114 protein-coding genes (2 of these 114 cut by a window edge) are annotated in these 112662 nt (G+C 62.2%); 59 read left to right on the top strand and 55 right to left on the bottom strand.

Annotation, left to right across the window (positions count from 1 at the left end; genetic code table 11):
* The 4 genes from RTP54_RS14715 to RTP54_RS14730 form a co-directional block, all read right to left on the bottom strand.
* On the bottom strand, positions 1 to 583 hold the 5' portion of the coding sequence (locus tag RTP54_RS14715) for a TerC family protein (protein WP_112806937.1). The gene continues 986 nt to the left of window position 1, outside the view; the window shows 583 of its 1569 coding nt (coding positions 1-583); the start codon lies at positions 581 to 583; the stop codon falls past the left edge of the window.
* Between the two features lie 391 nt (positions 584 to 974).
* Positions 975 to 1688 carry a Bax inhibitor-1/YccA family protein gene (locus RTP54_RS14720; RefSeq protein ID WP_112806935.1) on the bottom strand — a complete coding sequence of 238 codons (714 nt, stop codon included), beginning with the start codon at positions 1686 to 1688 and terminating at the stop codon, positions 975 to 977.
* A 27-nt stretch (positions 1689 to 1715) separates the two neighbouring features.
* Entirely contained in the window at positions 1716 to 2489 is a 774-nt protein-coding gene (locus RTP54_RS14725; protein WP_112806933.1) for an anti-sigma factor family protein, read from the bottom strand.
* Complete coding sequence (locus tag RTP54_RS14730) at positions 2476 to 3021, bottom strand: sigma-70 family RNA polymerase sigma factor (RefSeq protein ID WP_312363742.1); 546 nt, start codon at positions 3019 to 3021, stop codon at positions 2476 to 2478. The genes RTP54_RS14725 and RTP54_RS14730 overlap by 14 nt, the downstream gene beginning before the upstream one ends.
* Positions 3022 to 3239: 218 nt before the next feature.
* Between RTP54_RS14730 and RTP54_RS14735 the strand changes: the two genes are divergently transcribed.
* Positions 3240 to 4097, top strand: a complete 858-nt coding sequence (locus RTP54_RS14735) for a fumarylacetoacetate hydrolase family protein (protein ID WP_312363744.1) — start codon at positions 3240 to 3242, stop codon at positions 4095 to 4097.
* A 30-nt stretch (positions 4098 to 4127) separates the two neighbouring features.
* Here RTP54_RS14735 and RTP54_RS14740 read toward each other — a convergent pair whose 3' ends face one another.
* The gene (locus RTP54_RS14740; RefSeq protein WP_312363746.1) at positions 4128 to 4838 is read right to left on the bottom strand and encodes a GntR family transcriptional regulator; all 711 of its coding nucleotides are present in this window, start codon (positions 4836 to 4838) and stop codon (positions 4128 to 4130) included.
* Between the two features lie 99 nt (positions 4839 to 4937).
* Here RTP54_RS14740 and RTP54_RS14745 point away from each other — a divergent pair, with 99 nt between their 5' ends.
* The 7 genes from RTP54_RS14745 (at position 4938) to RTP54_RS14775 (ending at position 14053) form a co-directional block, all read left to right on the top strand.
* Positions 4938 to 5951, top strand: coding sequence for an ABC transporter substrate-binding protein (locus RTP54_RS14745; RefSeq protein ID WP_312363748.1), 1014 nt, complete (start codon positions 4938 to 4940; stop codon positions 5949 to 5951).
* Positions 5948 to 6754: an ABC transporter ATP-binding protein gene (locus RTP54_RS14750; RefSeq protein ID WP_312363750.1), complete on the top strand. Its 807-nt coding sequence runs from the start codon at positions 5948 to 5950 to the stop codon at positions 6752 to 6754. Before RTP54_RS14745 ends, RTP54_RS14750 begins: the two co-directional genes overlap by 4 nt.
* On the top strand, positions 6751 to 7608 hold the full coding sequence (locus tag RTP54_RS14755) for an ABC transporter permease (RefSeq protein ID WP_312363752.1): 858 nt from the start codon (positions 6751 to 6753) through the stop codon (positions 7606 to 7608). The genes RTP54_RS14750 and RTP54_RS14755 overlap by 4 nt, the downstream gene beginning before the upstream one ends.
* 35 nt (positions 7609 to 7643) lie before the next feature.
* Positions 7644 to 8810, top strand: a complete 1167-nt coding sequence (locus RTP54_RS14760) for a mandelate racemase/muconate lactonizing enzyme family protein (RefSeq protein ID WP_312363753.1) — start codon at positions 7644 to 7646, stop codon at positions 8808 to 8810.
* Positions 8811 to 8941: 131 nt separating this feature from the next.
* Complete coding sequence (locus RTP54_RS14765) at positions 8942 to 9187, top strand: hypothetical protein (protein ID WP_112817224.1); 246 nt, start codon at positions 8942 to 8944, stop codon at positions 9185 to 9187.
* Positions 9188 to 9742: 555 nt separating this feature from the next.
* Positions 9743 to 12886, top strand: a complete 3144-nt coding sequence (locus RTP54_RS14770) for a multidrug efflux RND transporter permease subunit (protein ID WP_312363757.1) — start codon at positions 9743 to 9745, stop codon at positions 12884 to 12886.
* Positions 12887 to 12901: 15 nt separating this feature from the next.
* On the top strand, positions 12902 to 14053 hold the full coding sequence (locus RTP54_RS14775; protein ID WP_312363759.1) for an efflux RND transporter periplasmic adaptor subunit: 1152 nt from the start codon (positions 12902 to 12904) through the stop codon (positions 14051 to 14053).
* 8 nt (positions 14054 to 14061) lie between these two features.
* Here the strand turns inward: RTP54_RS14775 and RTP54_RS14780 are convergent, their stop codons facing one another.
* Complete coding sequence (locus RTP54_RS14780) at positions 14062 to 14865, bottom strand: helix-turn-helix transcriptional regulator (protein ID WP_312363761.1); 804 nt, start codon at positions 14863 to 14865, stop codon at positions 14062 to 14064.
* Between the two features lie 184 nt (positions 14866 to 15049).
* On the opposite strand from RTP54_RS14780, the gene RTP54_RS14785 reads away from it, so the two are divergent.
* The 5 genes from RTP54_RS14785 to RTP54_RS14805 all read left to right on the top strand — a co-directional run bounded on the left by RTP54_RS14785 (position 15050) and on the right by RTP54_RS14805 (position 20117).
* Positions 15050 to 16138: an ABC transporter ATP-binding protein gene (locus tag RTP54_RS14785; RefSeq protein ID WP_312363763.1), complete on the top strand. Its 1089-nt coding sequence runs from the start codon at positions 15050 to 15052 to the stop codon at positions 16136 to 16138.
* Positions 16139 to 16208: 70 nt separating this feature from the next.
* Positions 16209 to 17369, top strand: a complete 1161-nt coding sequence (locus RTP54_RS14790; protein ID WP_112806909.1) for a spermidine/putrescine ABC transporter substrate-binding protein — start codon at positions 16209 to 16211, stop codon at positions 17367 to 17369.
* A gap of 297 nt (positions 17370 to 17666) precedes the next feature.
* On the top strand, positions 17667 to 18533 hold the full coding sequence (locus tag RTP54_RS14795; RefSeq protein WP_312363766.1) for an ABC transporter permease: 867 nt from the start codon (positions 17667 to 17669) through the stop codon (positions 18531 to 18533).
* Positions 18533 to 19351: an ABC transporter permease gene (locus RTP54_RS14800; RefSeq protein ID WP_312363768.1), complete on the top strand. Its 819-nt coding sequence runs from the start codon at positions 18533 to 18535 to the stop codon at positions 19349 to 19351. The genes RTP54_RS14795 and RTP54_RS14800 overlap by 1 nt, the downstream gene beginning before the upstream one ends.
* Before the next feature lie 4 nt (positions 19352 to 19355).
* Positions 19356 to 20117 carry an SDR family oxidoreductase gene (locus tag RTP54_RS14805; RefSeq protein ID WP_312363770.1) on the top strand — a complete coding sequence of 254 codons (762 nt, stop codon included), beginning with the start codon at positions 19356 to 19358 and terminating at the stop codon, positions 20115 to 20117.
* 133 nt (positions 20118 to 20250) lie between these two features.
* Here RTP54_RS14805 and RTP54_RS14810 read toward each other — a convergent pair whose 3' ends face one another.
* The 8 genes from RTP54_RS14810 to RTP54_RS14845 all read right to left on the bottom strand — a co-directional run bounded on the left by RTP54_RS14810 (position 20251) and on the right by RTP54_RS14845 (position 27295).
* Positions 20251 to 20487 (bottom strand): hypothetical protein, encoded by a 237-nt coding sequence (locus tag RTP54_RS14810; protein WP_112806903.1) that lies wholly within the window; start codon positions 20485 to 20487, stop codon positions 20251 to 20253.
* 280 nt (positions 20488 to 20767) lie between these two features.
* Entirely contained in the window at positions 20768 to 20944 is a 177-nt protein-coding gene (locus tag RTP54_RS14815) for a hypothetical protein (protein ID WP_312363772.1), read from the bottom strand.
* Between the two features lie 70 nt (positions 20945 to 21014).
* Positions 21015 to 21410: a hypothetical protein gene (locus RTP54_RS14820; protein WP_312363774.1), complete on the bottom strand. Its 396-nt coding sequence runs from the start codon at positions 21408 to 21410 to the stop codon at positions 21015 to 21017.
* 10 nt (positions 21411 to 21420) lie between these two features.
* Positions 21421 to 22422, bottom strand: coding sequence for an alpha/beta hydrolase (locus tag RTP54_RS14825; protein WP_312363775.1), 1002 nt, complete (start codon positions 22420 to 22422; stop codon positions 21421 to 21423).
* Between the two features lie 179 nt (positions 22423 to 22601).
* Positions 22602 to 23573, bottom strand: a complete 972-nt coding sequence (locus RTP54_RS14830) for an ABC transporter permease (protein ID WP_312363777.1) — start codon at positions 23571 to 23573, stop codon at positions 22602 to 22604.
* An 11-nt stretch (positions 23574 to 23584) separates the two neighbouring features.
* Positions 23585 to 24565, bottom strand: coding sequence for an ABC transporter permease (locus tag RTP54_RS14835; RefSeq protein ID WP_312363779.1), 981 nt, complete (start codon positions 24563 to 24565; stop codon positions 23585 to 23587).
* The gene (locus RTP54_RS14840; protein WP_312363780.1) at positions 24562 to 26103 is read right to left on the bottom strand and encodes a sugar ABC transporter ATP-binding protein; all 1542 of its coding nucleotides are present in this window, start codon (positions 26101 to 26103) and stop codon (positions 24562 to 24564) included. Before RTP54_RS14840 ends, RTP54_RS14835 begins: the two co-directional genes overlap by 4 nt.
* A 67-nt stretch (positions 26104 to 26170) precedes the next feature.
* Positions 26171 to 27295, bottom strand: coding sequence for a sugar ABC transporter substrate-binding protein (locus tag RTP54_RS14845; RefSeq protein WP_112806886.1), 1125 nt, complete (start codon positions 27293 to 27295; stop codon positions 26171 to 26173).
* A gap of 344 nt (positions 27296 to 27639) precedes the next feature.
* On the opposite strand from RTP54_RS14845, the gene RTP54_RS14850 reads away from it, so the two are divergent.
* Genes RTP54_RS14850 through RTP54_RS14860 form a run of 3 tightly spaced genes read left to right on the top strand, consistent with a single transcriptional unit; the run spans position 27640 to position 29842 of the window.
* Positions 27640 to 28551 carry an SMP-30/gluconolactonase/LRE family protein gene (locus RTP54_RS14850; RefSeq protein ID WP_312363782.1) on the top strand — a complete coding sequence of 304 codons (912 nt, stop codon included), beginning with the start codon at positions 27640 to 27642 and terminating at the stop codon, positions 28549 to 28551.
* A 14-nt stretch (positions 28552 to 28565) separates the two neighbouring features.
* Positions 28566 to 28790, top strand: coding sequence for a tautomerase family protein (locus tag RTP54_RS14855; RefSeq protein ID WP_112817209.1), 225 nt, complete (start codon positions 28566 to 28568; stop codon positions 28788 to 28790).
* Positions 28787 to 29842: a LacI family DNA-binding transcriptional regulator gene (locus RTP54_RS14860; protein WP_312363783.1), complete on the top strand. Its 1056-nt coding sequence runs from the start codon at positions 28787 to 28789 to the stop codon at positions 29840 to 29842. Before RTP54_RS14855 ends, RTP54_RS14860 begins: the two co-directional genes overlap by 4 nt.
* Positions 29843 to 29890: 48 nt before the next feature.
* On the opposite strand, the gene RTP54_RS14865 is transcribed toward RTP54_RS14860, so the two are convergent.
* Positions 29891 to 31339: a PLP-dependent aminotransferase family protein gene (locus tag RTP54_RS14865; RefSeq protein ID WP_312363784.1), complete on the bottom strand. Its 1449-nt coding sequence runs from the start codon at positions 31337 to 31339 to the stop codon at positions 29891 to 29893.
* 208 nt (positions 31340 to 31547) lie between these two features.
* Between RTP54_RS14865 and RTP54_RS14870 the strand changes: the two genes are divergently transcribed.
* The 7 genes from RTP54_RS14870 to RTP54_RS14900 all read left to right on the top strand — a co-directional run bounded on the left by RTP54_RS14870 (position 31548) and on the right by RTP54_RS14900 (position 40282).
* Complete coding sequence (locus tag RTP54_RS14870) at positions 31548 to 33131, top strand: ABC transporter substrate-binding protein (RefSeq protein ID WP_312363785.1); 1584 nt, start codon at positions 31548 to 31550, stop codon at positions 33129 to 33131.
* 66 nt (positions 33132 to 33197) lie between these two features.
* Positions 33198 to 34043 carry an alkaline phosphatase family protein gene (locus RTP54_RS14875; RefSeq protein ID WP_312363786.1) on the top strand — a complete coding sequence of 282 codons (846 nt, stop codon included), beginning with the start codon at positions 33198 to 33200 and terminating at the stop codon, positions 34041 to 34043.
* Between the two features lie 257 nt (positions 34044 to 34300).
* Positions 34301 to 35068, top strand: a complete 768-nt coding sequence (locus tag RTP54_RS14880; RefSeq protein ID WP_312363787.1) for a L,D-transpeptidase — start codon at positions 34301 to 34303, stop codon at positions 35066 to 35068.
* 266 nt (positions 35069 to 35334) lie between these two features.
* The gene (gene rsgA / locus RTP54_RS14885) at positions 35335 to 36378 is read left to right on the top strand and encodes a ribosome small subunit-dependent GTPase A (protein ID WP_312364412.1); all 1044 of its coding nucleotides are present in this window, start codon (positions 35335 to 35337) and stop codon (positions 36376 to 36378) included.
* Positions 36379 to 36594: 216 nt separating this feature from the next.
* On the top strand, positions 36595 to 38034 hold the full coding sequence (locus tag RTP54_RS14890; protein WP_312363788.1) for an NAD-dependent succinate-semialdehyde dehydrogenase: 1440 nt from the start codon (positions 36595 to 36597) through the stop codon (positions 38032 to 38034).
* Between the two features lie 206 nt (positions 38035 to 38240).
* Positions 38241 to 39356, top strand: coding sequence for a Glu/Leu/Phe/Val dehydrogenase dimerization domain-containing protein (locus RTP54_RS14895; protein ID WP_312363790.1), 1116 nt, complete (start codon positions 38241 to 38243; stop codon positions 39354 to 39356).
* Between the two features lie 200 nt (positions 39357 to 39556).
* Entirely contained in the window at positions 39557 to 40282 is a 726-nt protein-coding gene (locus RTP54_RS14900; RefSeq protein WP_112817202.1) for a glutathione S-transferase family protein, read from the top strand.
* A gap of 196 nt (positions 40283 to 40478) precedes the next feature.
* Here the strand turns inward: RTP54_RS14900 and RTP54_RS14905 are convergent, their stop codons facing one another.
* The 5 genes from RTP54_RS14905 to RTP54_RS14925 all read right to left on the bottom strand — a co-directional run bounded on the left by RTP54_RS14905 (position 40479) and on the right by RTP54_RS14925 (position 44953).
* Complete coding sequence (locus RTP54_RS14905; RefSeq protein ID WP_112806864.1) at positions 40479 to 40733, bottom strand: helix-turn-helix domain-containing protein; 255 nt, start codon at positions 40731 to 40733, stop codon at positions 40479 to 40481.
* 82 nt (positions 40734 to 40815) lie between these two features.
* Positions 40816 to 41682: a glycine betaine ABC transporter substrate-binding protein gene (locus RTP54_RS14910; protein WP_112817282.1), complete on the bottom strand. Its 867-nt coding sequence runs from the start codon at positions 41680 to 41682 to the stop codon at positions 40816 to 40818.
* Positions 41683 to 41743: 61 nt separating this feature from the next.
* A complete protein-coding gene (locus tag RTP54_RS14915) occupies positions 41744 to 42622 on the bottom strand; it encodes a proline/glycine betaine ABC transporter permease (RefSeq protein ID WP_312363794.1) in 879 nt (292 codons plus the stop codon).
* 26 nt (positions 42623 to 42648) lie between these two features.
* The gene (proV, locus tag RTP54_RS14920; RefSeq protein ID WP_312363795.1) at positions 42649 to 43881 is read right to left on the bottom strand and encodes a glycine betaine/L-proline ABC transporter ATP-binding protein ProV; all 1233 of its coding nucleotides are present in this window, start codon (positions 43879 to 43881) and stop codon (positions 42649 to 42651) included.
* A 571-nt stretch (positions 43882 to 44452) separates the two neighbouring features.
* A complete protein-coding gene (locus tag RTP54_RS14925) occupies positions 44453 to 44953 on the bottom strand; it encodes an invasion associated locus B family protein (protein ID WP_312363797.1) in 501 nt (166 codons plus the stop codon).
* Between the two features lie 290 nt (positions 44954 to 45243).
* Between RTP54_RS14925 and RTP54_RS14930 the strand changes: the two genes are divergently transcribed.
* From RTP54_RS14930 to hdhA, 3 genes are all read left to right on the top strand, one after another.
* Complete coding sequence (locus tag RTP54_RS14930) at positions 45244 to 45492, top strand: BON domain-containing protein (protein ID WP_112806855.1); 249 nt, start codon at positions 45244 to 45246, stop codon at positions 45490 to 45492.
* Positions 45493 to 45656: 164 nt separating this feature from the next.
* A complete protein-coding gene (locus tag RTP54_RS14935) occupies positions 45657 to 46445 on the top strand; it encodes an FkbM family methyltransferase (protein WP_312363800.1) in 789 nt (262 codons plus the stop codon).
* On the top strand, positions 46411 to 47385 hold the full coding sequence (gene hdhA / locus RTP54_RS14940; protein WP_409517133.1) for a 7-alpha-hydroxysteroid dehydrogenase: 975 nt from the start codon (positions 46411 to 46413) through the stop codon (positions 47383 to 47385). Before RTP54_RS14935 ends, hdhA begins: the two co-directional genes overlap by 35 nt.
* A 73-nt stretch (positions 47386 to 47458) precedes the next feature.
* Here the strand turns inward: hdhA and RTP54_RS14945 are convergent, their stop codons facing one another.
* Positions 47459 to 47884, bottom strand: a complete 426-nt coding sequence (locus RTP54_RS14945) for a DUF4168 domain-containing protein (RefSeq protein WP_112807060.1) — start codon at positions 47882 to 47884, stop codon at positions 47459 to 47461.
* 196 nt (positions 47885 to 48080) lie between these two features.
* Positions 48081 to 48836, bottom strand: a complete 756-nt coding sequence (locus RTP54_RS14950; protein WP_112807058.1) for an SDR family NAD(P)-dependent oxidoreductase — start codon at positions 48834 to 48836, stop codon at positions 48081 to 48083.
* Between the two features lie 235 nt (positions 48837 to 49071).
* Here RTP54_RS14950 and RTP54_RS14955 point away from each other — a divergent pair, with 235 nt between their 5' ends.
* The 7 genes from RTP54_RS14955 (at position 49072) to RTP54_RS14985 (ending at position 54132) form a co-directional block, all read left to right on the top strand.
* A complete protein-coding gene (locus RTP54_RS14955; protein WP_112806849.1) occupies positions 49072 to 49662 on the top strand; it encodes a L,D-transpeptidase in 591 nt (196 codons plus the stop codon).
* A gap of 124 nt (positions 49663 to 49786) precedes the next feature.
* Positions 49787 to 49921, top strand: coding sequence for an ABC transporter (locus RTP54_RS14960; RefSeq protein WP_112806847.1), 135 nt, complete (start codon positions 49787 to 49789; stop codon positions 49919 to 49921).
* Positions 49922 to 50083: 162 nt separating this feature from the next.
* Entirely contained in the window at positions 50084 to 50632 is a 549-nt protein-coding gene (locus RTP54_RS14965) for a hypothetical protein (RefSeq protein ID WP_112832378.1), read from the top strand.
* A gap of 66 nt (positions 50633 to 50698) precedes the next feature.
* Complete coding sequence (locus RTP54_RS14970) at positions 50699 to 51292, top strand: protein-S-isoprenylcysteine O-methyltransferase (protein ID WP_312363805.1); 594 nt, start codon at positions 50699 to 50701, stop codon at positions 51290 to 51292.
* A 10-nt stretch (positions 51293 to 51302) separates the two neighbouring features.
* Positions 51303 to 52088, top strand: a complete 786-nt coding sequence (locus RTP54_RS14975) for a hypothetical protein (protein ID WP_112806841.1) — start codon at positions 51303 to 51305, stop codon at positions 52086 to 52088.
* On the top strand, positions 52085 to 52975 hold the full coding sequence (locus RTP54_RS14980; protein ID WP_312363807.1) for an SDR family NAD(P)-dependent oxidoreductase: 891 nt from the start codon (positions 52085 to 52087) through the stop codon (positions 52973 to 52975). Before RTP54_RS14975 ends, RTP54_RS14980 begins: the two co-directional genes overlap by 4 nt.
* 170 nt (positions 52976 to 53145) lie before the next feature.
* A complete protein-coding gene (locus RTP54_RS14985; protein WP_312363809.1) occupies positions 53146 to 54132 on the top strand; it encodes a TerC family protein in 987 nt (328 codons plus the stop codon).
* Between the two features lie 101 nt (positions 54133 to 54233).
* Here RTP54_RS14985 and RTP54_RS14990 read toward each other — a convergent pair whose 3' ends face one another.
* Positions 54234 to 54470: a DUF6500 family protein gene (locus RTP54_RS14990; protein WP_112806835.1), complete on the bottom strand. Its 237-nt coding sequence runs from the start codon at positions 54468 to 54470 to the stop codon at positions 54234 to 54236.
* 187 nt (positions 54471 to 54657) lie between these two features.
* Between RTP54_RS14990 and RTP54_RS14995 the strand changes: the two genes are divergently transcribed.
* Both RTP54_RS14995 and RTP54_RS15000 read left to right on the top strand, forming a co-directional pair.
* A complete protein-coding gene (locus RTP54_RS14995) occupies positions 54658 to 55053 on the top strand; it encodes a MarR family winged helix-turn-helix transcriptional regulator (protein WP_312363811.1) in 396 nt (131 codons plus the stop codon).
* A gap of 42 nt (positions 55054 to 55095) precedes the next feature.
* Positions 55096 to 56391: an MFS transporter gene (locus RTP54_RS15000; protein ID WP_312363813.1), complete on the top strand. Its 1296-nt coding sequence runs from the start codon at positions 55096 to 55098 to the stop codon at positions 56389 to 56391.
* 47 nt (positions 56392 to 56438) lie between these two features.
* On the opposite strand, the gene RTP54_RS15005 is transcribed toward RTP54_RS15000, so the two are convergent.
* From RTP54_RS15005 to RTP54_RS15070, 14 genes are all read right to left on the bottom strand, one after another.
* Entirely contained in the window at positions 56439 to 57752 is a 1314-nt protein-coding gene (locus tag RTP54_RS15005) for a TRAP transporter large permease (RefSeq protein ID WP_112806829.1), read from the bottom strand.
* The gene (locus RTP54_RS15010) at positions 57749 to 58261 is read right to left on the bottom strand and encodes a TRAP transporter small permease (protein WP_312363815.1); all 513 of its coding nucleotides are present in this window, start codon (positions 58259 to 58261) and stop codon (positions 57749 to 57751) included. The genes RTP54_RS15005 and RTP54_RS15010 overlap by 4 nt, the downstream gene beginning before the upstream one ends.
* 162 nt (positions 58262 to 58423) lie before the next feature.
* Positions 58424 to 59401 (bottom strand): C4-dicarboxylate TRAP transporter substrate-binding protein, encoded by a 978-nt coding sequence (locus RTP54_RS15015; RefSeq protein ID WP_312363817.1) that lies wholly within the window; start codon positions 59399 to 59401, stop codon positions 58424 to 58426.
* 223 nt (positions 59402 to 59624) lie between these two features.
* On the bottom strand, positions 59625 to 60902 hold the full coding sequence (locus tag RTP54_RS15020; protein WP_312363819.1) for an L-fuconate dehydratase: 1278 nt from the start codon (positions 60900 to 60902) through the stop codon (positions 59625 to 59627).
* 21 nt (positions 60903 to 60923) lie between these two features.
* Positions 60924 to 61769, bottom strand: a complete 846-nt coding sequence (locus RTP54_RS15025) for a fumarylacetoacetate hydrolase family protein (RefSeq protein WP_312363821.1) — start codon at positions 61767 to 61769, stop codon at positions 60924 to 60926.
* Positions 61770 to 61794: 25 nt separating this feature from the next.
* Positions 61795 to 62529, bottom strand: a complete 735-nt coding sequence (locus RTP54_RS15030; RefSeq protein ID WP_112806821.1) for an SDR family oxidoreductase — start codon at positions 62527 to 62529, stop codon at positions 61795 to 61797.
* A gap of 10 nt (positions 62530 to 62539) precedes the next feature.
* Positions 62540 to 62986: a MaoC/PaaZ C-terminal domain-containing protein gene (locus RTP54_RS15035; protein ID WP_112832310.1), complete on the bottom strand. Its 447-nt coding sequence runs from the start codon at positions 62984 to 62986 to the stop codon at positions 62540 to 62542.
* 2 nt (positions 62987 to 62988) lie between these two features.
* On the bottom strand, positions 62989 to 64068 hold the full coding sequence (locus tag RTP54_RS15040; RefSeq protein WP_112832309.1) for a Gfo/Idh/MocA family protein: 1080 nt from the start codon (positions 64066 to 64068) through the stop codon (positions 62989 to 62991).
* Entirely contained in the window at positions 64061 to 64411 is a 351-nt protein-coding gene (locus RTP54_RS15045; protein WP_312363824.1) for an L-rhamnose mutarotase, read from the bottom strand. Before RTP54_RS15045 ends, RTP54_RS15040 begins: the two co-directional genes overlap by 8 nt.
* Before the next feature lie 11 nt (positions 64412 to 64422).
* A complete protein-coding gene (locus tag RTP54_RS15050) occupies positions 64423 to 65535 on the bottom strand; it encodes a mandelate racemase/muconate lactonizing enzyme family protein (protein WP_312363825.1) in 1113 nt (370 codons plus the stop codon).
* Position 65536: 1 nt separating this feature from the next.
* Positions 65537 to 66634 carry a sn-glycerol-3-phosphate ABC transporter ATP-binding protein UgpC gene (locus tag RTP54_RS15055; RefSeq protein ID WP_312363826.1) on the bottom strand — a complete coding sequence of 366 codons (1098 nt, stop codon included), beginning with the start codon at positions 66632 to 66634 and terminating at the stop codon, positions 65537 to 65539.
* A 3-nt stretch (positions 66635 to 66637) separates the two neighbouring features.
* On the bottom strand, positions 66638 to 67504 hold the full coding sequence (locus RTP54_RS15060; protein WP_112817188.1) for a carbohydrate ABC transporter permease: 867 nt from the start codon (positions 67502 to 67504) through the stop codon (positions 66638 to 66640).
* On the bottom strand, positions 67504 to 68400 hold the full coding sequence (locus RTP54_RS15065) for a sugar ABC transporter permease (protein ID WP_312363829.1): 897 nt from the start codon (positions 68398 to 68400) through the stop codon (positions 67504 to 67506). The genes RTP54_RS15060 and RTP54_RS15065 overlap by 1 nt, the downstream gene beginning before the upstream one ends.
* Before the next feature lie 178 nt (positions 68401 to 68578).
* Entirely contained in the window at positions 68579 to 69898 is a 1320-nt protein-coding gene (locus tag RTP54_RS15070; RefSeq protein ID WP_409517134.1) for a sugar ABC transporter substrate-binding protein, read from the bottom strand.
* Between the two features lie 167 nt (positions 69899 to 70065).
* Between RTP54_RS15070 and RTP54_RS15075 the strand changes: the two genes are divergently transcribed.
* Together RTP54_RS15075 and RTP54_RS15080 are read left to right on the top strand one after the other, a co-directional pair.
* Positions 70066 to 70854, top strand: a complete 789-nt coding sequence (locus RTP54_RS15075; RefSeq protein ID WP_077504778.1) for an IclR family transcriptional regulator — start codon at positions 70066 to 70068, stop codon at positions 70852 to 70854.
* Positions 70855 to 70970: 116 nt separating this feature from the next.
* The gene (locus RTP54_RS15080) at positions 70971 to 71807 is read left to right on the top strand and encodes an amidohydrolase (RefSeq protein ID WP_312363834.1); all 837 of its coding nucleotides are present in this window, start codon (positions 70971 to 70973) and stop codon (positions 71805 to 71807) included.
* 63 nt (positions 71808 to 71870) lie between these two features.
* On the opposite strand, the gene RTP54_RS15085 is transcribed toward RTP54_RS15080, so the two are convergent.
* From RTP54_RS15085 to RTP54_RS15105, 5 genes are all read right to left on the bottom strand, one after another.
* On the bottom strand, positions 71871 to 73007 hold the full coding sequence (locus tag RTP54_RS15085) for an ABC transporter substrate-binding protein (protein ID WP_312363835.1): 1137 nt from the start codon (positions 73005 to 73007) through the stop codon (positions 71871 to 71873).
* The gene (locus tag RTP54_RS15090) at positions 73004 to 74164 is read right to left on the bottom strand and encodes a CaiB/BaiF CoA transferase family protein (RefSeq protein ID WP_112832377.1); all 1161 of its coding nucleotides are present in this window, start codon (positions 74162 to 74164) and stop codon (positions 73004 to 73006) included. The genes RTP54_RS15085 and RTP54_RS15090 overlap by 4 nt, the downstream gene beginning before the upstream one ends.
* Positions 74165 to 74172: 8 nt before the next feature.
* The gene (locus tag RTP54_RS15095; protein ID WP_312363836.1) at positions 74173 to 74724 is read right to left on the bottom strand and encodes a MaoC family dehydratase; all 552 of its coding nucleotides are present in this window, start codon (positions 74722 to 74724) and stop codon (positions 74173 to 74175) included.
* Between the two features lie 277 nt (positions 74725 to 75001).
* Entirely contained in the window at positions 75002 to 75547 is a 546-nt protein-coding gene (locus RTP54_RS15100; RefSeq protein WP_112806797.1) for an MgtC/SapB family protein, read from the bottom strand.
* Positions 75548 to 75671: 124 nt separating this feature from the next.
* Positions 75672 to 76118 (bottom strand): pseudoazurin, encoded by a 447-nt coding sequence (locus RTP54_RS15105; protein ID WP_409517135.1) that lies wholly within the window; start codon positions 76116 to 76118, stop codon positions 75672 to 75674.
* A gap of 227 nt (positions 76119 to 76345) precedes the next feature.
* Between RTP54_RS15105 and RTP54_RS15110 the strand changes: the two genes are divergently transcribed.
* The 5 genes from RTP54_RS15110 (at position 76346) to RTP54_RS15130 (ending at position 79730) form a co-directional block, all read left to right on the top strand.
* Complete coding sequence (locus tag RTP54_RS15110; protein WP_312363837.1) at positions 76346 to 76927, top strand: MarR family winged helix-turn-helix transcriptional regulator; 582 nt, start codon at positions 76346 to 76348, stop codon at positions 76925 to 76927.
* Between the two features lie 229 nt (positions 76928 to 77156).
* The gene (locus tag RTP54_RS15115; RefSeq protein ID WP_312363839.1) at positions 77157 to 77705 is read left to right on the top strand and encodes a peroxidase-related enzyme; all 549 of its coding nucleotides are present in this window, start codon (positions 77157 to 77159) and stop codon (positions 77703 to 77705) included.
* A gap of 51 nt (positions 77706 to 77756) precedes the next feature.
* Positions 77757 to 78323: a redoxin domain-containing protein gene (locus tag RTP54_RS15120; protein ID WP_312363841.1), complete on the top strand. Its 567-nt coding sequence runs from the start codon at positions 77757 to 77759 to the stop codon at positions 78321 to 78323.
* Positions 78320 to 79030, top strand: coding sequence for a glutamine amidotransferase (locus RTP54_RS15125; protein ID WP_312363843.1), 711 nt, complete (start codon positions 78320 to 78322; stop codon positions 79028 to 79030). Before RTP54_RS15120 ends, RTP54_RS15125 begins: the two co-directional genes overlap by 4 nt.
* 7 nt (positions 79031 to 79037) lie before the next feature.
* Complete coding sequence (locus tag RTP54_RS15130; protein WP_312363844.1) at positions 79038 to 79730, top strand: MOSC domain-containing protein; 693 nt, start codon at positions 79038 to 79040, stop codon at positions 79728 to 79730.
* Between the two features lie 39 nt (positions 79731 to 79769).
* Here RTP54_RS15130 and RTP54_RS15135 read toward each other — a convergent pair whose 3' ends face one another.
* Together RTP54_RS15135 and ssuD are read right to left on the bottom strand one after the other, a co-directional pair.
* The gene (locus tag RTP54_RS15135; protein ID WP_312363845.1) at positions 79770 to 81203 is read right to left on the bottom strand and encodes an FAD/NAD(P)-binding protein; all 1434 of its coding nucleotides are present in this window, start codon (positions 81201 to 81203) and stop codon (positions 79770 to 79772) included.
* Positions 81200 to 82369, bottom strand: a complete 1170-nt coding sequence (ssuD, locus tag RTP54_RS15140) for an FMNH2-dependent alkanesulfonate monooxygenase (RefSeq protein ID WP_112817176.1) — start codon at positions 82367 to 82369, stop codon at positions 81200 to 81202. Before ssuD ends, RTP54_RS15135 begins: the two co-directional genes overlap by 4 nt.
* Positions 82370 to 82554: 185 nt before the next feature.
* Here ssuD and RTP54_RS15145 point away from each other — a divergent pair, with 185 nt between their 5' ends.
* The 4 genes from RTP54_RS15145 (at position 82555) to RTP54_RS15160 (ending at position 86012) form a co-directional block, all read left to right on the top strand.
* Entirely contained in the window at positions 82555 to 83103 is a 549-nt protein-coding gene (locus tag RTP54_RS15145) for a flavin reductase family protein (protein WP_112807050.1), read from the top strand.
* A gap of 177 nt (positions 83104 to 83280) precedes the next feature.
* Entirely contained in the window at positions 83281 to 84288 is a 1008-nt protein-coding gene (tauA, locus tag RTP54_RS15150; RefSeq protein ID WP_312363850.1) for a taurine ABC transporter substrate-binding protein, read from the top strand.
* A 93-nt stretch (positions 84289 to 84381) separates the two neighbouring features.
* The gene (locus RTP54_RS15155) at positions 84382 to 85179 is read left to right on the top strand and encodes an ABC transporter ATP-binding protein (RefSeq protein WP_312363852.1); all 798 of its coding nucleotides are present in this window, start codon (positions 84382 to 84384) and stop codon (positions 85177 to 85179) included.
* Positions 85176 to 86012 carry an ABC transporter permease subunit gene (locus RTP54_RS15160; RefSeq protein WP_312363853.1) on the top strand — a complete coding sequence of 279 codons (837 nt, stop codon included), beginning with the start codon at positions 85176 to 85178 and terminating at the stop codon, positions 86010 to 86012. The genes RTP54_RS15155 and RTP54_RS15160 overlap by 4 nt, the downstream gene beginning before the upstream one ends.
* A 10-nt stretch (positions 86013 to 86022) precedes the next feature.
* Here RTP54_RS15160 and RTP54_RS15165 read toward each other — a convergent pair whose 3' ends face one another.
* Both RTP54_RS15165 and RTP54_RS15170 read right to left on the bottom strand, forming a co-directional pair.
* Complete coding sequence (locus RTP54_RS15165; protein WP_312363855.1) at positions 86023 to 87429, bottom strand: FAD/NAD(P)-binding protein; 1407 nt, start codon at positions 87427 to 87429, stop codon at positions 86023 to 86025.
* Between the two features lie 343 nt (positions 87430 to 87772).
* Complete coding sequence (locus RTP54_RS15170) at positions 87773 to 88381, bottom strand: alpha/beta hydrolase (RefSeq protein WP_312363857.1); 609 nt, start codon at positions 88379 to 88381, stop codon at positions 87773 to 87775.
* 541 nt (positions 88382 to 88922) lie between these two features.
* Here RTP54_RS15170 and cysT point away from each other — a divergent pair.
* Genes cysT through RTP54_RS15185 form a run of 3 tightly spaced genes read left to right on the top strand, consistent with a single transcriptional unit; the run spans position 88923 to position 91785 of the window.
* Complete coding sequence (cysT, locus tag RTP54_RS15175) at positions 88923 to 89783, top strand: sulfate ABC transporter permease subunit CysT (RefSeq protein WP_112834352.1); 861 nt, start codon at positions 88923 to 88925, stop codon at positions 89781 to 89783.
* A complete protein-coding gene (gene cysW / locus RTP54_RS15180) occupies positions 89773 to 90660 on the top strand; it encodes a sulfate ABC transporter permease subunit CysW (RefSeq protein ID WP_112812295.1) in 888 nt (295 codons plus the stop codon). Before cysT ends, cysW begins: the two co-directional genes overlap by 11 nt.
* Before the next feature lie 15 nt (positions 90661 to 90675).
* Complete coding sequence (locus RTP54_RS15185; protein ID WP_312363860.1) at positions 90676 to 91785, top strand: sulfate/molybdate ABC transporter ATP-binding protein; 1110 nt, start codon at positions 90676 to 90678, stop codon at positions 91783 to 91785.
* Positions 91786 to 91841: 56 nt separating this feature from the next.
* Here the strand turns inward: RTP54_RS15185 and RTP54_RS15190 are convergent, their stop codons facing one another.
* The 4 genes from RTP54_RS15190 to RTP54_RS15205 all read right to left on the bottom strand — a co-directional run bounded on the left by RTP54_RS15190 (position 91842) and on the right by RTP54_RS15205 (position 96637).
* Positions 91842 to 93284, bottom strand: a complete 1443-nt coding sequence (locus RTP54_RS15190) for an amidohydrolase family protein (protein ID WP_312363861.1) — start codon at positions 93282 to 93284, stop codon at positions 91842 to 91844.
* Positions 93277 to 94383 (bottom strand): amino acid ABC transporter permease, encoded by a 1107-nt coding sequence (locus RTP54_RS15195; RefSeq protein ID WP_312363863.1) that lies wholly within the window; start codon positions 94381 to 94383, stop codon positions 93277 to 93279. Before RTP54_RS15195 ends, RTP54_RS15190 begins: the two co-directional genes overlap by 8 nt.
* Positions 94384 to 94386: 3 nt before the next feature.
* On the bottom strand, positions 94387 to 95535 hold the full coding sequence (locus RTP54_RS15200; protein ID WP_112809501.1) for an amino acid ABC transporter permease: 1149 nt from the start codon (positions 95533 to 95535) through the stop codon (positions 94387 to 94389).
* Between the two features lie 73 nt (positions 95536 to 95608).
* On the bottom strand, positions 95609 to 96637 hold the full coding sequence (locus RTP54_RS15205; RefSeq protein WP_312363865.1) for an amino acid ABC transporter substrate-binding protein: 1029 nt from the start codon (positions 96635 to 96637) through the stop codon (positions 95609 to 95611).
* 238 nt (positions 96638 to 96875) lie between these two features.
* Here RTP54_RS15205 and RTP54_RS15210 point away from each other — a divergent pair, with 238 nt between their 5' ends.
* Positions 96876 to 97562, top strand: coding sequence for a GntR family transcriptional regulator (locus RTP54_RS15210; RefSeq protein ID WP_312363868.1), 687 nt, complete (start codon positions 96876 to 96878; stop codon positions 97560 to 97562).
* A gap of 72 nt (positions 97563 to 97634) precedes the next feature.
* On the opposite strand, the gene RTP54_RS15215 is transcribed toward RTP54_RS15210, so the two are convergent.
* The 3 genes from RTP54_RS15215 to RTP54_RS15225 form a co-directional block, all read right to left on the bottom strand.
* The gene (locus tag RTP54_RS15215) at positions 97635 to 98309 is read right to left on the bottom strand and encodes an HAD family hydrolase (RefSeq protein ID WP_112815200.1); all 675 of its coding nucleotides are present in this window, start codon (positions 98307 to 98309) and stop codon (positions 97635 to 97637) included.
* 128 nt (positions 98310 to 98437) lie between these two features.
* Positions 98438 to 99106, bottom strand: a complete 669-nt coding sequence (locus RTP54_RS15220) for a metallophosphoesterase family protein (protein ID WP_312363872.1) — start codon at positions 99104 to 99106, stop codon at positions 98438 to 98440.
* A gap of 220 nt (positions 99107 to 99326) precedes the next feature.
* On the bottom strand, positions 99327 to 101054 hold the full coding sequence (locus RTP54_RS15225) for a phosphoethanolamine transferase (protein WP_409517136.1): 1728 nt from the start codon (positions 101052 to 101054) through the stop codon (positions 99327 to 99329).
* 280 nt (positions 101055 to 101334) lie between these two features.
* On the opposite strand from RTP54_RS15225, the gene RTP54_RS15230 reads away from it, so the two are divergent.
* From RTP54_RS15230 to RTP54_RS15265, 8 genes are all read left to right on the top strand, one after another.
* Positions 101335 to 102009, top strand: coding sequence for a response regulator transcription factor (locus tag RTP54_RS15230; RefSeq protein WP_112809507.1), 675 nt, complete (start codon positions 101335 to 101337; stop codon positions 102007 to 102009).
* Positions 102006 to 103376: a HAMP domain-containing sensor histidine kinase gene (locus RTP54_RS15235; protein WP_312363874.1), complete on the top strand. Its 1371-nt coding sequence runs from the start codon at positions 102006 to 102008 to the stop codon at positions 103374 to 103376. The genes RTP54_RS15230 and RTP54_RS15235 overlap by 4 nt, the downstream gene beginning before the upstream one ends.
* 157 nt (positions 103377 to 103533) lie before the next feature.
* Complete coding sequence (locus RTP54_RS15240) at positions 103534 to 104700, top strand: HPP family protein (RefSeq protein ID WP_312363876.1); 1167 nt, start codon at positions 103534 to 103536, stop codon at positions 104698 to 104700.
* 237 nt (positions 104701 to 104937) lie between these two features.
* The gene (locus RTP54_RS15245) at positions 104938 to 105636 is read left to right on the top strand and encodes a CerR family C-terminal domain-containing protein (protein ID WP_409517137.1); all 699 of its coding nucleotides are present in this window, start codon (positions 104938 to 104940) and stop codon (positions 105634 to 105636) included.
* On the top strand, positions 105633 to 106643 hold the full coding sequence (gene hlyD / locus RTP54_RS15250) for a secretion protein HlyD (RefSeq protein ID WP_312363879.1): 1011 nt from the start codon (positions 105633 to 105635) through the stop codon (positions 106641 to 106643). Before RTP54_RS15245 ends, hlyD begins: the two co-directional genes overlap by 4 nt.
* On the top strand, positions 106640 to 108379 hold the full coding sequence (locus tag RTP54_RS15255; protein ID WP_409517138.1) for an ATP-binding cassette domain-containing protein: 1740 nt from the start codon (positions 106640 to 106642) through the stop codon (positions 108377 to 108379). The genes hlyD and RTP54_RS15255 overlap by 4 nt, the downstream gene beginning before the upstream one ends.
* Positions 108376 to 109524 carry an ABC transporter permease gene (locus RTP54_RS15260; protein WP_312363881.1) on the top strand — a complete coding sequence of 383 codons (1149 nt, stop codon included), beginning with the start codon at positions 108376 to 108378 and terminating at the stop codon, positions 109522 to 109524. Before RTP54_RS15255 ends, RTP54_RS15260 begins: the two co-directional genes overlap by 4 nt.
* Position 109525: 1 nt before the next feature.
* Positions 109526 to 110638, top strand: coding sequence for an ABC transporter permease (locus tag RTP54_RS15265; RefSeq protein WP_312363883.1), 1113 nt, complete (start codon positions 109526 to 109528; stop codon positions 110636 to 110638).
* Positions 110639 to 110641: 3 nt separating this feature from the next.
* Here the strand turns inward: RTP54_RS15265 and RTP54_RS15270 are convergent, their stop codons facing one another.
* Entirely contained in the window at positions 110642 to 111244 is a 603-nt protein-coding gene (locus tag RTP54_RS15270; RefSeq protein ID WP_112809515.1) for an alpha/beta hydrolase, read from the bottom strand.
* Positions 111245 to 111309: 65 nt separating this feature from the next.
* Positions 111310 to 112242 carry a VOC family protein gene (locus RTP54_RS15275; RefSeq protein WP_112809516.1) on the bottom strand — a complete coding sequence of 311 codons (933 nt, stop codon included), beginning with the start codon at positions 112240 to 112242 and terminating at the stop codon, positions 111310 to 111312.
* 248 nt (positions 112243 to 112490) lie between these two features.
* Here RTP54_RS15275 and RTP54_RS15280 point away from each other — a divergent pair, with 248 nt between their 5' ends.
* Positions 112491 to 112662: the 5' portion of a sensor histidine kinase gene (locus tag RTP54_RS15280; protein WP_112809517.1), read on the top strand. Its footprint extends 1655 nt past the window's final position; only the first 172 of its 1827 coding nucleotides appear in the window; the start codon lies at positions 112491 to 112493; its stop codon lies beyond the right edge, outside the window.

Consider the following 112662-nt stretch of genomic DNA (forward strand, 5'->3'; position numbering starts at 1 on the left):
GGAAACCGAGGCACAGGATCACCACAGTCGGATGTTTCGACACGAAGGCCATCAGCGGCCTTGACGACACCATCATAACGCCGATGGCAACGACGACGGCGATCATCATGACGGAGAGATGCTCGACCATGCCAACGGCGGTGATGACGCTGTCGAGCGAAAAGACCGCATCGAGAACCACGATCTGGACGAGCACCTGCCAGAAGACCGCATGGGCGATCTTGCCTTCCTTCGGACCCGCATGCCCTTCCAGCCGCTCATGCAGCTCCATCGTTCCCTTGAACAACAGGAACAGGCCGCCGAAGAGCAGGATCAGGTCGCGACCGGAGATTTCGTTGCCAATGACCGTGAAGATCGGCGCTGTCAGCGTCACGATCCACGCAACGGATGCGAGCAGCACCATGCGCATGCCGAGCGCCAGCGAGAGGCCAATCAGCCTTGCCTTCTCACGCTGGTGCGGTGGCAACTTGTCGGCGAGAATGGCGATGAACACCAGATTATCGATGCCAAGCACGATCTCCAGCACGATCAGCGTCGCCAATCCCGCCCAGGCGGCCGGATCGGATATCCATTCAAAGTACATGGGGTGTTCTCATGCCGAACATCACAGATCGGCATTCCTTTTGATTGTCGTGATCGGGGAAACGGGAAAACGAAAGGGGCGTATTGTGAGCCGCTGACCCTGCAAGGCCAGGTCGCAGCCATTTGCCATGACGTGCGCACATGCACGGTAGTCGGAAACCTGCCGGCATGGCTGCGGATAGGGGCGATCGCCCCTCATCGTCCATAGAGTCGTCTTCGTCGGAAGGCATCAGTTGAAAATCCGCCGCGGTGGGCGCCGATGGTCGTGAAAGATCGGGAGGTGCCGTGTGCATCGGGAAGCAAGCCCCCGATGCACCAATTTGGCAGAGCGTACAGAAGTCGATGTCGCCGAACGCGTCATCGCCCCCGATCCCGCCTGCTCTTCTCTTCGATCAACCCTCGCGCTCGCCGGTAAAGTTGAGCAGGAGCTGGAAGATGTTGACGAAGTTGAGATAGAGCGACAGCGCCCCGAAGACGGCGAGCTTTTGCCGGGACTCCTGATCCGCGTTCTCGGAGAACTGCTCCTTGATGTTCTGCGTGTCCCAGGCGGTCAGTCCGACGAAGACGACGATGCCGATGACGGAAATCGCAAACTGCAGCGCGCTCGAGCCGAGGAAGATATTGACGATGGAGGCGATGATCACGCCAATCAGACCCATCATCAGGAACGATCCCATCCTCGACAGGTCCCGCTTGGTGACGTAGCCATAAAGACTTGTCGCACCGAACATGGTTGCCGCGATGAAGAACGTGCGTGCGATGCTCATGCCGGTGAAGACGAGGAAGACCGACGCCAGCGACAATCCCATGACGGCGCAGAAGGCCCAAAATGTCATCTGAGCGGTTGCAGCCGACATCGCATGGATGCGGAACGAGAAGAAGAACACGAACGCCAGTGGCGCCAGCATCACCACCCATTTCAGCGGGGTGGAGAAAATCGGCACGTAAAGCGCCGGCGTCGAGCCGACGATGAATGCGACGAGCCCCGTGAGCACCAGCCCGGCGCCCATGTAATTGTAGACGCGCAGCATGTGTTGGCGAAGGCTTTCGTCAAAGAGTGCGGCGGCCTGCGCGCCGTAACCGAACCTGTTTTGTGCGGGTTGCATGATGATGCTCCTCGGTATGTCGTTGGGTTAGTGGATTTCACGCGCCAGTTTGCGCGCGGTTGTTGTCAGTCGATCGAGCGGGACGCTGTTCGAAACGAGTGCGTAGGCCACCTCCCCGATCTGCCAGTAGGCTGCTCGCGTGCCGTCCTTTTCGGTGAACAGCATTTTTTGAACGGCAAAGGAGCCCGGACGGACGGCAAAGAGTGAAAGCCGCTGCCCGGCCTCTGGCTCGACGGCCAGTTCCACGCTCGGGCCGTAGGCCGAGGGGAAGATCTGAGCGTCGATAACCTTCCAGTCTTGCGGAAGCACCGGAAGAACGATCGCGGTCGCCGAGCGGATGTCGGCCCTGTCGTATTCGGTCACCTCTGGCTGCGACGGCATGCGCTCGCGCAGAAGCGTGGTTCGATGGGCGCGCAAGGCCTCTTCGACGAAAACCGGCGGCGGTACGGAGGCAACCACCTCCGTTGCCCCTAGCGGCCCCAGGTTGGCATGTCCTGCCCAGCCGATCCCGACAAATGCGAGCACGACCGCGGCGCGACGAAACACGTCGTAGACCTGGCGCCTGGCGAGAATGCTCTCCACGCGCCGCGCCGCCTCCCGCGTCTCCGGCCGCGGCCTAGGCTTCTGATCGGCAAGTGCCATGCGAAGCTCGTCGCGAACGCGCAGATCAGCCATGACTTGCGCCGCGGCGGCCGGACGCTCCGAGAGATAAGCCTCAACTTCGATGCGGCGAGCAACATCGAGCTCGTCATCGACATAGGCGTGCAGGTCGGATTCCAGAATCGGATCAACGCTCGTCATCGCGACTTCCTCCGACGACTTTCAGATGAGATGAGGCCGGGCTCCGCCGTCCGGCCTCGAATTCGCGCAGGCTGGCCCGTGCTCGCGAAATCCGCGACATCAGCGTTCCGACGGGAATGCCGAGTGCGTCTGCCGCTTCGCGATAGGAAAGCTCTTCGATCGCTACCAGATGAAGCGCGTCGCGCTGCTCGTCAGGAAGCTGGAAGAAGGCGGCCTTGATCTGCTTGAGACGCAGTGACTGGTCCTGAACGGCTGGCGTCGTGCTATCGGCAAGCTCCGCTGCGGCTTCGATCCGCCGCGCCTGCGATTTCTTCTGGCGCAGATGGTCGACGAAGCTGTTGTGCACCACCGAAAGCAGCCAGTTGCGAACGTTGCCGCCCCGCTTGAACGTCGACTGACGCTCGAAGGCATTCACCAGCGCATCATGGACGAGGTCTTCCGCCTCGTCGGAATCGCGCGTCAGCGAATAGGCATAGCGGCGAAGCGCTGCCAACTGGCCGACGACGTTGAAGCCCGGTATCTTGTTGTTCATGCCGCAGTATACGAAAGCGCGCGCAGACTTATTCCCCGGACCGTCGACTTTTTTTCACGCCCCATCGCAACGAACGCCTGGCTGCATCGCGTCGCGAGCGGCGAACGCCTCGGGCAATTCCCCTCGCAGGCATTTAATACATTTTATCTCTGGATAATTTGAAACATACATTTTAAAGTTTGATGCACACCGAATTTGCTTAGAGGAGTATGCTGGGAATGTTGCTGGTGCGATACGAACATCAAGGGAAGGCATCTGTCGGCCTTCTTCGAGACGGCCTTGTCTTCACTCTGGAAGACGAGATCCCCGAAATTGGGGGCGACATGGTGGCGCTGATCAAGAAGGGCAAGCCCGTTCTTGATAAGTCGCTGGACGGGATCGGGACGCAGCAGGGGATTCCGGTCGGCGATGTCAGGCTTCTTTCGCCCATCGCGCGTCCCGGAAAATTCATCTGCATGGGACTGAACTACCTTGAGCACGTCAAGGAAGGTGGACGCGAGATCCCTGCCTTCCCCACGTTGTTTCTTCGTGTCCAGACAAGCTTGCTTCCGCCCGACGGCGAGATCGTCGTGCCGAAGGTCTCTGATCGGCTCGACTTCGAGGCCGAGTTGCTGGTGATCATCGGAAAGACGGCGCACAATGTATCGGAGAAGGACGCACTCGATCACGTCTTCGGCTACACCGCGTTCAACGACGGGTCGCTGCGCGATTATCAGCGACAGACGACACAATGGACGGCCGGGAAAAATTTCGACGCGACGGGTCCCTTCGGCCCCGCGATCGCTACAGCTGATGAATTTCCTCCTGGAGCAGTAGGCCTGTCGGTCCGGTCACGCCTGAACGGGCAAATCATGCAGGACGGCAATACCCGCGACCTGATGTTCAGCATCGCGAGCATCATCTCCTATGCGTCTGAAATCATGACGCTTGAGCCTGGCGATGTGATTGCGACCGGCACGCCCTCGGGCGTCGGCTTCGCCCGCACGCCTCCTGTTTTCATGAAAGCAGGCGACGTAATCGAAATAGAGATCGAAGGGCTCCCTACCCTCACAAATCGGGTCGTTGCCGCAGCGTGACGTTAATCCGGCCCCGCTGTTCGGGGCCGCCTAGCTTGGTTTTTCGAGGAAGTCTTCGACGACCGCCAGGGTTCGCCGGTAATGCGCTGTCAACAACTCGACGGCCTTATCGGCGTCCCCGTCCAGGACGGCGTCGGCGATGTCGCGATGTTCTTCGACATAGGACTGCCTGGCCTGGGGAGAGATCGATGCGATATGGCGGTAGCGATCGGACCTCTCACGCAAATCCTCGCAAAATTCCAGCACGATGCGGGAATTGCAGGCCGTCAGCAGCGCATTGTGAAACGCGTGGTGTCGCGGCTCCCATTCCGGATTGGGCGTCTGCGCCGTACCTTCGATAAACCGCGGCGTGCGAGACAGGCGATAGAGACTAAGCACGATGCCCTCTTCCCAGGCTTCCGTGCGGTTGCGGATGGCTTCCCTAAGCGCGCAAGCCTCCATCAGGCATCGCCCGCGCACAATTTCACGCCATTCCTCGATCGAAACCGGGGCGACCGAAAAGCCCCGCTGATCCTCGAGGTCCACCAGCCCTTCGGCCGTGAGCCGATTGAGTGCTTCACGAACCGGATTGAGCGTCGTTTCGTATGCCTGGCAAAGGGCATCAATCTTCAACCGAGAACCAGGCGGCAGTTTTCCCGCAAGGATATCCAGGCGGATCGCCGCAAAAATTGCAGACGCGGCAGTCGCCTTGCCAGCGGTGGGTCGGCGGGAGGTCGTTTTTGCCATCGATGCGTTGGTCATGAGCTGGATCCGGAATTGCAGGTCTGCGCAAAAATGCATTTTGACATACGTTTTTCCATATCATACATTATTTGCGAGAAGGAAAGAGGAGGATATAATATGCGACGACTGGCATTTGTAAAACGCCTGATTGCGGCATCGGCCATCGGATTGACAGCCACCACCGCATCCATGGCTCAAACCAAGGATGTGACCTTCGTCATCGCCAATCCGTCGGCGATCAACATCATCCCCGTAGCAGTGGCCATGGGAGAGGGCTACTTCGAGAAGGAAGGATTGAAGGTTGGTGTCGAGGCCCTGAACGGCTCCGGTGCCGTACTTCAGGCGTTGACGGCAGGTCAGGGGCAAATCGGCAATCCGGCGGCCGGGCCTTTTCTCGGCGCACGTGCGCGCGGTATCGACATCACATTTCTCTATCGCCTCAATCCGAACAGCTCCCTGAGCATGGTGGTCCGGCAAGAGACCGCAACGCAGGGACCGGAGGATCTGAAAGGCAAGGTTATCGGCATCGGGACCGCTGACGGCGCCGAAGCGTCCTTCGCCCGCTCGATCTTCGGCGATCTCGGCATGGTGGAAGGCAAGGATTATACATTTCTGGTCGTGGGTGACGGTGGGCTGGCGACTGCCGGCTTCATGCGCGGCGATATCGACGCCTATGTCGCGGCAACCAGCGATGCGGCGATCCTCAACAGCCGCGGCCTGAGCTTGCGCAACATCACCCCGGAGAAGTTCCGCCAGTTCTTCGGCAATGGCTTCGCCGCCATGAGCGATTACATCGAAAAGAACCCGGATGTAATCGAGGCTTTCGGCAAGGCAGTCGTCCGAGGCGCCCGCTTCGCGGCCGACCCCGCCAACATCGAAAAGGTCATCGATCATGCCGCGGCGGTCAATCCGCAGGAGGGCGAGGATCGGGCTTTCTCCAAGGCCCTGATCGAGCAGATCGTCGTGCGCCAGTCGCCGTTCGACCCTGCCAAGGGCTATGGCTATCAGGACCTGGCGGCCTGGCAGGCCTGGCAAGAAAGCCTCGTGTCTTCGGGCGAACTGAAGGAAGCGCTCCCCGACCTCAACGCCATCTACACCAACCGGTTTGTCGAAGCGTGGAACGCCAAATGATCCCACAACGCGTGAAGGAGGGGACGCCGCTTGCGGCGCCCCCGGTCTATACGTTGCGCGGCGTCGGCAAAACCTATGCGCGCCGCAGCCTGGTTGCCCTTGAGGGCGTCAACCTCGATCTGCCCAGAGGAAGCTTCTCCTCGGTGATCGGTTCGTCCGGATGCGGCAAGTCGACGTTGCTGAAGATCATGGCCGGCCTGATCTCGCCTTCGGCTGGCAGTGTCATCCTGGCCGACAGGCCGGTGCTCGGCCCTCGCCGCGATATCGGCATGATGTTCCAGCAGGCGACGCTCTTTCCCTGGTTGACCACCATCGACAACATCCTGCTGCCGATCCGTATCCGTGATGGGAGGGCCGCGGCAAGAGACAAGGCAGCAGACGCAATGGCGCTGCTGGATCTTGTGGGATTGAGAGGGTTCGACAAAGCCTACCCCGCCGAGTTGTCGGGCGGCATGGCTCAGCGCGCCGCAATCTGCCGAATGCTGATCACGGAGCCGGCGGTGCTCTTGCTCGACGAACCGTTCAGTGCGCTTGATGAACTGGTTCGCGATTTCATGAACATGGAGCTTCAGCGCATCTGCCTTGAGCGCGAAGCGACCGCCTTTCTTGTCACCCATTCGATCGCCGAAGCGGTCATCCTGTCGGATACGGTCTTCGTCATGGGCGCAAGGCCGGGCCGCATGATTGAGGCGGTGACGATAGATCTACCTCGCCCGCGAACGCTCGACATGGTGACGAGCCCGGCCTTCGGCCGCTATGTCACCCACATCCGCAACTTGCTCAGCACAGGATCGCAGTCATGACGACATTTGACAGCCATGACGCCGATAACCCGGTCAAGGATACGATTTGGAAGGAACAGGTTTCGCCGATTGACAGCATCCCGAGACCAATTGCCATCGCAGGCCTCGGTTTGGCGCTGGTGCTGGTCTGGCAGCTGGTCACGGTGTCTGGTGTGGTATCCGCGATCATCCTGCCGTCGCCAGCGGAGACTTGGCGCGAGATCATATTCGTCGGCACCAACCTCGTGAGCGGCGGCTACATGCTGGGTGCGCTCTGGATCACGATGCAGGAGGTGTTGATCGGGTTCGTGCTTGCCACCCTGATCGGTGTCGGCCTCGGCGTTCTGGTCGGTGAAACCCGCTTCGGGGAACGCGCCGTGATGCCCTATCTGATCGCCATCGATACGATGCCGAAGATCGCCTTTGCGCCACTCTTCGTCGCGTGGCTCGGCTTCGACATTTCCTCGAAGGTGGCGCTCGCGACCTTTGTTTCCGTTTTCCCGATCCTGGTCGGCACGGCGGCTGGGCTCAATTCCGCCGACCGTAACGCGCTCAACCTCTTTCGCACGATGGGCGCTTCGCGCTGGCAGACCCTTATCCATATGAAGATGCCGGCCGGCCTGCCGCATGTTTTTACCGGCCTGAAGATCGCCTCGTTGGGCGTGATGGCGGGTGCCATCACCGGGGAGTTCCTGGGCGGCGGCAAGGGCTTTGGCGAGATGATCCGTATCGCAGCATCTCAGCTTCATACGCCGCGCGTTTTCGCCCTCATCCTTTATCTCAGCCTGCTTGGCCTCGCCATGTTCGGTACCGTCAGCCTTGTGCAGAAGAAACTGATCTTCTGGCACAAGGACAGCCGTGACGCCGGCGAATAAACGCAGTCGGGATCCATAAACTCTGGAGTTCGCAAATGCCCCGTATCGTTGAAATCCGGGAAGTGACGAAGCCGATCTCGTCGCCGATCCGAAATGCCTATATCGACTTTTCCAAGATGACCAGCAGTCTGGTCGCGGTGATCACGGATGTGATCCGCGACGGCCGGCCGGTCGTCGGCTACGGCTTTAATTCCAATGGTCGCTACGGCCAGGGCGGCCTGATCCGCGAGCGGTTTGCCGACCGTATCACCAGCGCGGATCCGCAGACGCTGCTCGACGAGACCGGTGAAAACATCTCGCCCGAAAAGGTCTGGGCGGCGATGATGACCAACGAGAAACCGGGTGGCCACGGGGAACGCTCGGTTGCGGTCGGCACCATCGACATGGCGGTTTGGGATGCCGTGGCAAAGATCGCCGGAAAGCCCCTGTTTCGCCTACTGGCGGAGCGCGCAGGCCGGGACGCAAATCCAAAGGTCTTCGTTTACGCCGCTGGCGGTTATTACTATCCGGGCAAGGACAATTCCGCCCTGCGCAAGGAAATGCGGGGATACCTCGACCGGGGCTACAATGTGGTGAAAATGAAGATTGGCGGCGCATCGGTCGACGACGATGCACGACGTGTCGAGGCCGTACTTGAGGAAATCGGTTCGCAAGCGCAACTCGCCGTCGACGCGAACGGGCGGTTCGATCTCGAGACGGCGATCGCCTATGCAAAGATGCTCCGGCAATATCCGCTGTTCTGGTACGAGGAGGCGGGTGATCCACTCGATTACCAGCTTCAGGCGGCTCTCGCCGAATTCTATCCAGGCGCGATGGCAACGGGCGAAAACCTGTTCAGCATGCAGGACGCCCGCAATCTGATCCGACATGGCGGAATGCGCCCGGATCGGGACTGGTTGCAGTTTGACTGCGCCCTTTCCTACGGCCTCGTAGAGTATCTGAGGACACTGGATATGCTGAAGGCGCACGGCTGGTCGCCATCGCGCTGCATCCCGCATGGGGGGCATCAAATGTCGTTGAACATTGCGGCCGGTTTGGGCCTCGGCGGCAACGAGAGCTACCCCGACCTTTTCCAGCCCTATGGAGGCTTTCCGGACGGTGTACGGGTCGAGGACGGCCACATCGAGATGCCAGAGCTTCCCGGCATCGGGTTCGAAGGCAAGAGCGACCTCTACAAGGAGATGTCCGCGCTTTCCAGTTAATGCGATCGCAACACACGTGCGAGGCGCGATGAAAATCCCGCCTCCCGTGCCGGCAGGAGCGCGCTGGCGTTCCATCGAGCCTCGGAACTTCCTGTCTCCTCGGCGGTTCTTCCTCACAAAGGAGAAAGAACATGGCCAAGGACGCGCTCACAGCCGGCTTCACCGGCACCCCCGTCGAACCGCCGACAGGCGTGCGTAAGATGGCAAAGACGGCGACAGATGCGGCCAGGCGCGAAGCGAATGTTGTCGCTGCCGCGGTTGCCGACCATCCACGCACCGCATCCGGCCTGCTGCTGACGGTTGGCGCCCTTGCCTTTGCGATCGGCTTCGTCATCGGACGGTCTTCGATCGACGGTGAGCGCGGCTATTGGCGATAAAAGCGGAACTGCGGGTGTTGCGGCGCCGACGATGCCGGTCGCCTGCAACCGAAGCCTGTGATCAGCCCTCAAGATTGAACCATCTCGACCGTCATTCTCGTCACTGTTGCAACGCGAAGTGGATTGATGCACGGTGAGGTATTGCGGCATTGCCGTTCTCACAGTGCAATTGATGCATTCGGCGCCTTTGAGCCGACGGCACGCCAAGAGACGGCCGCTTGTCCAAGCCTTCGGGCGACAGTGGTTACTGCAAGAAAATTTTCAGCGTAATGTCGGCTGGCGCGATCGTCAGTCGTCTTTTAGCCAGAGACCGTGCCGCACGGTTATATAACGTTCGATCACATTCAAGATCCGGGCCAGGCCGGCCCATCTCGATCTCGTGCTGGAGCCTACGATGCCTATGCTTGCCGAGCACAAGGCGAAGGAGCACGCCGCTGACCGGAAGGTCCGCGCAGCAGATATCTGTGCCACCGCTTTTGAGCTTTTGCAGCGTGCCGCCAGCCCCGGTGCCGTGTCGCCCTCTCACGGAAACTCCTTGCAAGGATCGATCCCGCCATGATCGACTTCTTCATTCATCGGCCAATCTTCGCATCGGCCATCGCGATCATCATGACGCTGGCGGGCGGCATCTGCTATTTCCTGTTGCCGATCTCGCAGTTTCCCGACGTGACGCCGCCGCAGATCGTGGTGGCCGCCAACTATCCCGGCGCCAGTGCTCAGGTCGTCGCCGATACCGTGACGACGCCGCTCGAACAGCAGATCAACGGCGTGCCGGGCATGCTCTACATGACCTCGACGAGTTCAAACGATGGTTCGTCGCGGATCATCATCTCCTTCGAGGTGGGCTATCCGATCGACGTCGCCGCGCTCGACGTCCAGAACCGCGTCTCGCAGGCAGCCTCCTCGCTGCCGGCGCTCGTCAACCAGACCGGCGTGACGATTGCCAAGCAGATCCCGAACTTCACCGTGCTGGTGAGCCTGGATTCGCCCGACAACTCGGTCGATTTCGCCTCCGTCAGCAACTACGCCTACCTGCAGATCCTCGATCCGTTGAAGCGGCTGCCCGGTGTCGGCGACGTCCAGCTCTTCGGCGAACGCCGCTATTCGATGCGGGTCTGGCTCGATCCCGACCGTATGGCCAATCTCGGCGTCACGGCCGTCGATGTCCAGAATGTGATCGCCGAACAGAATATCCAGGTGGCCGGCGGCAAGATCGGACAGTCGCCCGCACCCGCCGGCACACCGTTCGAGATGCAGATCAATGCGCTTGGCCGATTGAGCGATCCGTCGCAATTCGGCGACATCGTGCTTCGCGCAGACCAGGCCACCGGCGCCACGACGAGGCTGCGTGACGTGGCCCGCATCGAGCTCGGGGCCCTCCTCTACTCGTCATCCGTCACCTTCAACGGCAAGGAAAGCGTGGTTCTTGCCGTGTTCCAGGGACCGGGCTCCAACGCGCTCGACCTGCAGAGCCGTGTTCAGGCCAAGATGGACGAGTTGTCTCTGCGCTTCCCTTCGGGCATCGCCTATCACATGTTCTACGACACCACGCGTTTCGTTTCGGCGGCCATGAAGGATGTGGTGTACACGCTGCTGGAGGCGCTCGCGCTCGTCGTTTTCGTCGTCTTCATCTTCCTTCAAAACCTGCGCACCACGATTATCCCGACTATTGCCATCCCGGTGTCACTGATCGCGACGCTGGTCGTGATGTACCTCTTCGGCTTCTCGCTGAACATGCTGAGCCTGCTTGGCATGGTGCTCGCCATCGGTCTCGTGGTCGACGACGCGATCGTCGTCGTCGAGAATGTCGAACGCCAGCTGGAGGCCGGGCTGCCACCGCTCGAAGCCACCAAAAAAGCCATGCAGGAGGTGACCGGGCCGATCATCGCCACGACAGCCGTGCTGCTCGCCGTCTTCATTCCCGTCGCCTTCATTCCAGGCGTTGCCGGCAGCCTCTACAACCAGTTCGCGCTGACGGTCGCGATCTCCGTCGCCTTCTCCGCCTTCAACTCGCTGACACTCAGCCCGGCGCTCAGCGCCGCTTTTCTGCGCTATCGCGGCGAGCCTCGCTTTGCGCTCTTCCGCTGGTTCAACGATGGTTTTCATGCGCTGTCACACAGCTATGCACGCAGCGTCGCCGGGCTGGTGCGCTGGCGCTGGGCGCTGTTCGCGCTGTTCCTGGCCGCTGTCGGCTCCACTTACATGCTGTGGCAGCGCATCCCTTCGACCTTCCTGCCGGTCGAAGACCAGGGCTATTTCTTCGTCGTCATTCAATTGCCGGACGGCGCATCGCTCGAACGCACCGAGGCCGTTGCAAGGCGATCCGAGGAGATCCTGCGTGGCACGGCCGGCGTCGATTTCGTCGGCTCCGTCGTCGGCTTCAATTTCCTGTCCTTTGCGGCGCAATCGAATTCCGCCGTGCAGTTCGCCGTGCTGAAACCCTGGGACGAGCGCCCGCCCGATCAGGGTGCGTCGGCGCTGCGCGAGGCGGTGACGCCGCAGTTGCTGCAGATCCCGGATGCGCTGGTGCTCGCCTTCGATCCGCCGTCGATCCAGGGCCTGGGGGCGACCGGCGGCTTCGAATTCCAGGTCGAGGACCTCGCCGGCCGCAGTGCCCAGGCGCTGAACGACACCACACAGGCGCTGATCGCCGAGGCGCGCAAGCAGCCGGAGATCAATCCCTATCAGCTGTTCACCACCTTCAGCACCTCAAGCCCGCAATTCGACTACGACCTCGATCGCGACAAGGCAAAACTCCTCGGGCTCACCTTGCCCGATATCTTCAACACACTGCAGATCTATTTCGGCTCGCTCTACGTCAACGACTTCAACCTGTTCGGCCGCACCTTTCGCGTCACGCTTCAGGCCGATCAGGCCGCACGCGCCTCTGCCAACGATCTTTCGCGCCTTTATGTGCGCAACAGCCAGGGCGAGATGGTGCCGCTCAACACGCTCGGCTCTTTCAGATCGACGGTCGGCCCAGAGACGATCACCCACTACAACAACTATCCGTCTGCGCTGGTCAACGGCGCGGCAGCACCCGGCTTCAGCTCGAGCCAGGCGGTGGCCGCGATGGAGCGGGTGGCAAAGGAGATGCTGCCGCGGGACTACACATTCGAGTGGACCGGCATTACCTATCAGGAGATCCGCGCAGGTTCGATTGCCGCGCTCGTTTTCGCGCTCGCCCTCGTGTTCTGCTTCCTGATCCTTGCCGCCCAGTACGAAAGCTGGTCGATGCCGTTCATGGTGCTGCTTTCTGTGCCCTTGGCGCTCCTGGGCGCGCTTCTGGCGCTGTGGCTGCGCGGAATGCAGATCGACGTCTATTCGCAGATCGGTTTCGTGATGCTTGTTGGACTTGCCGCCAAGAACGCCATCCTGATCGTCGAGTTCGCCCGCCGCCGCCGCGAAGAAGGGCTGGATGTGGTGGCAGCGGCCGCCGAGGCGGCGCGCCTTCGCTTGCGTCCGATCCTGATGACCGCCTTTGCCTTCATCCTCGGTGTGCTGCCGCTGATGTATGCCAAGGGCGCCGGTGCTGCCAGCCGCCAGTCGATCGGCACCACCGTTTTCGGCGGCATGCTCGCCGCCACCGTTCTCACACTCATCTTCGTCCCGGTCTTCTACGCGGTCATCGAGCGATGGCGGGAGGGACTGTCGGCGAAGTCCGTCGGCGAGAAGCACGAGCCGAAGGCGGCGGAATAGGGATTGGAGCCTGACATGCGTGGTTCTAAACTGGCCCTGGTCGCAGTGGTGATCGCAGCCGCCCTTGCGGCCGCCTATCACTACAGGATTGGCGGGTTCGAGATCAAAGCCGGCGACGCCGGGGCCGCACCTGCTCCGGCGCCGCAAGCCATGCCTGTTCCCGTCGCGGCGGTCGTCAAGAAAACGATCCCCATTTATCTCGACTATTCCGCGCGGACCGAGGCAATCCGCAACGTGACACTGCGCGCCAAGGTCACCGGCTATATCGAAGCGCAGCCGGTTGCCGACGGTTCCGATGTCAAGGGCGGCGACCTCCTCTACCGGATCGACACGCGCGACTATCGGGCGGTCCTGGATCAGGCAAAGGCCCAGGTCGAGAGGGACGAAGCGTCCCTCGCATATCTCCGATCCAATCTCACGCGCGGCAACGAGCTCGCCACGACAGGATATCTGGACAAGGACAGTTTCGATCAGCGCCAGAGTGCGGTGCATCAGGCGGAGGCCGCAGTGGCCATGTCGCGGGCAGCGGTGCAAACCGCTGAGATCAACCTAGCGTACACCGAAATCCGCGCGCCCTTTGCCGGGCGACTCGGGCGCAACCTGGCACCAGAGGGAACGCTGGTCAGCAATACGACCGGAACACCGCTCAACAACCTTGTGCAGCTTTCGCCGATCTATGTCTCGTTCAATCCGAGCGAAGCCGAACTTGCCGATATCCAGAAGGCCCGGACCAAGGGCAAAGTCGAGGCGGAGGTGCTTCTGCCCGGCGACAAGGAACCGCGCTACCGCGGCGACCTCACGTTCATCAACAACGCGGTCGAGGGCAATACCGGAACGGTGGTGGCGCGCGCGACGATCGACAACACGGACCTCAGCCTGCTTCCCGGCCAGTATGTCCGCGTGCGACTGAAGATCCGGGATGAACCGAACGTGATGATGGTTCCGGAGACAGCGCTCGGATCGAGCCAGCTCGGCAAATACGTCTATATCGTCGGCAAGGGCGACACAGTAGAGCAGCGGCTCGTCACGCTTGGCCCGGCCAGCGGCGATCTAATCGGGCTGGCTTCAGGCGTTTCGGAAGGCGACCAGGTCATTGCCGGAAACCTGCAGAAGATCTTCCCCGGAGCACCGGTAAAACCGATGCCGGCGGAGCAGGTGCAGAAGTAGCGACATCGCTACTGACCGAGATTGCGCAGATAGAGGGAGAGAAGCTGCGTTTGCGAGGAGATGCCAAGCTTGCGATAGACGTTGCGGCGGTGGACCTTGACGGTCCCGGTCGAAATGCCGAGCTTCAGCCCGATCGATTCCGACGAATGCCCCTGCAGCACCAGTTCGATGATCGAGGCTTCGCGTTCCGTCAGATTGAGATGTTGCCAGACGCCGTCGGCCGGTGGGTGGGTGGCCTTCCGCCGGTTGCGCCCGGACTTTGCCAAGGCCGCATCGAACCTGCGGCCAAGGTCCGACCAATGGTGGCTCACCAATGCCGAGACCAGCGGCTCGACCTTTTTCAACAGGGCGAATTCCGCCGGGCTGAAGGATCCCGTCGCCTCACGCCGCATCAACGACAGCACGACGGTAATGTCGTCGTTGATCGGCACGAAGAAGCCGACTTCCTCGGCAAGCCCGGTCTGCACGTAATAAGTTCGGTAGTATTCGCTGGAGAAAAACCGGTCCGGCGCCCTCTCCCGCATGCGCCAGACGCCCGGCTTGCCCTCGCAGGCCGCGTGATAGAAGGGATCGAGCAGATAGGGGCCAGCTTGGTAGAGGCTGACGAACAGGACGTGATCCTTGTCATTGAATGTGCTGTAGAGGTCGATCGGCCGTTCCTTGCCGCGATAGGCGAACACCACCACGTAATCGAAGCTCATCAGCGCCGACATCAATTGCCGGTAGGCAACGCCCACCGTCTCGTCGTCCATGGCTGCGCCACTGACCATCGGCGCCAAAACCTTGAATACCCCCTCGAGGTCGATACCCAAACCGCTCTCCCGCCGAACCGGCCCTGTTGAGGTATACTCCTCCCACAAGCCAAATTCCGTTGGAATACCTCTCTCGGGGTATATACCGGCAAGGGCCGCCTTGACTACGCTGCCTGTCAATGACGGTGGAACGCGATGGCATCCATGCCTTGGCGGTATCCGACAACAACCGCAGGGAACAGACGTGACATCCGCTTCGACGAACGACATCGAGTTCCGTTCGGTCGCCAAACGCTATGGCAGCGTGACCGCCGTTTCGGACATCAACTTTGCGGTGCCCAAGGGCGCCTTCATGGCGCTGCTCGGCCCTTCCGGCTGCGGCAAGACCACGTGCCTGCGCATGATCGGCGGCTTCGAGCAGCCGAGCGAAGGCACGGTCTACATCAGCGGCGAAGCGATGAATGGCGTTGCCGCCTATCGGCGCCCCGTCAACATGGTGTTCCAGCACTATGCGCTCTTTCCACATCTCGACGTCGAGCAGAATGTCTCCTACGGCTTGAAGCAGATGCGGCCGCGGATAGCACCTGCCGAAATCTCGCGGCGCGCCCAGGAAGCGCTGGAAATGGTCCGGCTCGGCGGCTTCGGCAAGCGCCGGATCCATGAAATGTCCGGGGGCCAGCAGCAGCGCGTGGCGCTTGCCCGTGCCATCGTCAACAAGCCGAAGGTGCTGCTGCTCGATGAGCCGCTGGCAGCACTCGACAAGAAGCTGCGCACCGCCATGCAGATCGAACTGCAGACGCTGCAGCGCGAACTTGGCATCACTTTTGTCCTGGTGACCCACGATCAGGAGGAGGCGCTATCGATGAGCGACTTCGTCTGCGTCATGAATGCCGGCCGCATCGTCCAGGTCGGCCCGCCGCAGGACATCTATGATCGTCCGGCCAGTCTGTTCGTCGCCGATTTCGTCGGCAAGACCAACCGGATCGCCGCGACCGTCGACGACGGCGGCACCACGATCGTCTTTGCCGATGGCACCCGGGTTGCATCAACAGCCACGGCGACGCCGCGCGCCGGTTCGGCCACCGTTGCGCTCCGCCCCGAGGCGATCAGCCTGAAACGCAACGGCGCTGCTGGCACTGCCACTCTGTCCGGTACCGTCACGCACCGCATTTTTCTGGGGTCGTCCGTTGAATATTCCGTCGATGTCGATGGTCTCGGCGATTTTCTCGTCACCGCCGATCGCAGGACCATCGGCGACAGCGATCTCGTCGAACCTGGCGACAGGGTCGGCCTCGCCTTCGATCCGAATGCGCTTCACATCTTTCCGGCCTGAACATGCGCACGATCTGACCGGGCCACAGCCTGCTGATGCATGAACGTCAAACGATAAAGGGAACAGCGTCATGACCAAATGGTACAGAGAAAATGCCCCGATTACCGCCGAGCAGCTTGCCGACGAGTTGATGCGCCTGAAGCGCGGCTCGGTCACCCGCCGTCATTTCCTCGGCGTTACCGGCCTTGGCCTTGCAACCGCAGTGCTGGCGCGCCAGCCCGGTCTGTTCTCCTCGACCGCGTTTGCGCAGGATCTCGGCAGCCAGATGTCGATCGCCACCTGGCCGAACTACCATGACCCCGCCACCTTCGAGGCGTTCCAGGCCGCAACCGGCGTCGCGGTCGAAGTCAACGTCTTCGGCTCGAACGAGGAGATGCTGGCCAAGCTACAGGCCGGGGGCACCGGTTGGGACCTGTTCGTGCCCACCAACTACACGATCTCGACCTATGTGAAGCTCGGGCTGATCGACGAACTCGATCTCTCCAAGCTGCCGAACTACGACGCTGCGACCGAGACCGCGCGCTTCACCAACGAGGGCGTCGTCGACGGCAAGACCTATGCCGTGCCAAAGAATTGGGGCACGACCGGCATCGCGCTCAACTCCACCAAGATCAAGACCCCGATCACCAGCTGGAAGGACTTCTTCGAGGTGGCCATGACCGAGGCCGACGGCCGCGCCATGGTGCATGATTATCAGCTGACGACCATCGGCAATGCGCTGGTCTCGCTCGGCTATTCCTTCAACTCGACAAAGCCGGACGAACTCGCCAAGGCCGAGGAACTGCTGATCAAGGTGAAGCCGCATCTCTACGCCATCAACAGCGACTACCAGCCGTCGATGCGCGCCACCGATGCCTGGATGACCATGTGCTGGACCAATGACGGCGCGCAGCTCAATCGCGACATGCCGGAAATCCAGTTCGTGCTCGGAAAGGACGGCGGCGAGATCTGGTCGGATTTCTACGCGATCCCGAAGAGTGCCGCCAACAAGGCGGCCGGCTACGCGCTGCTGAATTACCTGATGGCGCCGGAGAATGCCGTCAAGGAGCATATCGCCAACGGTGCGCCCACCACCGACAGCCGCGTCCTGAAGCTGCTGCCGGCCGAGATTACCGGCAACAAGATCGTCTATCCGGATGAAGCGTCCCTGACGCCGCTGGAGTTCGGCGCCGCCGTGACGCTGACCGACCCCGGCCGTGCCGAGTTGATGGCACGGTTCAAGTCGGCCTGATCAGCGCCCGGACCGTACTGTCCTCACTTGCGTCGAGAGGGAAGCGCCCCTCATCCGCCTGCCGGCACCTTCTCCCCGTTCTGACGGGGAGAAGGGACAAGTGGCGGGCTCACCGCTCCCCTTCCCGCTGTTCATGCGTGGGACCGGGCGAGCGCCACGAGTCTCCTTCCCCCCGCCTGCGGGGAGAAGGTGGCCGGCAGGCCGGATGAGGGGCTTCCCTCACCGTGTGGATGAGGGGGCTCCCTCGCTGCGCCGATGGGCCCGAAAACACGACTGAAACGCGAACGGATGAGTTTTATGCCTGTGGCAACGAACACGAAGAGAAACCTGGTGACGGCGGCGCTGGTGGCGCCGGCGGCGGCATGGCTGATGATCTTTCTCGTGCTGCCGTTCATCGCCATGCTGGTGTTCGCCTTCGGCGAGCGTGCGCCGGAGGGCGGCTACCAGGCGGCTTTCACCTTTGCGCAGTTCGCGCGTCTGCCGACGCGCGCCGCCGCCTTCTGGAACACGATGGTGCTGGCGCCGGTCGGTGCACTCCTCTGCCTGCTGGTCGCCTATCCCGTCGCCTACTATCTCGCGGTCAAGGCCGATCCGCGCTACCGCCTGATCCTCGTATCGCTGGTAGTCGTCCCCTTCTGGACGAGCCTGCTCGTGCGCACCTACGCCTGGATGTACATTCTCGGTTCGCGCGGCATCCCAAACCTCCTGTCGATGATCGGCCTTGAGGATGTGCGCCTTCTGAACACGCCGGGCGCCGTGCTGCTCGGCATCGTCTATGGCTACCTGCCGCTGATGATCATGCCGATCTATGTCAGCCTTGAAAAACTCGACCGACGGCTCCTGGAAGCGTCCGCCGATCTCGGCGCCAAGCCGGTGTCGACGTTCTTCGCGGTCACCCTGCCCTTGTCGCTGCCGGGCGTGATGACCGGCGTGGCGCTGGTGACAATCCTTCTGCTCGGCGAATACCTGATCCCGCAGCTCCTGGGTGGCGGCAAGGTGTTCTTCATCGGCAACGCGCTGGTCGATCTCTTCCTGCAATCTCGAAACTGGCCCTTCGGCTCGGCGATAGCCGTCACCCTTGTCGCTGTCGTGGTGGTGATCCTGATGGTGGCGATGCGCATTGCCTTCCGCGTGGCCGGCACAAGACAGGTGGATCTCGTCTGATGCGCGCCTTCATCTCCTCGGTCTACATCTTCCTCTACGCGCCGATCGCGCTGGTCGTGCTGTTCTCGTTCAATGCCGGGCGCAGCGCCAGCGAGTTCACCGGGTTTTCGACCGCCTGGTACGGCAAGGCGCTCGGCAACACCTTCCTGGTCTCAGCGCTGCAGAACAGCCTGATGATCGCCTTTACCAGCGCGACGCTCGCCGCGATCTTCGGCACCATGGCAGCCCTCGGCATGGAGCGGCTGGCGCCACGCAACCGGGCGATCTTCGATGCGCTCTTTGCAGCCGCCATCGTCGTCCCCGGCGTCGTCATCGGCATCGCCACGTTGGTGGCGCTCGTCGCCGTCTTTTCCTTCGTCAATCCGGCGCTGGCAACGATCTGGCCGGGCGATCAGCCGCCGCAACTCGGGCTTGGCTATGGCTCGATCATCGCCGCCCACGGCCTGTTCTCGATGGCGCTCGTCACCATGATCGTCAAAGCCCGTATCGCCAGCCTCGGGCGCGATATCGTCGAAGCCTCCAGCGATCTCTACGCGACGCCGCTGACCACCTTCCGGCTGATCGTGCTGCCACAGATCCTGCCGTCGATCCTCGCCGGCTTCCTGCTCGCCTTCACCTTCTCCTTCGACGATTTCATCATCGCCTTCTTCGTCGCCGGCTCGAAGACGACCTTGCCGATCTACGTCTTCGCCTCGATCCGCCGCGGCGTGACGCCCGAAATCAACGCGATCGCGACACTGGTGCTCGTCGCCTCGCTGCTCTTGATCCTGACTGCCCGTATTCTGATGCGGGATAAAAAATCGAAATCCGGGGAGTGAACAGATGATCCTCAAAGACCGGGTCGCCATCGTGACCGGAGCGGGCTCCGGCATCGGTCAGGCGGGTGCCGCCATCATGGCGCGCGAAGGCGCCCACGTGATTGTCGTCGACCGCAGTGTCGAAGCGGCAAGACAGACGGTCGATACCATCAGCGCCATGGGCGGCAAGGTCGAAGCCGTCACCCTCGATGTCACGGACGACGCAGCCCTTTCGGACGGCATTGCGGACATCCTCTATCGCCATGGCCGCATCGACATCCTGCACAACCATGCCGGCGCGCAGGTCGCCGGCGATCTCGAAGAAGTGGAGATTTCCGGCTTCGACCGGTCCTGGAGCCTCAACGTGCGGGCCCATTTCATGGCCGCCCGCCTGGTCATGCCGTCGATGAAGGCCGCCGGCCGCGGCGTCATCGTCAACACCTCGTCATCGTCGGGCGTGCTCTACGACCGCGAAATGATCGCCTACACCACCACCAAACATGCGGTGATCGCCATGACCAAGCAGATGGCGGGCGACTACGCCCGCCATGGCATCCGCGTCAACGCGCTCTGCCCCGGCTGGGTCGATACGCCGTTCAACGAACCCTTCATTGCACAGATGGGCGGCCGCGGCGCGATCGAGGCCTATATCCGCGAAAAAGTCCCGCTCGGCCGCTGGGCAAATGTCAGCGAGATCGCTGAGGCGATCCTGTTCCTGGTCTCCGACAGATCCTCCTACATGACCGGCCAGATCCTGGTCGTGGATGGCGGCGAGACGGTCGCCTGAAGACGACGCCGATGGGACGGAGTCCCGATCTCGTCTCGCAGCACATCAATTTGCAATCGAGGCCAAACGCTGCGGTATCAAGCCATCGCGGGTGATCCAGCCGTCCTGAGACAGCCTGGCTGACCCGCACGCTTCAGGAACCCGAGAACGTCACCGTCACGCCGCGCTGGCGAAAATAGGCCTGCATCAGCTTCCTGCCAGAACGATTGTTTTGCGTGAGCTTGGCAGGGTCGAACACGGCCTCTTTCAAACCTTCCCGCGCCAGCGCTGCCTTGAGCGTCGCAATATGCACATCGATGTCGGCATTGTCCGCGTGGAGCGATTCATAAATGCGGTTTGTTGCATCGGTTACGGTCGGCTCACTCACGATGAATTTCCCTTTGATTTGTGGTCACAACATTTCTTGCCTGATCCTATGTTTGTGAAAAATGCCCGCGTCAATGGCAGGCTACCGGTTGAAACCTTCCGTCCGCTGCGGTGACACGTGCCGGTGGCGCCCGTGCATGATGCAGGGCGCCACATGGCTCCAAAGGGATCGACGCGATCCGAACGCCATTGAGGTCGGGTTGCCCGATGCGACGTTTCGACGATCAGCGACGGGCGTTGTTCACATATGTTTGCGAGGGTCGCAGCGTTCGTCGAGCACGGCGTTATCCGCGCATATGCTTCACTGGCCTGTCATTTTCGTCGGGATTCGGATTGGGAACTTCGTCGGGCAGAACGTCCGGCTCCGGTTCCTCAATCGGCGGCTGCGGCAGATCGGGCGGCAGGCCCGGGGGGACCTCGGGCCGTGGACTGGGGGTCGGTTCGGTCGGTATCGTGCTCATGATCGGCTCCACTTTCCATGACCAACTGGATGCGGAGCACTTTTGTTCCGAAGCCGCATCTGCGCCTGCCCTATTGCCCTTTCGCCTTGCCGTGTAACGGCCAGCAGACAAAACCGACCGCAAAGGCTGCAAGCCAGACGAAGACGGGCTGAAGCGGCAGTCTGGCCGCATGGTACAGCCACTGCCATGCTGAAGCGCCCGGTGCGCTCAGGCTGTCGACCGCGTGCTTGATATTGGCCGGGAAGACGAGAACCGCATAAAGCGCGAGCCCAATACCGGCATATCGTCGTAAAGCTGGCACCTGGAGGCCGATCGCGCCCGCGATCTCGCAAAAGCCCGTCAGGATGATCACCGCTTGCGCGTTCGGGACCCAGATTGGCGTGATGGAGACAAACGGTGCGGGATAGGCAAGGTGCAGGATGCCCGCCGTTCCATAGAGGACTGACAGCCCGGCTCTGCAGCGCATGCGCCAGAGATCAACGCTTCCCATCTGCCGCGATCCGCTTTTCGATCGTCCTTGCTACGGCGTTCAGATCTACCCGCCGGCCGCTGATCTTCTCGATCGCTGCAACGGCCAGATCGTTTGCGACATAATCGGACTTGTGACCGAGATTGTGCACGACCAACAGCCGGGCGCCGCGGATGTCGCGCGCCAGATGCTGGGCATGGACGTCAGGCGAAACGATCGTGTCGACGTCACCGGTGATTATGACCGTCGGCGCCTTGATCCCGCGGTATTTTTGGCTGGCCGTCCGGGCCCAATCGTTGAGTGCCGCAACCTCCTGTGCATTGTGCCGGAAGGCCGCCGGCCTGAGGGCCTGCAGCGTGCGGGATTGGCGCATGTAATCTTCCGGCATGCTGTTTGGCGCAAATGTCGCTCGCGTCGCGCTGCCGATCGAAAGCAGGCCGATCGGCGGGGCGACCAGCGTGCTGAAAAGAGCGCCGGTAACCGGAACCGCCGCCGCATCGTAATACCAGGCGACGCCGCCCTTCCAGGGGTAAACGGCCGGCGACAGGAAGACGAGGCCGGCAACTTTTTGGGGATGCCGCACGGCAAGGGCGGCAGCAACTGCGCCGCCGAAGGAGTGACTGACGATGATTGCCTTGGCTATCCCACGTTTTTCCATCAGTTCGGCGATCGCATCCGCCTGCCCGTCGGGCAGAATGTTTTCGGGTCCGCCAACATCGGAGCCGCCGTGGCCCGGTCGGTCAACGAACAGGAGCTTCGCTCGCCCCTCCAGCTTTTTCCGGAATGAGAACATCGGATCGTAGAGGCTGGCGCTGGCGCCGTGGATGAAGACGATCGGCGGCAGATCGACCTTCTTGCCGGGTTTCAACAGGATGCTGTTGAGCACGGTGCCGCCGACGTCGATGCGAATTGGGCGCGCCTCACGTTCGATCGCCCACACGGGACAGAGAAGCGGTCCGATCAAGAGCAACCAGACGCCGGCAAGCATAGATATCGGACGAGCGTTCATCGTTCCTCGGAAAGATAGATCTTTGAGGTGGATACGGATGAAATGCGCTTCCGGTTTTGTTTTGTCCCGCGAAAATTCGACGTTCCTCCGCGCTCGCCAGCGCGCTGCGCCGTGGGGCGGAGAGGAGGAACATGACGTCGCGTCGGCCGCATACGCGTCTTTCGGCGTTTAAGGCAGGTTTATCGGCTCGGCGGCGCACGACCATAAAGCAGGAGCATGAAGATGATGACCCCGCCGTAGATGATCTGGCGTCCAGCCTCGGGCATCTGCGTGACCGAAAGGATGGATTGCAGCAGCGTGATCAGGATGACGCCGGCGACCGTTCCGAGATAGGTCCCCCTTCCGCCGAGGATCGAGGTTCCACCAAGCACGACCGCCGCGATGGCAGGAAGAAGATAGGCGTCCCCCATGGATTGCGCGGCCTTGGACGCATAGCCCGCGAGCAGGACGCCGCCGAAGGCCGACAGCCCGCCCGAGACCGCAAAGGCGATCATGACGATGCGGCGGGTATTGATCCCCGAGAGATAGGCTGCGCGCTCGCGATTGCCGATGCCGTAGACGGCCCGCCCGAAGCCGGTCCGGCGCAGGATGAAGACCATCGCCGCGCCGATCAGCGCCCAGATGAAGACGACATTCGGGATGCCGGGGATCAAAGCGCCGGTTGCCAGATAGCGCATGGCCGCGGTGGCGGAATCCTGCGGCGAGAACCCACCGGTATAGACCACCATCACCCCTTGAGCGACGGCATTGGTCGCAAGCGTCACGATCATCGAGGGAATGCGCAGGTAGGCCACCCCGACGCCGTTGACGAGACCGATGCCGATGCCGCACAGGATGCCGAAGGGAATGGCAAGCGTGGTCCCGAGAGGACCGTAGGCCGCAGCGGCGCAGGCCATCATCGCGCCTGTCGCCACCGTCCACGGGACGGAGAGATCGATCTGCCCAAGCAGGATGACGAGCATCATGCCCGTGGCGATGACGCCAAGGAAAGATGCCACCTTCAATTGCTGCAACAGATACTCCGGTGACAGGAAGCTACGCGAATAGAAGCTGCCAAGCACAAGGAGCAGCAGGATGCAGCCGAAGGCGGTGAGCACCGCCGGGTCGAGGCTGCGCATGAAGCGCGTCTTGCGTCCGGTTGTCTGCGTCATCGCCGTCTCGCTCACTGGAACCACTCCAATCGATTGCGCACGCGGAAGAGGGCGAGCGCGCCCAGGCTGACGGCCGCCAACAGGATCAGCCCCTGGAACAGCGGTTGCCAGAGCGGATCGAAATCGAAAACGAACAGGAGGTCGCCGATCGTGCGGAATGCCAGCGCGCCGAAGACCGCGCCGATTGCACTCCCCTTCCCGCCGAACAGCGACACGCCGCCCAACACGACGGCGGCAATCGAAAACAGCGTGTAGGCATTGCCGCTCGCAAGCGCTGCGTCACCCGTATAGGTGAAGAAGGTCAGGAACAGCCCGCCGATGCCAGCCACAAGTCCCGACAGCGCATAGGCCAGCAGCTTGCCACGCCGGATCGGCATGCCGGACATGTAGGCCGCGGTTTCCGATGAACCGGCCGCATAGGCCGCGCGGCCGTAGACCGAGCGACTGAACGGCACCCATATCAGGGCAATCACGGCCGCAAGCACAACAAGGCTCGCCGGCACGACGCTGAAGATCCGTCCCGTCAGGGCATCCGCCAGAACCTCGTTGACCGACCCGCCCGGAAACGGCCGCAGCAGCAGCGCGATGCCGAAATAGACTGCCCCCGTCGCGATTGTCGCCACGATCGGCTGTAGCCGCCCGTAAATGACGATGGCGCCGTTGATCGCTCCACACAAGGCGCCCACGGCCAGCACAATGACCACACCGACGGCCGTCTCAAGCGGTGAGCCCACGACCAGCCATGAGGCCAGGCAATTGGTGAGAAGGAAGATCATGCCGACCGACAGGTCAATGCCCGCGGTGATCACCACCATGGTCTGCGCCATTGCGACAAGGGCGAGCAGTACCCCCTTGTTCGCAGCCGTCTGGACGACATTCGCGGTGAAACCCGCCGGATGGTTCGCCGTGTAGATGATGAACATCACAACGAAGATCGAAAGCGCCGTCAATGTGCCCCGGTGCTCCGCCAGTCGGTATTGCCAGTCCTTCATTGTGCCGGCTCCTGATGGGTTGGGTCGGCCGGGTGGATGTTGAGCGCGCTGGCAATCAGCGCATGCTCGGTTATGTCAGGCCCAATCAGTTCCCGTTTCACGGTCCCATCATAGAGGACAAGCACCCGGTCGCAGCAGCCGATCAGCTCGGCATAGTCAGTCGAGTAGTACAGGATGGCAGCCCCCTCGTCCGCAAGGCGCCGCAGGAGCTGATAGATCTCCTGTTTGGTTCCCACGTCGATGCCGCGTGTCGGATCGTTGAGGAGGAGGATGCGGGGCTGCCGCATCAGCCATTTCGCAATGACGACCTTCTGCTGGTTGCCCCCGGACAGCGCCGCGACAGGCGCGTCGATGTTGCCCGCCTTGATGGCAAGCAGCGTCATCACGCGGTCGATGATGTCGTCCTCCTTCGCGCTGTCGATGACCCCGGCGCGCGTCAGGCGATCGAGAGACGCGAGCGAAAGATTTTCACGCACCGTCATCGGCAGCATCAGCCCTTCGGTCTTGCGATCCTCGGGGATAAGCGCCATGCCGATGCCGAGCTGGCGCGCCTGCGCGGGGCTGGCGATGCGAACCGGACGGCCATCGACAAGCACCCTGCCGCGCAGTCCGCGCAGAACCCCGAACAGCGCCAGGAGCAGGTCGCGCTGGCCTTGCCCATCCAGCCCGCCGAGGCCTACGATTTCACCGGCATGGAGCGAAAAGGAGATGTCGTGCAGGCGGTCCGCCCAGGAGAGGCTTTGTGCCTGGAGCACCGGCTCAGCCTGCATAGGCTGATCGGGTTTTGGCGGATAGACGCTATGATACTCACGGCCGATCATCATCTGGATGACCTCCGTGTCGCTCTTCGTGCCCGCGGCATAGCTCGCAACCTTGCTTCCGTTGCGAAACACCGTGCAATCGTCCGCGAGTTCGGCGATCTCGTTCATGCGATGCGAAATGTAAAGCAGCGCCAACCCTTCCGCGCGCAATCGCTTCAGCACCGCGAATACCTTGGATACATCCGCCGCCGTCAGCGCCGATGTCGCTTCGTCGAGAATGAGGATGCGTGGCTTGCGGGCCAGCGCCTTGGCGATCTCGACGATCTGCTTGCGCGACAGCGGCAAGTCCTTGACCAGCGCCAGGGGGTGGATGTCTTCAGCACCGGCGCGCGCCAATGCCTCCTCAGCGAGACGCCGCTGGGCCCTGCGGTCGATCATGCCGAACCGCGTCGGCGGATTGGAGATGATGATGTTGTCCGCGACGCTGAGTTCAGGGATCAACGAAAGCTCCTGAAACACCGAGACGATGCCGGCAGCGTTGGCCGCGGCCGGCGAAGCGAACTCCACCGGCTTCCCGTCCAGTGTCATGCGCCCATCGTCCGGAGCCACAACGCCTGCCATGATCTTGATGAGGGTCGACTTGCCGGCGCCGTTCTCGCCGAGAACGGCATGGATGGCGCCCGCCCTCACCGACAGCTCGGCGTTTTCAAGTGCCCGAACACCGCCATAGCGTTTCGATATCCCTTCCATGCGAAAGAGCGGTGCGCCACTTTCCATTACGCTCTCCGGGATCCGTTGCTGGCGACGGGCACCGCACAGCTTCGCGATGCCCGCACCGATCGACCTACTGGTTTTCCTTGCTCTGCTTCATGATCTCCTGGGCGGAGAAATTGATCCCGCAGGTGGGGAAGGAATTGCCGACGAAGAAGTTGTCGGACTCGGACTGGAAGTAATCCTGGCCCTCCTTGAAATTCGGATCTTCGACGATCGCCAACGGCAACTTGACCGACTGCGGGATCACCTGCCCCTCAAGCGCGGCGATCGCCGTCTTGATGGCCACGGCCACCTGTGCCGGCCCGGTCCCGGCCGACGAGCATTTCAGGCCGTCGGCGGCATGGGCCGCACAGAATTTGCGGAAGCCGTTTTCGGTTTCGCCGCCGAAGGGCACGAACGGGTGCTTGGCGTCGATCATCGCCTGGACGATGCCGGTATCGCCGCCCTGGCCAGTAATGCCATCGAAAGGACCGCTGGTCGCGATCGCATCCGCCGTCACCTTCTGTGCGACGCCGTCGTCCCATTTGCCCATGACCTCGACGACCTCGAATTTTTTGCCCGACGCCTGAAGCTTCTCATGGATGCCGTCGTGCCGGTCGGTATCAACAGACGTGCCGGCGACGCCGCGCACCTCCAGCACCTTGCCGCCATCCGGCAGATGCTTGACGAGCCAGTCGCCCCACAGGGCGCCGAGCCCCTTCTGGTCGACGTTGACGTTGATGGCGTCCTCCGTGTCGAGGATGTTGTCGAAGGCGACCAGCACCACGCCGGCCTCTTTCGCCCGCTTGATGACAGGCGCGAATGCCGTCGGGTTCTGGGCGTTGACGACGATGGCGTCATAACCGGAATCGATGAAGTTGTTGATCGCCGAGATCTGGGCGGGCACATCTTCGCCTGTCGAGACGACCTTGAACTCCTTCAGCTTGGCGGCGACATCTGGCTGGGCGGCATAGGCCTTGGCCGTCTGGACCATCTGGATACGCCAGGTGTTGGCGATATAGCCGTTCGCAAGTGCGATGCGGTACGGGCCGTCTTTTTTCGGAAACTTGAAGAATTTCGTGTCCGCCGACCATGGCGAGAAGCATTCCGGCTCTGCGGCCGGCCCGGAAACAACTTCCGGCTCCGCGTAGGCGGCCGAATTCAGCATGAAAAAGGCAGTGGCAGCAACGATGCCGCCAGCGAGCGACTTCACCATCGACATTTCCTCCCGTTGGCGCGCCACTGTTTTGCTCTCCGGTTCGAGGAGAAGCCTCCACTCGAACGGCACGAACGCCTGGCATCGGCACGCTGGATGCCTGCTTTTCAGCTTTGACGCGGCGCCCTGGTCTCCTCCCGAAAACACCGACATCGGTTAATTAGGTAGCGCTACCATAGCGGATTGTAAAGTAATATTTACGGAGCGAACATTCCGCAACAGCAGCAATGCAGCAATTCCGGAAGGGCTCCAGCTATGGGAACAAGAAGACTATTCACTTCCTTGATGTTAGCGCTATCATATGCGCACCGACGGAAGTGGAACGTTGTCGCTTGGGGGAGAGCATGGCTGAGGATTTCGAGATCATGGACCGGCGCTTTGCCCCGCTGGTGAACCACAGCGCCCGGGTCGAGCAGCTCTATACGGGCTGCCGCTGGGCGGAGGGACCAGCCTATTTCGCTGCCGGGCGCTATCTCGTCTGGTCTGATATCCCCAATGACAGAATGCTGCGCTACGACGAGACCGACGGTCATGTCAGCACATTTCGCCAGCCGTCCAACTTTTCCAACGGCAACACCACCGACCGGCAAGGCCGGCTGGTGACCTGCGAGCACGGTGGCCGCCGCGTGACCCGCACCGAGCATGACGGAAGCATCGTCACGATCGCCGACCGCTTTAACGGCAAGCGGCTCAACTCGCCGAATGACGTGGTCGTGCGGTCGGATGGCTCGATCTGGTTTACAGATCCCGCCTATGGCATCGAGTCGGACTATGAGGGCCACAAGGCCGAGAGCGAAATCGGCGCCTGCTACGTCTATCGCGTCGATCCGGCGACGGGTGGGATTGCGGCTGTGATCACCGACATGGTGCGGCCGAACGGCATCGCCTTCTCGCTCGACGAAAAGCGCCTCTACGTGGTCGACACCGGACGGACGCACGGCCCGGAGCATCCTGCGCATATGCGCGTCTTCGATGTAGACGACGCGGGTGCCGTATCGGGCGGGCGCGTCTTTGCCGATTGCACTGCGGGCCTTTTCGACGGCTTCCGGCTCGATGACGAGGGAAGGATCTGGACGAGTGCGCGCGACGGCATCCATTGCTACCACCCGGACGGCCCCCTCATCGGCAAGGTGAAGGTGCCGGAAAATACCGCCAACTGCGTGTTCGGCGGGCCTAAACGAAACATCCTCTACATCTGCGCGACCAGTTCGCTCTATGCGGTGCGGCTGATGATCAACGGTGCAAAGCTCTATTGAGCGGGAGGCCGACAATGCCATTTGTGCGCATCACCATCGTGCGCGAGACCCTCGCCGACGATCCTTCGGGCAAGAAGGCCGCCATGAGCAGCAAGATCGCGGCGGCAATCTGCGAGGCGACCGGACTTCCCGAGCGCGACATCTCAATCGTTTTCGATGAGGTGGACGCAAGGGATTGGTATGTCGGCAACAGCAATGTCGAGAGCCTGCGCCGGCGCAGCGAACAGGGGCCGACGTGACGGACGACATCGCTCCAAGAGAACAGGGCCGCAGGGCAAGCCGGCGCAGCAGCGGCAGGCCGACCATCGCCGACGTCGCCAAGCTGGCCGGCGTCGCCGCGATTACGGTTTCGCGTGCGCTGCGCGATCCGTCGCTCGTGTCGGCAGAGCTGCGCGCGGAGATCGACACGGCGGTACTCCAGCTCGGCTATGCGCCCGACCCCAATGCGCGAGCGCTTGCCTCATCGCGTGCCGATGTGATCGGCGTCCTCGTCCCATCGCTGACGAACATCGTCTTTGCCGACATCGTCCGGGGGATCTATGACGGGCTCGGCGACGGCCCATTGCAGATACAGATGGGCAATACGCACTATTCTCCGCGCGAGGAGGAGCGCTTGGTGCGCATGTTTCTGAGCCAGCGGCCATCGGCGCTGATCGTCTCCGGCATCGACCAGACCGAGGCGACCCGCAAGCTGCTCGAGAGCGCGGATTGCCCGATCGTGCAGATCATGGAACATGGCGACGATCCGGTCGACATGCTGATCGGCTTTTCCCATTTCGAAGGCGGCAAGGTCGCGACCAATCATCTGATCCAGGCGGGATGCCGCCGGATCGGCTTCATCGGCGCCCGCATGGACCCCCGCTCGCAGCGCCGCCTCGCCGGCTATCGCGCAGCACTGGAGGCAGCCCAGCTTTTCGACCCGAAATTGATCACCACCACGCTGACGCCGTCGCGAGTATCACTCGGCGGCCAGTTGCTCGCCGATGCTCTTGCGAAGGTCGCCGATCTTGACGCGGTCTTCTGCAACAATGACGACCTTGCCATGGGTGTGCTGTTCGAATGCCAGCGGGCAGGTATAGCAGTGCCACAGCGCATGGCCATCTGCGGCTTCAACGACCTCGACATGATGTGCGTCGCCTATCCGTCGCTGACCAGCGTGCGCACGCCGCGCCACGAGATCGGCCTGCGCTCGGTACAGATGGTGCTGGATCGGCTCGCCGGCCGGCCGATCCCGTCATCGATCGTCGATCTGGGCTTTGAGCTTCAGGTGCGTGAAAGCACGATGCGATAGCAGGACGGGCCGTGTCGTCGGGGGCAATACTCGCGACCGACAGGAGGTTTATGTCGGCGCCACACAGCGTCTCAACAATGTCATGCCCAATTCGATCTCATCTTCCGTCGACGCGGCGAAACCGACGAGAAGTGCCTTTCGCGGCGATTTCCGGTCGGCAAAGTAATAGGACAGTTGTTCGACGCCAAGATTGTTGTTTCGACACCGGATCAGCACCGCGTCCTCGTCCACCGACTGATCCTTGAAATAGCAGAGATTGTAGAAGCCCGATGCGAACTCGGGCGGCTCGAAGATATCGGCAAAATCGGACCGCAGGATGTGCATGAGCCGGTTCTGGCGCCGGGCGTAGATGCGGCGCATCCGGTGAAGATGACGGACATAATGACCGTCCTCGATGAGACGACCGACGATCTGTTCGGTGAACTGGGGCAACGCCCGATAGCGAACCTGGATCAACCGGCGGCATCTGTCCGCCAGCGCCCTCGGCATGATCATGTACCCGACGCGGAGCGACTGCAGCAGCGTCATGCTGAAGGCGCCGATATAGATGACCTGACCGGCCTGATCGAGCGCTTTCAGCGGTGGGATCGGCCCGCCGAGATAGCGAAACTCGCTCCCCAGATCGTCTTCGATGATCAGCGTCCCGCGGTCGGCCGCCCAGTGCAGCATTTCCAGCTTTCGCTTCATCGGCATCGCGATCGTCATCGGCTGCTGCTTGGCGGCGGTAACGAAGGCAATTTTGACATCGCGGCTCGCAACCGTGTGCGGGTCCGGCCCGGAGGCATCGACGTGCATCGGCTCTATCCTGCAGCCGGCCGACTGGAAGATCGACCGGATTGCCGCCATCCCCGGCTCCTCGAAAGCGACCGTATCGCCGGGGTCGAGCAACAGTTCGGCGAGGAGCGTGACGGCATGATGCGCCCCGAGCGTGGTCACCACCTCCTCCGGCTCGCATCGTATACCGCGGCTGACGGCAATGTGCCGGGCGATCTGCTCCTCGAGCAGGGAGGGACGCAGGATCTCGCGGTAATTGACGATCCGGAAATCCCCCTGGGCGTAGACCTCCTTCGTCAATCGCGACCAGATATCCACCGGAAACAGCCGGTGGTCGGGCGTTGCCATGTGCAGGAGCTGCGACCCGTCATTGAGGGTCAGGGAGTTGCGCCATGTCAGCGCCTTCCCCCGTCGCGACAGCAGCTTTTCGAACCGGTCCAGCACGGCGCCATCGCTTCCGCCGGATGTGCTGGATTTGCCCTGTTGGCGCCGGGGAACCGTCTCGACATAGGTACCGCTACCGCGCGCGGAATTGAGATAGCCTTCGGCGACAAGCTGGTCGAGCGCTGTCACCACCGTGAAGCGGGAGACGCCGAGACTTTCCGACAGGACACGTGACGACGGGATGCGCATCCCGCCGGGAAGCGCGCCCGACAGGATCATCTCCCTGAGCCCGTCATAGAGCTGGAGGTAGAGGGGCCGCGCGCCGTCGGCGTCGAGCATCAATCCATCCAGGCTGGATCCGTCGATCGTGCGGGCGATTTGGGGCCTCCCTGCGGTGTGACCCACCCGTGACAAGTGGACTGGTCATTTTTATCATTTCTGGACATGTATACAGCACGCTTGCTGGCTAAAATCCATCACGATCATGCGGAGGCGCCGACGGACCAAGCGCGGGCCTGGCCAGTTCGGCCGTATCGGGGGACTATCGATGGATGAACTCAAGTATCTCTCCGGCCTCGTTGCGAAGGGCCGGATGTCTCGCCGCGACTTTCTGGGGCGCAGCGCCGCTTTCGGGGTCGGCCTTGCTGCGGCAGGTTCCCTGCTGACGACAGCCGTGAAGGCCGAGGGGCCGGTGCGCGGCGGAACGATCAAGATCGGAATGCAGGGCGGCGCGTCGACCGACAGCCTCGACCCGGGCCTTGCCACCAATCAGGTCTCCGCGATGATCAATCATCTGTGGGGCGAGACCCTCGTCTGGCTGGCGCCGGATGGTTCGCCAATTCCCGTTCTTGCGGAAGAATGGAGCGCCTCACCTGACGCAAGAACCTGGACCTTCAAGATCCGCAAGGGCGTGCAGTTTCACGATGGCAAGACGCTGACGCCCGGCGACGTCGTCGCGACGATCGAGCGGCATTCGGATGAAAGTGCAAAATCGGGCGCTCTGGGCATTCTCAAGGGGATAGAGGCTGTCAGGGCGGACGGCGACACCGTCGTCTTCACGCTGAAGGAAGCCAACGCCGACATGCCCTTCCTGATGATCGACTATCACTTGGTGATCCAGCCGAATGGCGGCAAGGACAATCCCGAGGCGGCGGTCGGCACGGGCCCCTACAAGCTTGCCGACCGCGAAGCAGGGGTTCGCTACAATGCAACCCGCTTCGACGGCTACTGGGCCAGCGAAGCGGTCGGATTCGCCGAGCAGGTGGAGGTCGTCGTCATCAATGATGCAACGGCGCGCATCGCCGCCCTGCAGAGCGGCCAGGTGCACATGATCAACCGGATCGAGCCGAAGACCGTCGCGCTGCTGAAAAACATGCCGCGGGTGACGATCCGCAACGTGTCCGGCCGTGGCTTTTATCCTTTCAACATGTTCTGCGACACCGCGCCCTTCAACAACAGGGACCTGCGCCTTGCGCTCAAATACGCAATGGACCGCGAGACGATGATTGCCCGCATACTGCATGGCTACGGCTCGCTCGGCAACGACGCACCGATCAACAAGGCTTATCCGCTTTACGAGGAAATCGAGCAGCGGACCTTTGACCCGGAGAAGGCCGCCTTCCACTTCAAACAGTCCGGGCAAACCGGCGGCATCGTGCTGCGCACGTCGGACGTGGCATTTCCCGGCGCGGTCGACGCCGCGGTCCTCTATCAGGAGAGCGCCAGGAAGGCCGGCATCGAGATCGAGGTCAAACGCGAGCCCGGCGACGGTTACTGGTCGAACGTCTGGAATGTCCAGCCCTTCGCGACGTCCTACTGGGGTGGCCGACCGACGCAGGACCAGATGTACTCCACCGGCTACATCTCGTCGGCGGACTGGAACGACACGCGGTTCAAGAGCGGGGCCTTCGACAAGCTCGTCGTCACCGCGCGCGCCGAACTGGACGAGACGAAGCGGCGGGCGATGTATCGCGACATGGCGGAGATGATGCGCGACGAAGGCGGTCTGATCGCGCCGATGTTCAACGACTTCATCGACGGTGTCGGCGAGAGCATCCAGGGATGGGTCGACAATCCCGCCGGCGAACTCATGAATGGCGACGCGCCGCTGCGCTGCTGGCTCGGCGCCTGATCGCACACCCGGAACAAGCGCGCCGCCCCGCAGGCGGCGCGTCAAGCCACGCCAAGGAAACCATAAATGCCGCTTGCCAACAAACTTCTGTTGATCATTCTCGACGGCCAGCCCTGGCGCGCAGCGCGGCGACTGATGGGCAATCTGGAAGGCTGGGTGGAAGCTGGCGAGGCGCGCGTGTGGAAGATGCGCTCGGTTCTGCCGTCCACATCAGCCTCGTGCTACGCGTCGATCCACACCGGCGTGCCGCCCCAGGTCCATGGCGTGCTTTCGAATGAAACCCTGTTTCGCGTCGCACAACCCGACATATTTTCCGAAGTGGCAAGGGCCGGCGGCAGGACGGGCGCCGTAACCCATTCCTTCTGGTCGGTGTTCTTTCAGCGCGCGCCTTTCGACATGGTCCGCGACATCGAATATGACGAGGCGGAAGGGCCCATTCATCATGGCCGTTTCCATACCATGGCGGGTTACAATCATCAGAACCAGATGACGCCCAGCGACCTCGACCTCTTCGCGACGCTCACCATGCTGACCGAGCGCCATGCGATCGACTATGGCATCCTCCACACCTGCACGCTCGACAGCATGGGGCATCGCTACGGCCACGATTGTGCGCAGATGGATCATGCCTGTTTCACCATAGACGCACACCTTGCCGCCTTCCTGCCCCGCTGGCGCCGCAACGGCTACGAGGTCATCGTTACGGCCGACCACGGACAGACCAGCCGGGGGCATCACGGCGGTGCCGATGGAGACATGCAGGATGTCGCTTTCTATTGGTTCGGGGGCGGCGGCGGTCCGGCGCCCGACACGCTGCTGCACCAGCTGCAACTGGCCCCGACAGTGCTCTCGCGACTTGGCCTGCAGCAACCGGACAGCATGAAATTCAAGACGTTTCTGACCTCGTCTTGACGATACGGACTGCAACGCAGCCGCCATCCTCATCCGGCAGGCTTGTGTCCCCGGTACTAACGTCGACCGCATCGTGGCAGCGTCCGAAGAGACAAGCCACACAACGCTCCAAGCCGCGCACCGCGATGGGCCGTCTGCCGACACCGCTGGTACCTGGCGGCGTCAGGTTATTGTTTTACGTCTTCTTAACCACGAATTGTGAAACTGCGGCCATCCGGTGGGCATGATGCCGTCCGTTCGCTTGGGGTAAGAAGTGCATGCGTAAGCCGCAAGATCAGAAGCTGTCCACTGGGGTGTTGCTACAGGACCCCGGTTATGTCGTCTCCCGCCGCGCCGTACTTTCGGGCCTCGGCGTCATGAGCCTGCTCGGCGCCTCCGGCTGCTCGCAAGTGCTCGATCTCCCGTCGATGGAACCCGCGGGCGTCGACCGGATGTCGACAGGATCGATCCCACCGATCAGTGTCGACAGCAACATCACCGACAATGGTACGATGTATGCCTCGATGGTCGACAATGGCTTCGTCATCCCGGCAATTCCATTCCAGAAGATCAAGCCGGAATTCCGTCGCCAGATCGTCATCGATCCGACCGGCGAAGCGCCGGGCACGATCGTGGTGCGGCTCAACGAGCGGTATCTCTATTGGGTGCAGGAAGGCGGCGAAGCGGTCCGTTATGGCGTCGGCATCGGCAAGGCTGGCTTCGAATGGAACGGCCGCGCGGAAATCCAGTACACGAAGCAGTGGCCGACCTGGACGCCGCCCAGAGAGATGATCGCGCGCAAGCCGGAGCTGGTGAAATGGACAAACGGTCAGCCGGGTGGCCTCGACAACCCGCTTGGCGCCCGCGCCCACTATCTCTTCAAGGACGGCCAGGACACGGGCTACCGCGTGCACGGCTCACCTGAATGGTGGACCATCGGCACGCAGGCGTCTTCCGGCTGCGTGCGCATGATCAACCAGGACGTCATCGACCTCTACAACCGGGTCAAGGCATCGCCGACGAAAGTCCCGATCGTGGTGGCGTGAACGGCACTGAGCCTGCAGCAACGATCTGAACGTCTTTGGCTGATGGCGGGCTTTCACCATATCCTGAACTGAAGATTGACCAACATTTCTATGGCAGCCTGGTCGACATCGTTCGCGAAGGCTTCGACCGTGCCATACGCGGCAGCCGCAATCCCGGCGTTTCAAGCCTGGTTGCAACAAGGCCCCCTTTCGCTTACTCCGGCAAGGCTGCCGCCTACGGAATTTCTTTGCCTAAGCGGGATCATCGGCGTTACTAGGCGAGAAGCCTGCACGGATCAAAGGCGGAGCAAATTTTGACGAACTCCCGGCTCCACTCAGCGTTGGAATTGCTTGGTTGGTCCGCATTTTTTGCGGATCAGGTAGAGCCTGCCGAAGCAGACCTCGTACCGAGGCGCGTCGCTTCTGTTCACAGGGCCCGCATCGAGGCGATGGGCGACACAGGTTCGGTCCGGCTGGAACTGCCTGCCAATGCCAACACGGCTGACTTCGCGGTGGGAGACTGGGTGCTTGCCGATCCCCTGTCCGACATGCTCGTCCGCCGGCTTGACCGGAAAACCGTGTTCAAGCGACGTCCGGAGGTCGGACGGGCCGAACAACTTGTTGCTGCCAACATCGACACGCTGTTGATCGTGACGTCTTGCAACGCCGACTTCAATGTGGAACGGCTGGAACGTTACCTGATCATGGCCAACCAGGCCGGCAGCAAACCGGTCATCGTCTTGACCAAGGCTGACACCGCGGACGACGTTGGCGCGTTTCAGGCCAAAGCCGAGGCTTTGCAGCGCGACCTGCCGGTCGTGGCTCTCAATGGGCGTTCCGACGATGCAGGCTCGCTTTTGAGTTCCTGGTGCGGCGTTGGCCAAACGATTGCGCTGGTGGGATCATCCGGCGTCGGAAAGTCCACCTTGGTGAACACACTCACGAAAACCGACGCAAAGCAGAAGACCGGAACTATCCGCGAACATGACGCGCAAGGTCGTCACACCACGACCGCGCGCTCGCTGCATGCCATTCCGGGTGGCGGCTGGGTCATCGATACGCCTGGAATAAGAACACTCTACGTCAGCGATATCACCGACGGGATCGACACGCTTTTTTCCGACATAACGGAACTGGCTCCGCATTGCCGATTTCGCGATTGTACCCATGCCCACGAACCCGGCTGCGCGGTTCAGGCAGCTGTCAAGAGCGGGACTTTGGCCGCCGACCGCGTTGAACGCTGGCGAAATCTTGTTTCTGAAAACCGGGACCGCACACCTGTTACAAGCGGACCGCGCGGCAACAAGATTGTTCGCAAGAAGAAGTATTGACGGGCTGACGCCTCGAAAGGAAGCGAGCCTACAGTGCTTCCAGGCGTGAGCGCACGCCGAACACACCGCTTGCACGAGCGACCACAAGAATGTCGCGATGCCTCTTGATCTTCTTCTGTCGTTGCGGTCAGTCTCCCGGCCAAACCGAGTTCCTTGCCACCTGACATTCTGTTGATGCGGTCGGGGTGGCCTATTGCGTAAAGAGAAGGTTTTCGCATGTCAGTTTACCCGGATATCCTCCTTCACATCGACGGCCAATGGCGCCCGGCTCGATCGGGCAAGACCATCCCGGTCATCGACCCCGCGACGGAGGAAGCAATCGGAACGGTCGCCTGGGCCGAACTGCCGGACCTGGACGAAGCGCTCGGCGCCGCCCAAAAAGGTTTTGAGATCTGGCGGAGGACGTCTGCGTTTGATCGCGCCAAGGTCATGCGGGTGGCGGCCGACCTCTTGCGGACCCGCGCCGGCGATATCGCCTGGCTGATGACCCGCGAACAGGGCAAACCGCTCGGCCAGTCCAAGGGCGAGATCCTCAGTGCCGCCGACATCATCGACTGGTTTGCCGAAGAGGGCCGCCGCGCCTATGGCCAGATCATACCGCCGCGCTCGCCCGATGTGACCCAGATGACGGTTAAAGTCCCGGTTGGGCCGGTCGCTGCCTTCACCCCGTGGAATTTCCCGATCAACCAGGTGGTGCGCAAGCTCTCGGCCGCCCTTGCGACCGGGTGCTCCATTATCGTCAAGGCTCCGGAGGAAACGCCGGCATCGCCGGCCGAATTGATCCGCTGCTTCGTCGATGCCGGCGTGCCGGCTGGCGTCGTCAATCTGGTCTATGGCGTTCCGGCCCAGATCTCCGAGTATCTCATCTCGCATCCGGTGATCCGCAAGATGTCGTTCACCGGCTCGACGCCCGTTGGCAAGTCGCTGGCGGCTCTTGCCGGCCAGCACATGAAGCGGGCGACGATGGAACTTGGCGGCCATGCGCCAGTCATCGTCACGGAAGATGCCGATATCGACGAGGCAATCGCCGTGATGGCCGGCAGCAAATATCGCAATGCCGGCCAGGTGTGCGTATCGCCGACGCGGTTCCTCGTTCAGGAACGGGTCGCCGACCGCTTCATCGACGGCTTCACCGCCGCCTCGCAGGCGATCAAGGTCGGCAACGGCCTCGATGCTGCAACCGACATGGGGCCGCTCGCCAACGAACGCCGTATTCCCGCGATCGAAAGGCTTGTTGTCGATGCCGTCGACCACGGCGGACGCCTCACCACCGGCGGCCACCGCATCGGCAATCGTGGCTATTTCTTCGAGCCCACGGTTCTCGCCGACGTGCCCCTCAACGCTGCCATCATGAACGATGAACCGTTCGGTCCGGTCGCTATCATCAACCGCTATTCGGCGCTGGACGAGGCCATCAGCGAAGCCAACCGACTGCCGTTCGGACTGGCCGCCTACGCCTTCAGCGGGTCGCAACGCAGCTCCGACCGCATCGCCTCGGAGGTTGAAAGCGGGATGATCTCGATCAACCATCTCGGCCTTGCCCTTCCCGAAGTCCCCTTCGGCGGCATCAAGGATTCCGGCTATGGTACTGAAGGCGGCTCCGAAGCCATCGAAGCCTACCTGGAAACCCGGCTCGTGACGCGCAAGAGCCGTTGAGGTCTTGCCGCGCCGCCGCCCGCACCTGCTGCCATCCGGCGCAACGTGCGGGCACCATCCGGGCGTAAAACTGGCAGTCTTTGCGTTTATTGCGCGGACATTTCCGCCCGCGCAATGCGCCGCACCACCGCCGGGCTGACTTCGAAACCAAAAATCGCGAAAAATGCGTAGCCTTCCCAGTGCAAGGTCACCGGGGAGGAATACCAATGCAGAACGCCCTCAAGTCGCGCCAGGCCGTCAGTGCCGCGACCACTCTTGAAATTTCCGATATCACCGCCGAGGTCGCAAGCCTGCCTGGGTTCGACGCGCACGAGCAGGTGTGGCTCGGTCGCGATGCCGAACGCGGCCTTGAGGCAATCGTGGCTATCCACACCACGGTCCTCGGCCCGGCTCTGGGCGGCACGCGGATCTGGCCGCATGCCAGCTTCGAAGCCGGTGTGACGGATGCGCTGCGCCTTTCGCGCGGCATGAGCTTCAAGTCGGCGATCGCCGGACTGGCGCTCGGCGGCGGCAAGGCCGTGATCATGGCTGATCCGAGAAAAGACAAGACGCCGGACATGCTGGCGGCCTATGCCGAAATGCTCAACGCTCTGGTCGGCCAGTATATCACGGCCGAGGACGTCGGCATGACGCTCGCCGACGCCGATTTCCTGGCCGAGCGCACGCCAAATGTCAGCGGCACGACCAAGGGCGGCAGCGGCAACCCCTCGCCCTTTACCGCATTGGGCACGTTCGTCGGGCTCAAGGCGGCGCTGCAGCATCGCACCGGCAGCGACGATCTCAAGGGCGTTCGCGTTGCAGTGCAAGGGCTGGGCTCCGTTGGCTGGGCGCTTTGCGCGAGGCTTCATGCGGAGGGTGCCGTACTCACCGTCTGCGACCTCGACGGGGGCCGCACTGAACGCGCCGCTCAGGAATTTGGCGCAACCAGCGTCGAAGGGCAGGCGATCATCGCGGCAGACGCGGATATCTTCGCACCCTGCGCACTGGGCGGCGTGCTGTCGGCCCAGACGATCCCCTTGCTGCGGGCCAAGATCGTGGCGGGCGCTGCCAACAACCAGCTCGCGACGGCTGCGGACGGGGATCGGCTCCGTGACAACGGCATCCTCTATGCACCGGACTACGTGATCAATGCCGGTGGCGTGATCAACGTCGCCGCGGAAATCGGCAGCGGTCGCTACAATGTCGATGGCGTCATGGACCGGGTCGGCCGTATCCCGGCCACCCTGACCCGCATCTTCGAGCGCGCTCATCAGGAAGGGCGCACGACGGACGCTGTCGCCGAAGTGATGGCTCGCGAGATCATCGAGGCCGCACGGCGATAACCCTCCGAGCCTTCCGAATACGATCCGATGACGCCGGGCGCTTTGCCCGGCGGACATGGGGTGGACAAACGCCGACGCCTGCCCAATGTTCAAGCATGGTCGCATCCGGAGCCCGGGCGCTTCTGACGGGCCCGAGTCCGCCAACACCCTGTCGCGATGCCCGCCGCAGATCGACAGGCCCAGATCGCATCGAGGACGGCATGGCAATCGAACTCTACTATTGGGACGGCATCCAGGGTCGGGGCGAATTCGTGCGGCTGGCGCTCGAATATGCGGGGGCGGACTACGTCGACGTCACCCGGGAACCGGGCCGTGGCACCGACGAAATGATGGAACTCCTCGACAGCTCGTCCGAGGCGCATCTACCGTTCGCGCCACCCTTCCTCAGGGACGGCGACCAGCTGGTTTCGCACGTTGCCAACATCCTCCTCTACCTTGGACCCAGGCTTGGCCTGTCGCCACAGCGTGAGGATTTGCGCTGGTTTGCCAATGGACTGCAGCTGACGATCACCGATTTCGTCGCGGAGGTCCACGACACGCACCACCCGATCGCGACGTCGAAATACTATGAAGATCAGAAAGAAGAAGCGAAAGCGCGCGCACGGGAGTTCGTCCAGAACCGCCTGCCGAAGTTTCTTGGCTACTTCGAACGTGTCCTCAACCAGAACCCGGCGGACCACGGCCATCTCGTCGGCAAGGATCTTTCCTACGTCGACCTGTCGATGTTTCAGGTGATCGAAGGTCTGCTCTATGCTTTTCCGAAGGCGATGAAGGGATATGCGGGCCGCTATCCCGGCCTTGCGGCCCTGCATGGCCGAGTGAAGGCCCTGCCCTCGATCGCCATTTACCTGGCATCGCCGCGTCGATTGGCCTTCAACGAAAACGGCATCTTCCGTCGATATGCGGAACTCGACCTCGAGCCGTGACCAAGCTGCCTGCTCGAGGCAGCGTACATCCGGCAGGTGAGAGGGTCACGCCTGCTCCCCTGGGTTTCATGTGGACGTCGACCCACGTTTGCCTGACGATCTGGAGCGCAAGCGCGTCGGGAAATCGGCATTAGCGCTCTATGGTGTTGTGCTGAGCACAGGACATGCAGCCGGGCGGGAGGACGGCCACCGGCTTTCAGCGCGGCCCCTGCCCCCGTCCAGTCAACAGCCACGACAGGCTAACGCTCAAAACGCCGGCGATCATCGCCAGGCGATTGGCACGTGGCGCATCTCGGTCATTTTCCCAATTGAACCATGTGCTCGTTTCGACACCCACAATCCTCGCTGCGCGTTGCGCCGAGACATCGAGCGCGTCACGTGCAAGCGACATGCGTCCGCCGAGCGTGTCATCCTGGGCGCAGACCACGTGTTCCTGATTGTTGAAATTCATGATCAAGTCTTTCCGTTCCGTTGGAGGGGCCGCCCGGAGTCGGTTGGTCGACGCCGGGTGTTTCTCTGACCGTCTGGCGCGCCTATTTTCCGGTCCAGGCCTTCACCTGGTCGGGGTGATCGGCGATGTATTTTTCAACGGCCGCGTCATAGGAGGTCTGTTGCGCCTCGAACATTGCCGCTTCCAGATCGGCGATCGGCAGTTTCATGCGGGAAAGAAAAGCGGCGACATCGGGATTGTCCTCTTTGAACCCCTTGCGCGCCAGAACATCCACGTGTTCCGCCTCGCCAAGCGAGTCCTTGGGGTCGGCGATGTAGCGAAGCTCGTACTTGCCGAACATCCAATGCGGGCTCCAGGCTGTCGCCACGAACCATTTCTCGCTCCGCATGGCGCGATCGACGGTGGTGAGCATGCCTGCCTCGCTGGAGATCTGCAGCTTATAGCCGTCAAGCCCGTAGTCCTTCAGCGCCTTTTCCGAAAGGCGCGTCAGGCCGGCGCCAGGATCGATCCCCTGCACGGTCGAGCCGAGCTTCTCCTTGATTTCCGGCTTCTGAAGATCCTCGATCGAGTTGAGTTCGCTTTCAGGAATATAGGCCGGAACGACCCATCCAAGCTTGGCGCCGTCATAGACGGTGCCGAGCGTCTCGACCTTGTCCTTCACCTTGCCGTAGTAGTCGGCGTGGGTCTGCGGAAGCCACGCCATCATCATCGCGTCGAGGTCGCCACGGCTGACGCCCTGGTAGAGCGGCGCAACGTCGGTTTGCACCAGATCAACCTTGTGGCCGAGCTCATCCGTGATGATCTTTGCCGCCAACTTGGTGACGAATTCCGCGTCGGACCACGCGGCCCAGCCAATTTTCACGGGTTTTGCGTCCTCGGCAAAGCTTGCGCCTGCAGGAGCGCCGATGAAAATCGCCGCAAGGCTAATCGTTGCGAGTGTCTTGAACATATTCAGTCCTTCCATGCATTACGAATGACGGCGGACGCGGCCGCCGGTGGAATAGCGCCGATCAGGCCGCCTTTGCCTCGGCTTGACGCAGTCCGAATTTCAGGAACGGCAGGCGCAGGCGCGCGCCCTTGCTGCCAAGGCTTTGGGTCAGGCGATCGAGAATGACGGCGAGGATGACCACGGCGAGCCCGCCTTCGAAGCCAGTGCCGACATCGAGGCGTTGAATGCCGGTCAGCACGGTATTGCCGAGGCCGCCGGCGCCGATCATCGAGGCGATGACCACCATGGAGAGTGACAGCATGATCGTCTGGTTGATGCCCGCCATGATCGACGGCATGGCATTCGGCAGCTGCACCTTGAGGAGCAGCTGGGTCGGCGTGCAGCCGAAGGCGTTGCCGGCTTCAACGAACTCCACGTCCACTTGCCGAATGCCCAGATTGGTCAGGCGCACGACGGGCGGCATCGAAAATATGACGGTCGCGATCGTGCCCGGAACAGCGCCGAGCCCGAAGAACATGGCGGCCGGGATGAGATAAACGAACGCCGGCATCGTCTGCATCAGGTCGAGTGCCGGTCGAATGATCGCCGCGACGGAATCGCGGCGCGCCATGGCAACGCCGAGCGGCAGGCCGACGATCATGGCGATGGCAGTCGATGCGATGACCAGAGACAGCGTCTCCATCATGGCGGCCCACAGTCCCATCTGTCCGACCAGCGCAAGCGACAGACCGGCGAAGACCGCAAAACCGAACGAGACACGCCAGAGGGCGAGAAGCGCAAAGACCGCGATACCGACCGGCATGGGAACGGCAAGCAGGCCGTTCTGCAGCCCGTCCGTGACGAAGCCGATCGACGCGGCGACGAGGTCGAGAGCGGGCGAAAAGTTGTCGAGAATGTAATTGACGGCCGAATCGATGCCGTCTCCGATGTCGAAGCTCATGGTTTTGTCCGATTGGCTGGGAGGTTTCAGTTGGCGCGGTCGAGCGTCTCAAGCAGCGCCGACTTGCTGATGGCGCCGACATAGCGGTGCTCTTCGTCGACGACGGGAACCGGCCAGGCACTGGCGGCCACCTGGCCAAGCACGCCGGAGAGCTGTTCGTTGGCGGCGATCGGCGTCGCATCGGCGAGAAACGCCTTGCGATAAGGATCTTCCGCCTTTGACCGGATCTTCTCCATCAAGGACGCCTGGCTGACCATGCCGTGGTATTTCATGTCGCGGCCGACGATGATCGCGAACTCCCTGTCGCGGCTCTTCATCTGCTCCAGCGCCGCCGCGGCAGAAACGCCCTGGCGCTCGATGATGGTGATCTGGTTCTTTCGCGCGACGTCGCCGGCCTTGAAAACCTGCGATACGTCGACATTGCGGAAGAACGACCTGATGTAGTCATTGGCGGGGTTGCCGACGATTTCATCCGGCGTACCGACCTGAACGACGTTGCCGTTCTGCATGATGCAGATGCGATCGCCGATCCGCATCGCTTCGTCGAGGTCGTGGCTGACAAAGACGATCGTGCGGCTATGTTCAGCTTGCAGGCGCACGAGTTCATCCTGCATTTCCGTGCGGATGAGCGGATCAAGGGCGGAAAAGGCCTCGTCCATCAGCAGGATCGACGGTTCGCTTGCCAATGCGCGCGCAAGGCCAACGCGCTGCTTCATCCCGCCCGACAGCTCATCCGGGCGGCTCTCGCTGTAACCTTCAAGACCGACCGCCTTCAACGCAGCCATGGCCTTTTCCTTGCGCTCGACCTCGCCGACACCGGCAACTTCAAGCCCGAAGGCGGCGTTGTTGAGGACATTGCGGTTCGGGAGAAGCGCGAAGGACTGGAACACCATGCTGATATCGCGGCGGCGCAGCTCGATCAGCGCCTTGCGCGACATTTTCGTGATGTCTTGACCGTCGATCTCGATCGATCCGGCGGTCGGTTCGATCAGCCGGTTGAGCAGGCGCAGTAGCGTGGACTTTCCAGACCCGGAGAGACCCATGATCACGAAGATTTCGCCGGCCTTGATATCGAAGGTGGCGCCATTGACGCCGATGGAGCAGCCGGTCTTGCGGTGAATGTCCGCCTTGCTCTTCCCGGTGCGGAGAAGCCCCAGAGCGTCTTCGGTATGCTCCCCGAAGATCTTGTAGACATCCTTGAGTTTTATCTTGGTCGAACCGTCGGCGGTGCCGTTCTCATGTTCCGTCGTAAAAGCCATAAAATTTTGCCGCCTGCTCAATAGCTGACGCACTCTCCTTGCTTGTGATTATTCTGCTTCCTCAAGCAAATCCTGCCCAAGAAAGCGATTTTTTCAGTCACCGCATCCAAACTTATGGATTCAACGATGTTTATCCTCGGCAAACGTCAGATGAGCATTGCGACAGCAATACATGTTGCGTTGGAGCGCGCAGAGAAATGTAAATTTCTACGATGGCAAATGATTGCCGGGGCGCAAAAGATGGCCTTTTTTACGCCACAGGTTTCCGGATGTCCATTGAAAATTCTATTTTTTTGGCAATCAGCGGATTCCGGGCGACCAGCAACAGGCACTTCCAACCGCGCAACAGCCTGCCAGACAAGGCGTGGCAGACTGTCGGCTTTTTCGTACCGGGATGGGTGTGCGGGTCTATCGACGGACGCGCCGCGCTACCGTCGCTGTTGGCGATCAGAGGCCATTAAAGCCTGTTTAACCACGGCCACTGACAGTGCCGGCCAGCGGGTGCCACCGGGCGTCTTTCTGTCGATTTTCGATTTCGGACGTCAGACAAGACAGAGCCGCACGGCGCTGCCTATAGTGCGCAACCGGCAGCACGCTTGAGCGCCGCCGTCATCCCCTTCAGCGAGAATGTGTAACTTGTTTCGGTGCCGCGGCGCGAGCGCGCCTTCAGCGTCATCGTCGCCCCCGCCTTCATCGCTGCGACAAGCTCGGCGTCACGCCCCTCACGCCTCGTCCACGCTGCCCGACCCTGCGGCGCCAGCGTGAAGGCCTTGTCGCCAATCGTCGCCGTCAATGTTGAACCGGCTTCAAGGTCATAGCCCATGATTGCCTGCGGGACCTGTCCGGTCGCCGGTCGCGGCGACGGTGCGACCAGGAAGAAGTTATCGCCATGGTCGACGTGATCGGGCGCCATGGCCGTCGGCATCGAGAGGATATAGCAGGTGGCGCGGCCTTCGCTCTTGTAGGAGTAGACGCCCCAAGCGCCGAAAGTGTCTAGCTTTTGAGGTTTTGCCTGTGCGACGGCGCAGGTCGAAATGAGGATGGCACATGCGGCGGCAACTCTGGATATCATCTTGTTTCCTTCGATAGGGGATCAGGCGGTGCAGCTGGTGCGCACACAAGACGCGCCATTCGCAGGCGCAATCGTTGCCAAGACATTAACGATCCGCACCCAGGAAAAAGCGCCAGGAAAACCAAACAAGCCGAAGTCCGTCGCCACGCAGCAATCTTGCATGCGCTGCAGCCCCGATAAAAATTTCGTGAGCCAATCGTGTCCACCTCAAGGGTCGACATTCTGCCGATTGGTCGCGAACATGAACGGGAGATGAACGAATATTTGACGACAGACTGGAGCGAACGCCCATGTTCGGCCTGACATTCACGACGCCAGTTGCGTCGCAACCCCATGACATCGCGAGCATAATGGCCGTTAATGCCGCCATTTCCTACTCGGACCAGTTGATCGCGTCGGGCATTTCCGTGACGCAGGAATGCGGTGTCCTCTACCTTGATGGGACCGTCTTGTCGGTCGAGATGAGGGATGAGGCGCAGAAGATTGCCATGGATGTCACCGACCTGCCTGTCCGCAACCGCATTCGGGTCGCCAGTTGACCCCTTCGACGCGAGACCGTGCATCGAGGTGGTGCCGCTGCACGGCCGCAGCCTTTGGCCTCGGCGATTTCCAGCTGCGAAGGGCCTCGACTGCCAAAGCCAGTCAATTAACGTGATGGAAAGCCAGGGCTGCTAGCAACTCCTCAGTCAAGATGGAGAGCCGCATGCTGCCTTTAGCGTGGAAACCGATAGCGGCCGGCGGCCTGATCCGGCTCGGATCCGCGCGTGACGGCGGTTATATTGTCCCCGAACGTGCTGTACTTGCATCCAGTTTCCTGATCGGCATGGGCCTCAACGACGACTGGCAGTTCGAGAAAGAGTTCCGACGCCTCAAAGACGTTGGCATCGTTTGTTTCGATCATACGGTCACGTGGAAATTCTGGCTTCGTTACTATGTCGAGCAGATCCTGCGCCTCCGGTGGACGCGATTGGGTCGCTATGCGGATTACCGCTGGTTCTTCAGCCGGCCGGGCGTTGAGCACCGGCCCGTCCGTATCGGTTACGATCAACCCGGAGAAGTGAGCGTCGCGGGGCTGATGAAAGAGTTCCCCACGGGCAATATTTTCCTGAAGATCGATATCGAAGGATCGGAATACCGGATCCTTGGCGACGTCGTGAAGAATTCGGACCGTTTTACAAGTGTCGTCATCGAGTTTCACGATATTGACCTTCACAGAGCTCGGATCGATGAATTTGTGGCGGGCATGTCGAATTTTTCGGTCGTGTTCCTTCATGCGAACAACTTCGGCGGAACGGACGGCCAGGGCGATCCCCTGGTTGTCGAAATGTGCCTCGTGAGAAATGATCTGCTCGACGCCGCCACACCTGGCGATCCGGGTCCGGCGTTGCCGGCAAATACATCACGCCTTCCCGACATCGAACTGCGGTTCGCTCCAGCGACGGCGCGTGGCACGAGCGATGTTCGCCACGGCGTTGCCGCAGGGACTGAATGATCCGGTTCGCCAGGTCAGGAACATGCCCCCGACGCGCCCGGTAGGTCGCGACGGATCGACGGTCTTAAATCCGCTCACGCACCGGTTAACAGCGATCGCATGCGATCGTCGTGACCTGTGTGCGTCGAAGCCGTATGCTCGGATGGGAACACGGCGGAAAGGAGCCAAGGTCATGTTTGATCCAGCCGACTTCAGGCTTGACGGTCAGGTGGCCGTTATTACCGGTGCTGGCGCCGGGATCGGCCGCGCTATCGCCGAAACGTTTGCGGCAGCCGGTGCGGCTGTGATCGTCAGCGACCTCAACCGTGACGCCGCCGACGCCGTCGTCAAGGCTATCGAAGCGCAAGGCCACACTGCCGTCGGCATGGCCTGCGACGTCACGATCGAGGCCGACCTCGTCAGGCTCGTGCGGGGCGCGACAGACCACTTTGGCAAACTCACGATTCTGGTCAGCAATGCCGGCGGCGGTGGCCCGAAGCCTTTCGATATGCCGATGCACGATTTCCGCCGAGCCTTCGATCTCAACGTATTTTCACTGTTCCGACTTGCGCAGATCGCAGCACCGGAAATGGAGAAGGCAGGCGGCGGCGCGATGCTCGCCATCACCTCCATGGCGGGCGACAACAGGAACAGGCGCATGGCGTCCTACGGGGCATCCAAGGCTGCCGCCAATCACCTGATTCGCAACATCGCTTTCGATCTCGGCCCCATGAATATCCGCGTCAATGGCATCGCACCCGGCGCGACACGCACGGAGGCGCTGGAATCGGTGCTGAGCGATGCGATCGAGGACAGGATGCTGATGCACACGCCCATCCGCCGACTGGGAGAACCTCAGGACATCGCCAACGCCGCATTGTTTCTGTCGTCGGCGGCGGCAAGCTGGATCAGCGGTCAGATCCTCACGGTCTCGGGCGGCGGGGTGCAGGAGCTGGACTGAGGCGACATCAAGCGGCCGCAACCGTGGTTCTCAGGCGGCCGACACCGTCGGTCGCCTGAGGGAAGCCTGACCCTTACGGCTGTGCCGGGGCCGTGGCCTGAACTTTTTCCTGAACCTTCTTGGCAATGGCCGGATCGCTTTGGGCCGCGCTCAGGATGGCCGAATATTCCTCGACCGAAATAGCCGACGAGGCCTCCACGGCCTCGACCATTTCCTTGCTGGCCTCGGTCTGCAGCTTCTCCTTGGCCGCTGTATCGGTGGTTGCCTCTATCTTGGCAGAATATTCCTGTCTGACCTTGTCGACCTGCAGATAGGCCACTGCGAAGGCTTCGATCTTCTGATCACTGATTGCGCCCTTGGCGGCGTTGCCTCCGGCTTGCTCCTGGGCAGGCGGCGGCGTTTGCGCCTGGGCGGTTTCCAACGCGTATGCCGGGCTGAGGGCCGTAAGACCAAGGACTGCAGCGGCAAGCGTTGCGACGAGTGTGTGACGAGAATTCATATCCATTCCTTTGTGACGTGTTCAACGGCGATGTTGCGCCGTGCTCGATCGCTCCTTCAAACGGGATGCATGCGGAACGTCACGAAGGATGAAGCCCCGGAAAGGGCCGGGTGCGGCCGCGATTGGGCAATTTGCGGACCATTGAGCGGCGGCTTTGTGACGCCTGCCATCGTCAAAACCGGAAGCCGCGTCGCTCTCAATGGGCGGTGAATGCGCCATCCACCAGATGGTAGCTGCCGGAGATGAAACTCGCCTTCTCAGACAGAAGAAAACAGACGAGCGCCGCGACCTCGTCAGGCGTTCCGCGCCGACCCATGGGCTGAAGCGCTTCCATGCGGCGGTTGTTCGTCAGGTCGGATTGCTCTGACAACAAGGGCGTCTCGATGAGACCCGGGCCGACGGCATTGATTCGAATTCCCCGCTTGCCGTACTCGATGGCCGCAACCTTCGTCAGGCCGACGATGCCGTGCTTGGCCGCGGTATAGGCCGATGCCGTGGGCAGGCCGACCGACCCCAGAATCGACGACATGTTTACGATCGAGCCGCCATCGTGCCGCAGCATCTCTGCGATCTGGTACTTCATACAGTAGAAGACGCCGTTCAGATTGACGTCCATCAAGCGCTTCCACTCGTCCAGCGGATAGTCCGCCGTCAATCTGCGGATGCCATCGACGCCTGCATTGTTGACTGCGAGATGGAGGCCCTCGCATGTCGACGCAACTGCCTTGATCAGGTTCTCCACCGCCTCGGCATCCGCCACATCGACCACGAACGGATAGGCCTTGCCGCCCGAGGAGCAAATCTCGGCGGCCACGGCATGGGCAGCATCTGCGTTGATATCCGCCACCGCAACAGTTGCCCCCTCCTCGCCGAGCTGGCGGGAGACGGCGGCACCAATTCCAGAACCTGCTCCGGTGACAAGAGCGACTTTTCTGGCGAAGCCAAGCTTCATCGTGTTCATCCTCGTTTACCGTTCCAATCGACCAGAGTCAGGCACGGGCTGCAAGAAGTTTGATCGGTTTCCAAGGGTTTTCTCACCGGCAGCGATGCGGCATCAAGTTCAACCGTTTGGTGCTGGCGCGTAATACTAGCTGATATCCAACATCTAACGAAGCATAGCATCTTGGCCGACGCACGCTTGAGTGCTAAAGACGAAATAGTGCTCACCGATTTACTAGTAGGTGGATATGGACAGTGGCCGCATTACCCGCCGCGCGATTTTGCTCGGCAGTCTGGTTGCAACGGTATCTGGATGCAGCTCAACGGCGCAACGATGGGGCGAACCCATTCTTTCAGCCTTCGGCTCAGGTCCCGCCTCACGCTATCGCCGCCGCGATGTGGCCTATGACAGCGGCGAACCGCCCGGGACAATCATCGTCAATACAGCGGAGCGTTACCTCTACCTGATCGAAAGCCCCGGCCGAGCCAGGCGCTACGGCATCGCTGTCGGCGAAGACGGACGCACGCTCAAGGGACCGGCCTCGATCGGCCGCAAGGCCGAGTGGCCATCGTGGACGCCGACCGAAAGCATGATGGAGCGCAAGCCGCGCCTGCGGCAGTATGCCGGTGGCGTCAGCGGAGGCCCGCACAATCCGCTGGGCGCGGCCGCCCTCTATCTCTATCGCGGCGGACAGGATACCATGTTTCGCCTCCACGGCACGAATGAGCCATGGACGATCGGCCAAGCGGTTTCGAGCGGATGCGTTCGCCTGACCAACGACGATATCGTCGATCTCTATGGCCGGACGCCTGTCGGCACAAAGGTTTTGGTAATCTAACGGTGCTTTTATGTTGTGTGACGCAAAATGTGTTCTTTTTGCACTAGGCGTCGGCGTTGAACGCCCTATTAATATAAGCGTTGCCTTCGATAAACCTATTCCATTCTGAGGAGAGGACTTCTTGATGAGCAGAAACCTAATCGTAATCGTTACCTTGCTTTCCGTCGTCAGCCTGAGCGGCTGCGATACTATCGGCAAAGGCAAGGGCAAGGCCCCGCCGCCAGTTGAGTCGGCCGAGCCCGCACCCGTCTACAAGTAACTTGAGCATCTGATGGGTGGGAAGGACGATTGTCCTTCCCACATCATTCCAACCGCCCGGCCCGGCCCTGATGCTGCCAAGCTTGCCGGACTGCGCTCATCGGAGTTCAGGAGACCGCGGACAGTGATTCCCCTTCATAGAAGCACGCTCGTGCTGGTGGCCATGTTTGCATTTGCCACGGCAGGCTGCCAATCCGTCGACCAGAAGCCCCAGCCCAAATTCGTTTCCAGCAGCAGCAGCGCACGCGCTGTCAGCGAGAGCGTCGCGCGGGAAAGCGGTTACTTCATCGAGTTCCGCTCGCGTTATGCCCTGAGTTATGGCCACACCTATGTCGTTTTCGGGCGAACCAACAAGTCGGGAGGCATGATCAACCCCGAAGTTGCAGGCCTCGCTCCGGCAACGCCCAGCGCAACACCCTATGTGATCGGCCATTTTCTGCCGGTGCCAGCCGAAACAGGTGCCAGCGACGGCGATCTCGAGGAGCAGTACAGGTCCGCGAGCTGGCGCGTCATGCTGACCGAATCGGAGTACAACAAAACGGTCGCCTATATCCGCAAGCTCAAGGCCAGGTCGAAGTTCTGGCAGGCGTCGGTTTACAACTGCAATGCATTCGTCGCGGACATCGCACGATCGATGGGATATAAGACACCCAGCATCTGGCTAAGGCCGCAGCAATTCGTTACCAAGCTTCGGCAGATGAATGCTGGCTAGTGGCGATCGGTGCAGCTTTAGGCGTCCGACCGATTACAGATCGCAGAAAGGCTCCGGTGACTTGACGTGATCGTATCGACGGCCACTCTCGGAAAAATCATTTGGGTGATCGGCATCATCGCCTGGTACTTCATTCGCGTCCCGTTCGAGCGCCGCGCCAAGCGGGTACGCATCGTCAGCGATCGACGCTCGGCCGTCGACATGTTCGGCCTGGGCTCGGGCTTGCTCGGTCTGGCCGTCATACCCGCCATTTATGTCGCGACCGGCTTTCCGTCCGAAGCGGACCATGCGACCAACGTCTTCGGCGTCATCCTTGGCGCGGCGACGTTCGCCTTTGCCCTCTGGTTTTTTCGTCGCACGCACAAGGAGCTCGGCCGGAACTGGTCGATCACGCTGGAGATCCGCGACAAGCACGAACTGATCAGCGGTGGACCCTATGCGTTCGTGCGCCACCCGATGTACACATCATTCATGCTGATGGGGCTCGGCCAGGCATTTCTGTTGCCGAACTGGGTTGCCGGCCTGGCTGGCCTGGCCGGCTTTGCCGTGCTGTTCTTTCTACGGGTCGGCAAGGAGGAGCGTATGATGCTGGAGATCTTCGGGCCGCAGTACAGCGATTACATGAACAGAACCAAGCGGCTCGTTCCCTATCTGTATTAGAGGTGGCTTGATGCGAGGACGTGCGATCACGCTTTCGGCGCCACGGCGTCTGGTCTGCGATCTCATGCGATTCTCAATCGGGATTCCGCGCGTCACCGTTCAGCGGGAAATGAACCTCGACGCGCTTCGAAGGGCAAGGCTCGCCCAGCCAAACCGACCGTCCTGGACCGTCCTGTTCCTGAAGGGTTATGCGCTCCTCTGTCAGGAAGTGCCGGAATTCCGGCGCGCCTATGTGAAGTTTCCAAGGCCGCAACTCTACGAGTATCCGGAAAGCGTGGCGTCGGTGGCCCACGAACGCGAATACGAGGGCGAGCGCGTCGTCCTCCTGAGCAAGATCAAGGCCCCCGAACACCGCTCGATCGCGGAACTGGCCGCGCATATCGAAGCGGCGCGGACCCGCCCGATAGGCGAGGTCAAGGAGTTCAAGCGCGCCTTGAAGATTGCCCGCGCGCCCGGGCCGCTTCGCTGGCTGTTGATGTGGCTCGGGCTCAACCTCGGGTCCCGCCGCGCCCATTATTTCGGCACCTTTCAATTCTCGGTCTATTCAGGCCTCGGGGCCGAATCGCTCAATCCACTCACCCCCCTCACGACGCTTCTCAACTATGGCCATATCGCCGAAGACGGCACGGTCACCGTGCGCATCCACTACGATCACCGGGTGATGGATGGCGCTAATGTTGCGCGTGCCCTGGAGCGATTCGAGGCGATCCTCAACGGTGAGGTCGCCATGGAATTATCGGGCCATGGGCACGGCGACGCAGCTGAGGCGGCGGCCCTACCACGGAAAACGTCATGATGGCTCCGCCTGAACCCCGCCTGGCCGCGGTCGTCGTCGGCGCCTCGCGCGGTATCGGCCGCGCAATCGCCAATGTTGCCGCCCGCGACCGGATCCCGGTTGTCCTCGTTGCGAGATCACGTGACGATCTCGAGACTGCGGCGAACGACATCCGCAAGCTCGGGGGAGAAGCGTTCACGCTCGACCTCGATCTCTTCTCCGCGGATGCCTCGACGCGGCTGACGGCGTTTCTGGCGGCGAACAATCTTTGCTGCGATATTCTCGTCAACAGCGCCGGCTACGGGCTGCGCGGTGCGGCGACAACGCTGCCGATCCCGGATCAGCTCGGGATCATCGACCTCAACATTCGTGCGCTTACCGACCTGTCGCTGCATTTCCTGCCAGGTATGGTGGCGCGCGGCCGCGGCGGCGTGCTCAACCTTGGCTCCATCGCCGGCTTCATGCCCGGCCCCAACATGGCCCTCTACTACGCCAGCAAGAGCTTCGTGTGCTCCTTTTCGGAAGCGCTGCACGAAGAATTGCGGCATACCGGCGTCACCGTCACATGCGTCGCGCCGGGGCCAGTCGCCACCGAGTTCCTCAAGCGTTCGGGCGCAGATCGCGTTCGGCTCTTCAAGGTTCTGCCAAAGGTCGATGCCGACTACGTTGCCGAGCGCGCCTGGCGTGGGTTCAAGTCCGGGCGGCGCCTCGTCGTCCCCGGCCTCTCGGCAAAACTGGCAGCGTTTGCCGCCGCATGGGTACCGTCGGCCATCATGCTGCCACTGATTGGCCGCCTGCAGCGACGCAGCAACGATCCCTGCCCCTGCGGTTCCGGGCTCAAATACAAGGATTGTTGCGGGGCCCGTTCGCGCCGAGCCGGGTCGCGCCAGGGCTCGCAAAGCCACTGAAACGATAGGCAAACGCGGCCTTAAAAAAAATTCGACCCCTCCCTTGAACTTCGACCGGCCTTCTCATACTTACCGAACAACCCGCTGGTCCGGGCCCCTCTGGTGAGAGCTTCCGGCGCTCTTACGATGTCGGACCTTATCCGACATCTACGCCGGCGGAGCTTTATTCCGTGGATTTTTCATTCCTGTTTATCGAGTGGCTGAGCAAGCCAATCTGGATGTGGCTGGGCTTCATCACGCTGGTGATCGCCATCCTCTCCTTCGACCTTGGCGTTCTGCACAAGGAAAACAAAGAGATCGAAGTTGGCGAGAGCATCAAGCTCTCGGCTCTCTACATCTCGCTTGGTCTTGCCTTCGGCGGCTGGGTCTGGTGGTATCTGGGTGCGGATGCTGGTCTCGCCTACATGACCGGCTTCGTCGTCGAAAAGACGCTGGCACTCGACAACGTCTTCGTCATCGCCCTGATCTTCTCGTTCTTTGCCGTACCCCGGCTCTATCAGCACCGTGTGCTTTTCTGGGGCATCCTCGGCGTCATCGTCTTGCGCGCAATCATGATCGGCGTGGGCGCGACGCTTGTCGCTGAATTCTCGTGGCTACTCTATATCTTCGCTGCTTTCCTTGTCGTGACCGGCCTGAAGATGCTGTTCATGAAGGAGGCCGACCCGGACATTTCCAACAATGCGCTGGTGCGTTTCATGCGCAACCGCTTCAACGTGACGGAGGGCCACCATGGCGAGCACTTCTTCGTCAAGCAGGCCGACCCGAAGACGGGCAAGCTGGTCTGGTTCATTACGCCCCTGTTCATGGCACTGGTGCTGATCGAAGTCGCTGACGTCATCTTCGCCGTCGACTCGGTACCCGCGATCTTCGCTATCACCACCGACCCGTTCCTGGTCTACACCTCGAACATCTTCGCTATCCTCGGCCTGCGCGCGCTCTACTTCGCTCTGGCTGCGATGATCCACCGCTTCCGCTACCTGAAGCCTGCGCTTGCTGTGGTGCTGATCTTCATCGGCTCGAAGGTCTTCGTTGCCGACCTGCTTGGCCTCGAAAAGTTCCCGGCGGCTTTCTCGCTCGGCATCACCTTCGCGATCATCGCGACCGGTGTGATCTGGAGCCTGGTCAAGACCCGCGGCGAGCCCGTTCCGGCCGAGTAATCGGCGGCGGCGACAAGAAAAGGGCGATCCGAGAGGGCAGCCAATTTCGACCTCTGAAATCAACCGACCGCGGGGCTCGAAAGAGCGCCCGCGGTTCGCGTTTATGGCTGCTGCACCTCGTCACCCAGCGCGGCGACCAACGCGCGGATCTTCGTCGCCTTTTCGAAGTGGTCGAGCTTGTGCGTCCTGATCCACCATTCTGCCGCCTCCATCAGGCGTTCCGGATCATCATTCCGGTTGGCAAAGAAGGCATAGAATGACAGGCCGACCGACGGCCCCTTCGCCGCAATTTTGCGGTCGCAGACCTCGAGCATCGTCCTTTTCAAGTCGGCTCTCATCCTTGCGCTCCATTCCGGTTTGTGAACCTACGGCTCCAAATTGCGCCCGGTTCCAGTCGTTCGAGGCGGATTGTCGACCCCGTCCCGCCAACCATTGCCAGTCTACGGCCTGATTGCCTCGGTAGGACAGCCGTGTCCAGCCCGCATCAAACTTGACGTCGGCAATATACGTGTATATACACGCATCATGTCCAACTGTTATTGCATCCTCCTGCGCAGAGCCTCCAGGCGCGTCACGTCGCTCTATGATGACGCGCTCGCGCCCATCGGCATCAACCTTGCCCAGTTCAGCCTGCTCAGGAACATTCGGCGGGCCGAGCCCATCTCGCTGACGGATCTGGGTCAGCGCACGGAGCTCGACCGCTCGACGGTCAGCAGGAACGTCAAGGTGCTTGAAAAAATGGAGCTGGTTGTAGTGGCAAACAGCCAGGACCAAAGGGAAACGGCCGTCGGACTGTCCGACAAGGGGCGACAGGTCCTTGCCGAAGGCGCCCCTCTCTGGGACGGCGTCCAGGCGGCCATCGAGGCCAAGCTCGGTGATGACGCCTCCGGCCAGCTGAAGGCCCTGTTGCAGACCCTCTGACAAGCTCAACTCACCATATTCGATCGATGGAAGGAATGGCCGATGTTCGGACCGATGCTTGCGCGTTATCTCGCCAGACGCAACATCCATTATGGTTGGGCCGTCGCCGCCGTCACCTTCCTCGTCATGCTGGCAACCGCCGGTGCGATGGGGTCTGCCGGCGTGCTGATCAAGCCGCTCGAAACGGAGTTCGGATGGTCGAATGCCGAGATCTCGTTTGCGCTTGCGGTGCGCCTCGTGCTCTTCGGCCTGCTCGGCCCGTTCGCGGCCGCGTTCATGAACCAGTTCGGCGTCAGAAAAGTCGTTTCCGCAGCGCTCATCCTCATCGTCAGCGGCATTGTCGCTTCGTTTTTCATGACGGAGTTCTGGCAGATGGTCGCGGTTTGGGGTGTCGTCCTCGGCGTCGGCACGGGCATGACCGCGCTGGTCCTTGGCGCAACGGTCGCAACCCGCTGGTTTGACAAGCGACGCGGCCTTGTCGTCGGCCTGATGACGGCAAGCAACGCAACCGGCCAACTCGTGTTCCTACCTCTGCTCGCCTCCCTCACCGAGGCGATCGGATGGCGAAGCGCGCTGACGGTGGTTCTTGCGGCGCTTTCGCTTGCTTTCGTCCTGGTGTTGCTCTTCATGCAGGACCGGCCCGCAGACGTGGGGCTGGCGCCCTATGGTGGCCGCGCCGTCGTGCCGGCGCCGGCGCAAAAGCAGAGCTTCGCAGCACTTTTGCTTTCGCCGCTTACGGCGCTTCGCGACGCTTCGCGGACGAACACCTTCTGGGTTCTGTTTGCCACCTTCTTCGTCTGCGGCTTCAGCACCAACGGCTTGATCCAGATGCATTGGGTATCGATCTGCGGCGACGTCGGCATTGCCGCTGTCGGTGCCGCCAGCCTTCTGGCTTTGATCGGGGTGTTCGATCTGGTCGGCACGGTCTTGTCCGGCTGGCTATCCGACCGCTACGACAATCGTTGGCTGCTCTTCTGGTTCTACGGCCTTCGCGGCCTATCGCTGCTTTTCCTGCCCTTCAGCGGCTTCAACTTCTATACGCTGTCGATCTTCGCCATCTTCTATGGCCTCGACTGGGTCGCAACCGTTCCGCCGACGGTCAAGCTTTCCGCCGAGCGCTTCGGTGCGGAACGGGCAGCATTGGTCTTCGGGTGGGTGTTTACCGGGCATCAGCTCGGAGCGGCGAGCGCCGCCTTCCTTGCCGGAGCAAGCCGCACCTCGCTCGAGACTTACACGCCGGCGCTGATTGCCGCCGGGCTGTTGTGCATGCTCGCCGCGCTCCTGATCCTGACCGTCGGCAAGCGCGCACCGGCAAACCTGGTTCCGCAGGCGGGCTGAGCGCCAAGTCCTGCCGGCCGCGGCTGAAAACCGCGGCCGGACCAAGGCTATTGAACGGCTGTCGTGCCGTAGACGAGGTTCGGCAGCCAGAGCGAAAGCTGCGGGAACATGCTGAGCATCACCAGCAGCACCATCATCATGCCGAGATAGGGCAGCACCTCGCGCGCATAGGCCATCATCGGCACCTTCAACACCATTGACGAGATGTACATCAGGCCGCCGACCGGTGGCGTGATCCCGGCAATCGTCAGGTTCGTGATGAAGACCACACCGAAATGCACGCGGTCGATGCCGACGCCGTCGATGATTGGGATCAGCATCGGCGTCAGGATGATCAGCGCCGCCGAGCCTTCGATCGCCGTGCCGATGACGATCAACAGCAGGTTGATCAACAAAAGCATCAACAGCGGATTGTCCGTCGCAGCCCCAAGCCAGCCCGACATCGCCTGCGGCACTTGCTCCCAGGCCAGATAGAAGCCGAACGCGGCGGCAGCGCAGATCATGATCATGACGACGGCCGAATCGCGCACCGATTCGGCGAGCACTTCGGGGATCTGGCGGATCGTGAATTCGCGGTAGCCGAAGACGGCGACGAACAGCACGTAGACGACCACGACAGCACCAGCTTCCGTGGTGGTGAACAGCCCGTATCGGGTGCCGACAAAGATGACAACCGGGATTGAAAGGGCCCAAAGCCCGTCGACCAGCGCCTTCATGGCCTCGGCGCGGGTCGCCCGCTCCTTGCGCAATGGCTTGTATCCACGCTTCTTGGCAATGAAGTAGGTGGTGATCATCAGGCCACCTGCGAGCACGAGGCCCGGCACGACGCCGGCGGCAAACAGCCGGCCGATCGAGGTTTCCGCAAGGAAGCCATAGACGATCAGGCCGATCGACGGCGGGATCAGGCTGGTGATGATGGCGGCCGACGAGGTGATGACGGCGGCGAAGGCGCGGCTGTATCCCCTCTCCGACATTTCGACGCCGAGCGTCTTGGCGAGCATTGCCGCATCCGCATTGGCCGACGCCGTAAGCCCTCCGAGCAGCGTGCCGAGCACCGTACACATCTGCGCAAGCGCACCCGTCATATGGCCGACGAGCACATCAGCGAGATTGAGGAGCCTGCGGGTGATGCCCGACGCGTTCATGATGCAGCCGGCGAGGACGAACAACGGCAGGGCCAGAAGCGATACGGACTGGCTGCCTTCGGCCATTTCCTGGGCGAAGTTGGCAAGCGGGATCATGTCCATGTTGATGACGAAGAAGGCCAGTGCGCCGATCGCCATCGCCCAGGTGATCGGGGTCGACATCAGGAAGAGCACGACGACGAGCAACGACGGTCCGGCAAGATGAAAGAAGGTCATATCAGCGATTCCACATTGCGGTGCGCGCGGACGGTCCACGGCCGTTCGACGATCAGGTGCTGGACGAACATGCCGGCGGATGCCAGCGCGAGCGGGCCATAGGAGAAGCTGCGCGACAGGTCGAGCGCGATGGTGTGAACCTGGCGCGAGGTCCAGGCCTGCCAGGCAAACAGCACGGTCATCACCAGGAAGAAGACGGCGAGCAGCAGATAGTTGAACCAGGCGATCGCTTTCTGCCAGCTGCCCGGCAAGGCCGTGACCAGCACGTCGATCGCCGCATGGGTGCCAAGCCTGACGCCGGCAACCGCGCCGAAGAAGACAAGATAGGCAAAGGCCATGATCGCCAGTTCATAGGTCCAGGCTGCCGGTTGCGGGAAGATGTAGCGACTGACGACACCCCAGAGGATCGAGAAGACGATGACGATGAGCGCGACAACGCCGATCGCCTCGTCGGCACGGTGAAGACTGAGAAGAGGAATGGTATCTTCCCGAGCGTGTGAGGGTTCCATGGTGGCCTCGGACATTTGAAGAGCGGGATGCGAGCGGCGTCACGCGCCACCCATTTTCGGCAGGGCTCTGCCGGTCTCGCATGATCAGCGAGAGATCCTGGCGACCCGGCATCGGCCATCGAGCCGATGCCGGGTTTTCAGCAAAATGCGGACGTTCCAGCCTTATTCGGCCATCGCCTTCTGCACGCGGTCGTAGATCCCCGGGGTGATGTTCGGGACCTTGTCGTAGGCGACGCGCGAGGCCTCGACGAAGGCGGGAACGTCGACATCCGTGACGATCTCGACACCGGAATCGGCGAGCTGCTTGGCGTAGGCATCGTCGGTTTCGAGTGTCATTTCGGTCAGTTCCTTGGCGATCGTCTGCCCTTCCTCCAGCAGGACCTTCTGCAGGTCTTCCGGCAGGCTGTTGAAGAACTGGCTCGATGCGACCCAGGCGGTGAACATGATCTGGTGGCCGGTCTTCGAGACGACCTTCCGGGTCTCGTTCAGCTTCGCGCCGGCGATCGAGCCGAACGGGCCTTCGGCGGCATCGACGACGCCGGTCTGCAGCGCGTTGTAGACATCGCCCCAGGGCAGTTCCGTCGGGCGCGCGCCGTAGCTGCCGAAGGTCGCCATCATGATCGGCGAGGAGGGCACGCGGATGGTCACGCCGGCCAGATCGGCCGGGCTGCGCACGGGCTTGTTGGAGATGATGTGGCGAAAACCGAAGAGGCCGTTCGGCATGATGATCTTGATGCCCTGCGCCTCGAGCTTGCCGGACAGTTCCTTGTAGAGATCCGAGGCGAACAGACGGTCCGTGGCTTCGAGGCTCGGATAGACATAGGGACCGGCGAGAATCGACATGTCGGGCACGAACTGGCCGAGCTGGCCGTAGTCTGTGGCGCTCAGCAGGCTTGCGCCGCTCATCACCATCTCGTTGACCTTCTTCTGCGCGCCGAGCTGGTCGCCGGTCATCACGGTAATCGCAATGCGCCCTTCAGAGCGCTTCTCGACCCGCTCGGAGAAGGTCTTCATCGCCTTCACGATCGGCTCGTTGGGGTTCACCTGCGAGGTCGAGAACCGCAGGCTGTATTCCTGCGCGTTGGCGCTACCGCAATAGGACAGAGCGGCCATGGCAGCCGCGAGCACGAACTTTTTCATTGGATCCTCCTCTTCCGGACTCCCCTCCGGAACTCATTCATAAGCGAATGAACAAGTTATTTACGAATGAGTCGCGAGCGTCAAGCGGAATGTCGCGTGCCGCAGGAATCCGGCCCCGCGCGCATAGGCCGAAATTGACGAAGCCGCCGCGGGGGTTCCGCGACGGCTTTGATCGAGCGTGTTGAATTGTATTTTTATATCTGAATATTTATACGGAAGAACGCTAGCCCCGGAACGTGTAGTCCTCGATGGATTGCGGCTTCATCTCGATCGAGAAGCCGGGACGCTCAGGCGGCATGTAGGCGGCATTGCGGATGTCGCAAGGCTCAAGGAAGTGTTCGTGCAGATGGTCGACATATTCGATCACCCGCCCCTCCTTCGTCCCCGACACGGCGATGTAGTCGATCATCGACAGGTGCTGGACATATTCGCAAAGCCCGACTCCGCCGGCATGCGGCCACACCGGAAGTTCATATTTCGCCGCTACCAGCAGCACCGCGAGCACCTCGTTCAGGCCGCCCATGCGGCAAGAATCGATCTGAACGACGTCGATCGCGCCTTCGGCGATGAATTGCTTGAACATGATGCGGTTCTGGCACATCTCACCGGTCGCGACCTTCACGGGGCCGATCGCCTGGCGGATCTTGCGGTGACCGGCGACATCGTCGGGGCTCGTCGGCTCCTCGATGAAGAACGGCTTGGCAAAGGCCAGTTGATTGACCCAGTCGATCGCCTCGCCAACTTCCCACACCTGGTTGGCATCGATCATCAGGTAGCGATCCGGGCCGATCACTTCCCGCGCGATGGTCAGGCGCCGAATATCGTCGGCCAGATCGCGGCCGACCTTCATCTTGACGTGGTTGAAGCCTTGGTCGATCGCCTCCTGCGCCAACCGGCGCAGCTTGTCGTCGTCGTAGCCGAGCCAGCCGGCAGACGTCGTATAGCAGGCGTAGCCTTCGCGCTTTAGCGTCGCGATACGCTCGGCCTTGCCGACTTCTGCCCGCTTGAGGATCGACACCGCCTCTTCGCGGGTCAGCACATCCGTCATGTAGCGATAATCGACGATGTCGGCGATCTCTTCCGGCGACATGTCTGCCACCAGCTGCCAGACCGGCTTGCCGGCTTCCTTGGCCAGAAGGTCCCAGATGGCGTTGACGATGGCGCCGGTTGCCAGATGGATGGCACCCTTCTCCGGGCCGATCCAGCGCAACTGGCTGTCGCTGGTCAGGTGCCGCCAGAATCGGCCGGGATTGGCGAGAATCTCTGCCGTCTCCTTGCCGACGACGAGATGCTGCATGGCCTTGATCGCCATGCAGCAGATGTCGTTGCCCCGCCCGATCGTGAACGTCAGGCCATGACCCGCCAATCCGGGACTGTCCGTGTCGAGAATGACATAGGCAGCCGAATAATCGGGGTCCGGATTCATGGCATCGGAACCGTCAAGGCTCTGCGATGTGGGAAAGCGCAGATCGAAGACGCGCAGATCGGTGATGCGGGTCATGTTTGCTCCAATATGTATAAATTAGTCGTCCGCGCGAACGGACTGCTTCTGCGTGCCGAGGCCCTCGATGCCGAGTTCGACAACGTCGCCGGCTTTGAGATAGCGCGGCGGCTTCATGCCCATGCCGACGCCAGGCGGTGTCCCCGTCGAGATGATGTCGCCCGGCTGCAGTGACATGAACTGCGACAGGTAGGAAACGAGATAGGCAACGCCATAGACCATCGTCTTGGACGAGCCGTTCTGCATCGTCTCGCCGTTGACCTTCAGCCACATCGGCAGGTTTTGGGGATCGGGGATTTCGTCCTTTGTCACCAGCCATGGGCCGGTCGGGCCAAACGTGTCGCAGGACTTGCCCTTGGTCCACTGTCCCTGGCGCTCGATCTGGAACGCGCGTTCCGACACGTCGTGGATCGTGCAATAGCCGGCGACATAGTCGAGCGCTTCGGCTTCGCTGACATACTTCGCCTTGCGGCCGATGACGATGCCGAGCTCGACTTCCCAGTCGGTCTTCTCCGAGCCGCGCGGAATGACGAGATCGTCATTCGGGCCGACAATGGCCGATGTCGCCTTCATGAAGATGATCGGCTCGGAAGGAACCGTTGCACCGGTTTCGGCGGCATGGTCCGAGTAGTTGAGGCCGATGCAGATGAACTTGCCGGTGCCGCTGACGCAGGGGCCAAGGCGCGGGCTGCCGGAAACGGCAGGAAGGCTGGCGAGATCGAGCTTGGCGAGTTCGGCCAATTTGGCGGGATCGAGGGTCGCGCCGGAAAAATCGGCAACATGTGCCGAGAGATCGCGCAGCGTGCCGCTTGCGTCGATGATGCCGGGCTTTTCCTGTCCCGGTGCCCCATAACGAAGAAGTTTCATGGTGTTTTATCCCTGATGTGAGTGCTCAGATGGTCCAGCCGCCATCGATGGCATAGGCCTGCCCGGAGGTATAGGTAGCGCCCGCAAGGTAGAGCGCGAGATCGGCGATCTCTTCCGGCGTGCCGATCCGGCCCATCGGCTGGCGCGCGATGAAGGCGGCCCTTGCCGTCTCGTAATCACCCTGCGCACGCATGCGATCCTGCAGTGACGGGCTCTCGACCGTGCCGGGGCAAATCGCATTGCAGCGGATGCCGTCGGCGACGTAGTCGGCGGCGACGGATTTCGTCAGTCCGATGACAGCCGCCTTGGTCACGCCGTAGGCGAAGCGGTTCGGCACGCCCTTGATGCTCGAGGCGACGGACGCCATGTTGATGATCGATCCGTCCTTGCGTGCAAGCATGCCCGGCAGCACGGCGCGGATGGTTCGGATCATCGCCTTTACGTTGAGGTCGAAGGCGAATTCGAGATCGCTGTCCTTCATATCGAGGATCGAGCCGGCGTGCACGAAACCGGCGCAATTGAAGAGCACGTCGACCTGGCCGATCTTGGCGACCAGCGCCTCGACGGCGCCAGCATCGAGTACGTCGAGACGGTGCGTTTCGACGGCCGCTTCGGCCGCAAGCGCCGCCAGCGCCTCGACGTTGATATCGGTGGCATGCACCTTGGCGCCGGCCTTGGCGAAGGCGAGTGCCGTGGCGCGGCCGATGCCTTGGGCGGCGGCAGTGATCAGGACGACCTTGCCCGAAAGACCCGTTGTCATAGTTGACCCCTCATGCTTTGCGTTCGACGACCAGAATATGGTCGGCGGCAAGGACGACCTCGCCACGCTGGTTGATAACTTCGCACCGTTCGACGACGCGTCCGGCGTTTGGCCGCTTCAGATCATCCTCTTTGGAAGAGATCGTCACGCGGGTGCGGATGGTGTCGCCGATATGGACCGGACGCACGAACCGTAGCCGATCGTAGCCATAAGAAAAGGCGACCGGATTGATCAGCGACGCCGTCAGGCCGACGCCGATCGAGAAGATCATCGTGCCGTGGGCGATACGCTGACCGCCCGGCAGGGTCTTCGCGAATTCCGCATCCATGTGATGCGGGAAGAAATCGCCGGTGTGCCCGGCATGGACGACAAAGTCCGTCTCGGTGATCGTGCGACCGGAGGTCAACCTGACATGGCCGAGTTCATAGTCTTCGAAATGGATCGTCTGTTCTGACATCGTCACCGTCCGGGAAGTGGGGCGATCGCGGTTGCGGGCCGCGCGCTCGATTGATAGGCGGCCTCGACCAGAGCCATGGTCTGCCAGGCGTCTTCGACGGAGCCGATCAACTCGACATCCTCACCGCCGACGAAACGCTGCAGGTTGGCCATGCGGTTGCCGAAGGCATCCGGGAACCAGGCGCCCTGAAGCGGCACTTCGACCCATTCGCTGCCACCGGCCGGGCGGATCCAGAGTTCGTCGGGCTCGCCGCGCGGATAATCGAGATTGACGCCGAGCTTCACATACGCGGCACCCTCGGTGCCCGAAATACGGAACTCGCAGGCCTGGAACCTGCGCCCGAAATCATGGTCATGATTGACCGAAAGCACGCAGCGCACGCTGTCGCCGTAGTCGAGAATGGCGGCCGTTCGGGTCTGCGCCACATCGTGATTGGGGTGACCGATCGTCTTGGCATGAACGCCTGAGGGATTGCCGAGCAGCCCGCGGATCAAGTCGAGATAGTGGATGGAATGCATCGCGATCTCGATGCGCGGCAGGCCTTTCAGGAACGGCCAGAGCCCCCACGGGGTGGCGAGCGCAAGCCACGCGTCGAAATCGACGACTTTGCCGAGATGTCCCTGCGCAATCGCATCGCGCAGCGCCAGCATCATCGGCGCGAAGCGCAGCTGGAAGTTGACCGCCGCCTTCAATTGCCGGTCGCGGCAGATGTCGAGAATTGCCGTTGCCGCCGCGAGATCGCCGCCCATCGGCTTCTGGATCAGCGCGCCAGCGCCGATCGGCAGCGTCGACAGGATCGCCGCGTGTGCTGCCGGGGGCGTCGCCAGATCGAAGATCGCGTCCGGAACCGAAAGCGCCTCGGCTTGGCTGGCAAAGGCCGGGATGCCCCAGGCGGAGGCCAGTGCTGCTGCCTTTTGCCTATCGGGATCGAAGATGCCGGCGACGGGAAAGCCCGCCTGGCGATAGGCCGGCAGATGCGCGTCGCCGACGATGCTGCCGGCGCCGAAAATGACGATCGGGCGCGGGTTTTCAGGCCGTGGCCAGGATTGCTGCAGAGCTGTGGGGTCGAAGTGATCAGTCACGAGGCTGCGCCCCTCCATCGTGATGGAAGACCTCTTCCATCATCGCCCACCACTCGCCGTCCTTGCGCGTTTCGAGCGGCTTCTGGCAGGGCATGCAGACCGACCACCATTCCTGATTTTTCGGGTGCGCGGCCATCTTGGCCATATCGGCTGCGAAATCCGCGCCGACATATTCCCAGTAGCCGAACAGCAGGTTTTCCGGCTCTTTCAGGAAGATCGAATAGTTCGTGACGTTGCATTCCGAGATCAGCGCCAGGATCTCCGGCCAGACGGCGGCATGCAGCGCCTTGTACTCAGTGATCTTTTCCGGCTGAAGACCGATCACCATTCCCATCCGTTGCATGGCGACCTCCCCTACTTCGCAAATTCCCGGGTGAACTCTTCGATCGACCGCGCCTTCACCGCATCCCAGTCCCAGGCGATGCCGATGCCTGCCTCCGACGGTGCGATGGCGCGGCCGTTGCGGATCTCCATGCTCTTCTCGGTCAGTTCGTCGAGTTGCGGAATGTACTCGACATATCTACCGTTCGGCACGGCGCAGACGAGGCTCACATGCAGCTCCATCAGGAAATGCGGGCAGACCGGGATGTCGAAAGCTTCAGCAGCATGCGCGACCTTCAGCCAGGGCGTGATGCCGCCGATGCGGGCGACGTCGACCTGGACGATCGAGCAGGCGCCCTTCTGCATGTATTCGCGGAAATGCCGGATCGAATACATGGATTCGCCGACGGCGATCGGCGTCGGGGTCGAACGCGTCAGGCGGATATGGCCGTCGAGATCGTCGGCCGGCAACGGCTCCTCGATCCAGGCGAGATCCAGCTCCTTCAGCCGCGCGGCACGGCGGATCGCCTCGTCAACGGAGAAGCCCTGATTGCAGTCGGTCATGATCTCGAAACCGTCGCCGAGCGCCTTGCGCATCGCCGACAGGCGATCATAGTCCTCCGAGCCGTGCGGCTTGCCGATCTTGACCTTGGACCCGGAAAAACCCTTGGCCTTGGCCTGAAGCGCATCCTCGACGAGGGCTTCCTTCTCGATATGCAGCCAGCCGCCTTCGGTGGTGTAGAGCGGGCAATTGTCCTTGGCGCCGCCGGCAAGTTTCCAGAGCGGCAGGCTCTGCTTCCTGGCGCGCAGGTCCCAAAGCGCGACGTCGACGGCAGCAAGCGCCAGCGCCGTGATCGGGCCGATAGTGGTCGCGTGGGTGGCAAATTCCATCTTGTGCCAGATGGCCTCGATGCAGTCGGCATCCTCGCCTATCAGCATCGGGACGAGGTGGTCGGACAGCAGGCGCATGACGGAGGATCCGCCGGTGCCGATCGTGTAGCTGTAGCCGGTGCCCGTCGCGCCATCGGAATCGGTAATGGTGACAATCGGCGTTTCCTGGCTGACGAAGCTCTGGATCGCGTCGGTCCGCTTCACCTTCGGCTGCAGATCGACCATACGCAGTTCAATTTTCTCGATCCTTGCCATGTCAGCCTTCCAGAGCCTTTCCTGTGTCGATGTCGAAGAGATGGGCGCGGGATAGATCGAAGCTCATGCGCACGCTTTCGCCGGAGCGTAAGGGGCGCGGGTTGAGCATGCGCGAAACCCAGTCGCGGCCATTGAATTGAATGAACACCAGCGTCTCGTTGCCGAGCGGCTCGGTGATCGTCACCGGCAGATCGATCTCGTGCACCGCCGTGGCATCGCCGGCGTGAAGCCCGTGGCCCGAAGGGTAGATATCGTCAGGGCGAAGGCCGAACGTGACCTTCTGGCCAGCGCGAAGCGCGCCTGCAAACCGCGGCGGGATCGGCAGGCGGACGCCGCTTGCAAACACCAGTTGGCCATTGTCGGCGATGGCCTCGTCCATGTTCATCGGCGGCGAGCCGATGAAGCCGGCGACGAACTTGGTCGACGGCTTCTGGAACACCTCTTCCGGCGTTCCGACCTGCTCGATATGGCCGTCACGCATGATGACGATGCGGTCGGACAGCGTCATCGCCTCGACCTGGTCATGCGTCACATAGATCATCGTCGCCTGCATGCGCGCATGCAGCTTCTTGATTTCGGTGCGCACCTGGGTGCGCAGCTTGGCGTCGAGGTTCGACAGCGGCTCGTCAAACAGGAACACGTCGGGCTGGCGCACGATCGCGCGGCCCATGGCCACGCGCTGACGCTGGCCGCCGGAAAGCTGCGACGGCCGGCGCTCGAGCAGATGGCCGAGATCGAGGATCGCCGCGGCCTCATCGACTCGCGCCTTGATATCGTCGGCGGAGCGGCCGGCGATCTTCAGCGAGAAGCCCATGTTTTCGGCAACCGTCATATGCGGATAGAGCGCATAGGACTGGAAGACCATCGAAATGTTGCGGGCACGCGGCGGCAGGTCGTTGACCGCGCGACCACCGATCTCGATGGCGCCGCCGCTGACATCTTCAAGCCCGGCGATCATGCGCAGCGTCGTCGACTTGCCGCAGCCGGACGGGCCGACCAGCGCAATGAACTCGCGGTCCTTCACCTCGAGATCGATGCCGTGAACGACTTCGAGCGCGCCATAGCGTTTGACCAGTTTCCTGAGGGTGACAGGAGCCATGATTTATCCTTTCACCGCGCCGAAGGTCAGGCCCGAAACGAGGTGCTTTTGAATGATGAAAGTGAGCGTGAGCGCCGGGACGATCATGACGACTGCGAGCGCGCACATGCCGCGCCAGTCGATCGTGAACTCGGCGGTGTAGTCGAGCAGGCCGACCGGCAGGGTCTTGGAATTGACCGAACGGGTAATCTGCGAAGCCAGCGCATATTCATTCCAGGAGGTCAGGAACGCGAAGATGCCGGCGGATGCGATGCCGGGGCCAGCCAGCGGAAACTCGACCTGCCAGAAGGCCTGCCAGGGGGTGCAGCCGTCGATCTGGGCAGCTTCCGCCAGATCCTTCGGCACCTGCCGGAAGAAGCCGTCGATGAGCCAGATGGTGAAAGGCACGTTGAGCGCGACATAGGTCAGGATCAGCGAGAAATGCGTATCGATGATGCCAGTGCGGGCATAGATCATGAAGAGAGGCAGCGACAGGGCGATGCCTGGAACGGCTCGCGTCAGCATGAAGCCGAGGAAGATCGCCGACTTCGCCTTGAAGCGATAGCGGGCAAAGGCGTAGCCGCCGGCCATGCCGATTGCGAGCGCGATCACCGTCGACGTAACCGAGATAATCAGCGAGTTGCGGAAGTAATCCCAGACGGGAACCCCGCCCTGACCGGCGCCGGCAAACATGGCGCGGTAGGCATCGAACGAAATGCTTTCCGGGATCCAGACCGGGGGCTTCGCCATGATCTCGACGGTCGGTCGCAGCGACGAGAGCACGATCCACAGGCCTGGCAGGCAGATCACGGCCATTGCCAGAAACAGCCCGATCAGATGCGCCGCCTTCAAGAGACGCCGGCGCAGGCGATGCGAAGAATTGATATCCATTACCACTCGGCTCCGATCTGCTGGCGCGCGGCGGCGAGCTTGCGGAAGAAATAGACGGTGAAGACGATCGACAGCAGGATGGCGACATAGGCCATGGCGTTTGCCATGCCCATGCGGGCATCTGCGTAGGCCGTGCGGCCGATCAGCGTCCACAGAAGTTCGGTGCGCTTTGCCGGCCCGCCATCGGTCATGATCTTGACGATGTCATAGGCGCGCGCGACGTCGAGCGAGCGGATCGTCATGGCGATGAAGGCAAACGGCATGAGATAGGGCCAGGTGACGTAGCGGAAGGTCTGCCACGGCGTGCAGCCGTCGACATGCGCCGCCTCGACCGGATCCTTCGGCATGGCCAGCAGGCCGGCGAGAATGAGGATCGCAAAGACCGCCGTCGACGACCACACCTCGGCAATGATGATGGAGATCATCGCCAGGTTGCCGTCGATCAGCCAGGGGATGGCGCGGTCCGTCAGCCCCAGCGACTGCAGCGCATTGTTCACGAAACCGATGTTGTCGTTGAACATGAACTTGAACTGGAAGCCGACGAGAACAGGCGAAAACATCATCGGGAACATCATGATGGTGCGCAGCAGCCGCTGTCCGTGCGTCGCCTTGTTGACGAGCAGCGCGAGACCAAGCCCAAGCAGCATCTCCGTGTTCAGGGCGACGGTCAGAAGAAGGACGGTGCGACCGAAGGCGACCCAGAAATCCCAGTTGCTCAACACGGTGACATAGTTGCGCAGACCGACGAAGATCCAGAGCGTTTCGGGCTTGGTCAACCGGAACGGCGTGAAGCTTGAATAAAACGAAAAGAGGAGCGGCAGCACGATGACCGCCGCCAGCACGACAAAGGCCGGCAGCAACAGAAGGACCGGCGCGGACAGTTTCTTGAGCTTCATCAGGCATTCCTGAGGGTGACGTCCCAGCGCTCGCGCCAGAAATGACACGAAAGAAACGCTGCAAGGCTATAAATTTTCGACATAATTCGTTCGGTCGAATTCGATCTGAGGACTTATGTCGTAAACGGCGAAGGCGGCGCCGACACCTTGGTATCGGCGCCGCCTTCCTTATGTGAGATCAGAGCTTGCCGGCGTCTTCCAGGATGCCGGTTGCCTTTTGGGCGGCGCTATCGAGCGCTTCCTTCGACGTCTTGTCGCCGAGGATGGCGGCCTGGAGTTCCGGATAGACGGCGTTGGAGATTTCGATCCACTCGGCCGTCTGCGGAACCGGGAAGGCATGCTTTGCCGCTTCCTGGAAAGCCTGCAACACCTCGGTCTTATAGGCGTCGCCTTCGGCAGCCTTGATGTTGTATTCCCAGACTGCGGTGCGCGTCGGCAGCGGACCCGGTGCCGATTCCAGCTTCTGGCTGTCCTCGTTGGTCAGCCACCAAACGAGCGAGGCTGCCGCTTCCTTGTTGGCGCAATCCTCGGTGACCGAGAAGCCGTGGTGACCGGACCAACCGGTACGCTTGCCTGAAGAGCCGGCCGGCTGAACCTTGACGCCGACATTGCCGGCAACCTTCGACGACTTCGGGTCGTTGAAGAAGCTTGCCCAGCCAGGCCAGTCGAGGTTGACGGCGATCGAGCCGGAGGCGAAGCCCTGGCCGAGATCGTCCCAGAGATAGTTGGTCGTGCCCGGGGGAACGGCCTTGTCCTTGTAGAGCTTGACGAACCAGTCGAGGGCCTTAATGCCAGCCTCGGAGTTGAAGGCCGGACGGCCATCCTTGTCGAGGTATTCGCCGCCTTCGGCGACCAGCATTTCATAGAAGCGGCCGTTGATGGCCTCTTCCTTACCGGCAAACTGCGTGCCGTAGAAATTCGGCGGTGCGGCGAAGAACTCGGCCTGATCACTGACCTGGGCCCAGGTATCGGGCGGCGTCAGTTCGTAGCCGTATTTTTCCTTGAAGGCGGCCTTCTTGGCGTCGTCCTGGTAGAGGCTCTTCTGATAATAGAGCGCCGAGACGTCGAACTGCGCGCGCGGCAGCATGACGAGCTTGCCGCCGAGCGTCGAGGCGTCGATGACCGCCGGCACGAACTTCGCAATCTCTTCCGGCGGCAGCAGCGCCAAGAGGTCGGTATAGATGTCGGGATACTGAGGCGCGAAGGAGGAGTGGTTGGAACCGACGCACCAGCTGATGCCACCGGTGGCGATGTCCGACTTGATCTCCTTGTCAAGTTCGAAGTGATTCTTCTTCGACAGGATGTTGACCTTGGCGCCGGTCGCCTTTTCCCATTCCCCGATGCGCTCATAGAGCTTTTCGTATTGCTGTCCGCCGATCAGCTTGGCGTCGATCGTAACACCTTCGAACTTGCCGGGCAGTTCAGCGGCACTGGCCGCTCCCACTGCGCAGGCAAGCATGATGACTCCGGCCGATACGCCGGAAAGCAGCCTGTCCATAACCTCTCCTCCACTGTAGCGCGCCCTCATCCCGGCGTGCATTTCTCATTTGTGAGAAACTAATTCATATACAAACAACAATTTTATCACCCGTCAAGGGTCAACTTTCTTTTGTCGGCGGCATTCTCTGCGTATATGGATATTCATATTCACTAAGGAGGACGCTCATGGACACTGAAGAGTCCGATCGCTACCGCGCCCCCGCGCTGGACAAGGGACTTGATATTCTCGAATTGCTGGCAAGCGTCGATGGCGGTTTGACGCAGGCGGAGATTTCCAAGCGGCTCAACCGCAGCCCGAACGAATTCTACCGGATGCTCGACCGGCTCGTGCGGCGCGGCTATGTCACGCGCATCGACGGCGATCGCTATTCGCTGACGCTGAAACTGTTCGGCCTTGCCCAACTCCACGCGCCGGTGCGGCGCCTTGCGTCCTATGCAACGCCGCTGATGCGCGACCTCGCGCAAAGATCCAAGCAAGCCAACCAGCTCGCGGTGTTCGATCGCGGCTCGGCAGTGGTCATTGCCCAGCAGGAAGCCCCGGATTACTGGGGAATCTCGATCCGTGTCGGCTCCCACATCAGCCTGTTCGACACCGGCTCCGGCCACATACTGCTCGCCTTCCGCACGCCGGAGGAGCGCGAGATGATGATCGCCGAGCATGCGCGCAGCAAAGACGAGATCTCGCTCGGCCCGGAATTCTATGCGCGCCTCGACCAGATCCGCGAGCGCGGATACGAGATGATGGCAAGCGCCCAGACCGCCGGCGTATACAACCTCTCGGCGCCCATTCTCGGTCCTGACGGCCGCGGCATCGCCGCGCTGACAATTCCCTACATCGCGCTCGTCAATGCCCCGTCGGCTCCAGATATCACCGAGACGATTTCGCTGCTGCGCAGCGCGGCGACCCAATTGTCGGTGCTTGCGGGCTCGGATGTGGCGCAATCCACGGAATGAACGCTTGCCGGCTAAATGCCGCCAACAGTATCCCGGGATCGCGATTCGATGAGCATTTCTTATTTGAATGATCTCTTCTCGTGTGAGAGTGTGAGGCGTACGGAGGAGGCCGCATCGTGATCGTCGATACCCATCTGCATCTCATCAACAAGTCCGCCCTGACCTATCCCTGGCTGGCGAGCGTTCCGGCATTGGATCGGGATTTCCTTTATGCGACCTACGAGGCTGATGCCCGGCGTGTCGGTATCGAGGCCGCGCTGCACATGGAAGTCGATGTCGATCCCGGCGAGATGGAGCGGGAGACGTCGGAAGTTCGGCAGCTGTCGCAAAAGCCCGGCAGCCTGCTCAAGGGCGCGATCGCTGCCTGTCGGCCGGAAGAGGATGGCTTTGCCGCCTATCTCGAGCGACAGCAGGCGGATCCGCTGGTCAAGGGCTTTCGCCGCGTCCTGCACGTCATGCCGGACGAATTGTCGGAAGGCGCTATCTTCCGCGAGAACATCAGGCGGCTTGGCGGCAGCCGGTTCACGTTCGATCTCTGCGTTCTGCCGCACCAGATCGCGAAGGCGATCGCGCTTGCCGATCTTGTGCCAGACCTGCAGTTCGTGCTCGACCATTGCGGCGTTCCGGATATTCGCAATGGCGCCGAGCATCCGTGGCGCGACCATATGAGCGAGATAGCCAGGCGCCCGAATGTGATCGCCAAGATATCCGGCGTCGTGGCCTATGCCGATCAAAGCTGGTCGGTGGAAACGCTGAGACCCTATGTCGAGCATACGATCGCGGCATTTGGCTGGAACCGGATCGTCTGGGGCAGCGACTGGCCCGTATGCACGCTCGGTGGAGACCTTGCGACCTGGGTCGCCGCCACCCACGCGTTGCTCAACGGCTGCAGCCTCGACGAGCGGACAAAGCTGCTTTCGGCGAACGCCCGTCGAATCTGGAATCTCGCGTAAACGCGAAGCGAACCACTTGGTTGTCGGACACACCGGAGATCTGCCGATCTCCGGTGTTTCTGTTTACGCTTGGGCGAAGCTTTCAACAAAAAGCCGGTTGAGGTCGTCGACAACGACCCTCGCCGTCTCCTTGCGCTGCAGTCCCGCATTGATGCGATCAGAGGCCGTCTGCTGGAACGCCATGTAGCCATCATGCCGCGGACGCACCCAGGCTCTTTCGAGCGTTGCGCGGGTCGCACGGTAAAAGTCTGCGGTCGCCGCGTTCACGGCGTCGTCGTCCCATGCTTGCCCGTGTCCCGGCTGGCCGCCGCCCAGGGCATAGGTCTGGCGCTGGATGTCGCCACTTGCGATCCAGTAGGCAAAGTCTGTTGCGGCCGCGACATTCTCGGAGAAAGCGGAAACGGCGATGCCGGTACCGCCGAGCGCGGAGCCAACCGGGCCATTCCGGCCCGCGACCGGGATATCGCCAAACTGCACAAGCGACGGTCGGAAACCGGCGACCGAGTAGCTGACGTAACCGTAGATCAACGGCGCACACACCGCCGTTGCCGCCGGAGCCGACATCGCTTCGAGCACCGCGATCGGATCCATCTCGAAGCAGGCGGGATCGATGAGGGCGACGAGTTCGCGAAGCATGTCGAAGGCGGCGACGCCCCCGTCGGGATCGACGAGATCAGCCCGACCATCCGCCGCGCATGGGTGACCGAGATTGCCGCAGAGCGTGTAGAAACACATCAGCGAATGTGGCGGCCGCATCGGCAGCAGGACTTTTCCCTGGCGAGCGAGATCGAGCATATCGGACCAGCTCGAAACGCGATCGCCAAGATCCGGCCGCCATGCCTGGACCTGCGTGGCCGCATCGATCGGGAAGGCCCACTGCCGCCCGTTCCAGGCGTAACTCGGATAGGATTGCCCGACGGAGGCGGCTGCCAGTGCGGAACGCTCGCCCTCCCTCCCGGTCACGTCGAGCGGCGCGAGGCACCCTTCGCTGGTGATCTGCCCGACATGGGGGTGATCGATGACGATCAGGTCGTAGGCCCTGGCGAGTTCCTCGACCGGATAGGTCTCGAAATCCTGCAGCGAGCGCTTCTCCCAGTGAATGGCGACGCCGGTCTTTTCCAACCATAGCTTCGAACATTCGACCATCGGATCATAGCCGCGTGGGTGGCTCCAGGTCATGCCTTTCAGGGTCATGCTCATAGGCCGAACTCCTTGCGGATTGCCGCGCTGTGTTCGCCGATCCGCGGTGCGGCGCGATCGACCTGGGCACGTTTTCCGTTGACCCGGAGTGGCGAACGCGTGGTCAGGATCGACACGTCATCTTCCCGGTTGACTGTCTGCAGCATGTCCAGGGTGCGGAAGCCGTCGCTCTCCAGCAGTTCATTCCAGTTGAGCACGCGCGCACACCAGATGTCGGCAGGCTCGAGCACGGCCAGCCAGTGATCCACGGTGTTTTGGCTGACGCGCTCGGCAATCAGCGCCTTGATATCGTCGCGCGCGGAAAACCACGATGAAGGGTCGTCGCAATAGGGCGCGAGCTCAGGCATCTCCAACAGATCGGCAAGCTTGGAAATCGGCGTCATGGCGATGGCGAGATAGCCGTCCTTGGCCGGATAGACGCCGTAGGGTGCCGAGAGATAGGCATGCGCGCTGCGAAAGTCCGAACGCTTCGGCAGTCGACGGCCGTCATTGAGGTGGGTGGTCAGCACCTCGAACTGGAAATCGACCAGCACTTCGAGCAGGCTGGTTTCAATGAGACTGCCCTTGCCGGAAATGCCGCGGCGGACAAGCGCTGCGAGAATGCCTTGGGCGGCGGCAGCGCCCGCCAGCATATCGCCAATGGCAAGGCCAAAGGGCACCGGGCCTTGTGCCTCGTCACCGTTCAGCCACATCACGCCGGAGCGGGCCTGCGCCAGCAGGTCCTGGCCGGGGCGCTTGACCCAAGGGCCTTCCTCTCCATAGCCGCTGATCGAGGCATAGACGATGCGCGGGTTGATCGCCCGCACGGCTTCGTAGTCGAGGCCGAGCCGCTGGATGACACCGGGACGGAAATTCTGGATCAGGACGTCGGCCTTGGCGAGCAGCGCCTTAAGCGCGGCGACATCAGCCTCGTTCTTAAGATCGATTGCCAGGCTCTCCTTGGCGCGATTGATCGCGTGGAAGATGGTGGAATCGCCGCCGATCTCAGTGTCGCTCAAATAGAGCCGACGCGAGAGGTCGCCGCCATCGGGGCGCTCGATCTTGATGACGCGGGCACCGAGATCCATCAGCCTCAGCGAGCAATAGGGGCCGGAGAGAAACTGGCTCATGTCGACGACGACAAGACCGGCAAGTGGCAGTTCGTTTTCCTCGTGCATCGGCATTCTTATTTCTCTGTCTTGCTGACGAAGTCGGCCGGATTGTTGTATTTCACCGTCTGCAGGTGCTCGCAGTAGAGCACCAGTTCGCCTTCGTTCTTGAAGACCTGATAGCTGGCCCGGATCAGCCCGAGTTCCTTGTAGCGCGGTGTTTTGTCCATGTTGGTGCGGATGGTGTAGATCGTGTCGCCGAGAAAGACCGGCTTGATGAAGCGCAGCTTGTCGTAGCCATAGGAGAAGGCGTTGACGCAGTTCGTCGCCACGAGCCCGAGGCCGGCGGAGAAGACGAAGGCGCCCGCAACCAGCCGGCGGCCAAATATGCCTTCGCGCTCGGCGAACATCTGATCCTGCACATAAGGATGGATATCGACGACCAGCGTGTTGAACAGATGGCTGTCGCTCTCCGAGATCGTCCGACGCAGAGAGCGGATGCGCTGGCCGACCGGCCAATCCTCGTAGAACCAGTTTTCCGCGTTCCAGACAGGGAGCGCTGCATGATCCTCCGGCATGTCGGACGGACGCGTCGTCGAAACCCCGACCGTTGGCGAGAATTCATTCATGGGAAGATCCTGCGCCGATTCGCGTGAGCTCGAACGACGGGCATTCGCCAAACCGGTGCACAAAGCGAATTTTTTCAGGGGTTTCGGGCATCTCTTCCTCCACATGTGTTCTTATCTGAAGATAATGTTCACATATGCAGGCCGTTTGCAAGCAGCAAACGAACAGCCGCCAGAGCCGGCATCGGCAAGACCCGGCGGGCGTCGGAGAGAGGTGCGGAAAGGAAGCGCTACGGCTCAATAGCCAAGCGGCGGGCATATACGGTGGAACAGAAACGGACTAGCGCGAGCCCTTGCCGGTGTCGGCAGCTTCCTGCTGGCCGATAGCCTTCGGGTCGACATCCGCGGTTGCTTCGGTCCGGGTCGCGGCGGACAGCCAGCCGACGACGGTGAGGACGAAGAATGCCGAGCCTGCGGCAAACACCGCGATGATCCAGTGGCCGAAGCCGAGCGCCAGGCCAATGGCGCCGGCCAGCCAGAGGCTGCTGCCAGTCGTCAGGCCCTGGACGCGGCCGCGCGACAGAATGATGGTGCCGGCCGCAAGAAAGGCGACGCCAGCGGTCACCGCTTCGACGACACGCAACGGGTCAATCTGAACCCGCTGGTCGAAGAAGCCCTTCATATAGACGCTCTCAAGCGAGATTATCGAAAAGGTGCAGGCCGCCAGAGACACGAGCATGTGGGTCTTCAAGCCCGCCGGGCGGGATTTGGCCTCGCGCTCGAAGCCGATAAGGGCGCCAAACATCAGGGCCGCGCACATCCGCGCGAAAATGACCTGATAGGGAATGTGCGACGAGGGAAACATGTCTGCGGCGATCTGATCCATGCGCAACCAACGCGAAGGCTGCGCATTGGTTCCACATGGCCCCCAAGGGAGAGCGCCGCCACCTGCCCGGCACGGCGCCCTTGAGCGGCGATCCCCGTCCGCTCGTCTTTAGTGTCGTCCGAACTTAGTTGCCGAGCGCTGCGAAGGCAGCATCGAGCCGCTCCTGCGCCTTCTTCGGGTTCTTGGCGCCCTTGGCCGCTTCCAGGTTAGCCGGGGCGTCGCCGACCTGGATGACTCCGACCATCCCCATGCCGTAGTGCGGCGTGCATTTGACGCCATAGACGCCCGCTGCGGTGAAGGTCACCTTGTAGTTCTCGTTGATCTTGCTTTTGAACGCTTCCGCGCCTTCGGGGATCATGCCTTTGATGGTCTCGACATTATGCCCCTTGTCGGTCGGGATGAACGTCACGGTGTCACCGGGCGCAACCTTCAGCGAGGCCGGTTCAAAGACCATGGCGCCGTCCTTGCCCTTGTTGAGCATGTGCACTTCAAAGTCCGCGGCGGCGGCCGGTGCAGCGGCCAGCATCGCCACCATTACAAGACCCAATCCGCTCTTGATTGCATTCAACATCGTCTTCTCCGTTTGACCGAGCAGCCCGTGCTTGGGGTGTTCGCCGCAGTCATAGGCCCCAGGCCGCGGTTGCGATTTGATGCGCGTCAAGTGGATGCCGGATTCAAGCTGCGGCGAATTGACATTAAATAGGAGTCCTATATATATCGGATATGACCGACGGCACGAACCCATCGCCTGGCATTATCGACCGAATTGGAGACGGCTTCGCGCGCGTGGCGACCGCCATGCGCAGCGAGGCATGGACGGCAGCCGACGTGATCGGCTTGAACCCGACCCAGTTGCAGATCCTGATCTTTCTGGTCGGCAGGGGCAAGGCCGGCATGCGCGTCAAGCAGATTGCCGCCTATCTCGGTGTCAGCCAGCCGACGGCGACGGATTCGATCAATGCCCTGACGCGCAAGGGCTTTGTCAAAAAGCTTGCCGATCCGTCGGACGCGCGCGCGGTCGCCGTCGCCGCGACCACCGAAGGCGAGGATGCGGTGCGCAGTGCCGGCATGATCGCCTCGGCAACAGATGACGCCTTCGCCGCGCTGTCGTCGCTCGAGCAGGAAGATCTGCTTTTACATCTCGTCAAGATCATCCGTGCGCTGCAGGCGTCCGGCGCCATCCCGCAACAGCGCATGTGCGTCAACTGTCGGTATTTCCAGCCGAACGCCTATCCGAACGCGAAAGCACCGCACCACTGCGCCTTCATCGACGCAGCGATCGGCCAGGGTGATTTGCGCATCGACTGCGGCGAGTATGAAGGAGCGGACCCGTCACGCCAGGCTGCGGCCTGGACGATCTTCAATCGCGGCGCGGCATGAGGCCGGGGCCGGATACCATGAAGGACACGCAAAACCCGTCGTCTCTTTCGACCCATGCACGCGGCGCTGCCACGCCGACGCCGGCAAAAGGCGGAATGACGAACCTCTTCAGCTTCGGGACCGAAGGACACCATTACACCCGGCGGCCCCGATGATGTCGGCGCCGGTCCGTCGACTGCCATCGGCGGACCGGCATTTTCTCCCTCCACGCGAATAGAAAGAGAAAACCATGAGCAGGATTAATCTAGTTGACCCCAAGTCGGCAACCGGCACCAGCGCCGAGCTGCTGGGTGGCATCCACGCCGCCTTCGGCGCGACGCCGAACATGTTCAAGGCGGTGGCCAATTCTCCGGCAGCGCTTGCCAGCATGTGGGGCTCGTTCGGCGCACTCGGCACGGGCCGGCTTGGCGCCAAGCTCGGCGAACAGATCGCCGTTGCCGTCGCCGACCGCAATGATTGCCACTACTGCCTTGCCGCCCACACGGCGCTCGGCCGCAAGGCCGGCGCGAGCGCGCAGGAAATGGCCGAAGCCCAACGCGGCCAATCCGACGATCCGAGGACCGCAGCAGCGCTCTCGTTCGCGCGCAAGCTCGTCGATGCACGCGGCCAGATCGCGGACGCCGACATCACGGCGTTGCGCGTCGTCGGATACGACGATCAGGACATCGTCGAGGTCATCGCGCATGTCGCGCTCAACCTCTTCACCAACTACATCAACGTCGCGCTTGCCGTGCCGGTCGATTTCCCCGGCGTCAAGCTCGTGCGCGAAGCAGCCTGAGAACCCGCCGGGCAGGCTCTGCCTGCCCGGCCCTCCAAAAGGAACGGCCTCATGATTGCAGATACCCAAGTTCCGGACCTCGACGTCAGTCACTGGTTCAACACATCAGTCCCGCTCGACCTTCCAAAGCTGCGAGGACGCGTCGTCTTCATCCACGCATTCCAGATGCTTTGCCCGGCCTGCGTTTCGCACGGGCTGCCGCAGACGCAGCGCGTGCAGCGCCTGTTCCGCGACACCGACCTTCAGGTGATCGGCCTGCATACGGTCTTCGAGCACCATGCGGCGATGGGGCCAGACGCGCTCAAGGCCTTCATCCACGAATACAGGCTGACCTTCCCGATCGGTGTCGACACGGCATCGCAGGATAGCCCGATCCCCAGCACGATGCAGCGCTACGGCATGCGCGGCACCCCGACGACCATCATCATCGGCCGCGACGGGACCTTGCGTCACCATCGCTTCGGCATCGAAGACGATCTGCTTGTCGGTGCCTGGCTGGCGGATGCCCTTGCCGAGCCCCTACCGGAAACGACAGCGCCGAATCTCGAAGGCTGCACCAGCGACGGCTGCGCGATACCCGTTACAACCGCACATTCGATGGAGACTGGAACACCATGACGCTTAAATCCGCCCTGGTGATCAGGCACGTTCACTTCGAGGATCTCGGCACTTTCGCGGCCCCGCTTCGGCGCGCCGGTTACCAGATCGAGTACCGCGACGTCGGCGCGGAAGGCTTTCTGGACTTCGCGCCTGAGGTCCCCGATCTGCTCGTGGTGCTCGGCGGGCCGCTTGGGGTTTATGAAGAGCTGGCATATCCCTTCCTCGTGCGGGAGATCGATGTGCTGGAGACACGCCTTGCGAGCAGTCGTCCCACGATCGGCATCTGCCTTGGAGCGCAACTGATCGCGCGCGCAAGCGGAGCAAGGGTCTTTCCATCAGGCTTCAAGGAAATCGGATTCGATCCGGTCAGCCTCAGCGACGCCGGTCGCGCGTCTGCCCTTCGTCATCTGGACGGTGTGCCGATGCTGCACTGGCACGGCGATACCTTCGATCTCCCCGCAGGCGCCACGTTGCTGGCATCGACCTCCAGGACCGTCCAGCAGGCGTTTTCAATCGGCAGCACTGTTCTTGGGCTACAGTTTCACCCCGAGGCCGATGCGGGTCCTGCGTTCGAGCGCTGGCTTGTCGGTCATGCCTGCGAACTGACTGCAGCGAAAATCGACATCGCCAAGCTGCGACGCGATGCGGCCGACGTTTGCCCGGCGCTGGCAATCGCCGCCGACGCCATGGTAACGGAATGGCTGGAGCAAGTGCATGCCGGCTGAGGAGACAATGCCCATTCCCCTTGATGCGCTGCTCGTCGGTGAACTCCAGGCTATCGATGAACGCGGGACCTTGAGTGGTATCGACAAGAAGCCCGCTCCGGGTGCCCTCCACCTGTCGGCGACCGGCTTCGTCGGCGATCGTCAGGGCGATCTCAAGCGGCACGGCGGCATCGAGAAGGCCGTGCACCATTACCCCTATGACCACTATGGGCCCTGGAGATCGGAGATCGGGCCGGTGGCGTTGCTCGATCGACCGGGGGCGTTCGGCGAAAACCTGTCGACCTCGGGGCTGACGGAAGAAGATGTCGCCATTGGCGATCGCTTCCGCCTCGGTGGCGCGCTCCTCGAGGTCAGCCAGGGACGACAGCCTTGCTGGAAGCTTAACAGGCGTTTCGAGCGGACAGACATGGCCCGCCGCGTCCAGCAATCCGGACGGACCGGATGGTACTATCGCGTGATCGAGGAAGGACGCGTTTGCGCCGACGACGTCCTCGCCCTTGTCGACCGCCGGTGCCCTAAATGGACCGTCCGCCGGCTCTGGCACTATCTGTACATCGACACGATGAACCGGGACGCCCTTCAAGAGATCGCGAATCTCGAGATCCTGCCGGCGGGCTGGCGCGACTATGCCAGCAAGCGGCTTGCTACCCGGACGGTCGAGGATTGGACACGGCGCCTCGAGGGCGTGCCGGAAGGTTGAGATCGTTCTCGCAGAGACGTCGACACGCGCCCGAACGCGTCAGGCGCTTTTCGCCGACGCTCGAAACCGCGACAGACGGGCGAGCCTCTGCGCGACCTCTTCGGCGACGAAGATCGCATGGTCGTTGACCTGCGGTAGCCCCATCAACTCACCGAACGTTCCGCGCGCCAGCGGCCCGGCGATGAAGAGCGTGTCGTCGCCCTCGCCCCGCCGGTCCATCGCCCGACTGCGGTCATCGCAGGCAAGGCCGAGCCCGACAGCATCCGCATGCAGGTGGCCCGAAATCGCGAGATCCGCAAGCCATGGCTGGCTGGCGAGAATACCCTTGTGCGCCGGCCCGGTGGTGACGATGCAGGCATCGAACGCCAAATCCTGGCGCGTGCCCGTATGTCGCTGCCGGACCTGCGCGGTGATGGTCGGGCCGACTTGAGCGATCGCCATCAGGGATCCGCCGAGAACACGGATGTCGCCGCGCTCCAGCCCTTGCGTGATGACCGCATCGATCTGCGGCGCGACGCGGAAGCGATGTGCATCCCAATAGGGCCTGAGGTGGCGAACGAGGCGCCGGCGCTCCGCGATGGGCAAGGCCCGCCAGATGCACCCGCCTTGCGTGCGCAACGCGTCGAAAACCGCATGCCAGCTAAGGCCGCCCTCACCTGCCTCCCCGATCGCCAGACGCACCCGTTTCAGCAGCGACAGCGCCGTGCGCGATGGATCGGAGGTGAAATCGCCCGATGGTTCCTGCGCCGCCGTCGCGTGGCCTCGCGACCGAAGCCCCCGCCGGGACAGGGCCGTGATCGCCCCTGCGTGACCGCGGCGACGCAGCGAGGCAATGACATCTGCGGCCGTCAGTCCGTTGCCGATCACGAGGACACGATCGTTGTCGCCGATCACCGACAGGGCGCCCGGCACAGTCGAATCAGCAATGAACCGCGGATGGCCGGCGAGTGCCCTGGCGACGCTCCCCGGTGCACACGGCGCCGGATGGGTCGTGGCGACAACGGCAATGTCCGCGATCACCTCCGTCCCTCCATCTGTTCTGATCCGCCATTGGCTGCCGGTCCTTTCGACCGTGACGACGCGCTCTCGACAGTGGTGAACATGGCGGCTTTCCAGATAAGGCGCGATGAAATCGCCGACGTAGCGGCCGAACACCGACCGCCGGGGGTAGAGATGGCCATCGGCGGCCAGCGCATCGGGGTCGTCTGCCGGTTCGCCTTTTCGCGAAAGCCAATGGACGAAATCATCCGGCGCCTCTGGGATCAGGCTCATGCGCGCCGCCGGAACATTGACGCGATAGGCCGGGTCCGCGGTGTCGTATGCAAGGCCGGCGCCCAGATGCCCCCGCGGTTCGAAGACGAAGATCGAAACCGCCTGCCCGACCATGTTTCTGGCGAGATTGGCGGCAACCATGGCACCGGTAAATCCCCCGCCGATGATGGCTACAATCGGTCGGTGGGATCGATTTGTCACGATTGTGAAACCTTGAGCTTCGGCCGGTGGTCGCCGGCAATGGTCTCGCCGAACGGGCCGGTGTTGATCGACGTTTCACGCGTGGGCACTGCATGGCTGAGTGGCAGGTTCGGCAGCACCAGTTCGCCGAAGCGGTAGGCCTCTTCCAGATGCGGGTAGCCGGACATGATGAAGGTATCGATGCCGATCTCGCGGTATTCCTCCATGCGCGCTTTCACTTGATCCGGATCGCCGACCAGGGCCGTCCCCGCGCCGCCTCGAACGAGGCCGACGCCGGCCCAGAGGTTCGGTGCCACCTCGAGCTTGTCGCGCCGGCCGCCATGCAACCGGCTCATGCGGCTTTGACCGACCGAATCCATCCGCTCGAACACCTTCTGCGCCGCAGCAATCGTCTCATCGTCGACATATTGTATCAGCTCATCGGCGGCCCGCCACGCTTCCTTTGCCGTCTCGCGCACGATCACGTGCAGGCGGATACCGAAAGTGACATCGCGCCCCTCCGCGTCGGCCAGCGCTCGCACTTCGGCAATCTTCCTGGCGACGTCCTCCGGCGGTTCGCCCCAGGTCAGATACTTGTCGATCGTTCTGGCCGCCACTTCCTGGCCCTTGCCCGAAGAACCGCCGAAATAGAGCGGCGGATGCGGTTGCTGCACCGACTGGAACAGCAGCTTGCCGCCTTCGATATCGAAATGCTTTCCCTTGAAGGTGACGTCTTCGCCGCGAAGGACGGATTTGTAGACATTGAGGAACTCCTCGGTGACCTCGTAGCGTTCCTCGTGCGAAAGATGGATGCCGTCGCCCTTGTTCTCGGTCGGATCGCCGCCGGTGACGACGTTGATCAGCAGCCTGCCGTCCGAAAGCCGGTCGAGCGTCGCCGTCATCCGGGCGGCCAGCGTCGGCGACAGCAAGCCTGGGCGCACCGCGATCAGGAAGCGCAGCTTCTCGGTCAAGGGAGCGAGCGCCGACGCCACCACCCAGCTGTCCTCGCAACTGCGTCCGGTCGGGATCAGGACGCCGTAATAACCCAGCGAATCCGCCGCCTGGGCAACCTGCCGGAGATAATTCAGATCGACATTGCGCCCACCACGCGCCGTGCCGAGATAGCGGCTGTCGCCGTGGGTGGGCAGGAACCAGAGAACGTTGATTTTGTCAGGCGTGTTGCCCATTGCGAATTCTCCCAAGAATACCATCGATGGCGTGCGGCAAGCGCCGCCGACAATGCAAAAAAGATAAACTCTATAAAATTTATTGACAATGAAAAATCAGGCGATCATTTTTGGGTGGAGGAAAAATTTTTCCCGGATTGCGGTTTGTCGGCCGGGAAGCAGGTCAAATTTTTCGAGGATATCGCATGAACATCGCCCTCGCCGCATCGCCAGCATTCTCGGCAGCCGATCGCTCCATCGGGCATTCGGCTCCCATCACGCCAGCCGAACTCAAATCCGCAATGCGCAACCTGTCGGGCGGCGTCTCAGTCGTGACGGCCGGTATCGGCGACGACCGCACCGGGGCCACGGTCACATCGGCCACAGCTCTTTCCGTTGACCCGCCGACGATGATCGTCAACATCAACCGGACGTCCTCCAGTTGGCCCGTCATCGAACGCTACCGGCATTTCTGCATCAACATCCTTTCAAGCGAGCAGCAACAGGTTGCCGAGCGCTTCGCAGGCTTCGGCGGCCTCAAAGGTGTTGCGCGATATGGCGGCGCCGAATGGCGGCCTCTCGTGAGCGGCGCTTCGGCACTTGCCGGCGCACTTGCCGCGATCGACTGCGAGGTCGAGGAGATCATCGAGCGCCACAGCCACGCCATTATCCTCGGGCGGGTCCTGGCGATCACCTCCGGTTCAGGAGAGCCGGTGCTTTACCACGGTGGCCGCTACGGCAGCTTTCAGCCGTAACGCGAGCAACCAGCTCGATTAAGGTAGAGAACACGGCCAAAGGGCCGAAGTTTGGAATGGCTTCATACCCCGTCGAACAAACGGGGTATTTTTTATCTCCATAAAATCCATGGGTTTTGAGATTATCTTTGCAGGCTCCACGACGGGGCCATCGGCAAACCGTTGAGGAGCAGGGCAATGATCATCGCAAGACGCACCCTTTTGGCATCAACCGCAGCGCTGCTGCTGGCAACGCAGGGGCTGGTTGCTGCCCATGCGGCCGATACCACGTTGACCATCGGCTACCAGCCGATCGTCGAGCCTTCGCGCGTGCCGCAGGCCGACGGCACCTATGAGAAGGTCACGGGGGCAAAGATCAACTGGCAGAAATTCGACGGCGGTGCCGATGTGATTGCCGCCCTTGCGTCCGGCTCGATCGACATCGGCTATGTCGGCTCCTCGCCGCTCGCGGCGGCGGCCAGCCGGGAACTGCCGTTTGAAACCATCTTCGTCGTCGGCCTGATCAGCGAAGCGGAAGCGCTGGCGGTCAAGGATGTCAGCAAGCCGGAGGAACTCGCCGGCAAGAAGATCGCCACCCCATTCGTCTCGACGGCCCACTACAGCCTTCTGACCGCGCTGAAGCACTGGAACGTCGACCCGAAATCGGTCGAAATCCTCAACCTGCGCCCGCCGGAAATTGCAGCGGCCTGGACGCGCGGCGACATCGACGGCGCCTATGTCTGGGATCCGGTCCTGTCGGAGATCAAGAAGACGTCGACGGTTCTGGCAACCTCGGCCGACGTCGCCAAATGGGGCGGCCCGACCTTCGACGCCTGGATCGTCAGCAAGAAATTCGCCGAAGAGCATCCGGATGTCGTGACCGGCTTCGTCAAGGTTACCGGGGATGCTTATGCCGACTACAGGGCCAAGCCCGACGCGTGGAGCGCCACCTCGGCGCAGGCGGAAAAGATCGCACGGCTGACCGGCGCAAAGCAGGAAGAGGTGCCGGCGCTGCTCAAGGGCTATTACTTCCCATCGTTGGAAGAGCAGGCCGGTCCCGAGCTTCTCGGCGGCGCCACCGTCAAGGCTGTCGCACAAACCTCGGCCTTCCTGCTTGAACAGGGCAAGATCCCGGCCGTTCTTCAGGACTACACCCCTTATGTCTCCGCGCGCTGGGCGCAGGAAGCCGCCAAGCTCTCGTTCTGAGCCTGAGGGCGTTCCGTTGACGGGCTGGCGGTCAGCAGAAGCGTATCGCCAGCCCATCGCTTTCGGCAAAACAGCGACCATGAGGACTGCACGATGTCGGTGCTTCGTCTTGAAAACATCTCGTTGCGCTACCCGTCCGGTGATGGCCGATCGCAGGCGCCGCTGATCCTCGATCGGATCAACCTGGACATCGCCGACGACGATTTCGTCGTGGTGATCGGCAGGTCCGGTTCGGGCAAGACCAGCCTGCTCAATCTGGCAGCCGGTTTTCTGCCGCCAAGCAGCGGCGAAGTTACGCTGGATGGCCGATCGTTGTCTGGCCCCGGTTCCGACCGTGCCGTCGTGTTCCAGGACGATGCGCTCTATCCGTGGCTGACGGCGGTCGAGAATGTCGCCTTTCCGTTGCGCCTGCGTGGGCTCGGCAGGGAGCAGCGGTTGAAGGAAGCCCAGGCGCTGCTTGAGCGTGTCGGCCTGCCTTCAGCGGGTGCCGCCAAGGTCTGGGAATTATCCGGCGGCATGCGCCAGCGGGTCGGTATCGCGCGGGCGCTCGCCTCTCATCCAAGGTTCCTGCTGATGGACGAGCCGCTCGGGGCGCTCGATGCACTGACGCGCGTGCGCATGCAGGGTTTCCTCCTGGACATGTGGCAGGCGAGCCGCGCCGGCGCGCTGCTGATCACCCATAGCATCGATGAAGCCTTGTTGCTGGCAACCCGCATCGTCGTGCTTAGTGCCGGCCCCGGCCGGATTGCAAAGGCGATCCCGGTGACCTTCGGGCGGGACTATCTCGCCGGAGTGCCGCAGCCCGAGCTGCGCGCCTCAAACGAATTCAGGCTGCTGCACGATGACTTGACCAGGTTTATTCATTCAGAAGATGAAGGTGTTGCTGCATGACCCTTTCTCTCGAAGCGGCATCCATTGATGAAGAACCGGGCAGCGCGATCGGCGCCCGACCGTCACGCCGATTGCCGCTGCCTTGGATTTCGGTGGCGACGGTCGGCGTGCTGATCGGCCTGTGGAGCCTCGTCTCATACTACCGGCTCGTGCCGCCGCTGTTCCTGCCTTCGCCGCTCGCCGTATCTCGGGCCCTGAGCGGGCTGGCGACGACGGGCTTTGTCGATGCAACGCTCGCCCAGCATGTCGCTGCCAGCCTGTCGCGCATCTTCGGCGCGCTCGGCGTTGCCCTCATGCTCGGCGTACCCGCGGGCCTGGCGATCGGCACCAGCCGCTGGGGCAAGGGCATCCTCGACCCGATCGTGGAATTTCTGCGCCCACTGCCGCCGCTCGCCTATTTGCCCCTCGTCATCATCTGGCTCGGCATCGGCGAAGCCTCTAAGATCGCCGTCATCGCGCTGGCCATGCTGCCGCCGATCATTCTGTCGACGGCCTCGGGGGTCAAATCGGCGTCGAGCGATCACATCAACGCGGCGCGCGCCTTCGGCGCATCGAGACGGCAATTGCTGCAATACGTCATCTTGCCGGGCGCGCTGCCGTCCATTCTCACGGGGACACGCATTGCGCTCGGCGCTGGCTGGTCGACACTGGTTGCCGCCGAACTGGTGGCGGCGACGCGCGGCCTCGGCTTCATGATCCAGTCGGCCGCACAGTTCCTGGTCACCGACATCGTCATTGCCGGCATCGTGGTGATCGCCGTCGTTGCCTTCCTGTTCGAAGTCGTTGCCCGGTGGATCGAACGACGTCTGGTTCCGTGGTCCAGCCGTCGCTGACGCCGATTGCTTAGGCCGACTTCTGCGTCACCCGGCGGCGGGTGGCGATCAATCTGGACGCGGCATAGGTTTGTGTGACGATCTCGGGAACAAGATCGATATCGGGCAGGCTGCCGAGGCCCAGAGGACCGATAGCGTAGAGATTGCTCGTTGGCTGCCCATCCATGAGCACTTCGCCGGCGGGGCTGACGGCAAGGCCGAGCCCGAGTTCGTCCGGTTGCGCCAGGCCACCGGCAAAGAGGGCCTGTATGACCTGTGCCTTGAGATCGGGCGCAGAACAGCGGCAATCGATCACCTGATCGGCCTCGAGCAGATCTTCCTGTGTAGCCCCTGCCCAACGCACCATCAGGCCGTCTGGCCTGCGACGCCCGGCCCAGCCTTTACGCACCACTGTGCGGCCATCGGCCAGTTCCTGTTGCAGGCGCAGGTGCAGAGGCGCCGGCAGGCGATTGCGATGACTGTCGTAAATCGAGCGCAGATGACGGTTGAACTGACGTTTTTCCCGCTCCGGCAATGCCTGCCAGAGCGAGCGCGCGCGGCGGCGCAGCCCGTTCATCGCGGCTTGCCAGCCAAGACCATTTGCTTCCGCGTCGGCGCAGGCCTGTCGGACAAAACGGACGATGTCGCGAAGTCCGGTCGGCATGGGATCGACGGGAAATGTCGGTGCCGCCGAAAGCCTTGTATGCGACTGCGGCAGAAAACCGTGCCGGGACACTATGGTAATCTCGCCTGCATAGCCATTGTCGCGCATCTGCAGCAGGCGGTCGACGACGCGCACGCCGCTGCCGAGCAGCACCGCATGACGCGGCACGGCGAGGCGCCGGGCTCTGACGAGCGGGCGCTCGTCGTCGGCGACCTCCATTTCAAGCGAGCGAATGCCAAAGCCTGTTGCGAGCACCGCGACGTCACACTCGATCGCGCCGTCTTCCTGCACAATCGAGAAGCGGCCGCTGGGAAGCTTCCTCAGGCCCAGCACCGCCTCGCAGGAGAGTTGCATGGTGATATCCGGCCGGCGGGTCAGCGCCTCGGAGAAACGCTGGTAGACATAATCGCTGAAGATGCTCTTCGGCACGAAAATCTGCTGGAAGCCAGGTATGGCGGCGGAGACCGCGGAGCGAAAGTCTTCGTTCCCGCAGAGCCAGTCGTTGAAATCCTCCGGTTGGCCGGCGGCAACCGAAAGATCGCGCACGCGGCTGTTGAGGATCTCGCCGCTCTGCGCTGCGGCCATGACCTGCCCGCCGCTGATGGTCGGCTGCGGATCGAAGAGATGGACGTGAAACGCGGTACGCACCGACTTCATCAGTGCGATCGCCATCATGATCCCGGAAAACCCGCGCCCGATGATGGCGATACGCGGCTTTTCCTGGTGATCTTCGCGGCCGGGCAACATCTTGGCGAACAATCCGTGGACAGTCATGTGAGCTCCCTTGTGGCCCGACTGCGCTCAGCCGGCCAGGTTTGAAACGCATGGCTGTTCCGGTCCCGCACACGGACCGGAGCTCGGGGCATCGCCCGGCACCATGACCGGCCGACGCACCGGCTGAAATCTGCAGTGTCGGGGATGGGGCCGCCAACCGCACCGGCCGGCGAATGGGTATCCGTTGTTCTGGCTGGCCTGGCACCTCGGCACATGGTCATCCCTGACGGCATACTCTATAAAGTTTATGCTCTATTAGAACGCGAATTCGGGCGGACATCAAGCGCTTTGTGCCCGACATCGATTCAGCACCTCGGCGGCCGAGGCGCGTGCGCACCACCGGCTACCGTGCGGCGACGACACTGCTTTCGCGCGTTTCACTGCTTTGGACGACAATCGGCTGGGCAAGTTCCCGTCTCGCGATACCGTTCAGAACCGTCAGTAGATCATAGCCGCGCGACCAGCGACCGAAACCGCTCGCGACATTGATATGCCCGGCCTGGCCGAGATCGACGAGCCGGCTGCCCCAGCGGGTCGAGATGTACCGCAGGCGATCGAAGGGCATGTAGGGGTCGTTGAGACTGCCGACAATCAGGCTCGGAAACGGCAGCGGATGATCGGGCATCGCGCCGAACGAAATTGCGCCGGGATGAAGGCGCTCGGTCGCATCGAGATCGCAGGGTGCCACCAGCAATGCGCCGCGCACCTGGCGCGCGATCGGTCGCCGCGCGAGGCTTGCCACAAGGACACAACCGAGACTATGCGCGACAAGATCCACGACGCCATGGCGCAGAATGGCCTGCTCCAGAGCGCCCCGCCATTGTTCGAGCACCGGATGGTCCCAATCCTCCTGCTCCACCAGCGCCGCCTGCGGTCGATCGTCGAGCCAATGACGCTGCCAGTGTCCAGCGCCAGAGCCGAACAGACCCGGGATGATCAAGGTTTTTGCCATGGTATCAACCTCTTGCGCCAGGATCCACGCGACCGCGGCCAGCTGCTCGGCCGTCGAACATTTCATGAGACGATTATGCGAAGGCGCACGCGGCAAAGTAAGCAAGGAACGTTCAATATCTATAATTTCTATAGCATAACTTTGCTCTTGATATCGACACGCCTCCGAATATGCCGAATCCCTAATGGAACAATAGTGGAGGCAGAGTGTTTCTTCAGACGCGTTTTTTAGCGAAATCAGTTTCGCTTTGAGGCCGCGTGCGGTCAAAAACTGCGTTGTTGGTGACGGTGAAGTTGATAGTTTGACCTGAAGATTTCGAAGCAGACGCTGTTACGTTTTGCTTGGCAGCAGGTTCGCCGAGCGACACCGGCCGGGCGAGACATGGCGAGCTTGCGAGCGAACCGGAAGCGCGTTGTCCTGGGATGGCTCACGGGGTCTGCTTTGAGCGCGATGGAAAGGCGATTGTTAGGCTGGCTTAGGGACTGCCGATCGTTGGGGACAACCGGGCTTCGGCCTGGTCTATGGAGAGGGTGGTTTTGATTTGAGCGGGCATGGCGACATCAGGCGCTGGCGGTTTCGTCAGCCGAGTGTGCTTCCGGGCTTCGGCCTGGGGCTGGGCATCACGCTGTTCTGGCTGGTGCTGATCATTCTGATCCCGCTGTCGGGGCTCGTCTGGCGCTCCAGCAGCCTGGGATGGTCGCAGTTCATCACGCTGGCGCTCGACACCCGCACCTTGAACGCGCTGAAGATCAGTTTCGGCACGGCCTTTGTCGCGGCCATCGTCAATCTCGTCTTCGGCGTCATCCTCGCCTGGGTGCTGGTGCGCTATCGCTTCCCCGGCAAAAGGGTGATCGATGCCATGGTCGACCTGCCGTTTGCGCTGCCGACGGCGGTCGCCGGCATTGCGCTCGCCACGCTCTATGCCCCGAACGGCTGGATCGGCTCGCTGTTGGCCCCGCTCGGCATCAAGATCGCCTTTACGCCCGCCGGCATCGTCATCGCCCTCATCTTCGTCGGCCTGCCCTTCGTCGTCAGGACGGTGCAGCCGATCATGGAAGAGATCGACAAGGAGGTAGAGGAGGCAGCCGCCACCCTTGGCGCCAGCCGCTTCCAGACGATCAGCCGAGTGTTGCTGCCGGGATTGCTGCCGGCCGGGCTCACCGGCTTTGCGCTCGCCTTTGCCCGCGGCGTCGGCGAATACGGCTCGGTGATCTTCATTGCCGGCAACCTGCCCTATGTCTCCGAGATCGCGCCGCTCCTGATCGTCATCAGGCTGGAGGAGTTCAACTATCCCGCCGCCACCGCCATCGCCGCGGTGATGCTGATCATCTCCTTTGCCATGCTGCTCGTCATCAACTCGATCCAGGCCTGGAGCCGGCGGAGATATGTCTATGTCGCCTGATGCCGCTGCCGTCTCCCAGCATGCCGCCTCCCGGCACGTGCGCGCCGCCACCTCGGAAAGCCGCTTTGCGCGGGTAAGCCTGATCGTGGCAGCGCTCGCCTTCGTCGGCCTGTTCCTGCTTTTGCCGCTGGCCGCCGTCTTTACCGAGGCGCTGCGCAAGGGGCCGGCCGAGTTCCTTTCGGCCCTTGGCGATGCCGAGACCTTTTCCGCCATCCGCCTGACGCTGATCGTGGCGGCCATCGCCGTGCCGCTCAACCTCGTCTTCGGTGTTGCCGCCGCCTGGGCGATCGCCAAGTTCGAGTTCAAGGGCAAGGCCTTCCTGACGACGCTGATCGACCTGCCGTTTTCGGTCTCGCCCGTCATCTCCGGCCTCGTCTTCGTGCTTCTGTTCGGCTCCCACAGTCTGCTCGGCCCCTGGCTGCAGAGCCATGGCATCCAGATCCTGTTTGCCGTGCCGGGGCTGGTGCTGGCGACCGTCTTCGTCACCTTCCCCTTCGTTGCCCGCGAGCTGATCCCGTTGATGCAGGAACAGGGCACCAGCGACGAGGAGGCGGCGCTGTCCCTGGGCGCGTCCGGCTGGCAGACCTTCTGGCATGTGACGCTGCCCAACATCAAATGGGGGCTGCTTTACGGCGTGCTCTTGTGCAACGCCCGCGCCATGGGCGAGTTCGGGGCGGTGTCGGTGGTCTCGGGCCATATCCGCGGCCAGACCAACACCATGCCGTTGCAGGTGGAAATCCTCTATAATGAATATAACTTCGTCGCCGCCTTTGCGGTGGCGACGTTGCTGGCGCTGCTGGCGCTGGTCACCCTCGTCTTGAAATCGGCGCTCGAGCTTCGCTACAGCGCCGAGATCGCCGCCAGCCGCAGGCATTGAAAGGTCCGGATCGTCATGGAAGTCCGCGTTCAGAACATACGCAAGGAATTCGGCCGCTTTCCGGCGCTCGACAACGTCTCGCTCGACATCCGCTCGGGCGAGCTGATCGCGCTCTTGGGCCCGTCCGGCTCCGGCAAGACGACGCTTCTGCGCCTCGTTGCCGGCCTCGAAAGCCCGACCGACGGCACAATCTTCTTCGGCGACGACGATGCCTCGCAAAAGACCGTGCAGGAGCGCAACATCGGCTTCGTCTTCCAGCACTATGCCCTGTTCCGGCATATGACCGTGCTCGACAATGTCTCGTTCGGCCTCAAGGTCAGGCCATCCAATCGCCGGCCGCCGGCCGCAGAAATCCGCAAGCGCGCCCTCGACCTGCTCGATCTCGTCCAGCTCTCGGGCCTTGAGAAGCGTTATCCGGCGCAGCTGTCGGGCGGCCAGCGCCAGCGCGTGGCGCTCGCCCGCGCCATGGCGGTCGAACCCAACGTGCTTCTGCTCGACGAGCCTTTTGGCGCACTCGATGCGCAGGTGAGAAAAGAACTGCGTCGCTGGCTGCGCGAGATCCACGACCGCACCGGCCACACCACCATCTTCGTCACCCACGACCAGGAAGAGGCGCTGGAACTTGCCGACCGGGTCGTGGTGATGAGCAAGGGCGCGATCGAACAGGTCGGCACGCCCGACGAGATCTACGATCATCCGGTCTCGCCCTTCGTCTTCGGCTTCATCGGCCAGTCGAATGCGCTGGCCGTCACACTGTCGAACGGCGAGATCTGGTTCGAGGACCGGCCGATCGGCCTGCGCGCCCCGAGCGAGCCCGACGGCCCGGCCACGCTCTACTTCCGCCCGCACGACATCGAGCTGATCGACGGATGTGGCGGCTGTCTCGCCGGCCTGGTCATCGCCAGCCGCCGCGTCGCCGGCACCCGCCATCTCGAAATCGACCTCGGCCGCAACCACCCCCATGCCGAAATCGAGCTGCCGCCCGAACGCACGACAACTCAGGACCGCGCAAGGGTCGCATTCAGACCCACAAAGTGGAAGCTGTTCAGGGACGGACACCCGCTCGCGAAGGCGAAGCCGGATGACGCGGCATCACAAAAGCCGCGGCTGGTCGCACAGGCCTGAAACACGAAAGGGCCGGCGTGGCCGGCGCTTCCTCCAACTGCCGCTTGTGATTGTCGCTATCTGCCAACGGGCAGCGACAACGGCGCCAGGTCGCGCATCGGCCGCTTCTTCGGATCATTTTCCGGCGCCTTGCGACAGGCATAATCCTGAGCCTCCTGAAGCAGCGCAACGGCTCCGTCATAGTCGATCATGGTCGGACGCCCGTTTCGCACCACGCATTGCCCATCGACATGGACTTCCTCGATCGCACGCTCGGCCGCGCAATGCAGCAGGTTGCGCAAGGGGTCGTAGACCGGCTGCATGGCATGGTGCTTCAGGTCGATGATGAGGAAATCGGCCTTGGCGCCGACGGCGATGCGGCCGATGTCGTCGCGACCGAGCGCGCGGGCGCCGGCAAGCGTCGCGGTTTCGAGAATATCGCCCGTCGAAACGTCGAATACCGACTTGCCCGACAGCCGGGCGCAGATCATCGCCTGGCGCATTTCCTCGAGCATGTTGAACGGGTAGCTGTCAGTGCCGAGCGCGACGTTGACGCCCGCGCGACGATAGCGACCGACCGATTCCAGCGCCATGCCGCTGCGCGAGAACGTGACCGGGCAATGGGCGACCGTCGTACGCCGCTCGGCCAACAGGTCCAGATCGATGGCGGTCCGCTGCCGCGTCCAGGAATGGCTGTCGACGAAGATGCAGTGGCCGAGGATCAGGTTGTCGCCGAGGATGCCCAGGCTTTCGAGATACTGAACGGCGGTCAGGCCGGTGCGACGCAGAAGCTCTTCATGCTCCGCCATCGTCTGGGCGGCGTGAATGGTGATCGGCATGCCGCGCTTGCGCGCCTCGGCCGCCGCTTCCTGCAGCAGCTCGGCCGAGCAGGTCTCGATCTGCGAAGGCGCCACCACGCCGCCGAGCCGGCCCGTCGGGTGGGCGGCCGCAGCGTCGACAACGTCGAGCGCTCGCGCAAACGCCTCGCGTCCGCGCGCCTTGTCCCAGACGAAGTCGAGGCGATGGCTGGCTTCGACATGCCATTGCGCTTCACGGAAACCCGGAGCGACGAAGGCTCGTGCGCCGCTTTTCGCGAGCGTCGGCAACCAGCTTTCATGGGGGCCGGCGATGTCGAGCAGCGTCGTCACGCCGCTGCGCATCAGATCACCGAGCATGACCGTCAACGACGCCTCGATGGCCCGGTCGTCGATCTCCAACAAGTTGGAGTATTCGTAGAGTGCATTGCCCCAAAGGGCTGACGTGCCTGCATCTTCGAAGATGCCCTTGGAGATCGGCTCTTCGCCGGAGTGGCAATGCACATTGACGAAACCTGGCATCACCATGCGTTCGGCGCCGGAGGTCTCGCTGGCAAAGTCACCCTCGTAATGCCCGCCGACATGGATGAAGCCGGTGTCGTCGTATGCGACGTCGGCGTCATGGAGATAGACATGGCTTTTCGTTTCGGCATCGAAGCCGACGACGGTGTGCGCCGCGCGAATGACGTGGACTGATCTAGTCATGGGTGGTCCTGAAATATTGCTCGAGGAAACGGCTGTAAACGCCCATCAAAGCGCTGAAAAAGAAGTAAACGACCGCAGCGAAAACATAGCCTTCGAGCACGGCGATACCCTGCCATTGCGGATCGCGCATGGCGGTGCGCACGGTATCGAGGAAATCGAGCAGGCCGACGATTGTCACCAGGGTCGTGTCCTGGAAGAAGCCGATGAACAGGCCGACGAGCGGCGGGATCACCTTCTTCAGCGCCTGCGGCAGCACGATCTTGCGCATGATCTGCCAGTAGTGCAGCCCGAGAGAGTGACCGGCTTCGATCTGCCCCTTCGGAACCGCCTGCAGGCCGCCGCGCACGATTTCCGCGATATAGGCCGCGGCAAAGAGAATGATCGCCACCTGGGCCCGCAGCAGCTTATCGATGGTGATACCGTCGGGCATGAACAGCGGCAGCATCACGGTCGCCATGAACAGGATGCTGATCAGCGGGACGCCGCGCACGATCTCGATGAAGCCGACGCCGAGGACGCGGATCGCCGGCAGACTGGATGCGCGCGCTAGCGCAAGCGCGATACCGAGCGGCAGGGCGCAGGCAAGCCCGATAAAGGACAGCATGAAGGACAGTGGCAGGCCGCCCCATTGGGTGGTCGGCACGGGCGTCAGGCCGAACAGCCCGCCGGCCATCAATATGTAGAGTGTCGGCAGGATCGCGACGATCCAGGCGACGGCAAGCGCCCTGCCCCAGGTCCGCGGCACCATCGACACGCCGCAGGCACCCAGGAACAGCAGCATCGCCGTCAGCGGCCGCCATTGCTCGTCGAAGGGGTAGAAGCCGAAGAAGATGTAGCGCAGCTTGGCCGACAGGAACGGCCAGCAGGCGCCGCTCGACGCCTTGCACTCCGCCGGCGTGCCGGCAAAGATTGCATCCACGAACAGCCAGCCGATCGCGAGTTTGGCGAGGCCGAAGATCGTGCCCAGGCAGACAATGGTGATCGCGGCGTTGCCCGGTGTACCGAAGTAGGCGGAGAGCCAGGTGCGGTTGCCAGCCGGCGGGCGTGCGGCGGGGGCCATCAGGGTCGGGCTGGCAACAAAGCCTTCAAACTGGGTCATGGCTCAGCGCTCCCTCAGCGCAACACGCGCATTGTACCAGTTCATCACCAGCGAGATCAGGATGGAGAGGCCGAGATAGACGGCCATGAAGATGGCGATGGCTTCGATCGCCTGGCCGGTCTGGTTCATGATCGTGTTGGAAACCATCACCAGATCCGGATAGCCGATGGCGATCGCAAGCGAGCTGTTCTTGAAGACCGTGAGATACGTGTTGGTCAGCGGTGGCACGATGATGCGCAGCGCCTGCGGCAGGATGACCAGCTTCAGCGTGCGCGAGCGTGGCAGGCCGAGGGCCGTCGCCGCTTCCCACTGCCCCTTGCTGACGGCCTGAATGCCGGCGCGCACGATCTCGGCAATGTTGGCCGACGCGCTCAGCGTCAGACCGATCAACAGCGCCACGAATTCCGGGCGCACGTGATAGCCGCCGGTCAGGCGGAAGCGGCCGAGTTCGGGAACGTCGAGAGACACGGAGATGTCGGCGAAGAGCAGCGTGATGGCAAATGGAAGCAGGACGGCCAGCGTCGCGATGGCGGCAATCGGCATGTCCTTGCCCGTTGCAATGCGGCGGCGCGCCAGAATGCGCGCGATCACCAGGGCGGCAGCAACGCCAATAACGAGGGCGACGAGCAACGCCTCGAAACCACTGGCCCAGCGCATCGCCGGCATGACCAGGCCGCTGTTGGACAGAAACACGCCCGGCAGCATCTCGATCGCCTGCCTGACCGGTGGAAACACCGAAATGATCAGCGAGTACCAGAGCAGGAGATAGAGGAGCAGCGGCACGTTGCGCAGTGCCTCGACATAGGCAAGCATCAGGCGCGACAGAACCGGGTTGTGCGAGAGCCGGCCGATGCCGACAAGCACGCCGAGGATCGTTCCGAAAAGGACGGCGAGTGCCGAAACCTTCACCGTGTTGGCGATGCCGACCAGGATTGCGCGGCCGAATGTGTCGGTCGGCTCATAGGCGATCGCCGTCTCGGTGATGACGAAGCCCGCCTGGCGCGCCAGGAAGCCAAAGCCGGTGGCGATATCCTGCTTGGCGAGATTGGCGCTCGCGGTGCTGAACATCACCCAGGCGACGAGGACAACCGCGCCGATCGCGATTAGCTGGTAGAGGAACGCGCGGATGCGCGCGTCATAAATCAGGGACATGGCGACACGTCTGCCGGGCAAGGGGAACGTCGAAGACGGAAAGGCCCGCGCACAAGGCGCGGGCCGATGAAGATCAACGGAACGGCGGTGCGTAGAGCAGACCACCTTCGCTCCAGCGGGTGTTCGGCCCACGGGTCAGGCCAAGCGCCGTCTTGGTGCCGAGGTTGCGCTCGAACACTTCGCCGTAATTGCCCACACCCTTGACGATGTTGTAGCCCCACTTGTTGTCGAGGTTGAGCATCTTGCCCAGTTCTTCGCTGACGCCGAGCATGCGCTGGATTTCCGGATCCTCGCTCTTGGTCATCTCGTCGACATTGGCCTGGGTGATGCCGCGCTCTTCAGCCGCCATCAGCATCCACACCGACCAGGAGACGATGTCGCGCCAGTTGGAATCGTTCTGGCGGACAGACGGCGCCAGCGGCTCCTTGGAGATCGTCTCGGGCAGGACGACATAGTCGTCAGGATTGTTGGCGACAGCGCGGATCGAGGCAAGGTCCGACCGGTCGGACGAGATCGCTTCACAGCGACCGGAGAAGAACGCATTGCGGTTCTCGTCAGGGCTTTCGAACACGACCAGCTCGAACTTGCCGCCGATCGAGCGGAAGAAGTCGCTGAGGTTCTGAGCCGTGGTCGTGCCGGGCAGCGTGCAGATCGCCGCGTCCGTCAGTTCCTTGGCGCTGTTGACGCCGAGCGACTTCGGCACCATCAGCCCCTGGCCGTCGTAAAACACCGTCGGCCCGAAATCGAGACCGAGCGAGACTTCGCGCGAAAATGTGTGGGTGGTCTGGCGCGACAGCATGTCGATTTCGCCTGACTGCAGCGCCTGGAAGCGGGTGTTGATGTTCGTCAGAACAAAATCGACCTTCTCCGGATCGCCGAAAACGGCCGAGGCGACAGCGCGGCAGACGTCGACGTCGAAGCCCTGCATGTGCCCCTTGGCGTCTGCGGTGGCAAAGCCCGGCGTGCTCATGGAAACGCCGCAGATCAGCTTGCCGCGCGCCTTCACGGTCTCCAGCGTGGTCGCTGCACTGGCGGCAAACGCCGTCAGACCGATCGCGACGCCGGCTGCGGTGGCGCAAAGCTGCAGAATTCTTTTCTTCATTTTCCCCTCCCGATGACTACGACAATCTCGACCCGTGCAGGTCACGCGATCCTCTTCGCATGCCTCCTCCCGCATGGGCCGGCGCCAGGGTGTACCGTTGGCGCTGTCAATTGCATACGATAGCCGGATACAAATGGCAACATTATTGTATACAATATTGACGCGACTGTCCGGGATCGCTATCGAAGTCCTGGGACATGTTTTGCCGACCGCAGTCGGCGTGCTTGGGGAGGCAACCTTGTCTGAGAGATCAAGCCGCAGCGAGGTCGTCTATCGGTTGTTGCGCCAGGCCATCCTGGAGCAGGCGCTGAAGCCCGGCACCAAGCTGTCAGAAGATACGATCGCCGATCATTTCAAGGTCAGTCGAACCAGCGTGCGCGGCGCGCTCGTTCGACTGAACGCGGAGGGCATTGTCGATCTCAGGGCCAACAAGGGCGCATGCGTCGCCGAGCCGACACTGGAAGAGGCGCGCGACATCTTCTCTCTGCGCCGCATGCTCGAGGCGGAGGTCATCCGGCGACTTGTCGCCGACCTTGGTGCCGCAGGCTTCAAGCGGCTGGAGCAACATGTGCGTGAGGAACAGGCGGCGCTTTCCGACCATGGACCGCTGTCGATACGCCTGGCCGGCGAGTTTCACATCCTGCTGGCGGAATTGACGGGATCGCAGGCGTTGACGCGCTTCGTGCGCGAAGTGGTTTCGCGCTGTTCTTTGATCCTTGCCCGTTTCGCCCGCCTGCACTCACCAGAATGTGCGGTCGACGAACACATTCAGATCATTCGCGCCTTGCGGTCGAAGGATATCGCCGCAGCCGAAAAGATCATGCTTGAGCATCTCGACGCCGTCGAGCTTCGCGCCGAACTCAATCCGGACAAGGCTGAACCGGATATCTCCGAGATCCTCAAGCGCTATGCCGGCGAAAGCTGAAAGCGGACCCAGGCAAGGTCCGTTTCGCCGGCTTTCTTTTTCAATCTGTTGATACGCCGATCAGGGCGAAATTCAGCGACGCTGACGCAGCGTCAGCGCACCATCGTCGCCAACGCCCGCTTCGATGTCGCTATAGCGGGCAAGCATCAGATGCGGCGTGTCGGCCGCAGCCGCATGCGCTCCGGTGATCACGATAACTTCGGCACCGGCGGCCTTGCCGGCGAGGATACCTGCTGGCGCATCCTCGAAAACGATGCAGTCTTCCGGACGAACGCCAAGTTTCTCGGCCGCCATCAGATAGCCCTCCGGGTGCGGCTTGCCCACCGAGACGTCTTCGCCGGTGATCATCAGCCTTGGCGTCGGGATCCCCGCTGCCGCAAGGCGGCGAACGGCGAGGTCGAGCGGCGCCGAGGTGACGATCGCCCATTTTTCCGGAGGCAGCGAGTTGAGGAAGGCGATGGCGCCCTCGATCTCGATGATGCCTTCGACGTCGGCAATTTCGGCGAGCGCAAGTTCATGAGCTTCATGTTCCGGATCGACGCCCGGCAAGTCGAGTGTCCGGATCGTGTCGACGGCACGGACGCCATGCACCGTCTTCATCATTTCGACCGGATCGAGCCCGTTGCGTACCGCCCACGCGCCCCAAACGCGCTCGACGACGGCCATCGAGTTGAGCAGCGTGCCGTCCATATCGAACAGGAGAGCGGAAAAGGTCTTGGCAAAGAGAGATGAAGGCGCGGTATCCAACGGTAATCCCCTGAAGCTGCGGTCAGCGACGGAGAACACCCGCCCGACAATCCGGGAACACCTACAGGCTGGCAGGCGGACGCACAATGCAATTCCGATCAGTGACGATCATCTTCGGCAACGGTCGGTTACGATTGGTCAGATCCTGACCGGGTGCTGAGAAAGCCTATAGGGCCACCGGGAACGTCGTCATCAAAGATCGCACAGGAGAGATGCCCGCCGAATACGGCAGCCGAATCCACGTTGGTCCTGTTGCCGACGGTTCGTGGGTTGGCGCGGTCCGGCGTATGGCCATGACAAAGATGCCGGCCCCAATAGTCGCCCGAGTGGTTGTCCGGCCGCCTGATCCACAGAAAGATGTCTTCGCCCTGGTGCGCCAGCGGCACGGTTTCATCGACGCCCGCATGAACGTAGATGCGCAATGGCTCGACGATGATGGAAGGTAGCCGCATCAGCCATTTCAGGTGCGCGGCCGGTATGGTGTTCCCATAGGACTCAAGGGTCTCCCTGCCGCCATTGACGAGCCACCAGTCGACATCGCTTTCGCCGCTACGGGCACCAAGCAGCATTTCTTCATGATTGCCCTTGAGGGCCGTCCAGGACCAGCTGTCTTTGCGCGGGCCCGCCATGATCCGTTCGATCACGCCTCGACTATCGGGGCCGCGATCGATCATGTCGCCCAGAAAAATCACCCTGCCACCGGGTGCATAGGCGTCGATCTGCGATAGCAGCGCGTCGAGTTCGCTCAGGCAGCCGTGGATATCGCCGACGGCAAAGGTCAGATGCTGCGCGCGCATGCGCCAGTCCTCCGGAACGCCGCGAAAGGGTTACGCCACGACGGATGTCGGGCGCGTCAAGGCCGCCGATAGACTGCACGCGTGGCGGAAACAGCGCAAGGCTGCTTATGTCTTGGCGGTAGCGCCTGCGATTTGCCCTTCGCGCGCGGTGGAAACCCGCAGATGTTAAGTCTGCCCCGATTGCGGGGCAGACGTCAGCAGTCTCGATCCGGTGGGTCGATCAGAGCGCGTTGGCGCCCGGCAGCGCATTCGCCGGCACGATCGCCGCCGGCAGGTCCTTTGCCGTATCGGCGGCCTGGAATGCCGCCCCGTTCGGCGCGCCAGCCGGCCCTTGCCGTGTGCAGTTGGCAAAGGCATCAAGAGTGCGATCATACACCTTCGTCTCCACGTCCATCATGCCAAGCACCGTGTGAAACAGGTTGTCGTGCGACTTCGGCTGGTCTGTTTCCTTGGCAAGGCAACGTGTGTCGACACCCATGGCTGCCTGGTATGGCTTGGAAAACCAGGTGACGAACGGCACCTGCGTCTGCTCGCGCGGCGCGATCGCATAGGGCGCGCCATGCAGATAGATGCCATTCTCGCCGAGCGATTCGCCGTGGTCGGACATGTAGATCATGGCGCCCGAAACATCGTTCTGATGCTTCTCCAGCAACCGCGCAACACTCGCCAGCACATAGTCGGTGTAGAGGATGGTGTTGTCGTAGGCGTTGGTGATTTCCTCGACCGAGCACTTCATCAGCTCGGGCGTGCGGCAATCCGGCTTGAATTTCCGGAATTTCTCCGGATATCGCAGATAGTAGGATGGGCCGTGACTGCCGAGCTGGTGCAGGACGATCACGCTGTTCGCCTTGGTGGCTGAAAGCTTCTTGTCCAGTTCGCCGAGAAAGATCTCGTCGAGGCACTCGCCGTTGTTGCACAACGGGCTGTCCTTCTGACCGGTCATGCTGGCGAAGTTGATGAGATCGGCGATGCCTTTGCTGCCGGTGTTGTTGTCCCACCAGGACACGGAAACGCCGGCGCGTGTCAGGACGTTCACCAGGTTTTCGGTCGAGCGCGCCTTCCAGTCGGTGTACTCGCTGCGCGGATAGACGGAAAACATGCACGGAAGCGAGACAGCCGTGGCCGTGCCACAGCTCGTCGTGTCCGTATAGTTGATCACGTCCAGCGACTTGAGCTCGGGATTGGTCTCCCGCTGGTAACCGTTGAGCGAGAAATTCATCGCCCGGGCGGTTTCGCCGGCAACGACGACCACGACGACCGGCTTGCCCGCCGCAGCCACACGAGCGCCCTGCCGAGCGTCCGTGCCCAGCGGCTGAACCACGATGTTGCGTTCCTTGTAGGTCGACGCTGCGTAGCGGACCGCGGCGGAAACCGGACCGGTCGGATTGAACCGTTTCATCAGGTCCTTGTGCTCGCGAATGACATAGGCAACGCTGGCGAAGTCCGAATAGATCAAGCCGCCGCTGACGAGCAGGCTGGGAACGACGATGGCGAGATTGATGCCAGCCTTGGCAAAAAAGCGCCGATGGCGAACTTTGACCCAAATGACGAACAGGGACGGAATGACCGCGTAAATGATGAGATGCAGCATCAGGCTGCCGGTCAGAAGATGGCTCGCCTCTGCCTGCGTCGTCACGGCCGCGTTGCCGATCATGTCCTTGTCGATGATCACGCCGAAATAATCGACGAAATAGGCAGCCGAAGCCGAAGCGACGATCAGGAAGATCAGCACCGGCTTCATGACGTACTTGACCGACACCATCGTCAAGACTGCGAAGGTCGCCAATGCCAGCGCCGTGCCGAACGACAGGAGCGACAAACGCGAATGATCGAAATAGAGTGCCGCATGCCGCCAGAAGGACATGTTGGTGATCGCCAGCAAATAGACGGTGACGATTGCCGTGAGTGCAATGCTGCCGAGCTCTGGCCGGCCGATTCTTCTGAGCATCAAAACAGTCTTCTCCTGCTGCATCGGTCTCGCCGCTCTTGCCATGCGGCCGACGCAGTTTCGGGCATTCAGTGGACGCCAAGCCGCGTCATGCGGGGGGCGCGGTTCGATTGCAGCCTCCCCCTGCCTTGTCGAGATACGCCCGGTAAGCTGTCAAAACCCCGTCGAGATTGCCGATTGCCTGCGCGATACCCGCTTGGGTTGGCCGGCGGCCAGCAGTTGGCAGCCCCGCAGAAAGCCAATATGGTCGCTGCAACACTGATCATGCCGAGACGACTCGATGCGCCTTCTCCTGGTTGAAGACAGTCCGCGACTGGTAGAGCTGGTCGGTGAAACCATGCGCGACGCAGGCTGGCGTCTCGATGCCGTATCAAGTGTTTCCGACGCAGAAGCCGCAATCGCCGCGCGCGAGCACGACCTGATCCTGCTCGATCTCGGACTACCGGACGGTGATGGCCTGGCGCTGCTGCGCCGGCTGCGCCAGGAGTATCCGGGACTACCCGTGCTGATCATCACGGCCCGCGGCTCGGTCGACGAACGCATTGCCGGCCTGGACGCCGGTGCGGACGATTATCTCGTCAAGCCGTTCCACCACCGGGAACTCCTGTCGCGGTGCCGCGCCATGCTCAGGCGCAATCCGCAGGCTGTGCAACCCGTTCTCGAGGCAGGCGCCCTGCGCTACGATCCGTCGACCGCGGACCTGACCTGTGACGGCATCGTCGTGCCGCTGCCGCCGCGCGAGCGATCACTGATCGAGATCCTGATGCGAGAGGTCGGCCGGGTCGTTCCCAAGCGAAAGCTCGAAACCGCACTTTCCGAGTATGGCCAGGAAATCAGCGCGAACGCGCTGGAGCTTGCGGTATCCCGGGTGCGCAAGCGGCTGCAGGGGCACGAGACCGGCATTCAGATCGAAACCGTGCGCGGCATCGGCTACCTTCTCAGGCGCGCCTCATGACGAAGCCGAACCCGTCGCTGATCGGTATCGTCTCTCGTCGCATCATCGCTTTCTCTCTGCTCGCCATGGCGATCCAGATCGGCGTCGTCTTCGCGGATTACTGGTTCGACGACGACAAGCTCAGCATCCTCATGCTGCAGCAGGAAACCGAAACGCTCTCGAGCGCCATCCGTGTCCGCGACGGTCAAGTCAGTTTCGAACCGGATCACGAGTTGAGCCAGCGCTATCTGGACCGCCATGACCGCGATGGCTCGATCTTCCTGAGGGTGCGCACGGAAGCGGGGACGCCGCTCTATTCGAACTGTACGACGGAATGCGCCGAGCATTTCCTGCCTTTGAGCATCGACGCACCGAATTTTTGGAAGAGGGAAATCCAACCCGGCAAGCCGTTCAGCGTCGCAGGGGGCCAAAGCTTCGAGCGGGCGGGAACGACCGTGCTGGTCGAGCTGGCGATCCTGAAGGACCCGAACGGTTTCATGTACGGCGCCCTGCTGCACGAGATGTTCGATTCCATGATCGTGCCGATGACCGTGATGTTCTGCCTGGTGATCGGCGCAACGATCTGGTCGATCCGAGGCGCCCTGCTACCCGTCGCGAAGGCCGCGCACGCGGCCGATGCGCTCGATCCTCGTGACAGCAATGCACGCCTGCCGCTGACCCGCATGCCGGAGGAGATTGCCCGCCTCGTCAGCGCCGTCAATCGCATGCTGGCGCGGGTGGCCGACCTCATCCAGTCCCAGAAGCTGTTTTCCTCCTCGATCGCGCATGAGATCCGCACCCCGGTTTCCATCGCCAAGATGGAACTCAGCCGCATCGACGATCCCCGCGCGCGCAATGCAGAGCGTGACCTCGATGCGCTGACGCATATTCTCGAACAGCTGACGTCGCTCGCCAGGGCGGATGCGGTCGATCCCTCAGCCTACCAGTCGGCCAGCCTCTCGCAGATCGGTGCGAGCCTTGCCGAGACGATCGCACCCTTCGTCTTCGACCACGACAAGTCGCTCGAATTTTCCGACGAGGGAACGCCCCCCGTTACCGTCATCCCGGCTCTCGTCGAAAACATGATGCGCAACCTGATCGAAAATGCGGTCAAGCATAATCCGCCCGGCACCCGCATCGTCTTGACCTGCGGCCCCGGCGCGATCGTCAGCATCGAGGACAACGGCAAGGGGCTGGTCGATCTTCCGGAGCACCATGAGGACCTCGGCTACCTCAAGCGTTCGGGCCAGATCGGGCTTGGCCTGAAGATCGTTCAGCGCATCAGCGAACTGCATGAGGCGCCAATCACGATCGCAACCGCGCCGGACAAAGGAACGAAGATCTCCATCGACTTCTCCGCGGCGCGATCCGGCGACCTGCCGGCTTGATCGTTCCGGGCGCGCGGCGCCCCTGGAATGCTCTTCGATCAGGAGCGATGCATAAATTTTAATCCGTCTCGCAATTTTGGGCGCATATTCCCTGCCCAATTCCTGGCCATATGCTATTGAGCTGCGCAATCCGTTGTTCTGCCGTCCGCGAGTTTCCATGTCGAAGGCCAGTGCCTACCTCAAGCGTTTCATTCCATCGCTTGTCCCCGTCAGCCATGTCGAACGCTTGCGTGCGTCATTGGGTGCGCTGGTCGGTATTTTGCTGACCGGGCTTGTCAGTACGCTTGCACTCGGCGCCGACGCCAACCTGCCGCTCCTGATCGCACCGATGGGTGCATCGGCCGTGCTGTTGTTTGCCGCTCCCTCCAGCCCGTTGGCACAGCCCTGGTCCATCCTTGGCGGCAACATCGTTTCATCGCTGATCGGCGTCACGGCAGCGCTTTTCATTCCCGAGCCTGTCATCGCGGCCGCCGTTGCTGTCGGACTGGCGATTGCGATCATGTTGCTGCTTGGATGCCTGCATCCGCCGAGCGGCGCGGTCGCCCTGACCGCCGTGCTCGGCGGTGCGTCCATCCATGACGCCGGCTATTGGTTCGTGCTATCGCCTGTGGCGATCAATTCCGCGCTCATTCTCGTTGTCGCCCTTCTCTTCAACAACGCGACGGGTCGGCGCTACCCGCATCTGGCTCCCGCTGCCAACAGCCATCGCACAGATGACCCGCCGCCGATGCAGCGTCTCGGTATCGTGCCGGAAGATTTGCAGGCCGTTCTGGCGCAATATGGCGAGCTTGTCCCCGTCAGCCCGGACGAGCTCGACACCCTGATCCATCAGGCGCAGATCCGCGCCTTCACGCGACGCTCGGGCGAAATTACCTGTGCTGACATCATGTCACGCGACGTGGCGACGGCGACACCGGAAACGCCATTGCGCAAGGCCTGGCAGACATTGCTGGACCACGACATCAAGGCCCTGCCGGTCGTGACCGAAAAGGACGGCCTCGTCGGCATCGTCACCCAGACCGATTTCATCTCGCATGCCATGCTGCAACCGCACGCCGGTCTGCGGCAACGCCTCGGCAATGTTGTCGGCCTCGGGCCAAAGGCCCCACGGCTGGTTTCCGAAATCATGACACGGCGCGTCCAGTCGGCGCTGCCGCAAACGATGATCGCCAAACTCGTGCCGCCGATGGCCGACATGGGCCTGCACCACATGCCGGTGGTCGATGACGACAATCGGCTCGTAGGCATCATCACACAATCCGACCTGATCGCCGCACTCTTCCAGCGCCGCCTCGAAGACGAAGACAAGCGCAACGTGGCCTAAGGGGCATTTTCCGATCGGGACCGAAACGCATTAACGCCTTTGTGTTGCTGCGTACTTTCCTGACGGACAAGCGACCAGCACCGTTCCTAGATATGAATAGGTCATCCTGCAGGGATGCCCACCAGATTCAGCTCCCTTGCCAGGCTTCGGCCCGTGGCACGCCATCCATGCGGCTCACCACGACTACCAACAATTCATTCGATTGACTTAATCGAATGATCGGCTTAATATGAGCAAATGATGACAAACAAACTATCCCCTACGAAGCCGGATCGCGGCGACGCCACGAAAGAGAAGCTGCTTTCGACGTCGATCGACGTCTTCGGGCGCTACGGTTTCGACGGCGCGAGCACGCGCAAGCTGGCGGATGCCGCCGGCGTCAACCTGCAGGCGATCCCCTACTATTTTGCCGGCAAGGAGGGCCTCTACATTGCCGCCGCCGAGCATCTGGCGGCGATCATCGGCGGTCATGTGGCCGATCTGCGCGCCGTGATCCTGGAGCGGTTGGCGCGGCTCGATGGCGAAGGTGCCGCCATGAGTCGGGTCGAGGCCCGCGCGCTGCTGACCCAGATGGTCCAGCGTATGGTCGGCCTGTTCGTCAGCCGACAGTCGGAAAGCTGGGCCCGTTTCATCATACGCGAACAGATGGAACCGACCGAAGCGTTCGCGCGGGTCTATGACAACATCATGGGGCCGATGATCGGGATGGCCGCGCGGCTCGTCGGCACGATCCTTGGCGACGATCCGGCATCCGAGCGCGTGCGCCTGAAGACCCTGTCCTTCGTTGGCAGCATCCTCGTCTTCCGCATGGCGCATGCCGCATTGCTGCGTCAGATGCATTGGGATGCCGTTGGCCCCGCCGAACTCGAAATGCTGCAACGCCACGCCGCCAGCCTCGTCGAGACACTCGGCACCAATGCGGAGTTGCAGCCATGAACCGTAAGCTGCTCATTCCCGTTGTTCTCATCGCCGGTGCGGCAGCAGCCGGCTGGTGGTTCGACCTGCCCTCGCGCCTCGGCTGGGGCCAACATCGGCCAGCCTCCGTTCTCTACGGCAATATCGATATCCGGCAGGTATCGCTCGGCTTCCGGGTCAGCGGCCGCATCGACAAGCTTGCCGTCGACGAAGGCGATCCCGTCAAGGCCGGTGACATCCTCGGCACTCTGGATCCAACGCCTTTCCAGCAGGCCGTCGATGCAGCCTCGGCGGAACTCGCAGCCCTCAGCGCCAATCTCGACAAACTGAAGGCCGGAGCCCGCAAGACAGAGATCGCCCAGGCGCGTGCCGCTCACGAAGAGCAGGTTGCCGAACTGCAGAATGCCGACCTCGCCTATGAGCGCGCCCGGCAATTGCGGCCGAACGGCACGATTTCGCAGGCCAATCTCGATCAGGCGAGTGCCGCCCGCGCCGCGGCGGCGGCCCGCGCCACTTCTGCCCGCGAGGCGCTTGCGCTGCTTGAGGAGGGAAGTCGGGTCGAGGATATCGCGGCCGCCACAGCAGAAGTTCAGGCCGCCACGGCCAAGCTCGCCAGCGCTCGGACCTCCCTTTCTGATACGCGGCTCCTCGCCCCGAGCGACGGTATCGTCCTCTCACGCGTTCGCGAGCCCGGCGCCATGATCGCGCCGTCGGATACCGCCTATGTAATTTCGCTGACGGAACCGGTATGGGTTCGCGCCTACGTCGCCGAACCCGATCTCGGACGGGTCCACCCCGGCATGAAGGTCGAAGTCTTCTCGGACACGGCTCCCGACCGCCCCTATGAGGCGACGGTTGGCTTCATCTCACCCGTTGCCGAATTCACGCCGAAATCGGTCGAAACGCCTGAACTGCGCACAGATCTCGTCTATCGGCTGCGCATCGTCGTGACAAAGCCTGGCGCCGATCTGCGCCAGGGCATGCCGGTCACCGTCAGGTTGCCGCAGGCGGAAAGTGGTGCCTCGTGACGATCGATGAGCCCTTCGTTCGGATATCCGGCGTCGTAAAACGCTTTGGCGACGGTGCGCCCGCGCTCGATCATATCGATGGTCAAATTCTCGGGGGACGTATCACCGGCCTCGTTGGCCCGGACGGAGCGGGAAAGACTACGCTCATCCGGTTGATGACGGGCCTGATGCTTCCGGACGAAGGCAAGGTGGAGGTGCTCGGCTTCGACACGGCCAAGGATCCCGCCCACATTCAGGCAGCCATTGGCTACATGCCGCAGCGCTTCGGTCTCTATGAGGATCTGAGCGTCGCGGAAAACCTCGATCTCTATGCCGATCTGCGCGGCCTGCCGCTTTCAGAACGCAAGGCCACCTACGACGAACTGCTTGAATTCACCGATCTCAAGCGCTTCACGGCACGGCTCGCCGGCAAGCTTTCCGGCGGCATGAAGCAGAAGCTCGGTCTTGCCTGCGCATTGCTACGCAAGCCCCGCTTGCTGCTGCTCGATGAGCCGGGTGTCGGCGTTGACCCGATTTCGCGGCGCGACCTCTGGAAGATGGTCGAAAACCTGACCGCCTCCGGGATCGGCGTCGTCTGGTCGACGGCCTATCTCGACGAAGCCGAAGCCTGCGACGAGGTTCTGCTCCTGAACGAGGGCAAGCTGCTTTTTGCCGGCGCCCCATCCGAACTCACGGCCCGCGTCGCCGGTCGCGTCTTCAAGGTGACCGGCACGTCCGGACGACGGCGCGAGGCGCTTGCCCGCTACCTGGACGAAGACGGCGTCGTCGATGGCGTCATCCAGGGCGAAGCCATCAGGCTGGTGATGGCGCCGGACGTCGCACCGCCCATGGCAGCAACGGAAGCGACCGCCACCGCGCCGCAAGCGACCATAGCGCCGCCCCGTTTCGAAGACGCCTTCATCGACCTGCTGGGCGGTGGCCCGGGTGGCCGCTCTAAGCTGGCGGAGGCGCAGAAGGTCTTTGCCAGCGAGAATGGCAAGCCGGTGATCGAGGCGCGCGGACTGACAAAGCGCTTCGGTGACTTTACCGCGGCCGACGACATTACCTTCGACATTCCACGCGGCCAGATTTTTGGCCTTCTCGGACCGAACGGCGCCGGAAAATCGACGACGTTCAAGATGCTGTGCGGCCTGTTGAAGCCGACCGCCGGCGAGGGCCGTGTCGCCGGATTCGACCTGCGCCGGGATGCCGCCGAAGCCCGCAACCGCCTCGGCTACATGGCACAGAAATTCTCGCTCTATGGCGATCTCAGCGTGGCACAGAACCTCGGTTTCTTTGCCGGCGTCTACGGCCTTGCCGGCGCGCGAAAGCGTGAGCGCATCGGCCTGATGGTGGAGATTTTCGGTTTCGAGCGCCTGCTCGGCATGTCAGCCAAGGATCTGCCGCTCGGCCTCAAGCAGCGGCTGGCGCTGGCCTGCGCCGTCTTGCACGAGCCGGAAGCGTTGTTCCTCGACGAGCCGACCTCCGGCGTCGATCCGATCACACGACGCGAGTTCTGGACCCATATCAACGGCCTCGTGGAGAAGGGCGTGACGGTGCTCGTCACCACCCATTTCATGGACGAAGCGGAGTATTGCGATCGCATCTCGCTCATCTATCGCGGCCGTTCGATCGCTCTCGGTTCGCCCGATGACCTGAAGAAGCAGGTTGCCAACGCCGCCTGCCCCGACCCGACGATGGAAGATGCGTTCATCGCACTTGTACAGGGGTCCGAAGAAAAGCAGGTGGCCGCATGACGGCGCCTGCTGAAATCGAGGCACCGACGACGGGGCGCGCACGCCGCTTCGCCGCGCTGGTGCGCAAGGAGAGCTACCAGATCGTCCGCGATCCGAGCAGCATTCTCATCGCTTTCGTCCTGCCGCTGATCCTTCTGTTCCTGTTCGGCTACGGCGTTTCCCTCGATACCACGCAAACGCGCGTCGGCCTTGTCGTGGAACAGGAGACGCCGTTGACGCGCGATCTCGCCGCGGGCTTCCAGGCCTCGCGCTATTTCACCGTCAGTGTCGGGCGCGACCGCCGAGACTTCGAAGACGATCTCGTGCTCGGGCACATCCGCGGCATCGTCGTCATCCCTGCCCGCTTCGCCGCCGACTACGCCGCCGGACAGCATCCGGCACTGCAGGTCCTGGTCGACGGGTCGGATCCGAACACGGGCAATTTCGTGCAGAATTATGCCCAGGCGACGGTCGCCAACTGGGAGCGTCAACGCTCACAGGAAGATGCCGGCCAGCCCCCGGCGATCTCAGCCGAGCAACGTTTCTGGTTCAATCCGGAACTCACCAGCCGAAATTTTCTGGTGCCCGGCTCGATTGCCATCGTCATGACCCTCGTCGGCACGCTGTTGACCTCGCTGGTCGTCGCACGCGAATGGGAGCGCGGCACCATGGAGGCGATGATGGCAACACCGGTGTCGGCTGCGGAACTGCTTGCCGGCAAGCTCCTGCCCTATTTCCTGCTCGGGCTTGCATCGATGACGCTGTGCGTGCTGCTTGCCGTCTTTCTCTTCGGCGTGCCGTTCCGCGGTTCGGTTGCAGCGCTTTACGCGCTGTCGGCGACCTTCCTGATGCCGGCGCTCGGCCAGGGCCTTTTGATTTCGGCAACGACCAAGAACCAGTTTCTGGCCTCGCAACTGGCGCTGATCTCCGCCTTCCTGCCAGCCTTCCTGCTCTCCGGCTTCCTGTTCGAGATCAACTCGATGCCGACGGTCATTCAGTGGATCACCTTCATCGTGCCGGCACGGTATCTCATCCCCAGCCTGCAAACGGTTTTTCTGGCCGGCGACATCTGGCCAATGTTCTTGCAGGCCATCGCCATCATGCTTTTGATCGGCAGTGTCTTTTTCGCGCTCGCGGCGCGAAGCACCCGCAAGAGGATCGGCTGACATGTGGTGGACGAGGCTCCGTGCTCTGATCGTCAAGGAACTGCTGGCCGTTCTGCGCGACCCCAAGGGCCGTGCGATCCTGATCGGTCCGCCGATCCTGCAGCTGCTGGTGTTTTCCTATGCGGCGACACTCGAAGTGACCAATGTCGACGTCATGGTTCTCAACCGCGACAGTGGCCATTGGGGTCAAGAACTCGTGGAGCGCATCGACGGTTCACCGACGTTTCGAAGCATCGCCTACACCGACGACCCGGGCGCGGTGCGCAGTGCCATCGACCGGCAGCGTGCCATTGCCGCCCTGGAGATTGGCCCCACATTCTCGCGCGACATCGAGGCGGGACGTCCGGCAACGGTCCAGATCATTCTCGACGGACGGCGCTCGAATGCGTCGCAGATCGTTTCGGGTTATCTCGGGCGCATCGTTGCCTCACTTGCGGCCGATACGCCGGCCGGCAAGCGCACGGCCTCCGAGGCGATCGCCGTCGTGGCGCGAAACTGGTTCAACCCCAATCTCACCTATCAATGGTTCATGGTGCCTAACCTGGTCGCCAGTATCGCGCTGTTGATCGGGCTGATCGTTACCGCCCTGTCCATCGCCCGCGAACGCGAACTCGGGACGTTCGACCAGTTGATGGTATCGCCCCTCAGGACACACGAGATCCTGATCGGCAAGCTGATCCCGCCGATGATGATCGGGCTGTTTCACATCACCGTCTACATTTTCGCCGCCGTCTTCATCTTCGGCGTGCCGCTGCGCGGCTCGCTGTTGCTGCTCTATGGTAGCGCCGTCTTCTATCTCGCGGCCGTGGTCGGGCTCGGCCTGTTCATATCCGCGCTGTCGATGACGCAGCAGCAGGCGATCCTCGGCGCCTTCCTGTTCATGGTGCCCGCCATGCTGCTTTCGGGCTTTGCCACCCCGATCGAGAACATGCCCGCCTGGCTGCAGCCGGTCACCCTGGTCAACCCACTGCGCTATTTCCTGGTCATCGTGAAGGGTGTGTTCCTCAAGGATATCCCCCTGGCCGAGGTCGTGCGCCAGACCATTCCGCTTTGCGTCATCGCCCTCGTCACGCTCTCGGCCGCGTCATGGTTGTTCCGCCGCCGGCTGGAGTGATCGTCAGGCCCTGATAAAGCCCTCGATCGCCGAGATCTCATTCTGGCGGATGTCGTGGCCACCGGCATGCCATTCGACATCGGTGGCGGCGCCCTGCGCCTTGAAGTAGTCAGCGAGCGCCTGCGTCTGGGGTGCCGGGCAGATCGGATCGCGTTCGCCGGCCGTGATCAGCACCCGGCGGCCGGCAAGCGCCGCATTGTCCTTCGGGCGGAACGGGATCAGCGGATGCATCAGGATCGCCCGGTCGAAAAGGCCGTTCTCGATCAGCACGTTGGCCAGAATGTTCGCGCCGTTGGAATAGCCGAGACCGATGATCTCGGTTGCCTCGTGCGCCTCGGCAACGTCTTTGACGAAGCCCGCCATCTTTGCCGTTGCCCGCGACAGATCCGCCATGTCGTAGACGCCTTCGCCGGTTCGCCTGAAGAAGCGGGCGGCACCATGCTCGGACACGTCGCCGCGCGGCGACACGATCGTGGCGTCGGGCATCAGTTGCGCACCGAAGGTGAAGAACTGGTTCTCGTCGCCTCCCGTGCCATGGAAGACGAAAAAGATGGGCTTGCCGGGCGCGCCGGCTTTCAGTTTGTGTACGTAGCCGTGATCGGCCATGGAAATCTCCTTGTTTCTTGCGGGATGTCGCATCGGTGGCGAAACATCGCCAGTCACGCTGCGCCTTAAGCTTCCAGCTTCTGCAGGTGGCTCTCGAGAACCGGGCGCAGGTGCTTGTGCTGCTGCGGAAGCTTCAGCGCTTCGCCGAGATGGGCGAGATCTTCGTCGCGGTTGAAGCCCGGTTCGTTGGTGGCAATCTCGAACAGGACGCCGCCGGGCGTGCGGAAATATATGGCCCAGAAATAGTCGCGGTCGATCACCGGGGTCACCTGATAGCCGGTGTCCAACAGTGCCTTTCGAACTTCCAGCTGCGTTTCGCGATTGTCGACGGCGAAGGCGATGTGGTGCACCGAGCCCGCGCCCTGTGCGGCGCGATTGACGTTCGGCATGGTCTCGAGGTCGATCAGGCCGGCGCCATTGCCGCCCGGCATAATCAGCCGCGTAACGCCGTCCTTGCGGTCCAGCTCATGATACCCCATGAACTTCAGAAGCTCTGCCGTCGCCCCTTCGTCGCGAAGACGCATGGCGGCCGAATGAAAGCCGCGGATCGCATGATCCCCGGAGATGCCTCCATCCGTCCAGGGCGCGCGCGGGTCGTCGCGCACTTCGACGAGCGCAAAGCCGTCTCCGTCAGGACCGGCGAAATTCAACCGCTTCTCGCCGAATGTCTCTTCATCCTTGAGACCGCTGACGCCGAGCTTTGCGAGCCGCTCGCGCCAGAAGCTGAGGGATCCCTCGGGGACGGAAAAGACCGTGGTGCCGACCTCGCCGGTGCCGGCACGTCCGCGCGGCATCTGCGGAAACGGGAAATAGGTCATGACGGTGCCGGGCGTGCCGGCTTCGTCGCCGTAGTAGAGGTGATAGACATCGGGGGAATCGAAGTTCACCGTCTTCTTGACGCGGCGCATGCCAAGCGTCTTCGTGAAAAACTGATTGTTGGTGAAGGCATCGTCTGCCATCGACGTTACGTGATGCAGGCCCTTGATCTGATTGAGCATTGCCTTGATCCTTTCCGCCCGGCAAGACCGGGCTTTGTCATGACGCATAGATGCGCTCATCCAGGCTGTCGCGAAAGACGGCGGCCGCCAAACGCATTGTCAACGCCTCGTTGACGACGAGAGAAAATCGTTGAACGACCTAGATGCAGAAGTGCAATGGCTTGTGAGCGTAACGGCGGCTGCTTAAGATCGAAACCGGCCACGATGTGGCCAAAGGGAACGCATGGGAGGAGGAGCCCAGACAGTCCGTGAAATACCGCCTCGCCGTTGCCGTCATCCTGTTGCCGCTGGCGGTTGCCGTTCTCGCCTGGCAGGGCAATGCCGTGGCGACGCGCAGCTACCTCGACGAGGCATCGGCCCAGGCAAACACGGCACTCCGGCTCGCGGTGGCGGCGCTCGACGGCCACCTAAATCGCTACC

It is taken from the genome of Ensifer sp., assembly GCF_031989085.1.
Taxonomy (GTDB): Bacteria; Pseudomonadota; Alphaproteobacteria; order Rhizobiales; family Rhizobiaceae; genus Ensifer.

Bases quoted from the DNA above. Each gene is read 5' to 3' on its own strand.
- RTP54_RS15185 (WP_312363860.1), top strand. From the start codon at position 90,676: ATGGAAGTCCGCGTTCAGAACATACGCAAGGAATTCGGCCGCTTTCCG.
- RTP54_RS15100 (WP_112806797.1), bottom strand. From the start codon at position 75,547: ATGGATCAGATCGCCGCAGACATGTTTCCCTCGTCGCACATTCCCTAT.
- RTP54_RS14975 (WP_112806841.1), top strand. From the start codon at position 51,303: ATGCGAGGACGTGCGATCACGCTTTCGGCGCCACGGCGTCTGGTCTGC.
- ssuD (WP_112817176.1), bottom strand. From the start codon at position 82,369: ATGGGCAACACGCCTGACAAAATCAACGTTCTCTGGTTCCTGCCCACC.
- RTP54_RS14880 (WP_312363787.1), top strand. From the start codon at position 34,301: ATGCGTAAGCCGCAAGATCAGAAGCTGTCCACTGGGGTGTTGCTACAG.
- RTP54_RS14980 (WP_312363807.1), top strand. From the start codon at position 52,085: ATGATGGCTCCGCCTGAACCCCGCCTGGCCGCGGTCGTCGTCGGCGCC.
- RTP54_RS14875 (WP_312363786.1), top strand. From the start codon at position 33,198: ATGCCGCTTGCCAACAAACTTCTGTTGATCATTCTCGACGGCCAGCCC.
- RTP54_RS14730 (WP_312363742.1), bottom strand. From the start codon at position 3,021: ATGAACAACAAGATACCGGGCTTCAACGTCGTCGGCCAGTTGGCAGCG.
- RTP54_RS14990 (WP_112806835.1), bottom strand. From the start codon at position 54,470: ATGAGAGCCGACTTGAAAAGGACGATGCTCGAGGTCTGCGACCGCAAA.
- hdhA (WP_409517133.1), top strand. From the start codon at position 46,411: ATGTTCGCCACGGCGTTGCCGCAGGGACTGAATGATCCGGTTCGCCAG.
- RTP54_RS15065 (WP_312363829.1), bottom strand. From the start codon at position 68,400: ATGAAGCTCAAGAAACTGTCCGCGCCGGTCCTTCTGTTGCTGCCGGCC.
- RTP54_RS14740 (WP_312363746.1), bottom strand. From the start codon at position 4,838: ATGACCAACGCATCGATGGCAAAAACGACCTCCCGCCGACCCACCGCT.
- RTP54_RS14770 (WP_312363757.1), top strand. From the start codon at position 9,743: ATGATCGACTTCTTCATTCATCGGCCAATCTTCGCATCGGCCATCGCG.
- RTP54_RS15190 (WP_312363861.1), bottom strand. From the start codon at position 93,284: ATGACTAGATCAGTCCACGTCATTCGCGCGGCGCACACCGTCGTCGGC.
- RTP54_RS14960 (WP_112806847.1), top strand. From the start codon at position 49,787: ATGAGCAGAAACCTAATCGTAATCGTTACCTTGCTTTCCGTCGTCAGC.
- RTP54_RS14950 (WP_112807058.1), bottom strand. From the start codon at position 48,836: ATGAAGCTTGGCTTCGCCAGAAAAGTCGCTCTTGTCACCGGAGCAGGT.
- RTP54_RS14750 (WP_312363750.1), top strand. From the start codon at position 5,948: ATGATCCCACAACGCGTGAAGGAGGGGACGCCGCTTGCGGCGCCCCCG.
- RTP54_RS14855 (WP_112817209.1), top strand. From the start codon at position 28,566: ATGCCATTTGTGCGCATCACCATCGTGCGCGAGACCCTCGCCGACGAT.
- RTP54_RS14995 (WP_312363811.1), top strand. From the start codon at position 54,658: ATGTCCAACTGTTATTGCATCCTCCTGCGCAGAGCCTCCAGGCGCGTC.
- RTP54_RS15090 (WP_112832377.1), bottom strand. From the start codon at position 74,164: ATGCACGAGGAAAACGAACTGCCACTTGCCGGTCTTGTCGTCGTCGAC.
- RTP54_RS15095 (WP_312363836.1), bottom strand. From the start codon at position 74,724: ATGAATGAATTCTCGCCAACGGTCGGGGTTTCGACGACGCGTCCGTCC.
- RTP54_RS15125 (WP_312363843.1), top strand. From the start codon at position 78,320: ATGACGCTTAAATCCGCCCTGGTGATCAGGCACGTTCACTTCGAGGAT.
- RTP54_RS15085 (WP_312363835.1), bottom strand. From the start codon at position 73,007: ATGAGCATGACCCTGAAAGGCATGACCTGGAGCCACCCACGCGGCTAT.
- RTP54_RS15130 (WP_312363844.1), top strand. From the start codon at position 79,038: ATGCCCATTCCCCTTGATGCGCTGCTCGTCGGTGAACTCCAGGCTATC.
- RTP54_RS14910 (WP_112817282.1), bottom strand. From the start codon at position 41,682: ATGTTCAAGACACTCGCAACGATTAGCCTTGCGGCGATTTTCATCGGC.
- RTP54_RS15245 (WP_409517137.1), top strand. From the start codon at position 104,938: ATGATGACAAACAAACTATCCCCTACGAAGCCGGATCGCGGCGACGCC.
- RTP54_RS14795 (WP_312363766.1), top strand. From the start codon at position 17,667: ATGCCTGTGGCAACGAACACGAAGAGAAACCTGGTGACGGCGGCGCTG.
- RTP54_RS15075 (WP_077504778.1), top strand. From the start codon at position 70,066: ATGGACACTGAAGAGTCCGATCGCTACCGCGCCCCCGCGCTGGACAAG.
- RTP54_RS15220 (WP_312363872.1), bottom strand. From the start codon at position 99,106: ATGCGCGCGCAGCATCTGACCTTTGCCGTCGGCGATATCCACGGCTGC.
- cysW (WP_112812295.1), top strand. From the start codon at position 89,773: ATGTCGCCTGATGCCGCTGCCGTCTCCCAGCATGCCGCCTCCCGGCAC.
- RTP54_RS14745 (WP_312363748.1), top strand. From the start codon at position 4,938: ATGCGACGACTGGCATTTGTAAAACGCCTGATTGCGGCATCGGCCATC.
- RTP54_RS14775 (WP_312363759.1), top strand. From the start codon at position 12,902: ATGCGTGGTTCTAAACTGGCCCTGGTCGCAGTGGTGATCGCAGCCGCC.
- RTP54_RS15205 (WP_312363865.1), bottom strand. From the start codon at position 96,637: ATGAAGAAAAGAATTCTGCAGCTTTGCGCCACCGCAGCCGGCGTCGCG.
- RTP54_RS15155 (WP_312363852.1), top strand. From the start codon at position 84,382: ATGTCGGTGCTTCGTCTTGAAAACATCTCGTTGCGCTACCCGTCCGGT.
- RTP54_RS15035 (WP_112832310.1), bottom strand. From the start codon at position 62,986: ATGTCAGAACAGACGATCCATTTCGAAGACTATGAACTCGGCCATGTC.
- RTP54_RS15195 (WP_312363863.1), bottom strand. From the start codon at position 94,383: ATGACCCAGTTTGAAGGCTTTGTTGCCAGCCCGACCCTGATGGCCCCC.
- RTP54_RS14850 (WP_312363782.1), top strand. From the start codon at position 27,640: ATGGCTGAGGATTTCGAGATCATGGACCGGCGCTTTGCCCCGCTGGTG.
- RTP54_RS14930 (WP_112806855.1), top strand. From the start codon at position 45,244: ATGTTCGGCCTGACATTCACGACGCCAGTTGCGTCGCAACCCCATGAC.
- RTP54_RS14935 (WP_312363800.1), top strand. From the start codon at position 45,657: ATGCTGCCTTTAGCGTGGAAACCGATAGCGGCCGGCGGCCTGATCCGG.
- RTP54_RS15060 (WP_112817188.1), bottom strand. From the start codon at position 67,504: ATGGATATCAATTCTTCGCATCGCCTGCGCCGGCGTCTCTTGAAGGCG.
- RTP54_RS15010 (WP_312363815.1), bottom strand. From the start codon at position 58,261: ATGGAACCCTCACACGCTCGGGAAGATACCATTCCTCTTCTCAGTCTT.
- RTP54_RS15270 (WP_112809515.1), bottom strand. From the start codon at position 111,244: ATGGCCGATCACGGCTACGTACACAAACTGAAAGCCGGCGCGCCCGGC.
- RTP54_RS14915 (WP_312363794.1), bottom strand. From the start codon at position 42,622: ATGAGCTTCGACATCGGAGACGGCATCGATTCGGCCGTCAATTACATT.
- RTP54_RS14800 (WP_312363768.1), top strand. From the start codon at position 18,533: ATGCGCGCCTTCATCTCCTCGGTCTACATCTTCCTCTACGCGCCGATC.
- RTP54_RS14735 (WP_312363744.1), top strand. From the start codon at position 3,240: ATGTTGCTGGTGCGATACGAACATCAAGGGAAGGCATCTGTCGGCCTT.
- RTP54_RS15015 (WP_312363817.1), bottom strand. From the start codon at position 59,401: ATGAAAAAGTTCGTGCTCGCGGCTGCCATGGCCGCTCTGTCCTATTGC.
- RTP54_RS15120 (WP_312363841.1), top strand. From the start codon at position 77,757: ATGATTGCAGATACCCAAGTTCCGGACCTCGACGTCAGTCACTGGTTC.
- tauA (WP_312363850.1), top strand. From the start codon at position 83,281: ATGATCATCGCAAGACGCACCCTTTTGGCATCAACCGCAGCGCTGCTG.
- RTP54_RS15225 (WP_409517136.1), bottom strand. From the start codon at position 101,054: ATGCTCAGAAGAATCGGCCGGCCAGAGCTCGGCAGCATTGCACTCACG.
- RTP54_RS14835 (WP_312363779.1), bottom strand. From the start codon at position 24,565: ATGAAGGACTGGCAATACCGACTGGCGGAGCACCGGGGCACATTGACG.
- proV (WP_312363795.1), bottom strand. From the start codon at position 43,881: ATGGCTTTTACGACGGAACATGAGAACGGCACCGCCGACGGTTCGACC.
- RTP54_RS15230 (WP_112809507.1), top strand. From the start codon at position 101,335: ATGCGCCTTCTCCTGGTTGAAGACAGTCCGCGACTGGTAGAGCTGGTC.
- RTP54_RS14905 (WP_112806864.1), bottom strand. From the start codon at position 40,733: ATGAATTTCAACAATCAGGAACACGTGGTCTGCGCCCAGGATGACACG.
- RTP54_RS15025 (WP_312363821.1), bottom strand. From the start codon at position 61,769: ATGAAACTTCTTCGTTATGGGGCACCGGGACAGGAAAAGCCCGGCATC.
- RTP54_RS14825 (WP_312363775.1), bottom strand. From the start codon at position 22,422: ATGAACGCTCGTCCGATATCTATGCTTGCCGGCGTCTGGTTGCTCTTG.
- RTP54_RS14925 (WP_312363797.1), bottom strand. From the start codon at position 44,953: ATGATATCCAGAGTTGCCGCCGCATGTGCCATCCTCATTTCGACCTGC.
- RTP54_RS14805 (WP_312363770.1), top strand. From the start codon at position 19,356: ATGATCCTCAAAGACCGGGTCGCCATCGTGACCGGAGCGGGCTCCGGC.
- RTP54_RS14820 (WP_312363774.1), bottom strand. From the start codon at position 21,410: ATGCGCTGCAGAGCCGGGCTGTCAGTCCTCTATGGAACGGCGGGCATC.
- RTP54_RS15055 (WP_312363826.1), bottom strand. From the start codon at position 66,634: ATGGCTCCTGTCACCCTCAGGAAACTGGTCAAACGCTATGGCGCGCTC.
- RTP54_RS15005 (WP_112806829.1), bottom strand. From the start codon at position 57,752: ATGACCTTCTTTCATCTTGCCGGACCGTCGTTGCTCGTCGTCGTGCTC.
- RTP54_RS15000 (WP_312363813.1), top strand. From the start codon at position 55,096: ATGTTCGGACCGATGCTTGCGCGTTATCTCGCCAGACGCAACATCCAT.
- RTP54_RS15235 (WP_312363874.1), top strand. From the start codon at position 102,006: ATGACGAAGCCGAACCCGTCGCTGATCGGTATCGTCTCTCGTCGCATC.
- RTP54_RS14720 (WP_112806935.1), bottom strand. From the start codon at position 1,688: ATGCAACCCGCACAAAACAGGTTCGGTTACGGCGCGCAGGCCGCCGCA.
- RTP54_RS14900 (WP_112817202.1), top strand. From the start codon at position 39,557: ATGGCAATCGAACTCTACTATTGGGACGGCATCCAGGGTCGGGGCGAA.
- RTP54_RS15200 (WP_112809501.1), bottom strand. From the start codon at position 95,535: ATGTCCCTGATTTATGACGCGCGCATCCGCGCGTTCCTCTACCAGCTA.
- RTP54_RS14765 (WP_112817224.1), top strand. From the start codon at position 8,942: ATGGCCAAGGACGCGCTCACAGCCGGCTTCACCGGCACCCCCGTCGAA.
- RTP54_RS14840 (WP_312363780.1), bottom strand. From the start codon at position 26,103: ATGGAAAGTGGCGCACCGCTCTTTCGCATGGAAGGGATATCGAAACGC.
- RTP54_RS14865 (WP_312363784.1), bottom strand. From the start codon at position 31,339: ATGCTCGACGCCGACGGCGCGCGGCCCCTCTACCTCCAGCTCTATGAC.
- RTP54_RS15045 (WP_312363824.1), bottom strand. From the start codon at position 64,411: ATGCAACGGATGGGAATGGTGATCGGTCTTCAGCCGGAAAAGATCACT.
- RTP54_RS15265 (WP_312363883.1), top strand. From the start codon at position 109,526: ATGTGGTGGACGAGGCTCCGTGCTCTGATCGTCAAGGAACTGCTGGCC.
- RTP54_RS14965 (WP_112832378.1), top strand. From the start codon at position 50,084: ATGTTTGCATTTGCCACGGCAGGCTGCCAATCCGTCGACCAGAAGCCC.
- RTP54_RS14870 (WP_312363785.1), top strand. From the start codon at position 31,548: ATGGATGAACTCAAGTATCTCTCCGGCCTCGTTGCGAAGGGCCGGATG.
- RTP54_RS14790 (WP_112806909.1), top strand. From the start codon at position 16,209: ATGACCAAATGGTACAGAGAAAATGCCCCGATTACCGCCGAGCAGCTT.
- RTP54_RS15165 (WP_312363855.1), bottom strand. From the start codon at position 87,429: ATGACTGTCCACGGATTGTTCGCCAAGATGTTGCCCGGCCGCGAAGAT.
- RTP54_RS15260 (WP_312363881.1), top strand. From the start codon at position 108,376: ATGACGGCGCCTGCTGAAATCGAGGCACCGACGACGGGGCGCGCACGC.
- RTP54_RS14890 (WP_312363788.1), top strand. From the start codon at position 36,595: ATGTCAGTTTACCCGGATATCCTCCTTCACATCGACGGCCAATGGCGC.
- RTP54_RS15030 (WP_112806821.1), bottom strand. From the start codon at position 62,529: ATGACAACGGGTCTTTCGGGCAAGGTCGTCCTGATCACTGCCGCCGCC.
- RTP54_RS15110 (WP_312363837.1), top strand. From the start codon at position 76,346: ATGCGCAGCGAGGCATGGACGGCAGCCGACGTGATCGGCTTGAACCCG.
- hlyD (WP_312363879.1), top strand. From the start codon at position 105,633: ATGAACCGTAAGCTGCTCATTCCCGTTGTTCTCATCGCCGGTGCGGCA.
- RTP54_RS15020 (WP_312363819.1), bottom strand. From the start codon at position 60,902: ATGACCCGCATCACCGATCTGCGCGTCTTCGATCTGCGCTTTCCCACA.
- RTP54_RS15145 (WP_112807050.1), top strand. From the start codon at position 82,555: ATGAACATCGCCCTCGCCGCATCGCCAGCATTCTCGGCAGCCGATCGC.
- RTP54_RS14830 (WP_312363777.1), bottom strand. From the start codon at position 23,573: ATGACGCAGACAACCGGACGCAAGACGCGCTTCATGCGCAGCCTCGAC.
- RTP54_RS15240 (WP_312363876.1), top strand. From the start codon at position 103,534: ATGTCGAAGGCCAGTGCCTACCTCAAGCGTTTCATTCCATCGCTTGTC.
- RTP54_RS14725 (WP_112806933.1), bottom strand. From the start codon at position 2,489: ATGACGAGCGTTGATCCGATTCTGGAATCCGACCTGCACGCCTATGTC.
- RTP54_RS14755 (WP_312363752.1), top strand. From the start codon at position 6,751: ATGACGACATTTGACAGCCATGACGCCGATAACCCGGTCAAGGATACG.
- RTP54_RS14815 (WP_312363772.1), bottom strand. From the start codon at position 20,944: ATGAGCACGATACCGACCGAACCGACCCCCAGTCCACGGCCCGAGGTC.
- RTP54_RS15115 (WP_312363839.1), top strand. From the start codon at position 77,157: ATGAGCAGGATTAATCTAGTTGACCCCAAGTCGGCAACCGGCACCAGC.
- RTP54_RS14760 (WP_312363753.1), top strand. From the start codon at position 7,644: ATGCCCCGTATCGTTGAAATCCGGGAAGTGACGAAGCCGATCTCGTCG.
- RTP54_RS14845 (WP_112806886.1), bottom strand. From the start codon at position 27,295: ATGGTGAAGTCGCTCGCTGGCGGCATCGTTGCTGCCACTGCCTTTTTC.
- RTP54_RS15050 (WP_312363825.1), bottom strand. From the start codon at position 65,535: ATGGCAAGGATCGAGAAAATTGAACTGCGTATGGTCGATCTGCAGCCG.
- RTP54_RS15275 (WP_112809516.1), bottom strand. From the start codon at position 112,242: ATGCTCAATCAGATCAAGGGCCTGCATCACGTAACGTCGATGGCAGAC.
- RTP54_RS15160 (WP_312363853.1), top strand. From the start codon at position 85,176: ATGACCCTTTCTCTCGAAGCGGCATCCATTGATGAAGAACCGGGCAGC.
- RTP54_RS14945 (WP_112807060.1), bottom strand. From the start codon at position 47,884: ATGAATTCTCGTCACACACTCGTCGCAACGCTTGCCGCTGCAGTCCTT.
- RTP54_RS14955 (WP_112806849.1), top strand. From the start codon at position 49,072: ATGGACAGTGGCCGCATTACCCGCCGCGCGATTTTGCTCGGCAGTCTG.
- RTP54_RS15070 (WP_409517134.1), bottom strand. From the start codon at position 69,898: ATGGACAGGCTGCTTTCCGGCGTATCGGCCGGAGTCATCATGCTTGCC.
- RTP54_RS15170 (WP_312363857.1), bottom strand. From the start codon at position 88,381: ATGGCAAAAACCTTGATCATCCCGGGTCTGTTCGGCTCTGGCGCTGGA.
- RTP54_RS14895 (WP_312363790.1), top strand. From the start codon at position 38,241: ATGCAGAACGCCCTCAAGTCGCGCCAGGCCGTCAGTGCCGCGACCACT.
- RTP54_RS15105 (WP_409517135.1), bottom strand. From the start codon at position 76,118: ATGTTGAATGCAATCAAGAGCGGATTGGGTCTTGTAATGGTGGCGATG.